This is a genomic window from Methylobacterium ajmalii (assembly GCF_036448855.1).
GTDB lineage: Bacteria > Pseudomonadota > Alphaproteobacteria > Rhizobiales > Beijerinckiaceae > Methylobacterium > Methylobacterium ajmalii.
Genome location: NZ_JAZFXT010000004.1, coordinates 1 through 111,720, shown reverse-complemented (window position 1 = coordinate 111,720; position 111,720 = coordinate 1). Strand labels below are relative to the sequence as shown.

The 111,720-nt window shown below is 72.5% G+C and carries 105 protein-coding genes and 2 riboswitches (1 of these 107 only partly in view); of the genes, 73 read left to right on the top strand and 32 right to left on the bottom strand.

Features of this window, described 5'->3' with window-relative positions:
• The 8 genes from V3T34_RS01230 to repB all read left to right on the top strand — a co-directional run.
• Positions 1–1,286 carry the 3' portion of an ABC transporter ATP-binding protein gene (locus V3T34_RS01230; RefSeq protein WP_060848270.1) on the top strand. It extends 232 nt beyond the left edge of the window, so only the last 1,286 of its 1,518 coding nucleotides appear in the window; its start codon lies off the left edge, out of view; the stop codon is at positions 1,284–1,286.
• 416 nt (positions 1,287–1,702) lie between these two features.
• On the top strand, positions 1,703–2,626 hold the full coding sequence (locus V3T34_RS01225) for an ABC transporter ATP-binding protein (RefSeq protein WP_305077056.1): 924 nt from the start codon (positions 1,703–1,705) through the stop codon (positions 2,624–2,626).
• The gene (locus V3T34_RS01220; protein ID WP_091889853.1) at positions 2,623–3,516 is read left to right on the top strand and encodes a branched-chain amino acid ABC transporter permease; all 894 of its coding nucleotides are present in this window, start codon (positions 2,623–2,625) and stop codon (positions 3,514–3,516) included. Before V3T34_RS01225 ends, V3T34_RS01220 begins: the two co-directional genes overlap by 4 nt.
• A gap of 28 nt (positions 3,517–3,544) precedes the next feature.
• Positions 3,545–4,588 carry a branched-chain amino acid ABC transporter permease gene (locus V3T34_RS01215; protein ID WP_091889850.1) on the top strand — a complete coding sequence of 348 codons (1,044 nt, stop codon included), beginning with the start codon at positions 3,545–3,547 and terminating at the stop codon, positions 4,586–4,588.
• Positions 4,589–4,629: 41 nt separating this feature from the next.
• Positions 4,630–5,991, top strand: coding sequence for an ABC transporter substrate-binding protein (locus V3T34_RS01210; protein WP_305077057.1), 1,362 nt, complete (start codon positions 4,630–4,632; stop codon positions 5,989–5,991).
• Complete coding sequence (locus tag V3T34_RS01205; RefSeq protein WP_305077058.1) at positions 5,988–6,782, top strand: ABC transporter ATP-binding protein; 795 nt, start codon at positions 5,988–5,990, stop codon at positions 6,780–6,782. Before V3T34_RS01210 ends, V3T34_RS01205 begins: the two co-directional genes overlap by 4 nt.
• A gap of 279 nt (positions 6,783–7,061) precedes the next feature.
• Positions 7,062–8,291 (top strand): plasmid partitioning protein RepA, encoded by a 1,230-nt coding sequence (gene repA, locus V3T34_RS01200; RefSeq protein WP_060848275.1) that lies wholly within the window; start codon positions 7,062–7,064, stop codon positions 8,289–8,291.
• The gene (gene repB, locus V3T34_RS01195) at positions 8,288–9,298 is read left to right on the top strand and encodes a plasmid partitioning protein RepB (protein ID WP_305077061.1); all 1,011 of its coding nucleotides are present in this window, start codon (positions 8,288–8,290) and stop codon (positions 9,296–9,298) included. The genes repA and repB overlap by 4 nt, the downstream gene beginning before the upstream one ends.
• Positions 9,299–9,892: 594 nt before the next feature.
• Here the strand turns inward: repB and V3T34_RS01190 are convergent.
• From V3T34_RS01190 to V3T34_RS01180, 3 genes are all read right to left on the bottom strand, one after another.
• Positions 9,893–10,711: a cobalamin-binding protein gene (locus V3T34_RS01190; protein WP_305077062.1), complete on the bottom strand. Its 819-nt coding sequence runs from the start codon at positions 10,709–10,711 to the stop codon at positions 9,893–9,895.
• A 342-nt stretch (positions 10,712–11,053) separates the two neighbouring features.
• Positions 11,054–11,245: a hypothetical protein gene (locus V3T34_RS01185; protein ID WP_091753992.1), complete on the bottom strand. Its 192-nt coding sequence runs from the start codon at positions 11,243–11,245 to the stop codon at positions 11,054–11,056.
• Between the two features lie 204 nt (positions 11,246–11,449).
• Positions 11,450–11,872, bottom strand: a complete 423-nt coding sequence (locus V3T34_RS01180; RefSeq protein ID WP_305077063.1) for an EamA family transporter — start codon at positions 11,870–11,872, stop codon at positions 11,450–11,452.
• A gap of 179 nt (positions 11,873–12,051) precedes the next feature.
• Between V3T34_RS01180 and V3T34_RS01175 the strand changes: the two genes are divergently transcribed.
• Positions 12,052–13,236 (top strand): cupin domain-containing protein, encoded by a 1,185-nt coding sequence (locus V3T34_RS01175; protein WP_091753990.1) that lies wholly within the window; start codon positions 12,052–12,054, stop codon positions 13,234–13,236.
• Between the two features lie 225 nt (positions 13,237–13,461).
• A complete protein-coding gene (locus tag V3T34_RS01170) occupies positions 13,462–14,433 on the top strand; it encodes a LysR family transcriptional regulator (protein ID WP_305077064.1) in 972 nt (323 codons plus the stop codon).
• A gap of 127 nt (positions 14,434–14,560) precedes the next feature.
• Here the strand turns inward: V3T34_RS01170 and V3T34_RS01165 are convergent, their stop codons facing one another.
• Entirely contained in the window at positions 14,561–16,042 is a 1,482-nt protein-coding gene (locus tag V3T34_RS01165) for an aminotransferase-like domain-containing protein (protein WP_305077066.1), read from the bottom strand.
• A gap of 234 nt (positions 16,043–16,276) precedes the next feature.
• Between V3T34_RS01165 and tauA the strand changes: the two genes are divergently transcribed.
• From tauA to V3T34_RS01130, 7 genes are all read left to right on the top strand, one after another.
• A complete protein-coding gene (gene tauA, locus V3T34_RS01160; protein ID WP_305077067.1) occupies positions 16,277–17,335 on the top strand; it encodes a taurine ABC transporter substrate-binding protein in 1,059 nt (352 codons plus the stop codon).
• 58 nt (positions 17,336–17,393) lie between these two features.
• Entirely contained in the window at positions 17,394–18,233 is an 840-nt protein-coding gene (locus V3T34_RS01155) for a taurine ABC transporter ATP-binding protein (protein ID WP_060848284.1), read from the top strand.
• Positions 18,230–19,123: an ABC transporter permease subunit gene (locus V3T34_RS01150; RefSeq protein WP_407942631.1), complete on the top strand. Its 894-nt coding sequence runs from the start codon at positions 18,230–18,232 to the stop codon at positions 19,121–19,123. The genes V3T34_RS01155 and V3T34_RS01150 overlap by 4 nt, the downstream gene beginning before the upstream one ends.
• Positions 19,124–19,158: 35 nt before the next feature.
• Complete coding sequence (locus V3T34_RS01145; protein WP_091889814.1) at positions 19,159–19,926, top strand: TSUP family transporter; 768 nt, start codon at positions 19,159–19,161, stop codon at positions 19,924–19,926.
• Positions 19,927–20,003: 77 nt separating this feature from the next.
• Positions 20,004–20,765: an SDR family NAD(P)-dependent oxidoreductase gene (locus V3T34_RS01140; protein WP_305077068.1), complete on the top strand. Its 762-nt coding sequence runs from the start codon at positions 20,004–20,006 to the stop codon at positions 20,763–20,765.
• 53 nt (positions 20,766–20,818) lie between these two features.
• Positions 20,819–22,201 (top strand): aminotransferase family protein, encoded by a 1,383-nt coding sequence (locus V3T34_RS01135; protein WP_305077069.1) that lies wholly within the window; start codon positions 20,819–20,821, stop codon positions 22,199–22,201.
• A gap of 353 nt (positions 22,202–22,554) precedes the next feature.
• Positions 22,555–23,028, top strand: coding sequence for a VOC family protein (locus V3T34_RS01130; RefSeq protein ID WP_305077070.1), 474 nt, complete (start codon positions 22,555–22,557; stop codon positions 23,026–23,028).
• A gap of 361 nt (positions 23,029–23,389) precedes the next feature.
• On the opposite strand, the gene V3T34_RS01125 is transcribed toward V3T34_RS01130, so the two are convergent.
• Entirely contained in the window at positions 23,390–23,815 is a 426-nt protein-coding gene (locus V3T34_RS01125) for a VOC family protein (protein WP_305077071.1), read from the bottom strand.
• Positions 23,816–24,036: 221 nt separating this feature from the next.
• Between V3T34_RS01125 and V3T34_RS01120 the strand changes: the two genes are divergently transcribed.
• A complete protein-coding gene (locus V3T34_RS01120; RefSeq protein WP_236013011.1) occupies positions 24,037–24,486 on the top strand; it encodes a MarR family winged helix-turn-helix transcriptional regulator in 450 nt (149 codons plus the stop codon).
• A gap of 163 nt (positions 24,487–24,649) precedes the next feature.
• On the opposite strand, the gene V3T34_RS01115 is transcribed toward V3T34_RS01120, so the two are convergent.
• The gene (locus tag V3T34_RS01115) at positions 24,650–25,690 is read right to left on the bottom strand and encodes a helix-turn-helix transcriptional regulator (RefSeq protein ID WP_305077072.1); all 1,041 of its coding nucleotides are present in this window, start codon (positions 25,688–25,690) and stop codon (positions 24,650–24,652) included.
• 275 nt (positions 25,691–25,965) lie between these two features.
• Here V3T34_RS01115 and V3T34_RS01110 point away from each other — a divergent pair, with 275 nt between their 5' ends.
• The 13 genes from V3T34_RS01110 to V3T34_RS01050 all read left to right on the top strand — a co-directional run bounded on the left by V3T34_RS01110 (position 25,966) and on the right by V3T34_RS01050 (position 42,116).
• Positions 25,966–26,700 (top strand): hypothetical protein, encoded by a 735-nt coding sequence (locus tag V3T34_RS01110; protein ID WP_305077073.1) that lies wholly within the window; start codon positions 25,966–25,968, stop codon positions 26,698–26,700.
• Positions 26,701–26,928: 228 nt separating this feature from the next.
• Positions 26,929–28,062: an S-(hydroxymethyl)glutathione dehydrogenase/class III alcohol dehydrogenase gene (locus V3T34_RS01105; RefSeq protein ID WP_060848291.1), complete on the top strand. Its 1,134-nt coding sequence runs from the start codon at positions 26,929–26,931 to the stop codon at positions 28,060–28,062.
• A gap of 73 nt (positions 28,063–28,135) precedes the next feature.
• On the top strand, positions 28,136–28,969 hold the full coding sequence (fghA, locus tag V3T34_RS01100) for an S-formylglutathione hydrolase (RefSeq protein WP_305077074.1): 834 nt from the start codon (positions 28,136–28,138) through the stop codon (positions 28,967–28,969).
• 178 nt (positions 28,970–29,147) lie between these two features.
• Positions 29,148–29,555: a group III truncated hemoglobin gene (locus tag V3T34_RS01095; protein ID WP_305077075.1), complete on the top strand. Its 408-nt coding sequence runs from the start codon at positions 29,148–29,150 to the stop codon at positions 29,553–29,555.
• Positions 29,556–30,068: 513 nt separating this feature from the next.
• A complete protein-coding gene (locus V3T34_RS01090) occupies positions 30,069–30,605 on the top strand; it encodes a hypothetical protein (RefSeq protein WP_305077077.1) in 537 nt (178 codons plus the stop codon).
• Between the two features lie 350 nt (positions 30,606–30,955).
• Positions 30,956–31,053: riboswitch (glycine riboswitch) on the top strand.
• A gap of 3 nt (positions 31,054–31,056) precedes the next feature.
• Positions 31,057–31,149: riboswitch (glycine riboswitch) on the top strand.
• A gap of 60 nt (positions 31,150–31,209) precedes the next feature.
• Positions 31,210–32,481, top strand: a complete 1,272-nt coding sequence (locus V3T34_RS01085) for a D-amino acid dehydrogenase (protein WP_091753974.1) — start codon at positions 31,210–31,212, stop codon at positions 32,479–32,481.
• A gap of 514 nt (positions 32,482–32,995) precedes the next feature.
• A complete protein-coding gene (locus tag V3T34_RS01080; RefSeq protein ID WP_305077078.1) occupies positions 32,996–33,949 on the top strand; it encodes an AraC family transcriptional regulator in 954 nt (317 codons plus the stop codon).
• Positions 33,946–35,037: an ABC transporter substrate-binding protein gene (locus tag V3T34_RS01075; RefSeq protein ID WP_305077079.1), complete on the top strand. Its 1,092-nt coding sequence runs from the start codon at positions 33,946–33,948 to the stop codon at positions 35,035–35,037. The genes V3T34_RS01080 and V3T34_RS01075 overlap by 4 nt, the downstream gene beginning before the upstream one ends.
• Positions 35,038–35,102: 65 nt before the next feature.
• A complete protein-coding gene (locus tag V3T34_RS01070; RefSeq protein ID WP_305077080.1) occupies positions 35,103–35,996 on the top strand; it encodes an ATP-binding cassette domain-containing protein in 894 nt (297 codons plus the stop codon).
• The gene (locus V3T34_RS01065; RefSeq protein ID WP_305077081.1) at positions 35,993–37,249 is read left to right on the top strand and encodes a sugar ABC transporter permease; all 1,257 of its coding nucleotides are present in this window, start codon (positions 35,993–35,995) and stop codon (positions 37,247–37,249) included. The genes V3T34_RS01070 and V3T34_RS01065 overlap by 4 nt, the downstream gene beginning before the upstream one ends.
• 82 nt (positions 37,250–37,331) lie before the next feature.
• A complete protein-coding gene (locus V3T34_RS01060) occupies positions 37,332–38,072 on the top strand; it encodes an SDR family oxidoreductase (protein ID WP_060848299.1) in 741 nt (246 codons plus the stop codon).
• An 8-nt stretch (positions 38,073–38,080) separates the two neighbouring features.
• Positions 38,081–39,571, top strand: coding sequence for an FGGY-family carbohydrate kinase (locus V3T34_RS01055; RefSeq protein WP_305077082.1), 1,491 nt, complete (start codon positions 38,081–38,083; stop codon positions 39,569–39,571).
• 400 nt (positions 39,572–39,971) lie between these two features.
• A complete protein-coding gene (locus tag V3T34_RS01050; RefSeq protein ID WP_091889114.1) occupies positions 39,972–42,116 on the top strand; it encodes a helicase-related protein in 2,145 nt (714 codons plus the stop codon).
• Positions 42,117–42,233: 117 nt separating this feature from the next.
• Here V3T34_RS01050 and V3T34_RS01045 read toward each other — a convergent pair whose 3' ends face one another.
• From V3T34_RS01045 to V3T34_RS01035, 3 genes are read right to left on the bottom strand one after another with little or no spacing between them, the layout of a single operon-like run.
• On the bottom strand, positions 42,234–42,500 hold the full coding sequence (locus V3T34_RS01045; protein ID WP_305077083.1) for a hypothetical protein: 267 nt from the start codon (positions 42,498–42,500) through the stop codon (positions 42,234–42,236).
• Positions 42,501–42,538: 38 nt separating this feature from the next.
• A complete protein-coding gene (locus V3T34_RS01040) occupies positions 42,539–42,817 on the bottom strand; it encodes a hypothetical protein (RefSeq protein WP_305077084.1) in 279 nt (92 codons plus the stop codon).
• The gene (locus V3T34_RS01035) at positions 42,814–44,253 is read right to left on the bottom strand and encodes a hypothetical protein (RefSeq protein WP_305077085.1); all 1,440 of its coding nucleotides are present in this window, start codon (positions 44,251–44,253) and stop codon (positions 42,814–42,816) included. The genes V3T34_RS01040 and V3T34_RS01035 overlap by 4 nt, the downstream gene beginning before the upstream one ends.
• A gap of 532 nt (positions 44,254–44,785) precedes the next feature.
• Between V3T34_RS01035 and V3T34_RS01030 the strand changes: the two genes are divergently transcribed.
• Entirely contained in the window at positions 44,786–46,156 is a 1,371-nt protein-coding gene (locus tag V3T34_RS01030; RefSeq protein ID WP_305077086.1) for a globin-coupled sensor protein, read from the top strand.
• Between the two features lie 106 nt (positions 46,157–46,262).
• Positions 46,263–47,753: a mannitol dehydrogenase family protein gene (locus V3T34_RS01025; RefSeq protein WP_305077087.1), complete on the top strand. Its 1,491-nt coding sequence runs from the start codon at positions 46,263–46,265 to the stop codon at positions 47,751–47,753.
• A 21-nt stretch (positions 47,754–47,774) separates the two neighbouring features.
• On the opposite strand, the gene V3T34_RS01020 is transcribed toward V3T34_RS01025, so the two are convergent.
• Together V3T34_RS01020 and V3T34_RS01015 are read right to left on the bottom strand one after the other, a co-directional pair.
• Complete coding sequence (locus tag V3T34_RS01020) at positions 47,775–48,071, bottom strand: addiction module antidote protein (RefSeq protein WP_060848305.1); 297 nt, start codon at positions 48,069–48,071, stop codon at positions 47,775–47,777.
• A 4-nt stretch (positions 48,072–48,075) separates the two neighbouring features.
• Positions 48,076–48,366, bottom strand: coding sequence for a type II toxin-antitoxin system RelE/ParE family toxin (locus tag V3T34_RS01015; protein WP_082742612.1), 291 nt, complete (start codon positions 48,364–48,366; stop codon positions 48,076–48,078).
• Between the two features lie 180 nt (positions 48,367–48,546).
• Here V3T34_RS01015 and V3T34_RS01010 point away from each other — a divergent pair, with 180 nt between their 5' ends.
• The 6 genes from V3T34_RS01010 to xylB all read left to right on the top strand — a co-directional run bounded on the left by V3T34_RS01010 (position 48,547) and on the right by xylB (position 55,521).
• Positions 48,547–49,848 (top strand): ABC transporter substrate-binding protein, encoded by a 1,302-nt coding sequence (locus V3T34_RS01010; protein ID WP_082742613.1) that lies wholly within the window; start codon positions 48,547–48,549, stop codon positions 49,846–49,848.
• Positions 49,849–50,251: 403 nt separating this feature from the next.
• Positions 50,252–51,151, top strand: a complete 900-nt coding sequence (locus V3T34_RS01005) for a carbohydrate ABC transporter permease (RefSeq protein WP_175540032.1) — start codon at positions 50,252–50,254, stop codon at positions 51,149–51,151.
• A gap of 1 nt (position 51,152) precedes the next feature.
• Entirely contained in the window at positions 51,153–51,971 is an 819-nt protein-coding gene (locus V3T34_RS01000) for a carbohydrate ABC transporter permease (protein ID WP_305077088.1), read from the top strand.
• An 11-nt stretch (positions 51,972–51,982) separates the two neighbouring features.
• Positions 51,983–53,086, top strand: a complete 1,104-nt coding sequence (locus V3T34_RS00995; protein ID WP_305077089.1) for an ABC transporter ATP-binding protein — start codon at positions 51,983–51,985, stop codon at positions 53,084–53,086.
• Between the two features lie 10 nt (positions 53,087–53,096).
• The gene (locus tag V3T34_RS00990; RefSeq protein WP_305077090.1) at positions 53,097–54,053 is read left to right on the top strand and encodes a carbohydrate kinase family protein; all 957 of its coding nucleotides are present in this window, start codon (positions 53,097–53,099) and stop codon (positions 54,051–54,053) included.
• 13 nt (positions 54,054–54,066) lie between these two features.
• Complete coding sequence (gene xylB, locus V3T34_RS00985) at positions 54,067–55,521, top strand: xylulokinase (protein ID WP_305077091.1); 1,455 nt, start codon at positions 54,067–54,069, stop codon at positions 55,519–55,521.
• Positions 55,522–55,545: 24 nt separating this feature from the next.
• Here the strand turns inward: xylB and V3T34_RS00980 are convergent, their stop codons facing one another.
• On the bottom strand, positions 55,546–56,934 hold the full coding sequence (locus V3T34_RS00980; RefSeq protein WP_305077092.1) for an aminotransferase-like domain-containing protein: 1,389 nt from the start codon (positions 56,932–56,934) through the stop codon (positions 55,546–55,548).
• Between the two features lie 198 nt (positions 56,935–57,132).
• Here V3T34_RS00980 and V3T34_RS00975 point away from each other — a divergent pair, with 198 nt between their 5' ends.
• From V3T34_RS00975 to V3T34_RS00955, 5 genes are all read left to right on the top strand, one after another.
• The gene (locus V3T34_RS00975) at positions 57,133–58,413 is read left to right on the top strand and encodes a hydroxymethylglutaryl-CoA reductase, degradative (RefSeq protein WP_305077093.1); all 1,281 of its coding nucleotides are present in this window, start codon (positions 57,133–57,135) and stop codon (positions 58,411–58,413) included.
• Positions 58,414–58,673: 260 nt separating this feature from the next.
• Positions 58,674–59,903, top strand: coding sequence for an ABC transporter substrate-binding protein (locus V3T34_RS00970; protein WP_091889136.1), 1,230 nt, complete (start codon positions 58,674–58,676; stop codon positions 59,901–59,903).
• Positions 59,900–60,796: a hydroxymethylglutaryl-CoA lyase gene (locus V3T34_RS00965; protein ID WP_305077094.1), complete on the top strand. Its 897-nt coding sequence runs from the start codon at positions 59,900–59,902 to the stop codon at positions 60,794–60,796. The genes V3T34_RS00970 and V3T34_RS00965 overlap by 4 nt, the downstream gene beginning before the upstream one ends.
• Before the next feature lie 184 nt (positions 60,797–60,980).
• Positions 60,981–61,331, top strand: coding sequence for a hypothetical protein (locus V3T34_RS00960; protein WP_058619383.1), 351 nt, complete (start codon positions 60,981–60,983; stop codon positions 61,329–61,331).
• A complete protein-coding gene (locus V3T34_RS00955; RefSeq protein ID WP_305077095.1) occupies positions 61,328–62,002 on the top strand; it encodes a PIN domain-containing protein in 675 nt (224 codons plus the stop codon). The genes V3T34_RS00960 and V3T34_RS00955 overlap by 4 nt, the downstream gene beginning before the upstream one ends.
• Positions 62,003–62,032: 30 nt before the next feature.
• On the opposite strand, the gene garD is transcribed toward V3T34_RS00955, so the two are convergent.
• The 5 genes from garD to V3T34_RS00930 form a co-directional block, all read right to left on the bottom strand.
• A complete protein-coding gene (gene garD / locus V3T34_RS00950; protein WP_407942630.1) occupies positions 62,033–63,622 on the bottom strand; it encodes a galactarate dehydratase in 1,590 nt (529 codons plus the stop codon).
• Positions 63,623–63,732: 110 nt separating this feature from the next.
• The gene (locus V3T34_RS00945; protein ID WP_305077096.1) at positions 63,733–64,728 is read right to left on the bottom strand and encodes an OmpA family protein; all 996 of its coding nucleotides are present in this window, start codon (positions 64,726–64,728) and stop codon (positions 63,733–63,735) included.
• A 60-nt stretch (positions 64,729–64,788) separates the two neighbouring features.
• Positions 64,789–66,510: a hybrid sensor histidine kinase/response regulator gene (locus V3T34_RS00940; protein ID WP_331369086.1), complete on the bottom strand. Its 1,722-nt coding sequence runs from the start codon at positions 66,508–66,510 to the stop codon at positions 64,789–64,791.
• Between the two features lie 64 nt (positions 66,511–66,574).
• Positions 66,575–67,426, bottom strand: a complete 852-nt coding sequence (locus tag V3T34_RS00935) for a hypothetical protein (protein WP_305077097.1) — start codon at positions 67,424–67,426, stop codon at positions 66,575–66,577.
• Positions 67,427–67,539: 113 nt separating this feature from the next.
• A complete protein-coding gene (locus tag V3T34_RS00930; protein ID WP_305077098.1) occupies positions 67,540–68,181 on the bottom strand; it encodes a LuxR C-terminal-related transcriptional regulator in 642 nt (213 codons plus the stop codon).
• Positions 68,182–68,591: 410 nt separating this feature from the next.
• On the opposite strand from V3T34_RS00930, the gene V3T34_RS00925 reads away from it, so the two are divergent.
• The 13 genes from V3T34_RS00925 to V3T34_RS00865 all read left to right on the top strand — a co-directional run bounded on the left by V3T34_RS00925 (position 68,592) and on the right by V3T34_RS00865 (position 82,164).
• The gene (locus tag V3T34_RS00925) at positions 68,592–69,074 is read left to right on the top strand and encodes a hypothetical protein (RefSeq protein ID WP_289052679.1); all 483 of its coding nucleotides are present in this window, start codon (positions 68,592–68,594) and stop codon (positions 69,072–69,074) included.
• A 3-nt stretch (positions 69,075–69,077) separates the two neighbouring features.
• Positions 69,078–70,175 carry an AAA family ATPase gene (locus tag V3T34_RS00920; RefSeq protein ID WP_305077099.1) on the top strand — a complete coding sequence of 366 codons (1,098 nt, stop codon included), beginning with the start codon at positions 69,078–69,080 and terminating at the stop codon, positions 70,173–70,175.
• Positions 70,176–70,275: 100 nt separating this feature from the next.
• Complete coding sequence (locus tag V3T34_RS00915) at positions 70,276–72,201, top strand: AAA family ATPase (protein WP_200647074.1); 1,926 nt, start codon at positions 70,276–70,278, stop codon at positions 72,199–72,201.
• Between the two features lie 38 nt (positions 72,202–72,239).
• A complete protein-coding gene (locus V3T34_RS00910; RefSeq protein WP_305077100.1) occupies positions 72,240–73,649 on the top strand; it encodes an SEL1-like repeat protein in 1,410 nt (469 codons plus the stop codon).
• Positions 73,642–75,015 (top strand): tetratricopeptide repeat protein, encoded by a 1,374-nt coding sequence (locus V3T34_RS00905; protein WP_305077101.1) that lies wholly within the window; start codon positions 73,642–73,644, stop codon positions 75,013–75,015. Before V3T34_RS00910 ends, V3T34_RS00905 begins: the two co-directional genes overlap by 8 nt.
• Positions 75,012–76,439, top strand: a complete 1,428-nt coding sequence (locus V3T34_RS00900; RefSeq protein ID WP_305077102.1) for a peptidoglycan-binding protein — start codon at positions 75,012–75,014, stop codon at positions 76,437–76,439. The genes V3T34_RS00905 and V3T34_RS00900 overlap by 4 nt, the downstream gene beginning before the upstream one ends.
• 9 nt (positions 76,440–76,448) lie before the next feature.
• Positions 76,449–77,747, top strand: a complete 1,299-nt coding sequence (locus V3T34_RS00895; RefSeq protein ID WP_331369085.1) for a hypothetical protein — start codon at positions 76,449–76,451, stop codon at positions 77,745–77,747.
• 46 nt (positions 77,748–77,793) lie between these two features.
• The gene (locus V3T34_RS00890) at positions 77,794–78,561 is read left to right on the top strand and encodes a hypothetical protein (RefSeq protein WP_305077104.1); all 768 of its coding nucleotides are present in this window, start codon (positions 77,794–77,796) and stop codon (positions 78,559–78,561) included.
• Between the two features lie 24 nt (positions 78,562–78,585).
• Positions 78,586–78,789, top strand: a complete 204-nt coding sequence (locus V3T34_RS00885) for a hypothetical protein (protein WP_060848326.1) — start codon at positions 78,586–78,588, stop codon at positions 78,787–78,789.
• 71 nt (positions 78,790–78,860) lie between these two features.
• Positions 78,861–79,562 carry a lysozyme inhibitor LprI family protein gene (locus tag V3T34_RS00880; RefSeq protein WP_305077105.1) on the top strand — a complete coding sequence of 234 codons (702 nt, stop codon included), beginning with the start codon at positions 78,861–78,863 and terminating at the stop codon, positions 79,560–79,562.
• A 93-nt stretch (positions 79,563–79,655) separates the two neighbouring features.
• Entirely contained in the window at positions 79,656–81,620 is a 1,965-nt protein-coding gene (locus V3T34_RS00875; protein ID WP_305077106.1) for a DUF4139 domain-containing protein, read from the top strand.
• Positions 81,617–81,874 carry a hypothetical protein gene (locus V3T34_RS00870; RefSeq protein WP_060848328.1) on the top strand — a complete coding sequence of 86 codons (258 nt, stop codon included), beginning with the start codon at positions 81,617–81,619 and terminating at the stop codon, positions 81,872–81,874. Before V3T34_RS00875 ends, V3T34_RS00870 begins: the two co-directional genes overlap by 4 nt.
• Positions 81,871–82,164, top strand: a complete 294-nt coding sequence (locus tag V3T34_RS00865) for a hypothetical protein (RefSeq protein ID WP_060848329.1) — start codon at positions 81,871–81,873, stop codon at positions 82,162–82,164. Before V3T34_RS00870 ends, V3T34_RS00865 begins: the two co-directional genes overlap by 4 nt.
• Before the next feature lie 21 nt (positions 82,165–82,185).
• On the opposite strand, the gene V3T34_RS00860 is transcribed toward V3T34_RS00865, so the two are convergent.
• The 6 genes from V3T34_RS00860 to V3T34_RS00835 form a co-directional block, all read right to left on the bottom strand.
• Positions 82,186–83,088 carry a MurR/RpiR family transcriptional regulator gene (locus tag V3T34_RS00860; protein ID WP_060848330.1) on the bottom strand — a complete coding sequence of 301 codons (903 nt, stop codon included), beginning with the start codon at positions 83,086–83,088 and terminating at the stop codon, positions 82,186–82,188.
• On the bottom strand, positions 83,088–84,071 hold the full coding sequence (locus V3T34_RS00855; RefSeq protein ID WP_060848331.1) for an ABC transporter ATP-binding protein: 984 nt from the start codon (positions 84,069–84,071) through the stop codon (positions 83,088–83,090). Before V3T34_RS00855 ends, V3T34_RS00860 begins: the two co-directional genes overlap by 1 nt.
• Positions 84,068–85,069, bottom strand: coding sequence for an ABC transporter ATP-binding protein (locus tag V3T34_RS00850; RefSeq protein WP_060848332.1), 1,002 nt, complete (start codon positions 85,067–85,069; stop codon positions 84,068–84,070). The genes V3T34_RS00855 and V3T34_RS00850 overlap by 4 nt, the downstream gene beginning before the upstream one ends.
• Before the next feature lies 1 nt (position 85,070).
• Positions 85,071–85,901 carry an ABC transporter permease gene (locus tag V3T34_RS00845; protein ID WP_305077126.1) on the bottom strand — a complete coding sequence of 277 codons (831 nt, stop codon included), beginning with the start codon at positions 85,899–85,901 and terminating at the stop codon, positions 85,071–85,073.
• Between the two features lie 59 nt (positions 85,902–85,960).
• Positions 85,961–86,902 (bottom strand): ABC transporter permease, encoded by a 942-nt coding sequence (locus V3T34_RS00840; RefSeq protein WP_305077107.1) that lies wholly within the window; start codon positions 86,900–86,902, stop codon positions 85,961–85,963.
• Positions 86,903–87,264: 362 nt separating this feature from the next.
• Positions 87,265–88,830, bottom strand: a complete 1,566-nt coding sequence (locus V3T34_RS00835; protein ID WP_305077108.1) for an ABC transporter substrate-binding protein — start codon at positions 88,828–88,830, stop codon at positions 87,265–87,267.
• Between the two features lie 157 nt (positions 88,831–88,987).
• Here V3T34_RS00835 and V3T34_RS00830 point away from each other — a divergent pair, with 157 nt between their 5' ends.
• Both V3T34_RS00830 and V3T34_RS00825 read left to right on the top strand, forming a co-directional pair.
• A complete protein-coding gene (locus tag V3T34_RS00830) occupies positions 88,988–90,124 on the top strand; it encodes an amidohydrolase/deacetylase family metallohydrolase (protein ID WP_060848336.1) in 1,137 nt (378 codons plus the stop codon).
• Positions 90,125–90,136: 12 nt separating this feature from the next.
• Positions 90,137–90,598: a RidA family protein gene (locus V3T34_RS00825; RefSeq protein WP_060848337.1), complete on the top strand. Its 462-nt coding sequence runs from the start codon at positions 90,137–90,139 to the stop codon at positions 90,596–90,598.
• Between the two features lie 20 nt (positions 90,599–90,618).
• Here the strand turns inward: V3T34_RS00825 and V3T34_RS00820 are convergent, their stop codons facing one another.
• Positions 90,619–92,043: a sensor domain-containing diguanylate cyclase gene (locus V3T34_RS00820; protein WP_305077109.1), complete on the bottom strand. Its 1,425-nt coding sequence runs from the start codon at positions 92,041–92,043 to the stop codon at positions 90,619–90,621.
• 324 nt (positions 92,044–92,367) lie between these two features.
• On the opposite strand from V3T34_RS00820, the gene V3T34_RS00815 reads away from it, so the two are divergent.
• The gene (locus V3T34_RS00815; protein ID WP_060848339.1) at positions 92,368–92,631 is read left to right on the top strand and encodes a YARHG domain-containing protein; all 264 of its coding nucleotides are present in this window, start codon (positions 92,368–92,370) and stop codon (positions 92,629–92,631) included.
• A 26-nt stretch (positions 92,632–92,657) separates the two neighbouring features.
• On the opposite strand, the gene solA is transcribed toward V3T34_RS00815, so the two are convergent.
• On the bottom strand, positions 92,658–93,848 hold the full coding sequence (gene solA, locus V3T34_RS00810) for an N-methyl-L-tryptophan oxidase (protein WP_305077110.1): 1,191 nt from the start codon (positions 93,846–93,848) through the stop codon (positions 92,658–92,660).
• A gap of 92 nt (positions 93,849–93,940) precedes the next feature.
• Complete coding sequence (locus V3T34_RS00805) at positions 93,941–94,942, bottom strand: TRAP transporter substrate-binding protein (protein ID WP_063920053.1); 1,002 nt, start codon at positions 94,940–94,942, stop codon at positions 93,941–93,943.
• Between the two features lie 408 nt (positions 94,943–95,350).
• Here V3T34_RS00805 and V3T34_RS00800 point away from each other — a divergent pair, with 408 nt between their 5' ends.
• From V3T34_RS00800 to V3T34_RS00780, 5 genes are all read left to right on the top strand, one after another.
• Entirely contained in the window at positions 95,351–95,548 is a 198-nt protein-coding gene (locus tag V3T34_RS00800) for a hypothetical protein (RefSeq protein WP_060848341.1), read from the top strand.
• Positions 95,549–95,741: 193 nt separating this feature from the next.
• The gene (repC, locus tag V3T34_RS00795; protein WP_305077111.1) at positions 95,742–96,884 is read left to right on the top strand and encodes a plasmid replication protein RepC; all 1,143 of its coding nucleotides are present in this window, start codon (positions 95,742–95,744) and stop codon (positions 96,882–96,884) included.
• A gap of 107 nt (positions 96,885–96,991) precedes the next feature.
• Complete coding sequence (locus V3T34_RS00790; protein ID WP_305077112.1) at positions 96,992–97,285, top strand: hypothetical protein; 294 nt, start codon at positions 96,992–96,994, stop codon at positions 97,283–97,285.
• Positions 97,286–97,315: 30 nt separating this feature from the next.
• Entirely contained in the window at positions 97,316–97,798 is a 483-nt protein-coding gene (locus tag V3T34_RS00785; RefSeq protein ID WP_305077113.1) for a hypothetical protein, read from the top strand.
• Between the two features lie 2 nt (positions 97,799–97,800).
• Complete coding sequence (locus tag V3T34_RS00780) at positions 97,801–98,202, top strand: hypothetical protein (protein WP_305077114.1); 402 nt, start codon at positions 97,801–97,803, stop codon at positions 98,200–98,202.
• Positions 98,203–98,320: 118 nt separating this feature from the next.
• Here V3T34_RS00780 and V3T34_RS00775 read toward each other — a convergent pair whose 3' ends face one another.
• Complete coding sequence (locus V3T34_RS00775) at positions 98,321–98,746, bottom strand: hypothetical protein (RefSeq protein ID WP_305077115.1); 426 nt, start codon at positions 98,744–98,746, stop codon at positions 98,321–98,323.
• A gap of 171 nt (positions 98,747–98,917) precedes the next feature.
• Here V3T34_RS00775 and V3T34_RS00770 point away from each other — a divergent pair, with 171 nt between their 5' ends.
• Together V3T34_RS00770 and V3T34_RS00765 are read left to right on the top strand one after the other, a co-directional pair.
• Positions 98,918–100,633, top strand: a complete 1,716-nt coding sequence (locus tag V3T34_RS00770; protein ID WP_305077116.1) for an IlvD/Edd family dehydratase — start codon at positions 98,918–98,920, stop codon at positions 100,631–100,633.
• Positions 100,634–100,709: 76 nt separating this feature from the next.
• Positions 100,710–101,753, top strand: coding sequence for a zinc-dependent alcohol dehydrogenase family protein (locus V3T34_RS00765; protein WP_305077117.1), 1,044 nt, complete (start codon positions 100,710–100,712; stop codon positions 101,751–101,753).
• Positions 101,754–101,838: 85 nt separating this feature from the next.
• Here V3T34_RS00765 and V3T34_RS00760 read toward each other — a convergent pair whose 3' ends face one another.
• Entirely contained in the window at positions 101,839–103,974 is a 2,136-nt protein-coding gene (locus V3T34_RS00760; protein ID WP_091889188.1) for a TonB-dependent receptor, read from the bottom strand.
• A gap of 211 nt (positions 103,975–104,185) precedes the next feature.
• Here V3T34_RS00760 and V3T34_RS00755 point away from each other — a divergent pair, with 211 nt between their 5' ends.
• The 4 genes from V3T34_RS00755 to V3T34_RS00740 all read left to right on the top strand — a co-directional run bounded on the left by V3T34_RS00755 (position 104,186) and on the right by V3T34_RS00740 (position 105,741).
• Entirely contained in the window at positions 104,186–104,587 is a 402-nt protein-coding gene (locus V3T34_RS00755; protein WP_091753915.1) for a SpoIIAA family protein, read from the top strand.
• Between the two features lie 70 nt (positions 104,588–104,657).
• Positions 104,658–104,996 carry a hypothetical protein gene (locus V3T34_RS00750; protein WP_091889192.1) on the top strand — a complete coding sequence of 113 codons (339 nt, stop codon included), beginning with the start codon at positions 104,658–104,660 and terminating at the stop codon, positions 104,994–104,996.
• Between the two features lie 74 nt (positions 104,997–105,070).
• Positions 105,071–105,241 carry a hypothetical protein gene (locus V3T34_RS00745; RefSeq protein WP_305077118.1) on the top strand — a complete coding sequence of 57 codons (171 nt, stop codon included), beginning with the start codon at positions 105,071–105,073 and terminating at the stop codon, positions 105,239–105,241.
• A 125-nt stretch (positions 105,242–105,366) separates the two neighbouring features.
• Positions 105,367–105,741 (top strand): cell wall-binding protein, encoded by a 375-nt coding sequence (locus V3T34_RS00740; RefSeq protein ID WP_305077119.1) that lies wholly within the window; start codon positions 105,367–105,369, stop codon positions 105,739–105,741.
• 401 nt (positions 105,742–106,142) lie between these two features.
• On the opposite strand, the gene V3T34_RS00735 is transcribed toward V3T34_RS00740, so the two are convergent.
• The 4 genes from V3T34_RS00735 to V3T34_RS00720 form a co-directional block, all read right to left on the bottom strand.
• Positions 106,143–106,643, bottom strand: coding sequence for a Ros/MucR family transcriptional regulator (locus V3T34_RS00735; RefSeq protein ID WP_060848350.1), 501 nt, complete (start codon positions 106,641–106,643; stop codon positions 106,143–106,145).
• A gap of 131 nt (positions 106,644–106,774) precedes the next feature.
• Positions 106,775–107,038, bottom strand: a complete 264-nt coding sequence (locus V3T34_RS00730) for a DUF2783 domain-containing protein (RefSeq protein WP_331369084.1) — start codon at positions 107,036–107,038, stop codon at positions 106,775–106,777.
• Entirely contained in the window at positions 107,035–108,684 is a 1,650-nt protein-coding gene (locus tag V3T34_RS00725) for an FAD-dependent oxidoreductase (RefSeq protein WP_305077123.1), read from the bottom strand. The genes V3T34_RS00730 and V3T34_RS00725 overlap by 4 nt, the downstream gene beginning before the upstream one ends.
• 79 nt (positions 108,685–108,763) lie before the next feature.
• Entirely contained in the window at positions 108,764–109,717 is a 954-nt protein-coding gene (locus tag V3T34_RS00720; RefSeq protein ID WP_060848352.1) for an MBL fold metallo-hydrolase, read from the bottom strand.
• Between the two features lie 152 nt (positions 109,718–109,869).
• On the opposite strand from V3T34_RS00720, the gene V3T34_RS28520 reads away from it, so the two are divergent.
• Positions 109,870–110,484, top strand: coding sequence for a hypothetical protein (locus V3T34_RS28520; protein WP_407942629.1), 615 nt, complete (start codon positions 109,870–109,872; stop codon positions 110,482–110,484).
• Positions 110,485–110,725: 241 nt separating this feature from the next.
• Positions 110,726–111,541 (top strand): right-handed parallel beta-helix repeat-containing protein, encoded by an 816-nt coding sequence (locus V3T34_RS00710; RefSeq protein WP_305077124.1) that lies wholly within the window; start codon positions 110,726–110,728, stop codon positions 111,539–111,541.
• The last annotated feature ends 179 nt before the right edge of the window (positions 111,542–111,720 follow it).

Sequence of the window (111,720 nt, the reverse complement as noted above, 5' to 3'; positions counted from 1 at the left end):
CCCAGGCCCAGGGGCTCGGCATGGTCTACCAGCACTTCACCCTGGTGCCCTCGCTCACCGGAGCCGAGAACCTGGTGATCGCCCGGGCCGACGTGCCGCGCCTCATCGACTGGGGCCGGGAGCGGGCGGCGCTCGCGGCCTTCATGGCCGGGATGCCGTTCCGCCTCGACCTCGACCGGCCGGTCGCGACGCTCTCGGCCGGCGAGAAGCAGAAGCTCGAGATCGTCAAGCAGCTCTCGCTGAAGGCCCGGTTCCTGATCCTCGACGAGCCCACCTCGGTGCTCACCCCGGCGGAAGCCGAGGAGGTGCTGGGCTTGCTGCGCGGCATGACCGATGCCGGGGCGCTGACCGTGCTGATGATCAGCCACAAGTTCCGCGAGGTCGAGACCTTCGCCCGCTCCTTCAGCGTGCTGCGCCGGGGACGGCTCGCCGGCGGCGGGGCGGTCGGGGCGGTCTCGCGCGACGACATGGCGGCGATGATGATGGGCGAGCGCCGGATCCGCACGGTCGCGGCCCGCTCCGGGTCGCCCGATCCGGAGCGGACCGTGCTGCAGCTCGACGGCGTCACCGCCACCGACCCGTCGGGCCTTCGCCGCATCGCGATCGACTCCTTGAGCGTGCGGGCCCGGGAGATCGTCGGGATCGCGGGTGTCTCCGGCAACGGCCAGAAGGAGCTGGCCGACGTGCTCGGCGGCCAGGCCCGCGCCACCGGCGGCCGCGTCGCGGTGGCGGGCGCTCCTTATGCCGGAACCCGGGCCGAGAGCCGGAGCCGCCGGGTCCGCTTCATCCCCGAGGAGCCCCTCCGCAACGCCTGCGCCCCGCAAATGTCGGTGGCCGAGAATATCGGGTTTCGTGCCTTCGACCGGCGGACCGACGGACGCACCGGCTTCTGGCTCGACACGGGCGGCCTGCGCCGACGCGCACGCGACCTCATCGCCCGGTTCGGGGTCAAGACCGCCTCGGCCGAGGCGCCGATCGCCACCTTGTCGGGCGGCAACGTCCAGCGCGCCGTGCTCGCCCGCGAACTGACCGACCCGGTCGATCTCCTGATCGTGGTCAATCCCTGCTTCGGCCTCGATTTCGCGGCGGTATCGGACATCCGTTCGCGCATCGTGGCCGCGCGCAACGGCGGCACTGCGGTGCTGCTGATCAGCGAGGACCTCGACGAGATCCTTGAGCTCTCCGACCGCATCCTGGTGATGTCGGAGGGCCGCCTCGTCTACGAGACCACGGCGGCCGAGGCCGAGATCGGGGCGATCGGCCGCCACATGGCCGGGCACCATTGAGGCCGCCTCCGGACGGTGTCCGCGCGCCGTGCCGCCGCCCGGAGGCGTGACGGCGCGCCCGGATCCGACGCCGACCGCGGGGCCGAACCGCGCCGTCCGGTGCCGCGATCGACGGGCCGGGCCCCGGCTCGCACACCATTCCCGGTCGAGGGTCCCGTCGCTCCGGAGCGGATCCGGGCCCACCGGCCGGCCGCCGCGGCGCCGCCAGGCGACAGACGAAATCTCCCTTTCGGTACGGCAGCCGCGAAAAAATCGACGCAGGAACGCGCTGAAAAAGAGCGTTCAATGCTTTTGACAGCGCGTCGAAACCACCGTTAAATCATACATATCAGCTAATATCGATTGCATTGACGCCTCGCGCGGCAATCGATCCCGGCTTTCGCACATCTCTGCTTGAACAGGAAGCTGCCGGAGCGATGGTCTCGTCCGCCCCACCGCACTCGTCCTGGCTGCCGTCCGCCTTGAGGCGGGTGGCGCCCCTGCCCGGCCGCGCCGCGCCGCGGCGCAGCGCGCGGGCCCTGGCCGCGGCGCCGGCGCGATCCGCGCCGCCTGCCGGCTCCGCCATCCTGGCCGTCGAGGGCCTCACGCTGGCCTTCGGCGGCACGACAGCGTTCGAGGCGATCGACCTCGCGGTCGAACCCGGCGAGATCCACGCGGTGATCGGCCCGAACGGTGCCGGCAAGTCCTCGCTGATCAACGCGATCAGCGGCCTCTACGTCCCGCAATCCGGCCGCGTGCGGATCAGCGAGGCGACCTTCTCGACCGTCCCGGCGGGGCGCCTCGCCGCCCTCGGGGTCGCGCGGACGTTCCAGAACCTCGCCCTGTTCAAGGGCTTGAGCGTTCTCGATAACGTGCTCTCCGGCCTTGCCGGCGCGCAGCGGGCGGGATTTGCCGCGCAAGCGCTCGGCTTGCCGCATGCAAGGCGCGAGGCGCAAGCCCACCGGGCGCGGGCCGCGGAGGTGATGGCCGACCTCGACCTCGCCGCGATGGCCGGCAGGCCGGCCGGGACCCTGCCGTTCGGCGTGCAGAAGCGGGTCGAGCTCGCCCGGGCGCTGGTCGCGCGGCCGCGCCTCCTGCTCCTCGACGAGCCGATGGCCGGCATGACCGCCACCGAGAAGGCGCAGATGAGCCGCTTCATCCGGGAGGCGCGGGAGCGCCTCGGCAGCGCAATCGTGCTGATCGAGCACGATATCGGCGTCGTCATGCGCCTCTCGGACCGCGTCACCGTGCTGGATCACGGGCGCCGGATCGCCCACGGCACCCCGGCGCAGGTCCAGGCCGACCCGGCGGTGATCGCCGCCTATCTCGGCGGCGACGAGCACGCGGGAGAGGCGGCATGAGCCCCGACGTCTCGTTCTTCGTCGAGGTCGTCGTCGGCGGCCTTCTGTCGGGCGTGATGTACGCCCTCGTGGCGATCGGCTTCGTGCTGATCTACAAGACCTCGGGCGTGCTCAACTTCGCCCAGGGGGCGATGGTGCTGTTCGCGGCGCTGACCTTCGTCAGCCTGGTCGAGCGGGGATTGCCCGTCCCGGCGGCCTTCGCGGCGACGCTCGCCGTGATGGCGCTGGTCGGCCTCGCCGTCGAGCGGGCGGTGCTGCGCCCGCTGGTGAACCAGCCGCCCATCACCCTGTTCATGGCGACGCTGGGCGTCGCCTACGTCATCGAGGGCGCGGCACAGCTCGCCTGGGGCACGCAGGTCCACGCGCTCGATCTCGGCATCGACGACACGCCGCTCGAATTCGGCGGCGTCCTGGTGAGCCGGTTCGACCTCGTCGCCGCGGCGATCGCCGGGGTTCTGGTGGCGGTGCTCACCCTGTTCTTCCACACCACCCGCACCGGCCTCGCCTTCCGGGCGGTGGCCGACGACCCGCTGGCGGCGCTCGGCATCGGGCTTCGCCTGCCGCGGATCTGGTCGGCGGTGTGGATCGCCTCCGGCGTCGTCGCCCTGGTCGCCGGGCTGCTCTGGGGGGCGCGTCTCGGGGTGCAGTTCTCCCTCTCCCTCGTGGTGCTCAAGGCGCTTCCGGTGCTCGTGCTGGGCGGGTTCGATTCCATCGCCGGGGCCATCGTGGCCGGGCTGATCGTCGGCGCCGCCGAGAAGCTGGCGGAGGTCTATCTCGGCCCCGTGATCGGCGGCGGCATCGAGGGCTGGTTCGCCTACGTGGCGGCGCTCGCCCTGCTGCTCGTCCGCCCGGCCGGTCTGTTCGGCCGGCGCAGCGTCGAGAGGGCGTGATCCCGTGAGCACTCCCATGAACACACCCATGACCGCTCTTCCCCATCCCGCACGGTTCCGGCGCCTGTCCGGACCGGCCGGGATCGGGCTGCTCCTCGCCCTCGCCTACGGGCTCGTGCCGCTCGTCGCCGGGGACTACCTGCTCGAGGCGATCCTCACGCCCTTCCTGGCGCTCGCCCTCGCGGGGCTCGGGCTCAACCTGCTCGTCGGCTATGCCGGCCTCCTGTCCCTGGGCTCGGCCGCCTTCATGGCGGTCGGGGCCTACGCGGCCTTCAACCTGTCCCTGCGCGTCCCCGGCCTGCCCCTGCCGGCCGCGTTCCTCGGCGGGGGGCTCGCCGCCGCGGCGGCCGGGCTCGTCGCGGGGCTGCCCGCCCTGCGGCTGCGGGGGTTCTACCTCGCGGTCTCGACGCTCGCCGCGCAGTTCTTCGTCGCCTGGGCGCTCAACCGCATCGGGTGGCTGTCGAACGACAGCCCGTCGGGCGTGATCGGCGCCCCGCGCCTCGTCCTGGCCGGATGGTCGTTCGAGGACGCTCGCGGGCGCTACGCGGTCTCGCTCGTCGTCGTCTCGCTCCTCACGTTCGCCGCCTGGCGCCTGGTGCGCTCGCCGACCGGGCGCGACCTCGTGGCGATCCGCGACCAGGAGACGGCGGCGCGCATCGTCGGCGTGAGGGTGGCGCGCACCAAGCTCCTCGCCTTCGCGCTGTCCTCCTTCGTCGTCGGGGTCGCCGGGGTGCTGTGGGCCTTCGCCTACCTGCGCACCGTGGAGCCGGCGGGGTTCAACCTCGACCGCTCGTTCCAGATCCTGTTCATCGTCATCATCGGCGGGCTCGGCACCCTGCGGGGCGCCTTCCTGGGCGCGGGCTTCATCGTCGTGCTGCCGCTGGTCCTGTCGCGGCTCGGGGCCGCCCTCCTCGGCGACGGCTTCGATTCCGGCACGCTGGAGATGGTCCAGCGCATCGTGCTCGGCGCGCTCATCGTCGCCGTCCTGATCCGCGAGCCGGCCGGCCTCAGCGCCCTTCTCGACCGCCTCTTCACCCGGCTGTTCGACCGCCCCCGGCGCGTCCCGGCCTGACCCGCCCTCCCCGCTCCCATTCCCGACGGAGATTCTTCGCGATGCCCCGCACGACCCCGATCCGCGCCCTGCTGGCGGGCGCCGCCCTCCTCGCCCTCGGCGCGAGCGCCTCCGCCGCCGAGCAGTACTTCCCGCTCCAGAGCTACCGCGTCGGGCCCTACGCCGCCGGGGGAACGGGCTTCTTCGGCGGATTCATCGACTACCTGAACCTCGTCAACAGCCGCGACGGCGGCGTGAACGGGGTCAAGCTCACCTGGAGCGAGGGCGAGACCCAGTACGAGGTGGAGCGGGGCGTCGAGGTCTACGAGCGGCTGAAGTCGCGCCCCGGCATCGCGGCCTGGAACCCGCTCTCGGTCGGCATCGCCTACGCGATGATCGACCGCATCACCGCCGACAAGGTGCCGCTGATCACGATCAACCACGGCCGCACCGATTCCACCGACGGGCGGGTGTTTCCCTACGTCTTCCCGCTGCTGCTCAACCCCTACAGCGAGACCTCCGGCATCGTCGAATACCTCGCCGGCCGCGAGGGCGGCCTCGACAGGCTGAAGGGCAAGACGATCGCGGTGCTCTACCACGGCTCGCCCTACGGCAAGGAGACGATCCCGATCTACGACCTGCTGGCGAAGCGCTACGGCTTCAAGGTCGAGCAGATCGAGGTGCCGCATCCCGGCAACGAGCAGCAATCGCAGTGGCTCGCCATCCGTCGCCTGAAGCCGGATTACGTGGTGCTGCGCGGCTGGGGGGTGATGAACCCCGTCGCCCTCAAGACGGCCCAGAAGACCGGATTCCCCGCCGGCCGCATCGTCGGCAACGTCTGGTCCAACTCCGAGGAGGACGTGATCCCGGCCGGCGAGGCCGCCAAGGGCTACGTCGCCATCACCACCCAGGCCTCCGGCGCGCAGTACCCGGTCATCCAGGAGATCGTCCGCGCGGTCTACGACAAGGGCGCGGGCAACCTCGCCGACCGGAAGCGGATCGGCAGCGTCTACCACAATCTCGGCGTGCTGAACGGCATCCTGAACGTCGAGGCCGTGCGGATCGCCCAGGAGAGGTTCGGCCACCGCACGCTGACCGGCGACGAGGTCCGCTGGGGCTTCGAGCACCTGCGCCTCGACGAGGCGCGGGTCGCCGCGCTCGGTGCCAAGGGGCTGTTCCACTCGATCAACGTCACCTGCGCCAACCACGAGGGCGAGGGCCGCGTCACGTTCCAGCAGTGGGACGGCGCGAAATGGACCGTCGTCTCCGACTGGATCAAGCCCGACTGGGCGACCCTGCGCCCGATCATCGAGGCCTCCTCGACCGCCTACGCCAAGGAGCACGGCCTGACGCCCCGGGACTGCGCCGCCGAGGAGCGGGCGGACGCCCAATCCGGCAAGCGCGCCGCGGCGGACGTCAAGTGACCGCCGGGCGGGATCTCCTGCGCGTCGAGGCGCTGGAGGCGGTCTACGGCGACGGGGTCAGGGCGCTGTCCCGGGTCGACCTGACGGTGCGCGAGTGGGAGATCGTCGCGCTTGCCGGCTCGAACGGCGCCGGCAAGACCACGCTGCTCCGGGCGGTTTCGCATCTCCTGCCCGCTTCCGGCGGGCGGATCGTCGCCGGCCGCGTGTCCTATGCGGGACGGGACGTGACGCGCACCCGTACGGACGCGCTGGTGCGCGGCGGCCTCGTCGGCGTGCTGGAAGGGCGCCACTGCTTCCGCAGCCTCAGCGTCGAGGAGAACCTGGTCGCGGGCGGCCTCGGCCGCGGCTCGGGCCGGAGCGACTTGCGCGCGGACCTCCAGCGGATCTACGCCCTGTTCCCGCGCCTCGCGCAGAAGCGCGGGCTGCCCGCGGGCCTCGTCTCGGGCGGGGAGCAGCAGATGACGGCGATCGGCCGCGCCCTGATGGGGCGCCCGCGCCTCCTCGTCCTCGACGAGCCGTCGATGGGCCTCGCCCCGAAGGTGACCGACGAGATCTACGCCATCCTAGTCGGCCTCAACCGCGCCGAGGGCCTGACGCTGCTGGTGGCCGAGCAGAACGTCGCCCTGGCGTTGCGCCACGCCCATCGGTGCGTGGTGCTGGAGACCGGCCGTTCGGTCCTGGAGGGCCCCGCCCGGGCGCTGCGCGCCCGCGACGACATCCGGCGGCTCTATCTCGGGCAGGGCCCGGAACCGCGCGCCGCGGACGGCGCCCTCGCCGCGGCCGGGTACTGAAGCGGCGCGCCCGAACGCGACGAACGGCCGGACGCCGCGGCCGCCCGCGGGGGACGGTGCCCGGGGAGGCGGCGAGGGCGCCGCCCGCCGGCAGGACATCCGGCGGTGACGGAGCCGGACGGCTCCCCTCCCCTCCTCTCCCCTCGCCGCCGTGCCGGCACCGGAGACAAGCTTGTGCGGGGCTTGCGGGGGGACGCCGCGTGCGGCCCGAAACGATCCCATCACGTCGCTAGCGGTGGTATGGCGTATTCCGTCGTTTGACCGCTAGCGAGAAGGGTCATGAACCAGCACGTCCCCATGGATGGCGCCGAGACGCCCTCCAATCAGATCGCGGCGAGCCATGCGCGGCTTCTGGGCGGGAAACTGCAGGACCTGGCCGTCGGCTTCTATCCCCCGACGGCGCAGAAGACCCTGCGGCGGTTCTCGGCCGGCGAGACGGCGCGGCTGCTCGGCATCACCGAGGTGCGCCTGCGCCAGCTTCCCTTCGACCGGCTCACGCCGGACCTCGAGATCGGGCCGGCGGGACGGCGCTACTTCACGCTGGCCGAGATCCACGCGGTGCGCCGATACCTCCACGAGATCGACCGCGTCGGGCGGGGCTACCTTCCGCACCGCGACGCGGCGAAGGGCGAGCACCTCCAGGTCATCGCGCTGACGAACTTCAAGGGCGGCTCGGCCAAGACCACGCACACGGCCGGGCTCGCCCATTACCTCGCCCTCCACGGCTATCGCGTGCTGGCGATCGACGCCGACCCGCAGGCCAGCCTGTCCACCCTGCTCGGCATCCGCCCGGACGACAGCTTTCCGACGATCTACGACGCCGTCCGCTACGGCGAGGGCCAGCGCCCGTTGCGGGAGGTGATCCGCAAGACCTACTTCACCGGGCTCGACCTCGCCTCGGCGAACCTCGAGCTCGAGGAGTTCGAGTTCTACGCCCCGCTGATGTCGAGCCCCGAGCGGCGCAGGTCGGGCGGCCCTCCGTTCTTCGCCCGCCTGCCCGTCGCGATCGAGAGCGTGGCCGACGACTACGACGTGGTGGTGATCGACTGCCCTCCCCGGCTCGGCTATTTCGCGATCTCGGCCCTCTGCGCGGCCACCGCGACTCTGATCACCGTTCATCCGCAGATGATCGACCTCGCGTCGATGCGCCAGTTCCTCACGATGATGAGCGATCTCATGGAGACGGTGCAGGCCGAGGGCGCCCCGCCGCCGGCCCAGGACTGGTTCCGCTACCTCATCACCCGGTACGACCCGCAGAGCGTGCCGCAGACCTCGGTCGTCGGGATGCTGCAGGACCTGTTCGGGAGCTACGTGCTGCCCAAGGCGATGCTCCAGACCCCGGCTGTCTCGACCTCGGGCCTCATCGGCCAGACCATCTACGAGACGCCGCTCGGCCGGGACCGCAGCGACGAGGTGAGCCGTGCCACCTACCGGCGGGCGCTGGACGCCTTCGACGACGTCAACCGGGAGATCGAGGCGCTGATCCGCACCGCGTGGGGGCGGGCATGAGCAAGAGCATCCGCCACCTGATGGCCCGGCCCGCGCCGGAGCTGGCGCCGGACACCCCATCCTCAACGCCATCAACAACTTCACCCCCCTTACCAGCTGGTAATCCCCCCTCCCCGCGCCGGACCGCCGCGGCCCGCTCCTTCGGCGCGGCCTGGCAGGCGCAGGAACAGGCGCGCGCGGCCGCCGACGCCGAGCGCGACGGCAGCGTGGTCGAGCTCGATCCGGAGATCTGCGACCCGTCCGCGATCGCCGACCGCGTACCCGACACGACCGACGCGGCGTTCGACGCCTTCGTCGAGCAGATCCGCCAGGAGGGGCAGCGCAGTCCCGCCCTGGTCCGCCCGAAGCCCGGCGAGCCCGGCCGCTACGAGATCGCCTACGGCCGGCGTCGGCACCGCGCGGCGCGCCTCCTGGGCCGTCCGCTGCGGGCCATCGTGCGCCCGTTGAGCGACACCGAGCTCATCATCGCGCAGGGGTCCGAGAACCTCGCGCGGGCCGACCTGAGCTACATCGAGCGGGCCCACTTCGCCCGGAACATGGTGCAGGCCGGGGTCGCCCGGGACGTCATCGCCAAGGCGATGGGCCTGCAGGCCAGCCACCTCTCGAGCCTGCTGACGGTCGCGGACGCGATTCCCGCCCCCGTGCTCGCCACGATCGGGCCCGCCCCGAGGATCGGCCGGCCGAACTGGCTCACCCTGGCCGACCGGATCAAGGCCGCCGCGCCCGAGCGGATCGACGAGGCCCTCGCCGCCCCGAACCTCGCCGGCAAGACGTCGGACGAGCGGTTCTCCGCCGTGCTGGCGGCGCTCACGACGACCCCGAAGGCGGCCGGGAGGCCGAGGGCTGAGACGCTGAAGGACGCCAAGGGCCTGAAATTCGCCCGCATCGAGCGCAGCACGGCCGGCGTGCGGGTGACGACCGACGAGGCGAGCGAACCCGGCTTCGGCGACTACCTCGCCGGACGGCTCCCCGAGCTCCTGGCCGCCTATCGGGCGGGCAAAGCCTGAACCGACTCGCGCCGATCGGGGACGAGGGCGGCGCAAGACGCGCTCCGCGGAGCCGTGGCCCGGACGAGCGTCGCGACATCCCGCGGCGGCCGAGCGGCTCGGTTCGCGGGACGATGCGCGGGCGACCGGGAGCCGACCGGGCCGGTGCGACGGGGATCGGGAGTCCTCGTCCGATCCACGCCCTCCTTCGAGGCCAGCCCATCTTCGGTGGGCCGACCCCCGAAGGATGAGGTCCGGAGTGGGACAAGGCTCCGACTCGAGGTCGAACTGTCTTGCGAGATCCGCCGACCGCCCCGCGGCCGGACGCGGGTCGGACTGCCGGCGCCCGGATCGGCCATGCCGACGGAGCGCGAGACCTTCATCGCGGGGAAGCGCCGGGCACTCGCCCGACACCCGCGGGGTCGGCCGCCCATACTGCCGCCGCGCGGCGCGTGACGACGCCGCATCGCGCCCGGTCTCGGCGCACCCGGGCGATCACCATCAACGAAATCAAGCACTTCACCCCCCTTACCAGGTGGTAAGGACCGGCCCATCCTGGCGACACCGCCCCGCCGCACGCGACAACCCATGACCGGCCGACGCGCCGGCGATCGGTCAAGCCGGGGGAAGGGGTCGATGGTGGTCGTCCGCCCGGACGGCGGCGAGCGCGCGACACACCGCGTCGAGGCCGTCCGACAGGGCCGCCGGGCCCGGCTGCAGGATCAGGGGCGACTTGATCTCGACGATCCGCCCGGCCCGGACCGCCGGGATCCCGGCCCATCCGGGCCGGGACGCGATGCGCGACGCGACGACCTTCTTGCCGCACCAGGACGCCAGGATGAGGTCGGGCGCCGCCGCGATCACCTGCCCGGGCGACACGATCCGGTCGCGGGCGGCCTGGCCAGCGCGCAGGGCCGGAAAGACGTCGTCGCCGCCGGCGAGCGCGACGAGTTCCGAGACCCAGCCGATCCCGGAGATCAGCGGTTCGTCCCATTCCTCGAAATAGACCCGCGGCCGGGGCAGGCCGGCCGTCGCGGCCCGGACCGCCGCGAGCCTGTCCTCGTAGCCGCGCGCCAGCGCCTCCGCCTTTTCGGGAACCCCGACGAGCGCGCCGAGCAGGCGGATCATCGCCAGGATGCCCGCCACGTCGCGCTGGTTGAACGCGTGCACCGCCACGCCGGCCCGGATCAGCGCGGCGACGATGTCCGCCTGCAGGTCGGAGAAGGTGAGGACGAGGTCGGGCGACAGCGCCAGGATCTTCGGGATGTCGGCCGAGGTGAAGGCCGACACGCGCGGCTTCTCCCGCCGGACCCGCGGCGGCCGGACGGCGTAGCCCGAGACGCCGACGATGCGGTGGTCCTCGCCGAGCAGGTACAGGGTCTCGACCGTCTCCTCGGTCAGGCAGACGATCCTCTCGGGTGGGAAGCGACGCACGGGACCTCACGCGTGGGCGGCGGGGGATCGCGACGCCGCCATGCCGCCGGCACACGGGGGAGGCCGCCGGCCGGCGCCGCCCAGGCCGGTCGGGGCGGATGACGGGGGAGGGGGCGGCACTGCATCCCCGTCCCCCCGCCGGGCGACGCCCGATCGCACGGCAATCGGACGCTGCGCCAGGCCGTCGATCGTGCAAAACTTCCTGCGACGGGGCGGCCCGCGCCTCGCCGCGAGATGCCCTCGATCAGAGTGCGGAAACTCGGCCGCCGTTCCCACGGCAAGAGCCCGCGACGAGACGAGGGCCTCAGCGGACGACGCGTTGGCCTGCCGACGCGAGCCCGCTCAGGCGGCGCGGCGGCCGTGCGCCTTGTTCCGGCGGGAGACGCCGAGCCCCTTGCGCGGCTCGCACTTCATGCCGTGGCTGTGCCAGCCCTCCGCGGGGGCCTGCTGCCAGCCCTGATGGCACCCATGCGCGGCCGCGGGGGCGACCCACAGGGCCGTCAGCAATCCGATCGAAACAGCAAGCGCACGCATCAGACGATTCCTTCCAAGCTCGACGAGGGAGAATCTAGAGCCGGCCGGCGAGCGTCAACCGCGGAGGCGGGCTCGGGGCGAGGGGGCGGCGCGTCCTGGAGATCGCCGGCGACCACCGCATCCTCGCGGCGGCGGGCCGGAGGGCGGGCTCTCCCCCGATCCCGGACCCGGATCGCCGTCGCCGACCGGTGCGCGCCGCCGCCCTCAGCCCCGGTAGGCGAGCAGGTAGGCGCCGGCGGCGACGAGGCCGATCCCGAGCCAGTTGATCCCCGACAGGCGCTCGCCCAGCAGCGTCGCGCCGAGCACGGCGACCAGCACGATCGACAGCTTGTTGAGGGTCGCGACCTGCGCCGCGCCGCCGGTCTTGAGCGCCCGGAAGTAGCATGCCCAGGACCCCGCGGTGGCAAGGCCCGACAGGCTGAGGAGGCCGAGGTTGCGCCCGGTGAGGCCGCGCAGCGCCTGCCACTGGCCGGTGGCGAGGCAGATCGCCCCGAGCGCCAGGAGGATGACCACCGAGCGCATGAAGGCGGCGGCATCCGACTCCGCGCCGGCGCTGCCGGCCCGGGCGAGCAGCGCCGTCAACGCGGTGAACACCGCCGAGACCAGTGCCCAGAGCTGCCAGGACATCCGGCGATCCCTCCTCGTCGAACCGATCCATCATGAATGGCGGCCATGGGCCGATGCCGACAATGCGTTTCACTGGCGCACCGGCTTCGCCCAGCTTCCCGCCCCGACGGCCCGGCACGGGCGGCGGACGACGCGACCGGCGCGGCCGGCCCCGTCGATCTTCTGGGGGAGAGGACACCATGGACCAGTCGCGACGGCTGTTTCTCGGCACGGCGGCGCTCGGCGCCGGCACCCTGATGGCCTCGGGAGCGCAGGCCCTCGAGCACGACCACGGCAACCCGGGCGACGGCGGGTTCGGCCGCCGGTCGGTCTCGCTGCCGCCGGGCGCCAAGGTCGCCTATCACGATCCGCAGGATGTCGGCGCGATGCCCGACTTTCGCTTCTCCCTCGACGGCAACCGCCCGAAGGTGACCTCCGGCGGCTGGGCCAAGGAGGCGACGGTGCACCAGTTCCCCATCAGCAAGGGGATCGCGGGCGTGCACATGTTCCTCGAGCCCGGCGCCTCGCGCGAGCTGCACTGGCACGCCATCGCGGCGGAATGGGCCTACGTCATCGACGGGCGCTGCCAGACCGTGGTGCTCGACCCCTCGGGCGCGAGCGAGATCAACAACTACGAGCCCGGCGACCTCTGGTACTTTCCGAAGGGCCACGGCCACTCGATCCAGACCATCGGCGACAAGCCCTGCCACTTCATCCTGTCGTTCGACAACGGCGCCTTCTCGGAACACGGCACCTTCTCGATCACCGACTGGATCGACGTGACGCCGAAGGACATGCTGGCCCTCGATTTCGGCCTGCCGGCGAGCGCCTTCGACGCCTTCCCGAAGGGCGAGGCCTACATCCAGGCCGGTCCCGTCGTGCCGGTCGCGGATGCCCTTGACGCGCCCTGGCCGAAGGAATCGACCCACAAGTTCCGCCTGCTCAAGGATCCGCGCGCCGTGCGCGAGTTCGACGGCGGCACCTTCCGGCTCGCCACGGTGGACGAGTGGCCGATCCAGAAGACGATGTCGGGCGGCGTGATGACGATCCGGCCGGGGCAGATGCGCAAGCTGCACTGGAACGTCAACGCCAACGAGTGGCACTACTACCTGAAGGGCAGGGGCCAGGTCGCCCTGTTCGGCTCGGGCGGGCGCGGCAAGGTGGCCGAGTTCAAGCCCGGCGACGTCGCCTACATCCCGATGGGCTTCGGCCACGCGATCAAGAACGTCGGCGACGAGGACCTCGAGATCGTCCAGACCTGGGACAACGGCAAGTTCGAGGAGATCGACCTCGACACCTGGATCAAGGCGAGCCCGCGCTACCTGCTGTCGAACAACTTTTCCGGCGTACCCGGCGAGACGGTGACGAAGCTGAAGCAGGGATAAGAAGTAAGGTTAAGAGAAGTCTCGGCCGAGGCGCGACCCGGCGGGCGAGAAAACCCTCCCCCGTCCGCGGGGGAGGGCGGCCTGCAAAGCAGGCGCGGCGGACGCGAGGCGCGCCGGGAGGAGACGGCGCCTAGGGCCGAAGCGGAGCCGTTCCGACGGCCGCGCACCGGATCGGCACCATGCGCGCCTATCCCCCGCGGCGCCCCTCCGCTACAACCCGCGCCCGTGAACTGGGACGCGTTCGACTTCAAGCTGCTCATCGTGTTCGACGCGATCATGCGCGAGCGCCACGTCACGCGTGCCGGCGAGCGGCTGGCGCTGAGCCAGTCCGCGGTGAGCCACGCGCTCCAGCGGCTGCGCCGGGCCTTCGACGACGAATTGTTCGTGCGCGGCCCCGACGGCATGGCCCCGACGCCCCGGGCCCTCGACCTCGCCGAGCCGGTGCGCCGGGCGCTCGCCGAGATCGAGGGGGCGCTGCACCAGGACCACTTCGATCCGGCCTCCTCGACCGCGAGCTTCCGCCTGGTGCTCAACAACACCGCCGCGGTCGTGCTGGCCGCGCCGATCGCCGAGTGGATCGGGAGCCGGGCCCCGTCCCTGCGCCTGCACATGAGCCCGAGCGGCACCGTGCGCCTCGACGACCTCCTCGATCGCGGCGACGTCGACCTCGCGGTCGTGGGCAGCGGCCGGGTCGAGGGCGAGCGCTTCGGCACCACGACGCTGTTTCGCGACGGGTTCTCGGTCGTCGCCCGGCGCGGTCACCCGGCACTCGCCGAGCCGCCCAGCTACGAGCGCCTCGCTGGCCTGCCCCACCTCGTGGTGTCCTCGACCGGCGACGACGTCGGCTTCCTCGACGCGATCCTGCGCCGCCGGGGCCTGCCGGCGCGCCGGATCGCGATGGCGGCGCCGTTCCTGTCGGCGGCGGCGATCCTCGCGCGCTCCGACATGGTGGCGGTGCTGGGCGCCCGGATCGCCCGGACCCTCGCGACGACGCACCCGGTCGCCTGCGCGGACCTGCCGGCCGATCCCGACCTGCCGGTCACCCGCTCGGTCCTGGTCTGGGCAAGGCGGGTCGAGCGCCATCCGGGCCACGCCTGGCTGCGGCGGCAGATCGCGGCCTGCGCCCGCGGCCTCGCGTCCGGCCCGCACGAGGCGGACCGCGACACGGCGACCCCGGCGGGACCGGTCGCCGATTAGCCGCCGGGACGGGGAGGGGAGGGGGCCTCAGGCGGAGCAGGACGCTAGAACAGCGCCCGATCGCTCTGCAACCGGGCGCTGCTCCAGGTCATTGGTCTTGCCGCATTTCCTATCGGCGAAACGGAGCCTACTTCGTCGGAAAATGCTCTAGCGCCGCCGCGAGGCGCCGCAGGCCCGGCTCGATCTGCGGCAGCGGGATCGCCGTGAAGCCGAGCCGGAAAAACCGGCGCCCGCGCGCCGGATCCAGGAAGAAGATGTCGCCGGGCTCGATCAGCACGCCCTCGCCCCGGAGCCGCTCGCCGAGCGCCCGGGCGTCGAGCCCCGCCGGTCCCTCGACCCAGAAGCTCTTCGCGCCGAAGCCGCGGCGGATCGTGCAGGCCGGCATCAGCTCCGGCGCGAGCGCGGCGATGAGGTCGGCCCGCGGGCGCAGGAGGGCGGCCGTCCGCGCGAGGTGGGCGCGGTAATGCCCGAGCGCGATGAAGGCGGCGAGGCTGCGCTGGTTGTTGGTCGGCGGGTGGCGCAGCATCAGGCGGCGCAGCGCCCGCAGTTCGTCGATCACCGCGGGCGGGGCGACGACGTAGCCGACGCGCAGGCCGGGCGCGAGAACCTTCGAGAACGAGCCGACGTGGATCACCCGCCCGTCGGCGTCGAGGCTCTTGAGGCTCGGCAGCCCGGCCTCCTCCTCGGTCGAGAGGTCGGCCTCGTAATCGTCCTCGACGAGGACGACGTCGTCCTGCGCCGCGGCGGCGAGAAGCTCGCGGCGCCGCGACAGGGGCGTGACGGCGGTCGTCGGGCATTGATGGCCGATCGTCACGAAGGCGACGTCGCAGGCGCGGAAATCCCCGTCCGGCACGATGCCGCGGGCGTCGCGGGCGAGCGGCCGGATCCGGTCGCTCGCGAGCCCGACCATGTTGCGCGCGTCGGTGTAGCCCGGATCCTCGAGCCCGACCGTGGTGCGGCGGGCGACGAGGAGCTGGACCAGCAGCGACAGGGCGTGCTGCGAGCCGATCGTCACCATGATCTCGCCGGGGGCGGCGAGGATGCCGCGGCGCGGCAGCACCCGCAGGCGGAGCTGCTCGATCAGGGCGCGGTCGTCGTCGTCGACCTGGTCGAAGCTCCAGCCGCTGATCTCCTTGACGCTGGAGGCCGCCTTGACGCTCTCGCGCCAGGCCGCGACCGGAAACAGGCTCGGGTCGAACTGCCCGAACAGGAACGGGTAGGGGTAGCGCGTCCAGTCGCGCGGCTTGGTGATCTGGGGCAGGCGCGAGGGGCGGATCGCGAAGCGGCCGGACCAAGCCTGCATCGCCCCGGGCGCCCCCGGATCCGGGCCGGGCGGGGTGCAGGCCGCCGGCGGGGCGACGAAGCAGCCGCTGCGGCCGCGCGAGACGAGGACGCCCGCGTCGACCAGACCGTCATAGGCCGCCACGACGGTGTTGCGTGCGATGCCGAGCTCGGCCGCGAGGCCGCGGCTCGAGGGCAGCCGCGCGCCCGGCGCCAGCAGCCCGGCCGCGATCGCCTCGCCGACCATCCGGCCGATCTGGGCGTGCAACGCCGGCTCGTCGCCGGACCGGCCCCCGAACAGCATCCGCCAGGCAATGTCGCTCGACATGGCCGCCAGTATCGCCCGCCCGCCCGATGCGGGAAAGCGCCGGGACCGGCGCCGCTGCCGAAACGGCGGGCGCCGGCGCCGGAAAACGGCAGCAGATGCCCGCGCAAGCGGCGCGGACCGCGCCACTGGTCCAGACCGGGCCCAAACCGGCCCGAACTGGATCTTTCGGCACGGGGGCCGGCTGCCCTTCAATGCGGGGGTTCCCACGGTCGAGGCCGCCACGAGGACCGCACCATGACCACCCAGACACCCCGTCGGACGCCCCCCGGCACGAACCGCGCGACGACCCGCAGGACGGTGTGGCTGTCGGCGCTCGCCGGGGCGATCGGCGCGGCGCTCGGTTCCCCCGTCCCGGCCATCGCCGCCGAGAAGACGGTCACCTTCGCCTATCAGGACATGATGACGCCGATCCGGGTCCTGATGGAGAGCGGCGAGCTGGAGAAGCAGACCGGCTACAAGGTGAAATGGGTCAAGTTCGGCGGAGGCGGCGACGTCATCCGGGCGATGGCCTCGGGCAACGTCGATGTCGGCGAGGCGGGCTCCTCGCCGGTCGCGGCCGCCGCCTCGCAGGGCCTGCTGATCACGCTGTTCTGGATTCTCGACGACATCGGCGACGCCGAGCAGCTCGTCGCCCGCAAGGGCACCGGGATCGCATCGATCCGGGACCTGAAAGGCAAGACGGTCGCGGTGCCGTTCGTCTCCACGGCGCATTACCAGCTGACCTTCGCCCTGCAGGAGGCGGGTCTCGCGGCCAAGGACGTCCGGGTCCTCAACATGCGCCCGCCCGAGATCGCCGCCGCCTGGGAGCGCGGCGACATCGACGCCGCCTTCATCTGGGCGCCGGTGCTGACGAACCTCAAGAAGTCCGGCACGGTGCTGGCCTCGGCCGGCGACTTCGCCGCCAAGGGCAAGGCGACCTTCGACGGGATCGTGGCGACGAACGCCTTCAAGGCCGCCCATCCCGGCTTCCTCACCACCTTCGTCCGGCTGCTCGCCGCGGCGGACGCGGATTACGCGCGATCCGGCGAATCCTGGAAAGCGGGGACGCCGCAGGTCGCCGCGATCGCCAAGTGGACCGGCGCCGCCCCGGAGGACGTGCCGGCGGGCCTCGCCGCCTACAGGTTCCCGACGATCGACGAGCAGATCTCGCCGCGCTGGCTCGGCGGAGGGGCCGCGGGCGCGCTCAAGTCCACGGCGGAGTTCCTGAAGGCGCAAGGGCGCGTGCCCGACCTCGCGCCCGATTACGGCACGTTCGTCACCGCCGACGTGGCCAAGGCCGCGGCCAAGCCCTGACCGGCCAAGCCCTGACCGGCCGGCCCCGGCCGGACGCCCCGACAGCCAGGAGACCGTCATGCTGGAGATCCGCAAGCTCAGCGTCCAGTACGGGGAGGGCGAGAGCGCCACCGTCGCCCTGTCCTGGGTCGATCTCACGATCGAGCCGGGGGAGTTCGTGGTCGCGCTCGGTGCGTCCGGCTGCGGGAAGACGACCCTGCTCAACTGCATCGCCGGCTTCCTGCCGGCGACGGAGGGGCAGATCCTGCTCGACGGGCGCCCGGTCGCCGGACCGGGGGCGGATCGCGGCGTCGTCTTCCAGCGCCACGCCCTGATGCCCTGGCTCACCGTGCTGGAGAACGTCGGCTTCGGTCTGCGGATGCAGGGCGTCCGGCGGCCCGAGCGCGAGGCGCGGGCCCGGGCGATGCTCGACCTCGTCGGCCTCGCCGATTGCGCGGGCAAGCGGATCTACGAGCTCTCCGGCGGCATGCAGCAGCGGGTCGGCATCGCCCGGGCGCTCACCGCCGATCCCCGCATGCTGCTGATGGACGAGCCGCTCGGCGCGCTCGACGCCTTCACCCGCGAGCAGGTGCAGGAGCTGATCCTGTCGATCTGGGCCCGCACGCGGAAGATGGCGTTCTTCATCACCCACGAGGTCGAGGAGGCGATCTTCCTCGCCACCAAGCTGGTGATCATGACCCCGCGGCCGGGCCGCATCGCCGAGATCGTCCCGCTCGATTTCTGCCGCCGCTTCCTCGCCGGCGAGGAAGCCCGGGCGGTGAAGTCCAGCCCCGACTTCATCGCGATGCGCGAGCGGGTGCTGCGCTTCATCCACGACCACGGCGGGACCGGAGGCGAGCCCGCGCGGACCGATCCGGGATCCGGGCGGGCCGACACCGCACGAGGCGCCGCCGCATGAGATCCGCAGCGACCCACGCCCTTCCCGTCCCTGCCGCCCCGGGCCAGACCGTGACCGACACTCCCGATTCGGCGATGCGCGCCCTGTCCCCGCTCGGCCGCCGCCGGGCCACGATGCACGGGCGCGCGCCCAAGACCCTGCTGATCAGCCTCGCGACGGTCGCCGTCGCGCTCGCCGCCTGGGGCGTCGCCACGCAGACCGGCCTCGTCAAGCCGCTGTTCCTGCCCCGGCCCGAGAGCGTGCTCAAGGCCTTCGCGGACGCGGTCGAGGGCCGCATCGACGGCGCGCCGCTCCTCGAGCACGTCGCCATGAGCCTCGTGCGGGTCGCCGGCGCCTTCCTGCTCGCCGCCCTGATCGGGATCCCGGTCGGGCTCGCCACCGGCCTGAGCCCGACCCTGCGCGCGGTGCTCGATCCCTTCATCGAGTTCTACCGGCCGTTGCCGCCGCTCGCCTACCTGCCACTCGTCATCATCTGGTTCGGCATCGGCGAAACCTCCAAGATCCTGCTGATCTTCCTCGCCTGCTTCGCCCCCGTGGCGCTCGCGGCGCGCGCCGGCGTCGCGGCGGCGAGCGCCGACCAGATCAACGCCGCCCGGGCGCTGGGCGCGAGCCGCGCCCAGGTGGTGCGCCACGTCGTCCTGCCGGCGGCCCTGCCCGACATCCTGGTGGGCCTGCGCATCGGCATGGGCGTCGGCTGGACCACGCTGGTGGCGGCCGAGATGGTGGCGGCCTCGACCGGCATCGGCCAGATGGTGCTCAACGCCTCGAACTTCCTGCGCACCGACATCGTGATCATGGGCATCCTGGTGATCGGCGCGCTCGCCGGCGCCTTCGAGCTCGGCATGCGCCGGCTTGAGCGCCGCCTCACCCCCTGGAAGGGCAAGGCGTGAGCCTCTCCCCGATCGAGGCGTGAGCCCGTCCCACCATGGTCCTTCCCGCGCCGTCCGTCCTCGCCTTCACCGGCGTGACCTTCCTGGCTGCCGCGTTCCGGGGCGTCACCGGCTTCGGCTACAGCCTCGTCGCGGCCCTCGGCCTGGGGCTCCTGCCCTCCGCGCAGGCCGGCATCCCGTTCCTCCTCGGGGCCGATCTCGTCCTCACGGCGCTCCTCCTCCTCGACCGGCGGGGCGTCTCGGTCGATTGGCGGGTCCTGCGCCCGCTCCTCGCCGCCGGCCTGCTCGGCGCGGCCTGCGGCGGCCCCCTGGCGGTCGGCCTCGACGAGACCACGGCGCGGCTCGTCGTGACCGTGGCGGTGCTGGGAGCGGCCGGGGTCGCCCTGGTGCGCCGTCCGCCGGCCTGGCTCGCCGACCGGCGCATCGGCATCGCCGTCGCGGCCCTGGTCGGGGGGCTGATCAGCGCCTTCGCGGTCGGCGGCCCGCTGATCTCGGCCTGGCTCCTGGCGAGCGGCGCCGAGCGCCACCGCCTCAAGGGGACCCTCGCGGTCTTCTTCGGCGCGGCGGACATCCTCGGCCTTGCCGGCCGCGGCCTCCTCGGGGCGATCGAGCCCGGGGTCTGGGACCTCGTCCTCCTCTACGGGGTGCCGACGCTGCTGGGCTTTGCCGCCGGCACGCTCCTCTCGGCCCGCCTCTCGCCGGTGGCGTGGCGCCGCCTCGCCTCCGGGGGCCTCGCCGGCATCGCGGCGACGGGCCTCGTCCAGGCGCTCGGCGAAGCCTTCGTCACCCTCGGGCACGGATAGGCCGCCCGGCGACCGCGCCCTTCCTCTAGCATCGGGGGACGCCGCTCCCCGCACGATGCCCTTCTCCGGAGACCCACATGTCCAAGATCGCCCTCGTCACCGGAGCCACCGCGGGCTTCGGCGACGCCATCGCCCGCCGGCTCGCCCGCGACGGCTGGCGCGTCGTGGTGACCGGGCGCCGCCGCGACCGGCTCGACGCCCTGGTGGCGGCGCTCGGCGGCAGCGAGCGCGCCCATCCGCTCGCCTTCGACATCCGCGACAAGGCGGCGACCCGGAACGCGCTCGCGTCGCTGCCGCCGGCCTTCGCGGAGGTCTCGCTCCTCGTCAACAATGCAGGGCTGGCGCTCGGCACCGGGCCGGCGCAGGAGAGCGACCTCGCCCAGTGGCGGACGATGATCGACACCAACGTCGTCGGCCTCGTCACGATCACCCGGCTCCTGCTCGACCGGCTGATCGCCCATCGCGGCCTCGTCGTGAACCTCGCCTCGATCGCCTCCCACTGGCCCTATCCGGGCGGCAACGTCTACGGCGGGACCAAGGCCTTCGTCCGGCAGTTCTCGCTGGGGCTGCGCTGCGACCTCTCGGCCAAGGGCGTGAGGGTCACCTCGATCGAGCCCGGCCTGTCCGAGAGCGAGTTCACGCTGGTGCGCACCGGCGGCGACCAGGCGGCCTCCGACGCCCTCTACAAGGGCGCGCACCCGCTCCGGCCCGAGGACATCGCCGAGACCGTCGGCTGGGTCGCCTCGCTGCCGCCCCACGTCAACGTCAACAGTCTGGAGATCATGCCGGTGACCCAGTCCTGGGCCCCCTTCGCGATCGAGCGCGACCCGGCGGCCTGACGGATCGTCCGCTCATCTCCCGCCATCAGGAAACCCTGCCAGGAAACTCGGCCATGAACGACCTCTCCCGCACCAACGACCTGCGCCACGTCATCGAGGCCGACCGGGCCCATGTCTGGCACCACCTGTCGCAGCACAAGCCCTACGAGACCGTCGACCCGCGGGTGATGGTCGAGGGGAGGGGGATGCGGGTCTGGGACGCCACCGGGCGCGAGTACCTCGACGCGGTCTCGGGCGGGGTCTGGACCGTCAATGTCGGCTACGGGCGCACCAGCATCGCCGAGGCGGTGCGCGACCAGCTGGTCAAGCTCAACTACTTCGCCGGCTCGGCCGGATCGATCCCCGCGGCGCTGTTCTCCGAGCGGCTGATCGCCAAGATGCCGGGCATGACGCGGGTCTACTACGCGAATTCGGGATCGGAGGCGAACGAGAAGGTCTTCAAAATGGTGCGCCAGATCGCGCACCGGCACCATGGCGGGCGCAAATCCAAGATCCTCTACCGCGAGCGCGACTATCACGGCACCACGATCGGGGCGCTCGCCGCCGCCGGCCAGGATCAGCGCCGCGACCAGTACGGCCCGTTCCCGGACGGCTTCGTGGCCGTCCCCCACTGCCTCGAATACCGCAGCCAGTGGGGGAGGGTGGAGAATTACGGCGAGATGGCCGCCGACGCCATCGAGGCGGTGATCCTGCGCGAGGGCCCCGACACCGTCGGGGCGATCTGCCTCGAACCCGTCACCGCCGGCGGCGGCGTGATCACGCCGCCGAAGGGCTACTGGGAGAAGGTGCAGGACATCTGCCGCCGGCACGAGATCCTGATCCACATCGACGAGGTGGTCTGCGGCATGGGCCGCACGGGTGCGTGGTTCGGCTACCAGAACTACGGCGTGCAGCCCGATTTCGTCACCATGGCCAAGGGGGTGGCGTCGGGCTACGCGGCGATCGCCTGCACGGTGACGACCGAGGCGGTGTTCGCGCTGTTCAAGGACGACGCCGCCGACCCGATGTCGTATTTTCGCGATATCTCGACCTTCGGCGGCTGCACCGCCGGCCCGGCGGCCGCGCTCGAGAACATGCGGATCATCGAGGACGAGGGCCTGATCGACAACACGGTCGCGATGGGCGAGCGGCTGATGGCGGGCCTGCACGGCCTCGCCGAGCGCCACGCGGCGATCGGCGACGTGCGCGGCAAGGGCCTGTTTTGCGGCGCCGAGCTCGTCGCCGACCGCGCCACCCGCGAGCCGATGGACGAGAAGCGGGTCCAGGCGGTGGTGGCCGACTGCATGGCGCACGGCGTCATCATCGGCGCCACCAACCGCTCGCTCGCCGGGCTCAACAACACGCTGTGCCTGAGCCCGGCCCTGATCGCGACCCCGGACGACATCGACCGGATCGTCGAGGCGATCGACGGGGCCCTGACCCGGGTGTTCGCCTGAGGCTCCGGCGGCCCGCCCGGCCCCGGGACGCGCGCGATGTCCGGGCACGGCACGATCCTCCGGACATCGCGCCGGGGCCCCCCGGCCCGGTCGCGAGAGCGCGCCGCGATCCGGGATGCAGGGCGGAGGATCCCCGGCTGGGGGGACCGGTGGCCCCGCGGCTGGAGCGGCGCCCGACCGCGTTGCAACCGGCCGGCGCTCCAGGTCTGTGGTTTTACCGCATTGTCTCTCGCTGAACCGACATCCACCTCATCGGAAAATGTCTTTGGATCAAAACCCAATCAGCTTGACCGCGCGCGTCCGCTTTCGACCCATTGCAGACAAGCGGCCCCCTTGCCGGTAGAATATCCTGCATGACGGGAAACACGAGCATCCATGTGCAGCGAGCCGATCATGTCGGCTTCGCGGTCGGCTCCCTCGACGATGCACTTCGGTTCTGGATCGATGGGCTCGGCGCGCGCCTCGTGCGGACGGGCGAGATGGGCGGCGAGTTCCTCGGTCAGGTCACCGGAGCGCATGGGGCGAAGGTGCGCCTGGCGATCGTTTCGCTGGCGGATCAGACGATCGAACTCCTGGAGTATCAGGGTCCGGACCGACCAAGCATGCCAGCCAAGCCGTTCGACCCAGGCTTCGCGCATCTGGCCCTCGTGGTCGATGACATCGACGCGCTCCTGATGCGGATCGCCGCCTACGGCTGGAAGGCGCAAGGCACGCCGCAACCGATCGCGAGCGGTGCGCGGGCTGGAACGCGGGTGATCTACGCCGTTGGCCCTGACGGTGCGACGATCGAGTTCATGCAGCCGCCAGCGACCGCCGAGGATCACTGATCCCGCCGGGCGGGTGTCCGCCTCCCAGCCCTTGCCGACCCTCGGGAGGTCCGCTTCCAGGATGTTGAAACAAAGGCCAAAAACCGGATCGGGTGAAAAGCCTCCGGTCCGCTTTCGAGCTACTCCGCTGAGAAGCAGACCTTTGATGTTCGATGTCGTCATCGTCGCGCAAATGCGGCATGATGTTCCATAGACTGTCGGCTACCCGTCCCCGACCGCGGGCATCATCGCCCGTCGACCGCGCTGAATGCCTCCACCGGGGTCGGATCAATCGGAGTCGCGGGACCGAACCGGAAATGCACCAGGGCCGACCCGGTCCGATAGACGGACGGTTGAGCGCAGAGGCGACGAGACGTTCTGCTCAGACTTTGGACTGGAGGAGTTCGATCACGTTGCTCCAAGGGTCTACCAGGAAGGCGACCCGAACCTTCCAGTCATCGTTGTCAACGGGTTCCAGCGTGACCGTCACGCCGCGATCTTGCAGCGTCTCGACAGCCGCATCTACGTCGTCGACCCACAGGCCGAGATGATGCCAGCCGTGCGAGCCGAAGCTCGCATAGAGGTCGTCACTTGCAGGGCCCCCATCTGCGCCGGGACCGGACACGAGCTCGATCCGGAAGGTCGGATCGCCAGCCAGCGCCATCTCGGTGAAGGTCATGCCGTTGAGGTCGAACGCCCTCGTCTCGTGCATGTCCAGCTTCTCCCGGTACCACTCCACCGCGGCGTCGCGCTCGGCGACGCGCAGTCCGACATGGGCTCCCCGGAGCGTTTTCAGGACGTTGGTCATGATCTTTCCCTCAAGGTGTCGTGCTCGAATGAGCACGGCGGCAGATGCCACCATCGGGTACGTCCGGCTGTTCCGTTCCAGCGCTCAGAGCCCTGGTTCCGCGCCCGGCATGTTTGGCAACATGCTGTCAATCTTTCACTCATTGACATCATGCTGTCAAGATCGGACCTTGGTTCGCCGTCCGCCGAATTGGAACCGCTCTGCCGATGTCGTCCGACCCGATGACCCAGCTCATCCTCGCGATCTTTCGCACCAACAGCCGTCTGGTCCTGAGGGGTGACCAATTAACGGCTCCGCTCGGGCTGACAAGTGCGCGCTGGCAGGTGCTGGGAAGCGTGGCGGAGGCGGACTCGGCGCGGTCGGTCTCGGAACTGGCACGGGATCTCGGCGTCTCGCGACAGGGCGTGCAGCGGATCGCTGGCGAGTTAGTCACGGAGGGAATCCTCGCCTATCAACCCAACCCCCGCCACAAGCGTGCGCACCTCGTCGTCTTCACCGCGGAAGGTCGCCGTCTCTACGACCGCGCGATGGCAGTGCAAGCTCCCTGGGCGCAATCGCTGGCCGAAACCCTGACGCCAGAGCTGATCACGTCCGCCACGGTTGCCCTGGGCGTCCTGACAAGTCGTTTGCAGGAAGAGCTGGAGGCTGCTGGGACAACGGCCGCCGAATGACCTCGTCTTAGATTTGAAATGACGTCCGCTTCCGACATTGTTCAGTGAACTGCTCGGCGTCATACAAGGGCCGGAGGCGGAACGTCCGCTTCAGGGAGAAGGGTAAGGGTCCGCTTCCCACCCTCAGCGGACCTCCACACGGCCAAGCTGATCGAGTTTGACCCTAGCGGTGCGGGCGCGGCCCGGCCCCGACGGCGGCTCGGGCATCGGGCGGGCGGTATCCCGGGACGTCGCCGACCCGCTCCGCCAGCATCGCCAGCAGGCGATCGAGGCCGTCGGCGGGCAGCGCCGCGCTCGTCGCGAGACAGTAGACCTCCCAGCCGACCGAGACGAAGTCGAGGCCGAAGCGCTCCGCCGCCGCGCGGGCGCCCAGGCCCGCATCGGCGGCGGCCGACGCGATCACCGCCGCCACCGCCTGGTGGGTGAATTCCTCGAAGCCGTAGCCGACGATCTCGTCCGGCGGGGTCCCGGTCTCGGCGAGCAGCCGGTCGAACCAGGCCCGGGTGCCGGACCCCTTCTGCCGGTTGACGAAGCGGGCCTTCCTCGCCCTCAGGTCGGCCGGCGTCGCGAGCCCGAGCGGGTTGCCGGGGGCGACCAGCAGGCCCTGCTCGCGCTCGAACAGCGGGTGGACCCGGAATGCCGGGTCGGCGACGATGTCGGCGAAGGGCGGGCCGGCGGCGGCCGGGCCGGCGGCCCCGCAATGGAAGCCCGCCGCATCGGCGCGCCCGTCGACGAGCCGGACCACCGCGTCGCGGCTGCCGATCACGGCGACCTCGGCCCCGCCCCATTCCGACAGGACCTGCATCAGCAGGGGATCGTGGCTCGCCGCCACGGCGAGGCGGAGCGGAACGGCGAACCGGGCGGCGAGGTGGGCCTGCATCGCCCGCGCCTCGCGGGCGAACGACGGGGCGAGCGCCGCGGCCGCGACCGAGAGGGCCTCGTGCAGGGCCGCGCCGGCCTCGGTCAGCGTCGTGCCGTGGCCGCGGGTCTTGCGCACGAGCTGATGGCCGAGATCCGCCTCGAGCGTCCGCACGCGCTCCCAGGCCGCGCGATAGGACAGACCGATCTCGGTCGCGGCGCCCTGCACCGAGCGGGTGCGGGCGATGGCGCGCAGCAGCGTGAAGGTGTCGGCGACGGCGATGCGCGCCCGGCCGATCCGCAGCCAACCGCCGAGCCCGAGCTCGACCACGGGAGCCTCGTCCATGAAAACCGCCCTCGCGCTGTCATCCAAGGGGTGCAGTCCACAGCGACGCCCCTCGTCCGGCGCAATCCAGGGACCCGACGGCACCGCGCCGGCATGTCCGTCCAGCGCGTTCGAAGAGGCCTGCCGGATGTCCTCATCGGCAGGAGGCAACATATTGAGGGCCAAAAAACGGCAGTGTACCGCCGTTTCATCACCCGCGCCGCACACCGGGTCGCCGGCGCGCCCGCCCGGCAGGCGGGCCGCGACACCGGGACGGGACGTGCGAGGACCGCACCATGCATCCGGAACTCCTCCATCCGACGGACGTCCGCCCCCGGCTCGACCGGCCGAGGATCGCGCCGCCCGAGGCGATGGCCCGGATGCGCGACGGCCGGACGGCGCGCCTGCCGACGGGCTGGATCCAGGACGGGGGCTTGCGGGCCTTCCGGGGCGATGCCGGGTATCTCGGTCGCTCGATCGCGGCGCTCAAGCTCTACCTGACCCTCGTCGTCAGCCAGGACGCGGGTCCGAACGCCGACGGCCAAGCCCCGATCCCGGCCCCGATCCCGATGTCCTACGAGCGGATCGCCGCCCTCTCGGGCCTCTCGGATCCGCTGATCTGCGCCGGCAAGCGGGCGCTGATCGACCAGGGCCTCGTCACCACCGCCGACGAGCGGCCGGGCGGGACGATCGCCTACCGGCTGGTCGGCCTGCGCCCGTCGGTCGCCGTGGTCGACCTCCTGCACGCGCCGCAGGAGTGCGGACGGATCGACGCCCTGCACCGCCTGACCTGCCGGAAGGCGCCGAACCTCGCCGCGCTCAAGACCTACCTGCTGCTCTGCGCGGACGGGGGCGATCCGGACGGCGTCGTCTCCCTCGACATCGACGCCGCGTCGCGGCTCACCCAGACCAGCCACGTCAAGATTTCCGCCGCGCTGCTCGCCCTGCAGGGCCTCGGCCTCGCCGAGCCGCTCGCGAGCCCGTCGCGCTCGGGCGACCATCGCCGGCTGCGGCTCCTCCCGCTGCGCTGATCCCGCGCCCGGGACGGGAGCGCCGAGGAGACGCGAAGGGGGGCGGACATCCGGCGCACGGTGGACTAAAGTCTGCCGTGCCGCGCCGTTGCGACCTTTACCAAATCGCAGCAGAGATCGGACCATTGACGGGGCGACCCGAGCGCGCTTGCCCCCGAGCCCGTTCGCAACCGAGCGCCGATGCCCGGTGCCCCGCCCCCCACGCGAAACGATCGAGCCGGAGACGACATGAAGACGCGCGCCGCGGTTGCCTGGGAAGCCAAGAAGCCGCTCACCATCGAGACCATCGACCTCGAGGGCCCGAAGGCCGGCGAGGTGCTGGTCGAAGTGATGGCCACCGGCATCTGCCACACCGACGCCTACACCCTGTCGGGCCTCGATTCGGAGGGCAAGTTCCCGGCGATCCTCGGCCACGAGGGCGCGGGCATCGTCCGCGAGGTCGGCGCCGGCGTGACGACGTTGAAGCCCGGCGACCACGTCATCCCGCTCTACACGCCGGAGTGCCGCAACTGTAAGTCGTGCCTCTCGCAGCGCACGAACCTCTGCACGGCGATCCGGAGCACGCAGGGCCAGGGCGTGATGCCGGACGGCACCAGCCGCTTCCGCTGCGACGCGACCGGCGGCAGCCCGGGCGCCAACACCGTGTACCACTACATGGGCTGCTCGACCTTCTCGAACTTCACCGTTCTGCCGGAGATCGCGCTGGCGAAGGTGCGCGAGGACGCCCCCTTCGACAAGATCTGCTACATCGGCTGCGGCGTGACCACGGGTCTCGGCGCCGTCATCTACACCGCGAAGGTGTGGCCGGGCGCCAACGTGGTGGTGTTCGGGCTGGGCGGCATCGGCCTCAACGTGATCCAGGGCGCCCGCATGGTCGGCGCCGACAAGATCATCGGCGTCGACATCAACCCCGACAAGCGCGCCATGGCCGAGAAGTTCGGCATGACCCACTTCATCAACCCCAACGAGGTCGGCACCGACAAGGTCGTGCAGGCGATCCTCGACGTGACCGGCGGCGGCGCCGACTTCTCGTTCGACTGCACCGGCAACGTCAACGTGATGCGCCAGGCGCTCGAGTGCTGCCACCGCGGCTGGGGCGAGTCGATCGTCATCGGCGTGGCCGAGGCCGGCCGCGAGATCTCGACCCGTCCGTTCCAGCTCGTGACCGGCCGCGTCTGGAAGGGCTCGGCCTTCGGCGGCGCCCGCGGCCGCACCGACGTGCCGAAGATCGTCGACTGGTACATGGAGGGGAAGATCAACATCGACGATCTGATCACCCACACCATGCCGCTCGAGGAGATCAACCACGGCTTCGACCTGATGCACGAGGGCAAGTCGATCCGCTCGGTCGTGGTGTTCTGACAACCGGATGAGCCCGGCGGCGCCGTCCGGCGCCGCCGATACAGGGTCGAGAGCCGCAGGGGATCACGGCGACATGGACACCATCTCGAAGGCCCGCTCGCATGGCGGCATCCAGGGCGTGTACCGGCACGAGGCCGAGACGACGCGCTGCCCGATGACCTTCGCGGTCTACCTGCCGCCGCAGGCCGAATCCGGCAAGGTGCCGGTCCTGTGGTACCTGTCGGGCCTCACCTGCACCCACGCCAACGTGATGGACAAGGGCGAGTACCGGCGGGCCGCGGCGCGCCACGGCGTCGCCATCGTCGCCCCCGACACCAGCCCGCGCGGGCCGGACGTGCCGGACGAGCCCGACAACTGGCAGTTCGGCTGCGGCGCCGGCTTCTACGTCGACGCCACGCAGGCGCCCTACGACCGCAACTACCGGATGTGGTCCTACGTCACCGAGGAGCTGCCGGCCCTCGTCGCCCGCGAGTTCCCGGTCGACATGGAGCGCCAGGGCATCTTCGGCCACTCGATGGGCGGCCACGGCGCGCTCACCATCGCGCTCAACCACCCCGAGCGGTTCCGCTCGTGCAGCGCCTTCGCGCCGATCGTCCAGCCCTCGACCGCCGGCTGGTCGAAGCCGGCGCTGACCAAGTATCTCGGCGCGGACGAGGCCGTCTGGCGGCGCCACGACGCCACCGCGCTGATCGAGGACGGCCACCGCTTCCCCGAGTTCCTGGTCGACCAGGGCACGGCCGATTCCTTCCTCGACGAGGGCCTGCGCCCCTGGCTCCTGGAGGAGGCGTGCAAGAAGGCGGGCATCGGGCTGACCCTCAACATGCGCGAGGGCTACGACCACTCCTACTTCTTCATCTCGACCTTCATGGACGACCACATCGCCTGGGCCGCCGAGCGCCTGCGCTGACCGCCCGGGGCGGGACGGCCTTCGAGGCCGGCTCGTGATCCGGCGTCGCGGGGCGGGACGGCGCGCTCGTCGCCGGTGCGGGGCGGCCTCGCGCAGGGCCGCCTTGGACGGGCCTCCCTTGCACAGGCCTCCCTTGCCGCGGCCCGCACAGGCCGGCATCCGACGGGCATGGGCCCGGATGACCCTGGACGATACGACCCTCGCGCCCTTCCTGGCGGCCTTCTACGAGCGGGTGCGCGAGGACCGGCTCATCGGCCCGGTCTTCGCCGCGACGATCCCGGAGGCCGGCTGGCCGCAGCACCTGGCGACGATCGAGGCGTTCTGGTCCTCGGTCCTGTTCCGCACGGGGCGCTACAAGGGCAACCCCTTCGGCCGGCATCAGGCGCTCGGCGTGCTGCGCCCCGAGCACTTCGCCCGCTGGCTCGACCTCTTCCGCGAGACGGCGGCGGCGCGCTTCTCCCCGGACGACGCCGCCCTCCTGCAGGAGCGGGCCGAGCGGATCGGGGCCAGCCTCAGGGCCGGCCTGTTCTTCCGGCCCGAGGGACCGGGTTCCGACACGGCGAGAGCCACGATACCTGCCAGATGAGCGTCAGGCCCGCTCCCATGCGGGCGGCGTGCAGGAGGTGGAGCGGGGGCATCGGGACATGCGGGCTCCGGCCGACGATCCGGCCGCCGATCGAACAGGCGGGCCCGATGCCGGCCAGGGCGCCCAGGCAGGCGATCGGGCGCTCGCGCAGCGGCGCGACCGGAAGAAGGGCAGGGGAGCCGGGCTTGAGCAGTCGGCCCGCCCACCGCCGATCCTCCGGGGGGCGACCCACGAGCGCGACGATCCGCGACATCGCCCTCATGCCGTTCGGTTTCCTCCCGCCGTGGCACAGGCATGGCCACGATCGTTCGCCGCGGATGCCGGGGGGGTCCCCAGCCTTCGGCTGCGCCGATCGATGTCGGGTCGTGCACCGGTCTCGCGACCGGCCCATTGCGCGTCTCATGAACTGGCCGACGGGGCGGTCGGCGCCGGGGGACCTATCGCGGCTTGCCCTAACAAACGATGCTGCGGCCGGGTTCGTTGGGCGTGCGCCACCGACCGGGAAGGAGCGTGATGGAACCACTTCAGCATGTCGACGGCCCCGAGCCGGCCGACCCCGACCACCGGGGAGACGCTGCGGCGAATGCCGAGGCCGGCCTGGCCGCGGCCTTCCTCGTCGAGGTGATGGGCGAGGACGTCGCGGCCGCCTTCTTCGCCCGGTTCGGCCCCGTCATGGCCCAGGCCTGCCGCCAGGCGGAGAATCTCGCCCACGGGCTTCGTGCCGAGGACGAGCCGGAGACCGAGCTGCCCGCGAGGCGGGTCCGACGCACCGGGACGCCGTGGGGAGGCCTGCCGTGGGAAGCCCTGCCGCCCGAGGACCGGACGCGCATCGACCGGCTGGCGGGGCGGATCGGGCGCGGGGAGGCTTGCGCGCCGGTGGTCGTCATGATGCGCCGCAGCGCGGCCGACCCCCAGCCCTACGACCTGGTCTCAGGGGCGGACGAGTTCGTGGCGCTCGTCGACGTCATGGGTCGCGCCACGGTGCCGGTCCGCGTCGTCCCGCCGGTGCCCCCGGAGACCCTCGCCCTGTTCGACGACCCGCAGGGCTGATACGATTTCCCGCAGCGAGCGCCGAGCGATCGGTCGCAAAATCGTATGACGCCTCGCTCGCGGCGGTCCGGCCCCGGGCGGAAACCGGCGGTCGGATCCGGAGCCATTCCTCGCAGGAATGACAGCGTTCCCGATCGGTCTTGGACATCGGCCGGAGCGGCGTGCAGATTGCGCGCGAGCGACATTCCCGATGCCCTGCCCGGCGTCCCGGCCCGCGCCGCCGCGCGGGCCAGCGTCGATTGCTGCCGCAATACATGCAGCGTCCGATTTCTATTCTGGATACTGCCTGATTTTTCGAAATCCGCAGCTTGACGGGTAGGGTCGCGGCGGATATCGATGCCGCCGTCCACTACGACGATGCGGGAGAGACCGAGGGACGACACGTCACCTCGGCGCCGACGGAGCAACCGCCCCGGAAACTCTCAGGCAAAAGGACCGTGTCGTCAGGACGATCTGGAGAGAGGCGGCTGCGACAGGCCGTCCACCGAAGGGGATGTCCGGCCGCGCCAGCGGGCGGACGACGCTCTCAGGTACCGTGACAGATGGGGCGTAGGGGCGGAATCCAATCCGCCCTCGGCTTCTCGTGCGCTCGGAAACCAGATCCATGCCCCACATCGCCGTCATCGGCGCCGGTATCACCGGCGTGACCACCGCCTATGCGCTGAGCGAGCGCGGATACGACGTCACGGTCCTCGACCGTCACCGCTACGCCGGCATGGAGACCTCGTTCGCCAATGGCGGCCAGCTCTCGGTCAGCAACGCCGAGGTCTGGAACAAGACCGCGACCATCCTCCAGGGCCTCAAGTGGATGATGCGGCGCGACGCGCCGCTGCTCGTCAACCCGAAGCCGAGCTGGCACAAGTATTCCTGGATGGCCGAGTTCATCGGCCAGATCCGGCACTACGAGGCCAACACGATCGAGACCGTGCGCCTGGCGCTCGCCGCCCGCCGGCAGATGTTCGCGATGGCCGAGCGGGAGAACATCGCCTTCGACCTGGAGAAGCGCGGCATCCTGCACTTCTACCGCGACAAGGCCGGGTTCGATAAGGCGCTCGCGGTCAACGCGCTGCTGCGCAAGGGCGGCCTCGAGCGCGACCCGGTCACCCCCGAGGAGATCCGGGCCATCGAGCCGACCCTGCAGGGCGCGTATCACGGCGGCTTCTTCACCCCGTCCGATTCGACCGGCGACATCCACAAGTTCACCCGGGGCCTCGCCGAGGCCTGCGCCCGCCGCGGCGTCGCCTTCCGGTACGACGCCGCGATCGAGACGATCGCGCCGGCCGGCGAGGGCTGGCGCATCCACTGGCTGCCGGTGGGGCGCGACGACGGCGATGCGCGGGCCGCGCGGTGGGAGCCGCTCGAGGTGGACGGCGTGGTGATCTGCGCCGGCTGCGCCAGCCGCGACCTCGCCGCCGCGCTCGGCGACCGCCTGAACATCTACCCGGTGAAGGGCTACTCGATCACCGTGCAGCTGCACTCGCCGGAGAGCCAGGACGCCGCGCCGCAGGTCAGCATCCTCGATGACGCGACGAAGATCGTGACGAGCCGCCTCGGGCGGGACCGGTTCCGGGTCGCCGGCACGGCGGAGTTCAACGGCTTCAACCGCGACATCCGGCATGACCGGATCGAGCCGCTGGTGCGCTGGACGCGCGAGCAGTTCCCGCGCGTGGCGACCGACCGGGTGGTGGCCTGGAGCGGCCTGCGGCCGATGATGCCCGGCATGCTGCCGCGGGTCGGGCCGGGCCGGCAGCGGGGCATCTTCTACAATACCGGGCACGGCCACCTGGGCTGGACCCTGTCGGCCGCGACGGCGCAGATCGCCGCCGACGCGATCGAGCGCGGCCTGCCGGTCGAGCGCCGCCGCCTCGCGGCCTGATCCGGCGCGCGTCCCGCCGTCGGCCGCCGGACGCCTCCGTCGTCGCGGTGTCCGGAGACAGCGGCCGGCACGTCGTCGCGACGCGCGGGACGCTCGCCGCCTAGCCCGCGGCCGCCGGCCGTGGCACGCCTCCGGTGTCGGGTGGCCGCCGTGGTCGCCTCGCGGAACGCCCGATCGCCCTCGTCGCCCGGTGCCTCGGCGCCGGTCCGACGGGGGCTTCGTGCAGTCCGCCGCAACCGGAAATCCGGGGAGGCGGGCGCCGGTCATCGGGATCGCCCGGCCCGCCGCATCCCGCCGCGGCACGGCGGCTTCCCGCAAAAAAGTATCGGTCGCGCCCGCGAATCGTAGTTGCTGCCCCCGCCCGCCTCCTTACCTTACGGTCCACACGCCAGGCCTCGCGGCCGGCAGCGCCGCTCCGGAAATACCGGAGGGCGCATCAGGGAGAAGCGCCGCACGAAGATCCGCCGGGTCGCACCGGACGGGATCCGTGCCTCTGCAGAGGGAAGGGCGATCGATGCAGCCCGATCTCGAACTGGTCCAGGTCGGCCCCGAGACCTCGTTCAAGGCGTGGGCGCACGGCTACCCGTACCGGACGGTGCGCTGGCACCTCCACCCCGAATGCGAGCTGCACCTCGTCACCCATACGAGCGGCACGTTCATGGTCGGCGACCATGTCGGGTCGTTCGAGCCCGGCCACCTCGTCCTGGTCGGCCCGAACCTGCCGCATAACTGGATCAGCGCCACGGAGCCGGGCGAGGTCGTGCCCGAGCGGGGCCTGGTGCTGCAATTCACCCGCGAGCGCATCGCCGCCGCCGCCCGGGGCTTCCCGGAGCTCGCCGGCCTCGAGACCCTGCTCGGCGACGCCTCGCGGGGGATCGAGTTCGGCCCCGGTCTCGCCGGACCGGCGGCCGCCCTGATGACCGAGCTGATCGCCGCGACGGGCGTGCGGCGCCTCGCGGTGTTCCTGGAGCTGCTCGACCGCCTGGCCCACCATCCGCGCCGGCCGCTGCTGGGACCGGAATACCGGTTCGATCCGGGCGCTGCGACGGCGGGCACGATCAATCACGTGCTCGCCCACATCGACACCCACCTCGACCACGACCTGCGCGAGGCCGACCTCGCCGCGCTGTGCGGGCGCAGCGCGAGCGCGTTCTCGCGGCTCTTCCGCCAACACACCGGGATGGGGTTTTCCCGCTACGTCAACCGCCTGCGGATCGACCGGGCCTGCCACCTCCTGATGGCGGGCGACCGCCCGGTCACCGAGATCTGCTTCGAGGTCGGCTTCAACAACGTCTCGAACTTCAACCGGCAGTTCCTCGCCCACAAGGGCGTGGCGCCGTCGCGCTTCCGGGCCTCGCACCGCCTCGTCGCCGCGCCGGCCGGCGGGCCGGCGCCCGGGGGCCGGGCCCCGCGCCGCGCGGCGCCTCCGACCCTCTCGCCGATCCCCACCGCGGAGACGTTCCCATGACCCGAGGAAGCCTGTTTCGCCCGAGCCTGGGCCGGTTAGCGCTGCCCTTCGCCGCCCTCGCCTGTCTCGTCGGCGGCGCGGCCGGGGCCGCCCCGGTGGAGAACGCCACGGTCGCCTTCCTGATGCCCGACCAGGCCTCGACCCGCTACGAGGAGCACGACCATCCGGGCTTCGCGGCCGAGATGAAGAAGCTCTGCCCGACCTGCCGGGTGCTGTACCAGAACGCCGACGGCAACGCCTCGCGCCAGCAGCAGCAGTTCAACTCCGCGGTCTCGCAGGGCGCCAAGGCGATCGTGATCGACCCGGTCGACTCGACCGCCGCCGCCTCGCTGGTGAAGCAGGCGCAAGGCCGCGGCATCAAGGTGATCGCCTACGACCGGCCGATTCCGGCGGCGGCCGCCGACTACTACGTCTCGTTCGACAACGAGGCGATCGGCAAGTCGATCGCGCAGTCGCTGGTGCGCCATCTCAAGGCCAAGGGCGTGCCGACGGAGGGCGGGCTCCTGCAGATCAACGGCTCGCCGACGGACGCGGCGGCCGGCCTGATCAAGAAGGGCATCCACGACGGCCTGGCCGAGGGCGGGTACAAGACGCTCGCCGAGTACGACACGCCGGACTGGGCGCCGCCGAAGGCCCAGCAATGGGCGAGCGGCCAGATCTCGCGCTTCGGCAAGCAGATCGTCGGCGTCGCCGCCGCCAACGACGGCACCGCGGGTGCGGCGATCGCGGCGTTCCGGGCCGCCGGCGTCGCCCCCGTCCCGCCGACCACCGGCAACGACGCGACCATCGCGGGCCTGCAGCTCGTCATCGCGGGCGACCAGTACAACACCATCTCGAAGCCGAGCGAGGTCGTGGCCGCGGCCGCCGCGCAGGTGGCGATCCAGCTCCTCTCGGGCAAGACGCCGAAGGCCGACGTCAAGCTGTTCGACACGCCGACCCGGCTGTTCGCCCCGACGCTGGTGACCGCCGACAACCTGAAGGCCGAGATCATCGACAAGGAGGCCGGCGGCAAGCCGATCGGCACCGCCGCGAGCCTCTGCGCCGGGCGCTACGCCGAGGGCTGCCGCAAGCTCGGCATCACGCCCTGACACGCCGCCGGGGGCCGCGACGCCGGCCCCCTCCCGCGAACCCCGTCACAGAGGTGCGCCGCGCCATGATGCAGTCCGCCAAGACGCAGACCGCCGAGCCGCAGACCGCCGAGCCGCAGACCGCCGAGCCGCAGACCGCGAGCGACCCCGTCCGGCCCCGCGAGCTGCTGCTCAGCCTGCGCGGCGTCTCCAAGCAGTTCGGCGCCGTCTCGGCGCTGACCGGCATCGACCTCGACATCCATGCCGGCGAGGTCGTGGCGCTGGTCGGCGACAACGGCGCCGGCAAGTCGACGCTGGTGAAGATCCTTTCGGGCGTGCACCGGCCGACCGGGGGCACGCTGTCGTTCCGCGGCCGCGAGGTCTCGCTCGGGGGGCCGGGCGACGCGCTGGAGCTCGGCATCGCCACGGTGTTCCAGGACCTCGCCCTGTGCGAGAACCTCGACGTCGTCGCCAACATCTATCTCGGCCAGGAGCGCAACCCCTGGCGCCTCGACGAGGTGGCGATGGAGCTGCGCGCCTGGACGCTCCTCAACGAGTTGTCGGCGCGCATCCCGAGCGTGCGCGAGGCCGTGGCCTCGCTCTCCGGCGGCCAGCGCCAGACCGTCGCCATCGCCCGTGCCCTGCTCCTCGACCCGAAGATCATCCTGCTCGACGAGCCGACGGCGGCGCTCGGCGTCGCCCAGACGGCGGAGGTGCTCAACCTCATCGAGCGGGTGCGCGAGCGCGGGCTCGGCGTCGTGATGATCAGCCACAACATGGAGGACGTGCGGGCGGTCGCCGACCGCATCGCCGTGCTGCGGCTGGGGCGCAACAACGGGATCTTCTACCCCGACGCCTCGAACCAGGAACTCGTGGGCGCCATCACGGGCGCCAGCGACAACGTCGTCACCCGCCGGGCCGCGCGCAGGGCCCAGCAAGACCCGGCCCAGCAAGACACCACCCAGGGAGCAACGCCATGAGCGCCGAGGCCGGCGGGACATCCCCCCGCGTGCCGCTCGACCGGGCGGACGTGCGCGTGCGCCACGAGGCCGGGCTCGCCGGCAGCCTGCGCGGGTTCGTGGCCCGCGTCCGCGCCGGCGACCTCGGCGCGCTGCCGGTCGTCGTCGGGCTCGTGCTGATCAGCGCGGTGTTCCAGAGCCTCAACCCGGTCTTCCTGTCGAGCAACAACCTCGTCAACCTCCTGTTCGACAGCGCCACCACGGGGATCATCGCGCTCGGCATCGTCCTGGTGCTGATGGTGGGCGAGATCGACCTCTCTGTCGGCTCGGTGAGCGGCTTCGCCTCGGCGCTCGTCGGCGTGCTGTGGGTCAACCAGGGCTGGCCGGCCGCCGCCGCGATCCTCGTCGCGCTCGCCGCCGGCGGCGCCTGCGGGGCGGTCTACGCGCTGCTGTTCAACCGGCTCGGCATGCCGAGCTTCGTCTCGACGCTGGCGGGGCTGCTCTCGGTGCTGGGCCTGCAGCTCTTCCTCCTGGGCGCCACGGGCTCGATCAACCTGCCCTACGAATCGGCGCTGGTGGATTTCGGCCAGACGCTGGTGATGCCGCACGCCCTCGCCTACGCGCTCGCGCTGCTCGCCGGGGCGGGCCTGGCGCTCTCGGGCCAGCGCGAGGCTCTGCGCCGGCGCGAGGCCGGGCTCTCCGCCGCGCCGCTCGCCGGCATCTGCCTGCGCGCCGGCCTGCTCGCGGCCGTGCTGGTGCTCGTCGTCTGGTACCTCAACCTCGACCGGGGCGTGCCCTGGATGTTCGCCCTGTTCGTCGCGCTGGTGATGGCGGTCGACTACGCGCTGCGGCGCACCCGCTGGGGCCGCGCCATGGCGGCGGTCGGCGGCAACCGCGAGGCGGCGCGCCGGGCCGGCATCGACGTCCGCCGCATCACCGCGAGCGCCTTCGTGCTGTGCTCGACCTTCGCGTCGCTCGGCGGCGTGCTCTCGGCGGCCCGCCTCGCCTCGGCGAGCCAGCAGGCCGGCACCGGCGACGTCAACCTCAACGCGATCGCCGCGGCGGTGATCGGCGGCACCAGCCTGTTCGGCGGCCGCGGCAGCGCCTACGCGGCGCTCCTCGGCATCCTGGTGATCCAGGCGATCGCCAGCGGGCTGACGCTCCTCGATCTGTCCTCGGCGCTCCGCTACATGATCACCGGCGGGGTGCTCGCCGTCGCGGTGATCGTCGATTCGCTCGCCCGCCGCTCGCGGGTCTCGCACGGCCGCGCCTGAGCCCGCCGCGACCCCGCCTCCCACGGCGCTCACCCACAACCCCTTCGCCCCGCACGCCCTTCGCCCACGAGGGAAGTTCTCGATGTCACACGATTCGACCGGCCCGCTCGCCGGGCAAGTCGCCGCCGTCACCGGCGCGGCCTCCGGTATCGGGCTCGCCTGCGCCCGCACCTTCCTGGAGGCCGGCGCCCGCGTCGTCCTGATCGACCGGGACGAAGGCCGGCTCGCGGCGGCCTGCGCCGAGCTCGGCGAGGGGGCGTTCGCGCTCGTCGTCGACCTCGCCGATCCGGCGAGCGTGGCGGGGATGCTGGACGGGATCCTGGCCAAGGCCGGCGGGCTCGACGTCTTCCACGCCAATGCCGGATCCTATGTCGGCGGCGCCGTGCTCGGCGGCGATCCCGACGCCTGGGACCGGATGCTGAACCTCAACGTCAACGCGCTCTTCCGCTCGATCCACGCCGTGCTGCCGCACATGGTGGACAAGGGCCGGGGCGACATCGTGGTGACGAGCTCGGTCGCCGGTCTCGTGCCGGTGGTGTGGGAGCCGATCTACACCGCCTCCAAGCACGCGGTGCAGGCCTTCGTCCACACGCTCCGGCGCCAGGTCGCCCCGCACGGCATCCGGGTCGGCGCGGTGGCGCCCGGCCCGGTCGTGACCGCCTTGCTGAGCGACTGGCCGAAGGCGAAGATGGACGAGGCCCTGGCCTCCGGCAGCCTGATGCAGCCGGAGGAGGTCGCCGCCGCCGTGCTGTTCATGCTGTCGCGCCCGCGCACCGTCACCGTGCGCGACCTCGTCATCCTGCCCCAGAGCCTCGACCTGTAGGAGCCGCCATGAGCGTCGTCATCGGTCTCGACGGAGGCACCGAGGGGATCCGGGCCGGGGTGTTCGACCTCGCCGGCCGGCCGCTCGCCTTCGCGGCGCAGTCCTACCCCACCGCCTTCCCGCGCCCGTCCTGGGCCGAGCAGAACCCGCAGGACTGGTGGGAGGCCGCCGGCCGCGCCGTGCGCGAGGCGGTGCGCAAGGCCGGCATCGCCCCCCGGGACGTCTCGGCGCTCTGCGCCGACACCACCAACTGCTCCGTCGTCGCCCTCGACCGCGACGGCGTGCCGGTGCGCCCAGCCCTGATCTGGATGGACGTGCGCGCCGCGGAGGAGGCCGCCCTGGTGCTCGCCACCGGCGACCCGGCGCTGATCGTCAACTCCGCCGGCGCCGGCCCGGTCTCGGCCGAGTGGATGATCCCCAAGGCGCTCTGGATCGCCCGGCACGAGCGCGCGCTGTTCGACCGCGCGGCGACGATCTGCGAGTACCAGGACTACATGAACCTGCGGATGACGGGGCGGCGCGCCGCCTCGATCACCAACGCGGCGATCCGCTGGCACTACCGGGCACGGGAAGGCGGCTACGCCCGCAGCCTGGTCGGGAGCCTGGGCATCCCGGAGCTCGCCGACAAGTGGCCCACGGAGGTGCTGCCCCTCGGCGAGGTGGTGGGCGGGCTGACGCCCGAGGCCGCCGCGCATTTCGGCTTGCCGGTGGGGCTCACCGTGGCCCAGGGCGGCTCGGACGCCGAGGTCGCGATGATCGGGCTCGGCGTGACGACCCCGGGCAAGCTCGCCTTCATCACCGGCTCGTCGCACCTGCATCTCGGGCTCTCGGCCGAGCCGTTCCACGGCCGCGGCATCTGGGGCACCTACGCCGACGCGGTGATCCCGGGCCTGCACCTCGTCGAGGGCGGCCAGACCTCGACCGGCTCGGTCGTCAACTGGCTGCGCGGCCTCGTCGGCACCGACTGGTCCTACGACGCGCTCAACGCGGAGGCCGCCGCGCTGCCGCCGGGCTCGGACGGCGTGCTGGTGCAGGACCACTTCCAGGGCAACCGCACGCCGCACACGGATGCGGGCTCGCGGGGTGCGATCACCGGGCTGACCCTGGCGCACGGGCGCGCCCACCTGTTCCGCGCCGCGATGGAGGGGGTCGCCTGCGGCACCGAGCTCATCTTCGAGACGATGCGGGCGGGCGGCTACCGGCCGGACGAGATCGTGATCTGCGGGGGCGCGACGCGCTCGGACCTGTGGATGCAGATCCACGCCGACGTCTGCGGCCAGCCCCTGACGGTGACCGAGGTGGGGGAGGCGCCGGCGCTCGGCAGCGCCGTCCTGGCGGCGAAGGCGGCGGGCCATTACGGCTCGATCGCGGAGGCGGCCGCCGCGATGGTCAAGGTCGCCCGCCGCATCGAGCCGAGCATGGCGGCCCACGCCCAGTACCGTCCGGTCTACGAGCGCTACAAGCAGGCCTACCACGCCCTCGCGCCGCTGCGCGCGTGAGGGACCGGCCAGCGCGTCCCCGATCCGATCCCGGGATCGTCGGACGGGGCCGTGGCCGGATCGCGCGGCGGCGGGACCGGTCGTCGGCGAGGGCCCCCGCGGTCCCGGCGGCGCTCGCTGCGGCCGGGCCGGCGTCACCCGCGGGCGCGGCTCCGTCGCGGAAAAATACGGCGGGATCAAAGATCTAGATCGGCGTTCGACCCAACCTCCCGTGACTTTGCCCCGGTCGCAGCGTTCGATTGCACCGCGATCGCGCGATGCCCTAAAGCATTTTCCGACGAAGTGGAAACCGGTTCGTCGGAGAAAAAGCGACAAAACAAAGACTTAGAGAGCTTCGCGATTGCAACGCGATCGTGAAGCGCCCTAAGTGGCAGGGCGAGGCTGGAAGGAGAACCGATCCGTGGCACGCAGGCGCGCCCAACCCACGACCGAGATCCTGAGCGAGATCGTCGCGCGTCTCGGGCAGCCGCCCCGGTCGGTCGACCTCGAGGCCCTGCGGATCCAGCTCGGCCTGCCCGAATTCGACGGCGACGCCGACGAGGCCCGGGTCGCGCGCGCCCTGCGGGCGATGAAGGCCAACCGCGCCTTCGCGGAGACCGGCGTCGAGGCGCTGCGGCGGACCGTGCCGGGTCTCAGGGCCGCGATCTCGGGCGGCCACGCCGTCACGTGGAGCGTGCGGATCGCGATCCCGCTCCTCGACGACGGCCGCCTGGAATTGCGGGTCGATGCCCCGCCGGACGCCGCCGTGACGGGCATCCTGAGGGGCATGGCGCACCGCAACGACCCGAAATGGCGCCTCGACGAGTTGCGCGCGGCCGTCGCGCAGCTCTCCGCCCGCACGACCGGCGACCTGCGCCGGATCGTGGAGCGCCTGCGCGACCAGATCCGCCTCGATCTGCGCGAGGTCGGCGCCGACGCCTCCGCCTACATCGCGCAGCTCGACCGTTCGCTGCGCTCCCGCCCCTTCGCCGTGACGGAGGATCTCGGCGGAACGCTGTTCCAGACCCTCACCCCGGTGCGCAAGCGCGCCCGGACGGTGGCGCGCCAGGATTCCCGCCTGCGCCGTCTGCAGGACCGGGTCGGCTTCGGCGCCTACATCGAGAAGTTCGCCCCGGCGCGCCGGCTCGGCCGGCGCATCGTGTTCCACATGGGACCGACCAACTCGGGCAAGACCTACGCCGCCCTCAAGCACCTGACCGAGGCGGCGACCGGCACCTACCTCGCACCCCTGCGCCTCCTCGCGCTCGAGAACTACGAAGCGCTGCTCGAACGCGGCCTGCGCGCCGGCATGGTCACGGGCGAGGAGATCCTGGGCGAGGCCGGCCCCACCCACACCGCCCGCACGATCGAGACGGCGGACCTGACGCGCCCGGTCGACGTGGCGGTGATCGACGAGATCCAGATGCTCGCCGACCCGGATCGCGGCTGGGCCTGGACCAACGCGCTGTTCGGCGTGCCGGCCAGGACCGTGATCGTCTGCGGCTCGGACGACGCCCTGGCCTATGTCCGCCGGGCGGCCGAGGCGGCGGGCGAATCGCTCGAGGTCGTGCCCTTCGAGCGCAAGACGCCGCTCGTGCTGCTGGACCAGCCGGTGCCGCTCGAGAAGGTCGAGCCGGGCGACGCCGTCGTCGCCTTCTCGCGCCGCGCCGTGCACGAGAACCGCGAGATCCTGGTGGCGGCCGGCCACCGGGTCGCCACCATCTACGGCGCCCTGTCGCCGGAGGTGCGCCGGGCCGAGGCCGCGCGCTTCCGCACCGGCGAGGCGACCGTGCTGGTGACCACCGACGCGATCGGCATGGGCCTGAATCTCGGGCCCTTGAAGCGCGTCGTGTTCTCGGCGGTGCGCAAGTTCGACGGCGTCGGCGAGCGGGGCCTGACCAATTCCGAGATCCGGCAGATCGCCGGCCGGGCCGGCCGCTTCGGCCACCAGGAGGTCGGCTACGTCGCGGCCTGCGAGGAGACCGGCATCGCGCCGCTCAAGGTCGCGCTCGGCGGCGCCCCGACGGCCCCGGCGGCCGACACCCGCTTCTTCGTCCGGCCCGACCTGATCGCGATCACCTCGGTCGCCGAGGAGATGCAGACCCAGAGCCTGCGCGAGGTCCTGGCGCATTTCGCCCGCGCGACCTTCTACGCGGGCTCGCCGTTCCAGCCCTCCGCGCTGGAGGAGATCCTGGAGGTCGCCCGCCTGGTCGACCGCGCCCGCCTGCCGATCCAGGAGAAGTTCGTCTTCTCCGTCTGCCCGGTGGACCGGCGCGACGAGGTCGCCATGGCGGTGCTGGAGCGGTGGACGCAGGCCCGGGCCGCGGGCGTGGGGGTGCCGGCCCTGCGGGCGAACCTGCGCGGGGAGCTCGACTACCAGGAACGGGCGGTCAAGCTGGCGAGCGCCTATCTGTGGCTGTCGCGGCGCTTCCCCGAAACCTTCGACGACGTCGAGGCGATCCGGGCCATGCGCGGCCGGGCCAACGACGCGATCGAGGAGCATCTCCGCGAGACCGCCACCCGCCGGGTCGAGCGCCGCTCGCGCCGGACCGCACGGGACCGGTGAGGTCCCGGCGGCCGGAGGGCCGCACCGGGGCGTGGCCGCGGAAGTCCGCGGCCGACCTCACCCCGGGTTCGAGAACACGCTGGCGCCGACGAAGGCCATCCCGTGTTCCGGCCGCGGTCACCGCCGCCACAGCCTCACCAGGGCCGCCACCCCGGCGATTGCCCCGCCGAGCAGGGTGAGCACCATGAAGGGCATGAGCGGGATGAGGAGCCAGCCCATCATCATCATCGCGTAGAGCGTGCCGCCGAGATCGATGCCTACGACCCGGCAGGGATGCGCCCGGGCCTCGTTGACCTCGCACCCCGTCAGGCGGGCAAGCAGCATGGCGAGGACGAGGAGCAGGAACGGCGTCCAGACGATCACCACGCCGAGGAGGACGATCACGCGCCGGTTCCCGCCGCGCCGGGGGCGCAGCCGGAATCTCATCGCCCGGGTCCGGTGCAGGGGCGCCAGGCCCGCCGATAGCCTGCCTCGCCCGGGCGGCCGTAGCACCAGCCCGCCGCGGCGAGCCGCCGGCCGAGCGCCTCGCGACGCTCGCAGGCCGCCGGGGTGGCGGGATCGTCGCCGCGCCCGCCCCGGCAGGTGCCGTTGAGGGCGGTCCAGTCCCGCAGGAGCCGCGGGACGTCCTCGGCCCGCGCCGATCCCGCGAGGCCGAGGAGCGCGGCGGCGAGGAGCGGTCCCCGGATCGCGGCCCGCCTCATCGCATCGTCACCGAGGCGGCGACCCGCTCGGCGCGGGCGAGCGCCTCGGTCCGGTCGGCGGGCGCCAGGCCGAGGATGCGCAGGTAGCCGGCCGGGTCGAACCGGATCGTCTGCGTCAGGACGACGGCGCGGCCGCTCGTCGGATCGACGCCGGCGGCGCGCAGGCGATGGACCACCGCGCCGTCGCGGGACGTGCGCTCCTCGCCGGTGACCGTCACGTCCTTGATCTCGCGAAAGCTCGCCAGCGCCTTGCGGGCGAAGGCGCCTTCCTGGCCGGTGGGCACGGCGGCGCGGCCGAGCGAGGGCGCGACGACGATCATCGGCTGCACGCCGTCGGGATCGATGTCCTTCGGTCCGTCGGTCAGCATCAGGGCGTTGCCCATCAGGGTCCGCACCGGGCGGAAGCCCGCGAGGTCGCCGACGCCGTAGGGCAGGGCCGCCATCTGGTCGGCGAGGCTGCCGGGCGAGCGAAACGCGATCGTCGAGAGCGCCGCCTCGACCGCCTCGTCCGGGACCTGCCCCCGGGCCGCCTCCGGCACCTGCACGGTGACGAGGCCGGTGGCGGCCCCGCCCCGCACCACCGCGACCCACTTGGCGTAGGCGAGGCCGTTGGCCGCCTGGCGGCCGCGCAGCACCCGGCCCTCGCCGCCGGCCACGCCCAGCGGCATGCCGGCCTCGCGCGCCTCGAAGCCGGTGGCGCGCAGCGCCTCGGGGGTGAACTTCTCCACCAGCGGGCCGTAGGCTTCGGCCGGCATCTCGGCGATCAGGATCGAGGCGCCGGAGCGGTGCTCGAACCCCGCGAAGGCCTTGGCGGGCGTCATGCCGGGCGGCGGCACGAGGCCGACGGAGCCCGCGGGCGGAAACGCCGCCTCGGCAGCGAGCGCCAGGGACGCGGAGGCGATCAGGCCGAGGGCGGCCAGCAGCCGGCCGGCGCGGGGAAAGAAACGCGTCGTCATGGGATTCTCCGAGGTTCGGCGGGTCGCGACGCGGCTGGGCACGACGGTGTTGCCGGAGAACCGGACCTGTGCGGGCGCGCTCATGTGCTCGCGCATCGGGCGCAGGTTGCGGCCGAGCCGGCCGGAATCGGAGCGGGTCTCGTACCGGGGATCGGCCGCCCGGACCTCCTGGGGCGAGAATCCGGTCATCCGCACCACGCGGGCCGTGGGCAGCCCGCCGCAGGCCTCCCCGGCGGGCGCGGCCGCGAGGCCGTCACGCGGGTCGAGCTGCGCGATCGGCTCGGACGCGCCCGTGTTGCGGTCGACGCAAGCGGCGGCGGTGCCGGTCGTCCGTCGCCGCTGCGCCCGATCGTAATCGGCAGGATCGAATCCGATGACCCATGCCCTCGCAGGCTCAATCGCGCCGTGCGACAGGATCAGGTCGACGATGACCCTAGTTTCTCCCTTGGTCGAGCGGGGTGCCCGGTGGCTTGTGGCCATCGCTGTTCTCCTCTCGGCGGCGACGTTATGCCGTATGCCGACGACCAAGTCAAAGAAAGTGGTTCCCGCCCCGGACGAAGTCGTCAGGGGACGAAGGCGTTGCTGAGCCGCAAGGCCGGATCCGGGGTAACCCCATCCTGGGACACGATCCCAGCGGGTCGACCACGATTCCCGCGGGGCACGGGCGCGCAAGTGAAGTGCGAGCATCCCCGCCTCTCGTGAAGAATTCGCCCGTACCGGCAACGCCGAATATTTGCCAGGCGGCCGGCCGGTGCCCCGCGCGAGGCCGGAGCGCGACCGTGATCAGGGTGTCCCGGCGGTCGCCCGGCGATGCCGTGTTCCGCCGGAAGATCCGACATCCGTGCAGATCTGCGCCCGCCCTCGTTCTGTGCGGATTTGCTGTGGCCGGTCGCCCTCTTCACTGTCGAATGCGCCCGCCGGAGCGGCCCCGATCCGTCGCTCGGGATCTTAAAAATCATATGTTAACTGGAAGATCTCATAAGTTGCATGTCGTGAGGAGTGCAACTTTTCCATGGATCACGCGACCGCCACCGCCGCGCAAGACCGGCGCTTCGCCACGTTCGGCCTCACGGAGGACGATCGCGCCCGCTTGCGGGAGCTGGCCAGCTTCGCGCGCGAGCGCCTGCCGGCCCTGCTGGCGGAATGGAACGGCCGCTTCGCCGCCTGGCCGGAGATCCAGGCGACCCTGCGCGATCCCGAGGTGCACGAGGCCCGGGTCGCCCATTGGGTGCGGGTGGTGGGCGGGGATTTCGGCCCGGACTTCGCGGCTTCCGCCGAGCGGCTGGCCTCGGTGTTCTACGACCGGGGCGTGCCGGCCTACGCGGTGGCGATCTGCCACGCGACGGTGACGGCGGGACTGACCGAGGCGCTCGGCCTCGATGCCCCGCGTCGCCGGCTCGGAGCGGGCTTCCTCGGGGCCGCCACCCCCTCCGGCGGGGCGAGGACCGCCCTGCGCGGGGCCCTCACCCGGGCGGCCTGGCTCGACCTCGAGGTGCTGCTCGAGACCTACGCGGCGGCCGAGCAGGCGAGCCGCCGGCGCAGGACAGCGACCCTCGCGCGGGTCTTCGAGGACCGGGTGCTGGCGGCGATCGGCGCGGTGACCGACCAGGCCCGCGGCCTCGACGACGACACCGCGGCCCTGTCGCGCAACGCCGCCCGCTCGATGGAGGCGGCGACCGCGGTAGCGGCGGCGGTGGTCGAGGCCGCGGCGGGAACCGAGCAGGTCGCCTGTTCGGCCGACCAGCTCCGGGCCGCCATCGCGGAGATCGCCCGCGAGGTCGGCGGCGCGCACGCGGTCGCCGCGGAGGCGGTCGTTCAGGCGGAGGGAGCCGCCACGCGGGTGGCGTCGCTCGCGCAGGCCGTCGACCAGGTCGGCCAGGTCGTGACGCTCATCACCACGATCGCCGACCAGACCAACCTTTTGGCGCTCAACGCCACCATCGAGGCGGCCCGCGCCGGCGCGGCCGGGCGCGGTTTCGCGGTGGTGGCCGCCGAGGTGAAGGCCCTGGCCCAGCAGACCGCCCGCGCCACCGGCCAGATCACCGGGCAGATCGAGGGCATGCGCGCGGCCGCCGGCGGCTCGGTCGAGGCCATCACCGGCATCCGCGACACGATCGGGCGGCTCAGTGCCGGCAGTGCGACGATCAGCGCGGCGGTCGAGGAGCAGAGCGCGGCCACCGCCGAGATCGCCCGCAGCACCCGCAACGTCAGCGCCGGCACCGACGAGGTCGCCCGCCTGATCGACCGGGTGCGCGAGGATGCGGGCGACACCGCCGCGGTCGCGACCCGCGTCACCGCCTCGACCCGCGAGCTCGGAGGCCAGGCGGAGGCGATGAGCGCGGCGGTCGGCGCGTTCCTCGGCGAGATCCGGGCCGCCTCCTGATCCTCCCGGCCCAGTCGGCTCCCGACCATCGACGCTGCCGCGGCAACGGATTAATCAGGGGCCTCGCCGGGCGCGCCCGCCCGGCGCCAGTCCGAGCCCGAGACCCATGAGCGCAGACCGCGATCCCGTGCCCCTCCGCCGCGCCGCGCTGGCCTCGCTCCGCCCGAGCGTGCGGGTGCCCGCCTACGACGTGGCGCGGGTGCGCGCCGGCATCGTCCATCTCGGCCTCGGCGGGTTCCACCGGGCGCACATGGCCCGCTACACCCACGACCTGATGGAGCGTGAGCCCGACGCCCTCGCCTGGGGCATCCTCGGCGTCGGGCTGATGCCGGGCGACCGGCGGATGATCGACGCGCTGGCGCCGCAGGACGCGCTCTACACCCTCGTCGAGCGCGAGGGCGCGGACGAGACCGTGACGGTGATCGGTGCGCTCGCCGGCGTCGCCTTCGCGGGCGAGACCACCGCGGCGGTCCTCGACGCCATCGACGACCCGGCGATCCGCATCGTCAGCCTGACGGTGACCGAGAACGGCTACTGCCTCGACCCGGCGACGAAGCGGCTCAATCCCGACCATCCGCTGATCCGCGCCGACCTCGCCGCGCCGGCGCAGCCGAGGAGCGCGATCGGCGTGATCGTCGAGGCCCTGCGGCGGCGTCGCGACGCCGGCGTGGCGCCCTTCACCCCGCTCACCTGCGACAACATCCAGCACAACGGCGACGTGCTGCGCGACGCCGTAGTGGCGCTCGCCCGCCTGCGCGATCCGAATCTTGCCGACTGGATCGCCGCCGAGGTCGTCTTCCCGTCGACCATGGTCGACAGGATCACCCCGGTGACGGCGCCCGCGGACGTGGACGCGCTCGCCACCGGCCACGACCTCGCCGACGCCTGGCCGGTCTTCAGCGAGACCTTCACCCAGTGGGTGATCGAGGACCGCTTCCCCGCCGGCCGCCCGGCCTGGGAGACGGTCGGCGCGCAGTTCGTGGAGGACGTCGCGCCCTACGAGTTCATGAAGCTCAGGCTCCTCAACGGCAGCCACCTCGCGGTCTCGGGGCTGGGGCGGCTCGCCGGCTACGTCACCATCGACGAAGCGATGGCGGACCCGCGCATCGCCGCAATCATGACCGCGCTCATGGACCGCGAGACCGGCCCGACCGTGCCGCCGGTCCCGGGGATCGACCTCGCCGACTACAAGCGCACCCTCGTCGCCCGCTTCGCCAACCCGGCGATCCGCGACACGGTGGAGCGGGTCAACACCGACGCGCCGCTCAACGTGCTGGTCGACCCGATCCGCGGCCGGCTGGAGCAGGGCGGCAGCGTCGCGTTCCTGGCGCTCGCGCTCGCCGCCTGGCTGCGCCGGGTGCGGGGCGTGGACGAGCGCGGCGAGGCGATCGAGATCCGCCACCCGATGGCGGCGCTCCTGCGCGAGACGGCGATCGCGGGCGGCTCCGACCCGCGCCCGCTGCTGGCCATCCGCCCGCTCTTCGGCGAGCTCGGCGACGACCCGCGCCTCGTCACGCCCGTCGCGGAATGGCTCGGGATGCTCGACCGGCAGGGCATCCAGGCGACGCTCGACGAGGCGGCGCGGCGGGCGGGGTGATGCGCCGGCGGGGCCGCTCGTTCAGGCCGCCCCGGTCACCGGCGCGACGGTCAGCTTCAGTCCGAGGGACTTGAGCACGGCCATCAGGGTCGCGAGTTGCGGGTTCCCCTTGTCGGACAGGGTCCGGTACAGGGTTTCCCGCGACAGGCCGGTCTCCTTGGCGATCTGGGTCATGCCTTGCGCCCGGGCGACGTCGCCGAGGGCGGCGGCGAGAAGTGCGGGATCCCCTTCCTCCAGGACGGCTTCCAGGTAGAGGGCCACGCGCTCCGGCGTGTCGAGGCTGTCGACAATGTCCCATGGGACGGTCTCGAGAGGCATGTCGTCACTCCTGATTCGCGAGTCGCTTCGCAGCGAGGATGTCCTTGTCTTGCGTACGCTTGTCACCTCCACAAAGCAGGATCACGATCTCCGATCCGCGTTGCGTGAAGTAGACTCGATAGCCCGGGCCGTAGTCGATCCGCAGCTCGCTGACACCGTCTCCAACGGTTTTCACGTCACCCGGATTTCCGAGCGACAGGCGCCTGATACGAGTATTGATCCGCAACCGAGCACGCTCGTCGCGGAGGCCGGCGATCCACGCACGGAAGACGAGAGTTTGTCGGATCGACGGCATGAGGATTTGTAGCTTGAAAGCTACAATTCGTCCATCGCAAACCCCGTGGACGACGATGCCGCAGCGGTACCGACACGGTTCGTCCCGGCTTGACGCCAACCCGGCGGACCCTCACCAATCGCGCACAAGGCCGTCCCTCTCGGGAAGAACGGCGCGAAGGGAGGAAACGACGTGAGACGGATGCAACCCCTGGTTCTCGCCGCGACCCTCCTCGCCGGCACCCCGGCGCTGGCGGAATCCACCCTCACCATCGCCACCGTCAACAACGGCGACATGGTGGTGATGCAGAAGCTGGCCCCGGCCTTCGAGAAGGCGCATCCGGACATCAAGCTGCGCTGGGTGGTGCTGGAAGAGAACGTTCTGCGCCAGCGCGTGACCACCGACATCGCCACCAAGGCCGGCCAGTTCGACGTGCTGACCATCGGCAATTACGAGGTGCCGATCTGGGCGCGTCAAAACTGGCTCGAGCCGATGGACGGCCTGCCGGCCGATTACGACGCGGGCGACCTCCTCAAGACGGTCCGCGACGGCGTGAGCCGGGACGGCAAGCTCTACGCGCTCCCCTTCTACGGCGAGAGCGCGATGACCTATTATCGCAAGGACCTGTTCGACAAGGCCGGCCTGACCATGCCGGAGGCGCCGACCTACGACGAGATCAAGGGCTTCGCCGCCAAGCTCACCGACAAGGCGAACCAGACCTACGGCATCTGCCTTCGCGGCAAGCCGGGCTGGGGCGAGAACATGGCCTACGTGACCTCGCTGGTGAACACCTTCGGCGGCCAGTGGTTCGGCGAGGGCTGGAAGACCACGATCGACACGCCGGAGTGGAAGAACGCGCTCACCTACTACACCGACGTGCTGAAGAATTACGGCCCGCCCGGCGCGACCTCGAACGGCTTCAACGAGAACCTGGCGCTGTTCGCCAGCGGCCGCTGCGCGATGTGGATCGACTCGACCGTCGCGGCCGGCCTGCTCTATGATCCGAAGCAGTCGCAGGTCGCCGACAAGGTCGCCTTCGCGCCGATGCCGACCGGCAGCGTCAAGGGCGGTCCCACCTGGCTGTGGAGCTGGAACCTCGGCATCCCGGCCTCCTCCAAGCAGAAGGACGCCGCCAAGACCTTCGTCGCCTGGGCGACCAGCAAGGCCTATGTCGAGATGGTGGCCAGGGAGAACGGCTGGGTCGCGGTGCCGCCGGGCACCCGCGAATCGACCTACAAGTCGCCCGACTACCAGAAGGCCGCGCCCTTCGCGGGCTTCGTCCTGAAGGCGATCGACAGCGCCAACCCGAGCGGCCAGACCCGGAACCCGCGGCCCTACACGGGCGCGCAGTTCGTGGCGATCCCCGAATTCCAGGGCATCGGCACCCAGGTCGGCCAGACGGTCGCGGCGACGCTGACCGGCCAGCAGACGATCGACGCGGCGCTGAAGGCCGCGCAGTCGGCGACCGAGCGGACGATGCGCCAGGCGGGCTACCCGAAGTAGGATCGAGCCGCCGCCTGATCCTACACGGGGACGGGAATGGCGCGGGATCCCCTCTCCCGTGTGGGCTATCGGATTCACGCTTCTCCTTTGAGAGCTAACCCTCTTTGAATGTATGCGCTTTCCCCTCCCCCTTGTGGGGAGGGGACAGGGGTGGGGGTGGCGCAGAAGGCACCACCGAGGTCTATCCGGCACCACCCCCACCCCTAGTCCCTCCCCACAACTTGCAGCGATACCGGGCAGGCCCGGGATCGCCGGGGGGAGGGGAAGCGCGCTACTTTCGAGCGGGAAAACACTCGGGCCGAGATGTGTGAATGCGGTAGCCCGTGTGGGAGAGGGGGGATCCCGCGCCTCTCCTTCCCGGGACTGCCCCGACCTCAAGACCCCGCGCGAGGCGACGACGGCCATGGCCACCCTCACCACCCCGGTACCCGCCCCGATGAAGGGCCGCCGATTCAACGGCCTGCCGTTCATCGGCCCCTCGGTCACCGTGCTGCTGATCTGGATGATCGTGCCGCTGGTGATGACCGTGTGGTTCTCGCTCCAGCGCTACAACCTGCTCGACCCGACGGTCACGGGCTTCGCGGGAATCGACAATTACGAGTTCCTGGTCACCGATCCGGATTTCTGGGCCTCGCTGACCAACACCCTCGTCCTCGTCGGCTCGGTGCTGGCGATCACGGTGGTGGGCGGCACGCTGCTGGCGGTCCTGTTCGACCAGCCGTTCCCGGGCCGCGACCTCGCCCGGCTGTTCGCGATCGCGCCGTTCTTCGTCATGCCGACGGTGGCGGCCTTGATCTGGAAGAACCTGATGATGCACCCGATCTACGGCGTCTTCGGCGCCGTGGCTCGCGCGCTCGGCCTGCCCGCCGTCGACTGGTTCGCCGACTACCCGCTCGTCTCGGTCATCCTGATCGTGTCGTGGGAGTGGCTGCCCTTCGCGCTCCTGATCCTCCTCACCGCCGTCCAGTCCCTCGACCGCGAGCAGCTCGAGGCCGCCCGCATGGACGGGGCCGGGGCGCTGGCGCAGTTCTTCTACATCGTGCTGCCGCACCTCTCGCGGGCGATCAGCGTGGTGGTGATGATCGAGACGATCTTCCTGCTCACCGTCTTCGCCGAGATCTACGTGACGACCGCGGGCGGGCCCGGCAACGCCACCACCAACCTCGCCTTCCTGATCTACGCCCGCGCGCTGCTGCAATACGATGTCGGCGGCGCCTCGGCCGGCGGCGTGGTGGCGATCATCCTCGCCAACATCGTGGCGTTCTTCCTCGTGCGCACCATCGCGCGCCGGCTGGAGGTGTAGGATGGTCAAGCAGAGCTTGCCTAAGCGCGTCGGCATCGCGGTGCTCGGCTGGGCGGCGGCCTTCGTGCTGTTCTTCCCCCTGCTGTGGATGCTGCTCACCAGCCTGAAGAGCGAGCCGGAGGCGGTGAACCCGTCGCTCACCTTCACGCCGACGCTGCAGAGCTACGGCGAGGTGCTGGCCCGGGCCGATTACCTGTCCTTCGCGCTCAACTCGGTGGTGATCTCGGTCGGCGGCACGGTGCTGGCGCTGGCGCTGGCGATTCCCGCCGCCTACGTCATGGCCTTCTACCCGACGAAGCGCACTCGCTCGACGCTTCTCTGGATGCTCTCGACCAAGATGCTGCCCTCGGTCGGCGTGCTGGTGCCGATCTACCTGGTGTTCCGCACCCTCGGGCTCCTCGATACCTGGATCGGCCTCATCGTCGTCTACACGCTGATGAACCTGCCGATCGTGGTCTGGATGCTGTTCACCTTCTTCACGGAGGTGCCGCACGACATCCTGGAGGCCGGGCGGATGGACGGGGCGCGCACCGGCGCCGAGGTCTGGCACCTCTTGCTGCCGCTCACCCTGCCGGGCGTCGCCTCGACCGGTCTCCTGTCGCTGATCCTGTGCTGGAACGAGGCGTTCTGGAGCCTCAACCTGACCTCGTCGGCGGCGGCCCCGCTCACCGCCTTCATCGCCTCGTTCTCGAGCCCGCAGGGCCTGTTCTTCGCCAAGCTGTCCGCCGCCTCGACGATGGCGGTGGCGCCGATCCTGGTCTTCGGCTGGCTGTCGCAGCGCCAGCTGGTGCGCGGCCTCACCTTCGGCGCCGTCAAGTAGGAGCCCTCGCCATGGCAACCCTTCGCCTGCGCGGTCTGCGCAAGAGCTACGGCACCACCGAGATCATCAAGGGCGTCGACCTCGACATCGCCGACCGCGAATTCGCGGTCTTCGTCGGCCCGTCCGGCTGCGGGAAGTCGACGCTCCTGCGGATGATCGCCGGGCTGGAGGAGATCACAGACGGGGATCTCTTCATCGACGGTGCCAGGGTCAACGAGGTCGGCCCGGCCGATCGCGGGCTCGCCATGGTGTTCCAGTCCTACGCGCTCTATCCGCACATGAGCGTGCGCGACAACATGGCCTTCGCCCTCAAGCTCGCCGGTGCCTCGAAGGCCGAGCGCGCCGCCAAGGTGGCGGAGGCCTCGCGCATCCTCCAACTCGACGCCTATCTCGACCGCAAGCCGAAGGACCTGTCGGGCGGCCAGCGCCAGCGCGTCGCGATCGGGCGCGCCATCGTGCGCCACCCCAAGATCTTCCTGTTCGACGAGCCGCTCTCGAACCTCGACGCGGCGCTGCGCGGCCAGATGCGGATCGAGCTGGCGCGGCTCCATCGCGACCTCAACGCCACAATGATCTACGTCACCCACGACCAGGTCGAGGCGATGACGATGGCCGACAAGATCGTGGTGCTCAATGCCGGGCGCATCGAGCAGGTCGGCTCGCCGCTCGAGCTCTATCATCACCCGGCGAACCTGTTCGTCGCCGGCTTCATCGGCAGCCCGCGGATGAACCTCCTGCCGGTGCGCGCGACGGGGCCCGACCCGGCCGGCGTGCGGGTGGCGCTGCCCGGCGGCGGCGAGGTGGTGGTGCCGGTCGACGGCGCCCGCGCGGCACCCGGCGCCGCCGTGACGCTGGGCATCCGCCCGGAGGCGCTGAAGCCCGGAACGGACGGGGCGCTCGCCGGCGAGGTTACCCACGTCGAGCGCCTCGGCGGCCTGACGCTGGCGCATGTGACGGTCGCGGGCGGCGCGACGGTCGTCGCCCAGATCGAGGGCAGCGCCCCCGTGCGCACCGGCGAGACGATCCGGCTGACGATCGACCCGGGCGCGACCCACCTCTTCGACGGCGACGGCCGCGCCCTGCCGCACCGGTCGCGCCACCCGCTGGCGGCGTGAGGACACCCCCATGATCCTGGTCTGCGGCGAAGCGCTGATCGACCTGTTCGTCGAGACCGGCCGCCCGGCGCCCGACCGCGGCGGCCTGCCGGCGCTCGCGGTGGCGGGCGGCTCGCCGTTCAACCTGGCGATCGGCCTGCGCCGGCTCGGGGCGCAGAGCGCCTTTCTCGCGGGCCTGTCGTCGGACGCCTTCGGGCGGATGCTGGCCGACCGGCTGGCGGCGGAGGGCGTCGACCTCGCCTTCGTCAAGGAGAGCCGGCGGCCGACCCCGCTCGCCGTCGTGTCGACCGGAGCGGACGGCCACCCGGCCTACAGCTTCCACGCTCAATCCTGCGCGCACGCCGATCTCGCCGTCGGCGACCTGCCGGCTTCCCTGCCCGAGGCGGTCAGGGCGATCGCCATGGGGTCGTTCTCGCTGGTGGCCGAGCCCGTCGGCACGGCCTACGCGGCGCTCGCCGCCCGCGAGGCGCGGCGGCGGGTGATCAGCCTCGACCCGAACCTGCGCCTCGGCCTGATCCCGGATCTCGATCGCTGGCACGCGCGGTTCGCCGACCTCGCGGCGCAGGCAGACATCATCAAGCTCTCGGACGAGGACCTGCGGGCGGCCTACGGGGCGGGGGCCGACGAGGGGAGCATCGCGCAGGGCTGGCTCCAGGCTGGCGTCGCCCTCGTCGTCGTCACCGCCGGTCCCGACGGGGCGCGGGCCTACCGCGCGGGCGGGACGGTCGCGGTGCCGGGGCGCAGGGTCGCGGTGATCGACACGGTGGGGGCCGGCGACACCTTCCACGCCGCGCTGCTGGCCCGCCTCGACCGGGACGGCCGGCTCGCGCGCGACGCGCTGCTTCACCTCGACGCCGACGCCCTGCGGGACATCCTGTCCGAGGCGGTGGCGGCGGCGGGCATCACCTGCACCAGGCTCGGCGCCGACCTGCCGACCCGCGCCGATCTCGTGTCGGCCCTCTCCTGAACCCGGTGGCGCGATGTATCTCGGTCTCGATCTCGGCACCTCCGGCCTGAAGGCCGTGCTCGTCGACGAAGTGCAACGCGTCGTCGGCAGCGCCACCGCGCCGCTCACCGTCAGCCGCCCGCATCCGGGCTGGAGCGAGCAGGACCCGGCGCAGTGGTGGGCGGCCCTGGAGCAGGCGCTCGGCACCCTGAAGGACCGCCACCCGGCCGAACTCGCGGCGGTCCGCGGCATCGGTCTGTCGGGCCAGCAGCACGGGGCGGTGCTCCTCGACGCCGACGACCGCGTGCTGCGCCCCTGCATCCTGTGGAACGACACCCGCGCCACCGCCGAATGCGCGGCGCTCGAGGCGGCGTTCCCGGACCTGCGCCGGGTCGCCGGCAACATCGCCATGCCGGGCTTCACCGCCCCGAAGCTGCTCTGGGTCCGCGCCCACGAGCCCGAGATCTTCTCGAAGGTGGCCCGCGTCCTCCTGCCGAAGGCCTGGCTGCGCCTGGCGCTCTCCGGCGATGCGGTCGAGGAGATGTCGGACGCCTCCGGCACGCTCTGGCTCGACGTCGCCGCCCGGGCCTGGTCGCCCGAGGCGCTCGCCGCCACCGGGCTCGCGCCGTCGGCGATGCCGCGCCTCGTCGAGGGCTCCGCCCCGGCGGGACGCCTGCGCGCGGACCTCGCGCGGGCCTGGGGCATGGCGACCCCGCCGCTGCTGGCCGGCGGGGCCGGGGACAACGCCGCCGGCGCGGTCGGGCTCGGGGCGATCCGCCCGGGCGACGCCTTCGTGTCGCTCGGCACCTCCGGGGTGCTGTTTGCCGTCACCGACGGCGCGCGGCCCTACCCGGAGGGCGCGGTCCACGCCTTCTGCCACGCGCTCCCGGGCCTGTGGCACCAGATGGGCGTGACCCTCTCGGCCGCCGCCTCGCTGGCCTGGTGGGCCGGCGTCGTAGGCCGGGACGAGGCGAGCCTGGTGGCGGAGGTGGGGGCCGTCGCGCAGCCGAGCGAGGCCCTGTTCCTGCCCTACCTCGCGGGCGAGCGCACGCCGCACAACGACGGCGCGGTGCGGGGCGCCTTCGCGGGCCTCTCGGCCGGCACCGAACGGCCGGCCCTGACCCAGGCCGTGATGGAGGGGGTGGCTTTCTCGCTGCGCGACGGCCTCGACGCCCTGCGGGCCTCGGGCACGCGGATCGAGGCCGCAGACGTCATCGGCGGCGGATCGCGGTCGCCGGCCTGGATCCGCATCCTGGCGAGCGTCCTCGACCTGCCCCTGAGCCCGCTCGCCGAGGGCGAGCACGGCGGCGCCTTCGGGGCGGCGCGCCTCGCCCGCCTGGCTGTGACCGGGGAGGCGCCCGAGGCACTCTGCACCCCGCCCGCCCGCGGGGCGACCGTGATGCCCGATCCCGCGCTCGTGCCGGCCTATGCCGAGCGGCTCGCGCGCTACCGCGGCCTCTACCCGGCCCTGCGGGCGCTCGCGGGCTGAGGCTCGCGGCCGCGAGACGACCGCTCACCCGCCCGCGGCCTCCTCGCGCAGGAAGCGCGCGAAGCGCGGGTCGCCGAGATAGGCCACGTTGACCCGCATCATCGGCGGTCCGCTCGGGCCCTCGGGCAGGAAGAGGCCGCCCGGCGCGATCAGGATGCCGCGGGCGGCGGCGCGGCGGGACAGGGCGTCGAGGTCGCAGGCCGCCGGCAGCCCGCACCAGAGGTAGTAGCCGCCCCGCGGCTCGCCGAAGACCGGCAGGCCCAGCTCCTGCAGCACCGTTCGTCCGTGGAGCGCCGCCGCCTCGATCCGGCTCGCGAGGCGGCGCAGGTGGCGGCGGTAGCGCCCGCTCTCGATCAGGTCGTGGACGATGCGCTCGACGAACCCCGAGCTGTTGACGCTCGTCACCATCTTGAGGTCGCGCAGGGCCGCGACGATGTCCGGGCGCGCCGCGACGTAGCCGCAGCGCAGGCTCGCCGAGAGGGTCTTGGCGAAGGTGCCGACGTAGATCACCCGCTCGAGCTGGTCGAGGGCCGCCAGCCGCGGCTGGCCGGGGGGCAGGACGTCCGCGAAGGGGTCGCTCTCGACGATCCGCAGGTCGAGGGCGGCGGCGCGCTGGAGCAGCCGGTGGGCGACCGGAAGGGTGAGCGAGCAGCCGGTCGGGTTGTGGGCGAGCGAGTGGGTGAAGAACAGCCGCGCGCCGCTTCCCCGCGCCACCTCGTCGAGATGGGCGGCGTCCGGCCCGGTCGGGCCGCGCCGCACCCCGACGATCCGGGCCTTGGCGAGCCGCAGCTTGCCGAACAGCGGGTAGTAGCCGGGAGAATCGACCAGCACCGGCTCGCCCGGGGCCACGAACTGGCGGATGATCAGGTCGAGGGCGTGGTTGGCGCCCGAGGTGAGCAGCACCGCCTCCGGCCCGGCCTGGATCGAGCGCTCGGCGAGCATCAGGGCGAGGCTGCGGCGCAGCGGCGGGTGACCGTCCGGGCTGCCGTAGCTCTCGTGCGCCCCCGCCGCCGAGGGCCGCAGGCGCCGGCCGATCTCCAGGCTCTCCATCCAGGAGGGCGGCGGGCGCCCGTCGCCGACCCGCACGTCGTAGTGCCGGTCCAGCTGCTCGCGCAGGAGCCAGACGCTGTCCACCGCCGCGACCGGGACGGGGCCCGGGGATGCCGCCGGCGCAGGCCGGCGGCCCGAGACGTAGAAGCCCGAGCCCGGCCGGCTCTCGACCCGCCCCGAGGCGACGAGGCGCTCGTAGGCGTTGACCGCGGTGTTCTTCGACACCGCGAAGCGCGCGGCCGCCGCCCGGATCGAAGGCAGGCGCTCGCCCGCCCGCAGGAGCCCGCGGTCGATGTCCTCCGCCAGGCTGGCCACCACCTGCTCGACGCGGGTGCGGGGTTCGGGATTCGCGACCGTATCCATGCCGCGGAGGGTACGGTCACTCCGGATAAGGCGCAAAGCGTTCCTTGCCGGCTGGGCACGGCTGGGTACGGTGCGGGCAACGGGCAGGATCTAACGGCCCGGACGGGGGAGAGTTGCCGACAGGAGGCCGCGGGCCGCGGCCGCCCCCGCTCCGGCCCGCGCGGACCGCCCTCGGCGAGCAACCGGCAGCAGGCTTCCATGCAGACCACGTCCCGGGCGAACCGCACCTCGCGCATCGCCGGCTTCCACACCAGGAGCCCCCGCGAGCGCCTCGACCTCGTGGCCGCCTTCGCCGACCTGTCCGGGCCGGAGGTCGCCCATCTCGCCGAGTTCGGCAACCTCGCCCCCGACCTCGCCGACCGGCTGATCGAGAACGTCGTCGGCACGATGAACGTCCCCGTCGGCATCGCCACCAACATGAAGATCGACGGCGAGGACGTGCTGATCCCGATGGCGACCGAGGAATCCTCGGTGGTGGCCGCGGTCTGCAACGCCGCGCGCCAGGTCTACGAGGACGGCTTCACCACCTCGGTCTCCGGCAACCTGATGATCGCGCAGGTGCAGGTCGTCGGGGTGAGCGACCCCTACGCGGCCCGCCTGCGCATCCTGGAGCAGCGCGAGGCCCTGCGCGCCCTGTGCGATGCCTGCGATCCCGTGCTGGTGCGCCTCGGCGGCGGCCTGCGCGACGTCGAGGTGCGGGTGCTCGACACGTTGGGCGGCCCGATGGTGGTGACCCACCTCATCGTCGACACCCGCGACGCCATGGGGGCGAACGCCGTCAACACCATGGCGGAGGCGGTGGCCCCCCATATCGCCGGCTGGAGCGGCGGCCGGGTCTACCTGCGCATCCTGTCGAACCTCGCCGACCGGCGCCTCGCCCGGGCGCACGCGGTCTGGCGCACCGACGCGATCGGCGGGCCGGAGGTGCGCGACGGCATCGTCAGCGCCTACCACCTCGCCGAGGCCGATCCCTACCGGGCGGCGACCCACAACAAGGGCATCATGAACGGCATCGACGCCGTGGTGCTCGCCACCGGCAACGACACCCGGGCGATCGAGGCCGGGGCGCATGCCTACGCCGCCCGCTCGGGCCGCTACACCAGCCTGACCCGCTACGAGGTCACGGCGTCCGGCGACCTCAGCGCCTCGATCGAGCTGCCGCTGGCGGTGGGCCTCGTCGGCGGGGCGACGAAGCTCCACCCGACCGCCCAGGCCTGCCTGAAGATCCTCGGGGCGACGACCGCCGAGCGCCTGGCCCGGATCATCGCCGCGGTGGGCCTGGCCCAGAACTTCTCCGCCCTCAAGGCGCTCGCCACCACGGGCATCCAGAAGGGCCACATGGCGCTCCACGCCCAGAACATCGCCATGATGGCGGGCGCGCTCGGCGAGGAGATCGAGGCGGTCGCCCGCGTGCTGGTCGAGCGGCGCCTGGTGCGCCTCGACGTGGCGCAGGAGGTCCTGGGGGAGATGCGGCGGTGATCGGAGGCCGGCGGGCCGCCTCCTGCAACGTCGTCCCGCCCTGTCACCTCATCCCGAGGCGTCGGTCGATCAACGATCGACCGGCCCCGACGGAGGCCTCCAGGTAGCGCCGAGATTCCTGGAGCCCTCCTTCGAGGCGCGCTCCGCTCGCATCTCGGGATGAGGTCGCGGACGGGGTCGAACCATCTTCGACAACACCAAGAACAGACTGGCCGGCCGCAGAGCCGACGACCGATCGACGACAGTCCGGGAGGACACCCATGCCGACACTCACCCGCACGACCCGCCTCGCCGCCCGCCTGCTCGCGGGCGCCGCCCTGCTCCTTGCCGCCGGCGCCGCGCGGGCCGAGGTGACGGCCGTGAAGCTCGGGGTCCTCACCGACCTCAGCGGATTCGCCGCCGATTCGACCGGCGAGGGCTCGGTCGTCGCGGCCCGCCTCGCGGTCGAGGACTTTCGCAAGGAGCAGCCGGCGATCAAGGTCGAGGTGATCCAGTCCGACCACCAGAACAAGCCCGATATCGGCTCGGCCACCGCCCGGCGCTGGATCGCCGAGGGGCAGGTCGACGCGATCCTCGACGTGCCGTTCTCCTCGGTCGCGCTCGCCGTGCAGGAGGTGGTGCGGGATTCCAAGGCCGCCTTCATCGCGTCCGGCCCCGGCACCTCGGACCTCACCGGCCCGAAATGCTCGGCCAACACCGTGCACTGGACCTACGACACCTGGGCGCTCGCCCACGGCACCGCGCTGGCGCTGGTGCGCGCCGGCAAGACGAAGTGGTTCTTCCTCACCGCCGACTACGCCTTCGGCCACGCGCTCGAGGCCGATGCCGCCAGCGTGGTGAAGCAGGAGGGCGGCACGGTGGTCGGCACCGTGCGCCACCCGACGGCGGCGGCGGACTTCTCCTCGTTCCTGCTCCAGGCGCAGGGGAGCCGCGCCCAGGTGATCGCCCTCGCCAACGCGGTCGGCGACACGGTCAACTCGGTGAAGCAGGCGGCGGAGTTCGGCATCACCGGGGGCGGTCAGGACCTGGCGGCGCTGCTGATGCAGCTCTCCGACGTCCACGCGATCGGGCTCAAGGACGCCCAGGGCCTCTACCTGACGGAAGGCTTCTACTGGGACGCCAATCCCGGCACCCGCGCCTTCGCCGACCGCTTCGCCGCCCAGATGAAGGGCCGCCGGCCCACCGCCAACCAGGCCGGCGTCTATGCCGGGACGCTCGCCTACCTGCGCGCGGCCGCCAAGGCCGGCAGCACCGACGGGCGCAGCGTCGTCGCCCGGATGAAGGCGGAGCCGACCAACGACCCGCTCTTCGGCGAGGGGACGGTGCGCCCGGACGGCCGCCACGTCCACCCGATGTACCTCTTCCAGGTGAAGACCCCGGCCGAGTCGAAGGGGCCGTTCGACTATTACAAGCTCGTCCAGACCATCCCCGCCGCCGAGGCGTTCCGGCCGCTCGCCGACGGCCGCTGCCCGCTGGTGAAGGCCCCGTGACGGCCCGGCGCGTCCGGATCGTCGAGGTCGGCCCCCGGGACGGGCTCCAGAACGAGCCCGTCGCCGTCCCGACCGACGTGAAGGTCGGGCTGATCGAGCGGCTGCTCGCCGCCGGGCTGACCTCGATCGAGGTCGGCAGCTTCGTCTCGCCGGCCTGGGTGCCGCAGATGGCCGACACGCCCGCCGTCATGGCCCGGCTGCCGCCGAACCCGGGCGGGCGCTACAGCGTGCTGGTGCCCAACCTCCGCGGCTTCGAGGCCGCCAGGGCAGCCGGGGCCGGCGAGGTCGCGATCTTCGCGTCCGCCTCCGAGGCGTTCTCGCGGGCCAACATCAACTGCTCGATCGCCGAGAGCCTCGATCGGTTCGCGCCCGTGGCCGAGGCCGCCCGCGCCGCCGCGATCCCGCTGCGGGGCTACGTCTCCTGCGTGCTCGGCTGCCCCTACGAGGGTATGGTGATGCCGCAGGCCGTGGCAGAGGTGGCCCGCCGCCTCGTCGCGCTCGGCTGCCACGAGGTCTCGCTCGGCGACACGATCGGCGTCGGCACGCCCGATCAGGCCCGGGCCTGCATCGCCGCGGTGGCGGCGGTGGTCCCGGTGGAGCGGATCGCCCTGCATTGCCACGACACGCAAGGGCGGGCGCTCGACAACATCCGGGCCTGCCTCGATCTCGGGGTCGGGGTCGTCGACGCCGCGGTGGCGGGGCTCGGCGGCTGCCCCTACGCCCCCGGCGCCCCCGGCAACGTCGCCACCGAGGCGGTGGCGGCGATGCTCCACGCGGCGGGCCTCGCGACCGGCGTCGATCCGGCGCGCCTCGCGGAGGCCGGCGCGTTCATCACCGGGGCGCTCGCCCGGGTGCGGGCCGGGGCCAGGGCCGGCGGATCGCCGACGTCGTGATCGGGGCGGACCGCGACACCTCGCGGCAGTCGCAGCCGTGAATCGGCTGACCGGCGAGGGGACCGCGCGCCAGGCAGGCGACGATTGGCGCCCCTGCCTTGATGACGCCGGATCTCGCTCCGCTTTGGACCGATCTCTTCGCCCATGATAAGACTTGCGGTGATCCGTCGGGAAGGAGAGTGCCATGGGCGGCAGATCGGTGTCGGGTGACGTCGATGAATCCGTCGCGGTCAAGCTCGGCGCCGTCGCTTCGGCGGACGCCCAGACACCGGCAAGCATCGTGGGACGCGCGACGAGCTTCTACGTCAACCTGCCCGAGGCAGCCCGATCGGCGCTGCGTCGCCTGGAGCAATCCGGCACGCCCGATGAGCGGCGATGGTTCGAAGGCGAGCTGATGCGCCTGCTCTTGAAGACCAATTTCTCCCTGACCCAGCGGATGATGGCGGCGCAGGCCGCCCACGCCCTTCCCGCGGACGCGTCCGACGCGGCCATCGACGCTGCCGCAGACGAATGGATGAGCGCGGCCGAGGCGTGACGGCGTTTCGCCTCTGCGTCGACCTGAACGTCTGGGTCAGGCAGTTTCTGGCAGAGGCGGCCGGTCGCCGCGGGACCGCGTCTCAGGTAATTGTCCAGGCAGTCCTCGATGGACGGGCGGGTGTCGGTCCCCTGCAGCTCGTGATCTCGCACACCATGTTGTCCCGGCTGCAAACGGTGATGACGCGGCGGGGCGTGGACGCCGAGACGGCCCGGCACTTCACCGACACCATCGCCAGCTTCGCGCTCCTCGGCCCGGCTCCCGAATTCCCGCACCTGGTGCTCGGTGGCGGTGCGCAGCCGACCCGGGAAGCGATCCGGCAGATCTGCGACCCCTACGACCCATCCTTCGTGCACGAGCCCTACGATCCCGAGGACGGTCGCGTCCTGGACACCGCGCTCGCGGGGCGGGCCGACGCGCTCGTCACCGGCAATTTCAGGGATTTCATGCACTATGCCGACGACGTCGTCGCGCGCGGGCGGGTCCATATCCGCACGACCGCCGGGGCCTCCCTGTGGATCGTCCACCACGAAGACATGGCCCGATGGCTGCAGACCGGCCTTCGGCCCGGCCGGTCGGCCGACCTCGCGGTGGACCGGGCCGCGGCTAGGCCTGCGCCGGCATCGCAGGTCGACCCGGAGGCGCCTCCGCGCGATGATCCCCGATCCTGACGGATCTCCTGTGCCGTCCACCCTGGCCGCTCAGGTGATCGGCGCCGGATTGAACAGGGTCAGGTCGTTGTAGAGGCCCCAGCGGTCCGACCACGGCTGCGTGCGCCCGCTCGCCACGTCGAGGATGAGGTGGAAGAGTTCCCAGCCCATCTCGGGAATGGTCGCCTCGCCGGTGGCGATGCGGCCGGCATCGAGGTCGATCAGGTCCGACCAGCGCCGGCTCAGCTCGGTGCGGGTCGCAACCTTGATCACCGGGGCCTGGGCGAGGCCGTAGGGCGTGCCGCGGCCGGTCGAGAAGACCTGCAGGGTGATGCCGGAGGCGAGCTGCAGGGTGCCGCAGACGAAGTCGCTCGCCGGCGTCGCGGCGAAGATCAGGCCCTTCTCGCGCACCCGCTCGCCGGGGGCGAGCACCCCCGCGATGGCGCTGGTGCCGGACTTCGCCACCGAGCCGAGCGCCTTCTCGACGATGTTGTTGAGCCCGCCCTTCTTGTTGCCGGGCGAGGGGTTGGCGCGGCGGTCGGCGCCGCCCTTCTCGAGGTAGGCGTCGTACCAGGCCATCTCGCGGATCAGCGCGTCGGCGACCTCCGGGGTCGCCGCCCGCGGGGTGAGGAGGTGGATCGCGTCGCGGACCTCCGTCACCTCGGAGAACAGCACGGTGGCGCCGCAGCGGACCAGGAGGTCGGCGGCAAATCCGAGCGCCGGATTGGCGGTGACTCCCGAGAAGGCGTCGCTGCCCCCGCATTGCAGGCCGACCACCAGCTCCGAGGCCGGGCAGGTCTCGCGGCGGCGCGCGTCCAGCACCGCGAGGCGGTCCTCCGCCATCGCCAGGATGCTGTCGATCATGCTGCCGAAGCCCTCGTGCCGCTCGTCCTGGAGCCGCACGACGCTGTCCTCGGCCGCAGCCCCCGCCGGCACCAGGCGCTCGGAGACGAGCTTCTCGCAGCCGAGGCCGACCACCATCACCTCGCCGCCGAAATTCGGGTTCTGGGCGAGGCTCTGCAGGGTGCGGATCGGGATCACCGCCTCGGGGGCGTTGATCGCCACGCCGCAGCCATAGGCGTGGGTGAGGCCGATCACGTCGTCGACGTTGGGAAACCGCGGCAGCAATTCGCGGCGGATGCGCCGGATCGCGACCTCGAGGGTGCCGGCGACGCATTGCACGCTGGTCGAGATCGCCAGGATGTTCTTGGTGCCGACGCTGCCGTCCGGATTGCGGAAGCCCTCGAACGTGTAGCCGTCGAGCGGCGGCAGCGGCGCGGGAACCCGCGTCGCCTTCTCGAGCGCGTCCAGCGCCGGGGCGGTCGGGGTCTCGACGCAGGATTCCTCGACCCAGGAGCCCCGGGCGATGGGGCGCAAGGCGATGCCGACGACCTCGCCGTAGCGCCGCACGACCCCGCCGGCCGGGACGTCGGCAAGCGCCACCTTGTGGCCCTGGGGCACGAACTCGGTCAGCACCAGCCCGTCCGGAAACACCGTCCCGGCCGGGAGCCCGAAGTCGTTGACGACGATCGCGACGTTATCGGTCTCGTGCAGGCGGATGGTGCGGGGTTCGTCGCCCGCCGGTCCCGCGGCGGGACCGGGCCGGACCGGGGCCGGTGACGACGCTGCGTGCATGGGCATTCCCTCGGATTTTCTTCTTGGGCCTTCCGGCCCCGATGGGACGACAGGCTGGACCCTCCCGACCCAGGCCGCAAGAGCGCTCCGCCTCCCGTCCCTCGCGCGCCCCGCACCTACCGCTCGACCAGCTCGACCCGGCGGTTCCTGGCCCGGCCGGCCTCGGTGGCGTTGCCGGCGACCGGCGCGTAGGGGCCGAGGCCCCTGGCCTGGAGCCGGGCGGGGGCGATGCCGAACCGCGCCGTCAGGGCCTTGGCCACGGCGGCGGCGCGGGCCTGCGACAGCGCGAGGTTGTGCTCGAGCACGCCGACGGTGTCGGTATGGCCGACGATGGCGACCTGGCGCTTGGCGTCCTGCGTCAGGAAGGCGGCCATCTGGGCCAGCGTCGCGTCGGATTCCGGCTTCAGGACGGCGCTGTCGGTCTCGAACTGGATGCCGTCGAGCGCGACGTGGCCGGCGCTCGCCAGCCCCTCGCCCATCGCCCTGGCGTCGACCACGACCTGGCCGGCCTGCATCGGCCGCCCCTCGACGACCTGCAGCAGCACCCCGGGCTGCCGGCCGTCGTCCTGGCTCACCAGCAGGGAGACGTCGACGCCTCCTTCCGGCCGGTCGAGGCGGGCGGTCAGGGACTGCACGTTGCCGTTGGTCGCGTCGAGGAGGTCGATCCGCAGGTTGAACAGGTCGTCTCCCATCGCGCGGTTGACCGGATCGGCGAGGCTGGCGGCGAAGTCGTAGCCGCCGCAGGTGTCGACGCCGCAGGCATAAGCGACCCGGAAGCCCGCGGCGGCCAGGGCGCGCTCGTAGCTGCGGAAGACCTCGAGCGCCGATTTCCCCTGCGGAATCGCGTAGGCGATGCTCGTCACGCGGCCCTCCACCGTCCGGCTGAGGGCGAACCGACTCTTCTGGTCGTGCGCGGAGGGCCCGAGCGGCAGGGTCAGCGCCGCGTAGTCCTGCTGCCGGTAGCCGACGATCACCGCGCCGGAAAAACGCGAGACGATCGGGCTGTCCCTGGCGCCCTTGACGTCCTTCGTCGGCGCCTCGGCGGCGCGGGCCGGTCCCGCGAGGGCGGCGGCGAGGAGGAGAATCGCGAATCCGGTTCGACGGCAGGGCATGGCCGCGCTCCTTGTGGCGAGGGGGGAGGGGAGGGGCGAAGGCGCCGCGCCTGGCCGGGATCAGGCCGGCCGGGAGCCGGCCCGCGGCGCGGGGTCCCGGGCATGGCCGCCCGCGGCGACGGTGCCTCTGGCCACCAAGCTCTTGGCCACCAAGCTCTTGGCCACCAAGCTCTTGGCCACGACGACCGAGCGCAGCTCCGCCGGCCGGACCGGCTTGGCCAGGATCGGCATGTCGGCGGTGCCGAGCTCCTCGCGCACCCGCGCCTCGTCGTGGCCGCTGATCACCACGGTCGGCACGTCGCGCCCGGCGAGCCGCCGCACCGCCGCGATGCACTCGGCCCCGGTCACGCCGTTGCCGAGGTCGAAATCGGTCACGAGGAGGTCCGGGGCGTCGATCGCCTCCGGGATCCCGGCCTCGGCCTGGACCTCGCAGCCCCATTTCCGCAGCAGGCTCGCGGTCGCGGTCAGCACCGCCTCGTCGTCCTCGATCAGCAGCACCTTGAGGCCCCGGATCGCGGTGGGCGGGTCGAGCCCGCGCCACTCGCCGTCGAGGGCGGGCGCGCGCACGATCGGGAGGTTGCCGAGGACGACGCCGGTGCCGCGCCCCGGAACCGAGCGGAGCGCGACCTCGACGTCGAGGATCTCGCCGAGGCGGCGCACGATCGGCAGGCCGAGGCCGACGCCTTCGAGGTCGCGGTCGCCGCGCTGGCGGACCTGGTAGAACTCGTCGAAGATCCGGGCCTGGTGCTCGGGCGGGATGCCGGGGCCGCGATCGAGCACCTGGACGTCGAGGCGGCCGCCGCGGCGGCGCCGGCAGGCGATCAGGATCGGCCGGCCCGGCGCGTACTTGATGGCGTTGTTGACGATGTTCTGCAGCATCGTGGTGAACAGGGCCCGGTCGGTGTGCACGACGACCCGGCAGGGCCGGCTGCGCAACGCGGTGCCGGCGAGCTGGGCGGCCTCCGAGTTCTGCCGCCGCACGTCCTCGATGATCTCGCCGATCGCCACCGGCTCGAACCGGGGCCGGACCTTGCCGCTGTCGAGGGTCGAGATGTCGAGGAGCGACTTGAACAGCCGCGACACGCTCTGGAGCGAGCGGTCGATGTTGTCGACCATCCGCACCTCGTCGGGCCCGAGCCGTCCGTCGCGCAGGCAGGCGGTGAACAGGCTGATGGCGTGGATCGGCTGGCGCAGGTCGTGGCTCGCCTGGGCGAGGAAGCGCGACTTCGACAGGCTCGCCTCCTGCTCGCGGGCATAGGCCTCGCGCAGGCGCTCGAGCAGGCCGTAGATGTAGGTCGGTACGATGAGCGTGGTCAGGACGAGCGTCACGACCAGGAACGGGTTGTCGCGCCAGTAGGGGCTGAAGCAGGTCGTGACGGCGATCGACGCCAGGGCGGCGAGCGTCGAAACCTTGAGCGAGGTCGCGCCGTAGCGCAGCCCGTTGCCGACGATCATCCTGAGCACGATGGCGTAGAGCGGCAGGAACGGCGCCCCGCCGATCGCCATCGTGTAGGTGATCCCGGCGATGTCGAGGGCGAAGGCGAGGCCGCGCCGCGCGACGCTGTCGCTCGGATGCCGCGAGATCCAGACGTAGAGCGCGAGCGTCACGAGCCAGTGCGCCGAGACCAGGGCGGCGACCACCCGCAGGTCCGGCGGGCCGATTCCGCCGAGCGCCTGGGGCAGCACGTAGAGGCACATGCAGCCGATGATGACGAGGCGCGTGAGGGTCTGCGCCTTCTCGTTGCCGGCATTCTCGCTCGGCGCGCGGGCAAGCCGGCTCATCGCCCGCTCGCGCGGGGCCGGAAGCGCACGCGGGCCGATCCGGCGGCGACGGCGGGACGCGCCCTCATCGATAGACCCCCGCCGCTTCGTCGAAGCGGTAGGTGCGCGCGTCCCGGGCGGTGGCGGGCCGCACCTTGCCGTCCGGGCCCGGCACCGTCCCGGTCAGGGTCACCCTCAGCGGCGGCCAGGCGGGGGGCGCGCCGGAATCCCGGGCCGCCGCCCCGGCCAGGATCTCGAGGCGGCCCGTGCTGGCGCCGAGGTTGCACGGGCCGTCCTCCGGCGCCCCGCAGCCGGCGGTGTCGTCGGAGCCCGCCGGCAGGCCGCCCGACAGGCGCCATTGCAGGGGCGCCGGGGTGAAGCGCAGGACGAGGAACGCGAAGCTCTGCGAGCCCTGATTGCCGAAGGCGGTGGTGCGCAGGCCCATCACCAGCCGCCCGCCGGGCAGCGGCCTGAAGACCGGGCCGAGGGAATCGTCGACCTCCGGGGCGTCGCCGTTGCGGTTGCCGGTCCCGATCCGCCCGGGCAGCGTCTGGACGTCCTTGAAGACCCAGCCGATCCGGCCCTCCGCCTGCGTCTGGGCGAAGGTCGCGGCGACGAGCGTCCGGGCATCGGGCGCCTGCGGATCCTGGTCCGGTGCCGGCAGGGTCGCGAACCCGACGGCCCAGCCCTGGTCGGCCGCGAACATCGCCCCGTACCAGTACTCGGCGATGCGGCCGTCCTTCATCCGGCAGGTGCGGGCCTCCTCCGCGACCGCGTGCCCGCAGACCGCCCGCATCACCCTGGCGACCGAGGGCAGCACCACGTCGGGGTCGGCTCTGGCCGGGCCTCCCTGCATCGCGAGCAGGCCCGACACGGCCAGCAAGGTCGTGATCTGGGCAAGAAGGGAAGTCCGGTAGATCTCGCCCGATTCCGTCATGGTTCCACCGGATCGTCCCGTCGTCTGTCGGCGTCTCGTCCCGGGCGTGATCTCTGCCACAGGCCCTGCCGGTCCGACATTAGGACACCTGTACGATCCGCCCCGTCCCCGGATCACGCCCCGATCAATCCCCCGAGCCCGGCATGGGCCGCCTTGGCGGCGGCGGCGGCCCGGGAGGTGACGTCGAGGGCGCGCAGGAGCGCCGAGACGTGGATGCGGACGGTGAAGGGCGAGATGTCGAGCTCGCGGGCGATCTCCTTGTTGGTCCGCCCCTGCGCGACGAGGCGCAGGACGTCGCGCTGGCGCTGCGTCAGCGGCGGCAGGCCGGGCTGGCTCACCACGAGGTCGGTGCGCGGGTTGCGCCGAATGACGAACTCGCCGTCGCGCACCGCCGTGATCGCCAGGGCGATCTCCGCGGCGGGCAGCGACTTGGCGATGAAGCCGTCGGCCCCCTCCTCCATGACGGTGCGGATCAGGACTTCGTCCTCGATCATCGACACGACGATGATCGAGGTCTTCGGGAATTCCTCGCGCAGCGCGCGGATCGACCGCTGCGGGTCGAGGCCGGGAAAGAGCAGGTCGAGGAAGACCGCCTGCGGCGGGGCGGCCCGGGCGAGGTCCAGGACCTCGTCCATCGTGTCGGCCTCCCGCACGCGCGCCTGCGGGTAGAGCCGCTCGGCGATGTGGCGCATCCCCTGGCGGAACAGCGGGTGGTCGTCGGCGACGATGACGGTCTCGATCCTGCGGACGGTCATTCCGGCCCCGAAACCTTCATGCGAGCCGCCCTCCACGGTGCCGGGCCGGGCCTGCGAGCCTGCAGGCCGAGCGCCCGTCGCAAAGGCACGTACCCCAAGGGTCGTCCGATGCCTCATAGGACATATGCACTAGTAGACCGGTTTTCGGGGCCTGTCTAGAAACCTCTCACAGGGTCGCGATAGGACATCGGACCCGCCTTTCGAACAATTTCAATCTGATCGTCGTGGCTCGATCGGCCGGAAGCGCCGGGGCTACGTCGCAATTACGATGACGGTTTTCGGGGGTGCGGCGAATGTCGGATAACGAGCGCGCAATTCTTGAGCGCCAAACAGAGGCGCGCGCCGGAAATCCCGGCGCGGCGGTGCCGCCGCCGGCCGCCGCTCCGCCCAAATCGGCCGTCTCGCCCGGCGTGATCGCGGCCATCGGCGGCGTGGTGGCGGCGGGCGTCGTCGCCGGGACGCTGCTCCTCGGCGGGGCCGAGAAGACCGGCACCGTCGAGCGGCCGGCCCTGTCCCTCGTGAAGGCGAGCGAGATCGACAAGGCCAGCGGCACCGTCGCGCCGGAGGAGAAGGACAAGGTCGTCGAGGAGGCGAAGGCCTGCCGGGCGCCGCTCGCGAGCATGCGCCTGTCGAGGACGACGGCGAAGGGCGGCGGCGTGGTGCGGATCCGGGCCGGCAACTACCTGTCGCCGGCATTCACCGTCGCGGACGGGCCGATCGTCGTCGCGGTGCCGTTCCCCGGCCCCTACGAGGCCGGCAAGGGCGAGATCGTGATCGAGGGCGCGGCCAAGGACGTGTTCGTCCAGCTCAGCCCGGGCCTCACCGTCGACACCACCGAGGCGGTCAAGCGCATCCCGGTGATCTGGGATACCAGCAAGCCCTGCGGAGCCTGAGCGGTGTCGAAATCGGCCATCGTTCCGTTCGTCGTCTCGGGCCTCGTCGTCGCGGTCCTGACGCCGCTCCTGCTCAGCACCGAGTACGGCCCCGCCGCCTGGTGGAACGCGGCCTCGACCGAGATGCGTTGGCGCGCCGCCATCGGGGTCGCGGTCGCCGTCATGGCGGCCCTCGGGCTCTTCGTCACCGCGCTTGCAGGCCGCCGCGCCGAAGCGGCGCTCGGCCAGCCGCCGGCCGGCCTCCTCGGCCTGCCGCGCCTGATCCTCGCCCCGCGCCGGGTCGTCGAGGCCCGCTCGCCCGAGGCCGTGATCGCGACGCTCGAGGACATGGTCGGGCTCGCGCCGGTCAAGCGCGAGGTGAACGCGCTCATCGCCCGGCTCGAACTGGAGCAGCGGCGGCGCGCCGAAGGGCTGCCGGTCTCCGCGATCAGCCAGCACATGATCTTCACCGGCCCCCCGGGCGTCGGCAAGACCGAGGTCGCGAGGGCGATCGGCGAGATCTTTCGCTCCCTCGAGGTCCTGCGCCGCGGCCACCTCGTCGAGGTCGACCGGGCCGGGCTGGTGGCGGGCTATGTCGGCCAGACCGCCGCCAAGACCCTGGAGAAGTGCCGCGAGGCGCTCGACGGCATCCTGTTCATCGACGAGGCCTACACGCTCGCCGGCGGCAGCGGGGGCAACGACTTCGGCAAGGAGGCGATCGACACGCTGCTGAAGTTCATGGAGGACAACCGCGACCGGATCATCGTGATCGTCGCCGGCTACACCAACGACATGCGCCGGTTCGTCGACACCAATCCGGGCCTCGCGGGCCGCTTCACCAAGACGATCGAGTTCCCGCGCTACAGCCCGAAGGACCTCTGCGAGATCCTGCGCCGGATGGCGGCGCGCCAGCAATTCACCCTGCCGGACGGGTTCGAGGCGCGCCTCACGCCCTGGCTCGCCCAGCGCGCCCGGGCCGACGACTGGTCGAACGCCCGCGAGATGCGCACCCTGCTGGAGAAGGCCCGCGAGGCCCAGGCCGCCCGGGTCGCCCGCGAGGGCGGCGACCACCGCCGCATCGAGATCGTCGACCTGCTCCGGGCGACCGGCGAGGACGCCTGATCACGCCACACAGCCCCGGCCGCCCGAGATCCGCGCGCCGCCCGCGAGGGCATGGCCGCGCGGGCGATCGGCCCGCCCCCTCGAAGGTCCGTGACACCCCATGGAACGCCTCGACAAGCATCCCGCGGCCGTCTTCCTCGTCATCGTGCTGGGCGCGACGGGCGCGCTCCTCGCCCTGCGGCCGGACCTCCTCGGGGGGCTTGCCGCCTCGCCCGGGGCGACGCTTCGCAACGGCCTGATCCTCGGCGGCCTCGTCCTGGGCCTGCTGGCGGCGAGCTACATCCCGGCGCGGATCGAGGGGATGCGGCGCACGATGGCCGCGTCCCGCGCCGCCCGCCGGATCCGGCCGATCCGGTTCGAGGACGACGGCGCGGCCGCCGAGAAGCGCGATACGCTGGCCACCGCGCTGGCGACCCTGGAGGGCATGGTCGGCCTCGAACCGGTCAAGCTCGAGGTGAAGGGCGTCATCGCCCGGATGCAGGTCGAGCAGCAGCGCCGTGCCCAGAACCTGCCGGTCGCCGCGATGAGCCAGCACATGGTGTTCACCGGGCCTCCCGGCGTCGGCAAGACCGAGGTCGCCCGCATCCTCGGCCACGTGTTCAAGGCGCTGCGGGTGCTGCGCAAGGGCCACGTCGTCGAGGTCGACCGCGCCGGGCTGGTGGCGGGCTATGCCGGCCAGACCGCGATCAAGACCCTGGAGCGCTGCCGGGAAGCCCTCGACGGCATCCTGTTCATCGACGAGGCCTACACGCTCGCCGGCGGCAGCGGAGGCAACGACTTCGGCAAGGAGGCGATCGACACGCTGCTGAAGTTCATGGAAGACAACCGCGACCGGATCATCGTGATCGTCGCCGGCTACACCAACGACATGCGCCGGTTCGTCGACGCCAATCCGGGGCTCGCGAGCCGCTTCACCAAGACGATCGAGTTCCCGCCCTACGGCGCGCCCGACCTCGCCGAGATCCTCCGGCGCATGGCGAAGGCCCAGGGCTTCGTCCTGCCGGACGGGTTCGAGCGCGATCTGGCGTCTTACGTCGCCGCCCGCTCCCGCGCCGAGGACTGGGCCAATGCCCGCGAGATGCGCACCGTCCTGGAGAAGGCCCGCCAGGCGCAAGCCCTGCGGCTCGCCGCGCAGCCGGGCGGCGACATCGGCCGCATCGAGCCCTCCGACATCGCCGCGGCGCTCGGCCGGCCGACCGGCGGCGCCATCGACCTCGACGAGGCCCGCAAGGTCATCGCCCGCCTCGACGCGATGATCGGCCTCGCCCCGGTCAAGCAGCAGGTGAAGACCGTGGTGGCGCGGGTGATGGTCGACGCCAAGCGGCGCGCCGAGGGCGTCGAGGTCGGCGCGGTGAGCCAGCACATGGTGTTCACCGGCCCCCCCGGCGTCGGCAAGACCGAGGTCGCCCGGATCATGGGCGACATCTTCCGGACGCTCGGGGTGCTGCGCAAGGGCCACGTCGTCGAGGTCGATCGGGCCGGGCTGGTGGCGGGCTATGTCGGCCAGACCGCGGCGCGGACGCTCGAGCGCTGCAAGGAGGCGCTCGACGGCATCCTGTTCATCGACGAGGCCTACACGCTCGCCGGCGGCGGGGCCAACGACTTCGGCAAGGAGGCGATCGACACGCTCCTGAAGTTCATGGAGGACAACCGCGACCGGATCGTCGTGATCGTCGCCGGCTATACCGACGACATGGCCCGGTTCATCGACACCAATCCGGGCCTCGCGGGCCGCTTCACCCGCACCGTCGAATTCCCGCCTTACGACCCCTACGACCTCGTCGAGATCCTGCGCCTGATGGCGTCGCGCCAGTCCTTCCGGCTGCCGCCGCGCTTCGAGACGCTGCTGATCCCGTGGATCGAGGCCCGCGCCCGCCGCCACGACTGGGCCAATGCCCGCGAGATGCGGACCCTGCTCGAACGGTTGCGCGAGGCCCAGGCGCTGCGGCTCGCCGCCGACCCGCTCGGCGATCACGGCCAGTTCGAGCTCGCCGACGTCGAGCGCGCCCTCGGTGCCGCGGCCTGACACCCATGGATGGAATCTCGGATCGAAGCCCGGATCGAATGTCGGACCGGACGGGATCGGGACGCAGGCGGTCGCTCGCCGCCGCGCATGGCCGGCTCTGGTACGGCGAGGCCGGCTACCGGCTGGCCTGGCTCGCCCTGCCGCAGGCCGGCGCCGTGGTGGCGGCGGGCCTGCTCCTGGCCGTCGCCGGCCAGGGCGAGTGGGGCCGGCCGGCCACCGGCTCGCCCCAGCGCGTCGCCGCCCTCGAGGCGCTGCGCCAGCGCGCCGGGCGGGAGGGCGACCTCGCCGCCCTGAAGGAACTCACGGCCGCGGCCGAGGCGGGGGAGATCGACGCCGCGACCCGGCTGGCGAGCCTGGTCGACCCCCTCGTCGCCAAGGCCGCGCCGCGCAGCCCCGCGCCGCGGGACAGCGGGCGGGCGGCCGCGCTCTACCGCCCCGGCGCCGCCGCCGGCGACATCGTGGCGATCGCGCGCCTCGCCGACCTCCTGATGGAGGACGGGGCGAGCGAGCGCGAGCGCCGGCAGGGCTGCCGCCTCGGCCTGACCTGGCTCGACCACCCGCGGGTGAACCGCGACATGCTACGCGGCGAGGAGCGGCTGGCCGAAAAAATCGCCCGCTGCCTCGTCGATCCGCAGAGCGGCGTCGCGCAGGATCCCGACCGGGCAGGCGCCCTCGTGGTGGACACGCTGCGGCTCAAGTACGACCGGTCGATCCGCCAGTACGTCTACGGCCTCGGCCTGCAGAAGCCCGAGCTGATCCGCGGGATGCAGCGGGAACTCGCGGCGCGCACGCCCAACGGCTACACGGGCCCGATCGACGGGCGCGCCTCCGGCGAGACGGTGCTGGCCCTGGAGCGGGAAGCGGAGCTGCGCCCGTTCCCGCCGCAGCCGCGATCGATTCCGGCGACGCAGACGGACGCGGAGCAGGCGTTCCGGAGCCTCGTCGAGGCGGCGCGGCGCGATGCCGGCGCCCGGGCGCGGCTCCAGGCGATGGCGGACCGGGGCGACGCCAAGGCGTTGGCCAATCTCGGCGGCCTCTACAGCCCGGTCTACAACAAGGGCGAATTCTTCGCTCCCGATGCCCGCCGGGCGGCGCAGCTCATGGAGCGGGCCGCCGCGTCCGGATCGCCCGGGACCGGGATCGGGGCCGCCAGCCTCTACGACAAGGGCGTCGGCAACCTCGCCAGGGACCCGGCCAAGGCCGCCGCCCTGACGATCCGCGCGATCGCGGCCGATCCCTCGCTCGGGAACCTGCTCACCGATCCCGACATGAGCGCCGACTGGAGCCTGGCCTTCTGGGGCGGCGTCCAGCGCGAGCTCAAGGAGCGCGGCTTCTACGCCAACCCGATCGAGGACCGGCGCAACGACGCCCTCATCCTGGCGATCCGCCGGTTCCTTCGCGACGAAGCGGCGGCCGGCGCCCGCCCGGGAGGGCAGCGCCATGATTGAGCGGGGAATGACCGAGCGGAGCAACGCGCTCCTGCGGGCGCATGGCCGGCTCTGGTACAGCGAGGCCGGTTACCGGGCGGCCTGGCTCGCCCTGCCGCAGGCGGCGACCGTGGCGGCGGCGGGCCTGTGCCTGGCCATCGCCGCGGGCGGGGAATGGGGCCGGCCGGCCACCGCCTCGAAGGCGCGGATCGCCGAGTTCTCGTCCCTGCGCGACCGGGCCGGCAAGCAGGGCGACCGCAAGGCCCTCGACGAGCTGACCGCGCTCGCGACACGCGGCCAGATCGACGCCTCGACCCGGCTCGGGACGCTCTACGACCCGCTGGTCGCCGGGCTTCTCCCGAAGAAGACCACGCCCAACGACTTCTCCCGCGCCGCCGCGCTCTACGGACCCGGGGCCGCCGCGGGCGACCTGCTGGCGATGACGCGGCTCGCCGACGTGCTCCTCGACCCGGGCAACCCGAACGGCGACCTGCGGCGCGGCTGCCGCCTCGCCCAGGCCTGGATCGACGCGCCCGAGACCCTGGATAAGACGATCACCGGCGAGGAGGCGCTCGCGGTCAAGCTCGCCCATTGCTACGTCCGGCCCGGGAGCGGCCTGAAGCAGGATCCGGTCCGGGCCGGCGAACTCGTCACCGGCGTGCTGTGGCGGAGGCACGCGCCGACGATGACCGCCTTCATCAGCAATCTCGGCCTGCAGGACCCGGCCCTGATCGCGGGCCTGCAGCGGCACTACGCCAAGACCGGGCGCTACGTCGGCCCGGTGGACGGCAAGGCCAATCCCGCCCTCGTCACCGCCCTCCAGGTCTCGGCGGGAATCGCCGACACGGTCGCGACCCCGCGGCCCGAGCCGCGCAAGGCCGAGGCGAAGGAGCCGGCCCCGGAGATGACCGCGCTGATCCGGGCGGCCTGGACCGACGCCCGGGCGCGGGAGCGCCTCACGATGCGGGCCGAGGCCGGCGACGTCGACGCGCTCGCGGCCTGCGGACAGCTGTTCAACCCGGTCCTGAACAAGGGGCAGTCCTTCGCGCCGGACGCGCAGCGCGCCGTCTCCTACTACGAGCGGGCCGCCGCCGCCGGCCATGGCCGGTCCGCGGGCGAGGCCGCGGCGATCTACGATTCGGGCTGGGGCAACGTCGCCAAGGATCCCAAGAAGGCCGCCGCGCTCATCATGCGGGCGATCGACCTCAAGGACGACCAGGCCACGTTCTGGCTGCTCTATCCCGAAGCGGGCAATTTCAGCGGCCCGTTCTGGGGGGCGATCCAGGCCGAGCTGACGGCCCGCGGCTTCTACACCCTGCCGGTCGAGGACAAGCGCAATGCCAGCGTCGTCACGGCCCTGCTCGCCTACATGAAAGCCAAGTCATGACCCAGGCCTCAGCCAGAGCCGTCGCCGCGAGCGGCGTCGACCGGCTCGGCGCCCACGCGGCGCTGTGGTACGGGCAGGCGCGCTATCGCCTCGCCTGGCTCGTCCTGCCGCAGGCCGCGGTGGCGCTCGCCGCCGGCCTCGCGCTCGCCCTGGTGGGGACCGGCGCCGAATGGGGCAAGCCGGCCGACAGCAAGGAGAGCGAGAAGCTCTACGCCGATCTCCTCGAGAAGGCCGGGAAGGACGGCGACAAGACGGCGTTCGACAAGCTGAAGACGGCGGCCGAGGCGGGCGAGATCTCCGCCCGCTCCTTCATGGGCGTGCTCCACGATCCCGACATGACGTCGGTCTACCCGAAGAGCCCGGTCAAGCCCGACGTCGACAAGGCGCTGGGCTACTACCAGCGGACGGCGGATCTCGGCTATCCGGGCGCCCAGCGCGGCATGACCGAGTTGCTGCTCAACCCGGCCCACGGGCATTACGACGCGAAGCGCGGCTGCCGCTACGGGCTCGCGCTCCATGCCAACCCGGCCGTGGCCCGCGCCGGCTACGCCGGGTTCTGGCCGGCGCTCTACTGGCTCGCCGGCTGCTACGTCACGCCCGAGAGCGGCGTCCCGCGCGATCCCCAGAAGGCCGCCGACACCTACATGGAGACGGTGGCGGCCGGGGTGCGGGCGGCCGCGACCGACCTCACGGACGGGCTCGGCCGCCGGCCGCCCGATCTCGTCTCGGCGATCCAGCGCAACCTGACGCGCCGCGGCTTCTATTCCGGGCCGATCGACGGTACGGCCTCGCCGCAGACGATCGCGGCGGTCCGGGCCCTCTCCGGCAAGGCCGCGCCGACAGGCGGCAGTGCGCCGGCGGGCGGCGCGGCTCCCCCGGGCGGAGCCGCCGGGGGCGAGGGCAAGAACCCGGCGCCGCCCGCCTCGGAGCCCGTCCCGAGCGTCGACGCGCTGACGGCCCTGTACAAGAGCGCGCCCACGAACGCCGCCGACGCCGCGAAGCTGCGCGACTTCGCCGAGAAGGGGTTCGCGGTCGCCCAGTTCCTCTACGCGAGCCTGGTCTCGCCGACGAACAAGAATGCCGGGCAGGTCGCCCCGGACGGGCGCCTGGCCAGCCGGTACCTCGAACGCCTCGCCCAGGAGAAGGAGTTCGGCCCGGCCGCGGTCTCGGCGGCCTTCCTGTACGACATCGGCGGCGCCGACCTCCCGCGCGACCCGGCCAAGGCGGCGGACATGACCGTCCGCGCCCTCGAGCTCAAGGCCAAGGACATCCTGCCGAACCTCGAGAACGACAAGTGGGGCGCCGGCTACTGGGCCGCCCTGCAGCAGCGTCTGGCGGCCCGCAAGCTCTATCGCGGCCGCATCGTCGACCAGCGCAACGACCGCACCCTCCAGGCGGCCGGCGACCTCCTCGGCAACCCATAGGAGACCGGAGTGGTTCTCGACCCTCGATCCGGCCGGGTGCGGTCCCAGCGCCTCCCCGGCTTCCGCGTCGGCGCCGCGCTCGCCGTCTTCCTTACAGGGCTCCTGGCGCCGCCGGCCGCGCAGGCGCAGACGCCGACGAAGAGCCGCAAGGTCGACTGCTACGTCGAGGCCGACGGCAAGGTCCTGGCCGACGGTCTCTGCGAGTTCGTCACCGACCCGGTGCGCTACGGGGTCGGGGGCTTTCGCCTCGGCAGCCCGGACGTCGCGTCCGCGCGCTACGGGGCCGTCGTCACGGTGTCGGGGCCCGGCGGCGGCATGGCGACCTGGAACCAGTCGCCGGGCGGCGACCCGGAGGACGGACCCTCCGAGGTCGTCACCTCCCAGGGCGCCTGCTGGCGCGGCGAGCGCATCCGGGCCTGCGCCTGGAAGATCGGCGAGGGCCGCCCCGGCTTCGCCGGCCCGGCTGCGGCGCAACCCGCCGCGCCGCAGCCGGCCGGCCCCCAAGCCGCCCGCCTGCGCCCGGCCGACTGCTACCTCGAGGTCGAGGGCAAGGTCCGCCTCGACGGGTTCTGCATGCTCGTCCCGGAGGGCGGCCAGGGCGGGTTCGTGGTGCGGGCGCGGGCGAGCGGCAAGCCGGACATCCTCGCGCGGCTCGACCGCAAGGGCCAGGAGCCCGGCCGGGCCTGGGTGTTCTGGAACGAGCAATACCAGGACATGGATCCGGCCTTCGCCCTCGGCCAGGCTACGCAGAACGGCCCGTGCTGGGAGAATGCCCAGACGCGCTTCTGCGTCTGGCAGGCGGGGCAATCCCGCGGCGACTGGAAGCGGAGCGCCGGGGGCGCCGCGCCGCCTGCCTCGCCCCCTGCCGCCCGCGACGCCGCCGGGACGGAGGCGCCCGCGCCCGGCACGGTGCTGACGCTGACCTTCCGGGGCCGCTGCGAGGCGCTGGTGATCGACGGCGAGGACATGGGCGCGGCCTGCGCGCCGACGGCCTCGAACGAATCCACCGCCGGCTCGGCCCAGGCGGTGTTCAGCTTCGGCACGGGGGATGCCCGCACCGTCATGTTCCTGGCCTCGGCCAAGGGCTGGGTCGAGAACGGCACCCTGCGCCAGCCGATCGACCAGCTGCGCTACGAGGAGGCCGGCCGGAGCCACCTCGTGAAGGCCAAGGGCGTCTGCGAGATGCCGAACCCGATGGGCGGTCCCGTCGTCATCACCTGCAGCGCGCAGAGCGCCAACACGCCCTACTCGGCGCGCTTTCGCACCGACGGCAGCCGGCCGGTCCTGACGCGCTCGAGCCCCGGCTGAGCGGCCCGCGCGCAATCCCGTCCCGTTCCGATCGGCGGAGGTCACCATGCAACATCGCTCCCAGACGCATCGCACCCGCACGCTCGCGGCGCTCGCCGCCCTCGGCCTCTGGGGGGCCGGGCTCCCGGCGCTCGCCGAGACACAGAACAAGACCGCGCGCCCGGGCGAGCGGACCTTCCTCGATGCCTTCAGCCACTACTTCGCGACGCAGGGCTGCCGCTCGCAGGCCGCCCTGGTCGAGCTCGTCACTCCCCCGCGCGGCGGCCGCCTGGAGCAGCGGCGGGAAAACCGGATCCTCGGCTCGATCGTCGGCGACGACGGCCGCTCGGCACGCAGCGCCGACGGCTGCGAGGCGGTGAGGAAGGACGCGATGAGCCTCTACTACACGCCGCGCCCGGACTTCTCCGGCCTCGACACGCTGTCGGTCGACGTGACCTTCGGCGACGGGACGACGGTTTCCTACCTGTTCCGAATCACGGTGCCGGCGCCCGCGCGCCGCGAGGCCCCGCGAGAGGCCCCAGCAATGTCGCAAGCCCCGGCACGCCGCGACACCGGGCGGGACGCCGCGACGGCGCGGGCGGCCCCCGCGCAGGACACGGCCCGCGCCCCGGAGGGACGGGCGGCGACCGCCGAGGATTTCCTGCGCGAGGCGGCCCGCGATGCGACGCCCGGAAGCCGGCCGGCGCCCGCCGCCCCGCTCCCGAAGGCCACCGCATCCTCCACGCCCGATTCCGCTCCGCCGGCCCGCCCGGAGGTCCCGCAGGAGGTCGCCCCCGCCCGCCCCCCGCGCCCGCCGGCCCAGCGCCAGCTCTGACGCGTCCCGGAGCCTCGTCGCGAGATGCCTGGGGACACCAAGTCGATCGTGCTCGCCGCGATCTGCGTCGTCCTGGTCACCACCTGGATCGGCTTCATGGCGCATCTCGTCGCGACGAACAGGTCGCACATGCCCGCCGGGCCGCTCCTGATCGCGATCGCGCTGGAGACGGCGAAGTACGGCCTGATCCTGGCCGTGTGCGTCTGGGTCGCCGACCGCTGGCTCTGACGCGAGCCGGGCCCCGGGCGACGCGGCAGGGGCGCCCGATCCCACTTCACCCTCACGGAGACCGGACGACCATGCAGGCGCTGGACAGGACGATCGCCCCGCGGATCCTTCTCGCCGGGGCGATCCTCGCGGCATCCCCGGCCCCGGCCGCGCCGCCGTCCTTCGAGTGCGCGAAGGCCGCCTCGCGGGTCGAGCGGACGATCTGCGCCAGCGCGCCACTGGCCAGGGCCGACGCCGCCCTGTCGGCCGCCTACCAGGAGGCCCGCCGGGCCCTGGCGCCCGAGGCGGCGGCGCTGCTCCTCGTGGACGAGAAGCGCTTCCTCGCCGCGCGCGAGCGCGTCTTTTCCACCGGCGACAAGGACCCGGCCGCCCTGCTGCTCGGCGAGATCGAGGACCGCATCGCCTTCCTGCGCAGCCTGCGCGTCCCGCCGCCGGGACGCCTCGCGGGGACCTGGAGCAACCTCTTCGGCACCGCGACGGTCACGCCGGGTCCCGGGGGCGAGTTCGCCGTCAAGGTCGATGCCAACGAGCCGATCACCGCCCGCTGGACCTGCGGGGCGCAGGGCAAGGGCAAGGCCACGGGCGCTCTCCTCACCGTCTCACTCGGGGAGGACGGGTCCGCCCTCACCCTCGCCCGCGACGGCGAGACGCTCAAACTCGGGAGCGTTCCGGGGAAGGGCGAGGCGGAGGGAGCCGCGGATTACTGCGGGCTCAACGGCTCGGTCGACGGCATCTACTTCTTCGTCGAGCCCGCGGCGGCGCCGGCCCGCTGAGGATCGCCCCTCCGCCCGACGGATGCCCCGATGCGCCGCCATCCTCGCGGGGGAGCGGCGGCCCGCCCCGACCGACCAGAAGGAGGATTCCTCGTGACACATCAGCTGCTGCTGGCCGGCACGCTCCTGCTCATGATCGCCGCGGCGCCGCCCCTGATGGCGGCCTCGGGCATCGTCCGCGAGATCACGCTCTCGAGCGGCGGGCTCGCCGAGGTCACCCTCGCCGGCACCGTGGACGGCGACGCCACGATCGCCCTCGACGTCAGGGCCGACCAGATCGACGACATCCTCAAGAGCCTCGTGGTGCGCGATCCGGGCGGCACGGTGGGCGCCATGCGGCTCGACGGCGAGGACCAGGTCGAGGAAGTCCTGCGCGGCGTACCCTTCACGGCGGACGACCTCTCGTCCTCCGCCCAGCTCGCCGGCAAGCTCCAGGGCGTCGAGGTCCGGGTCGAGAGCGGCGGGCGGGTGCTCGAGGGCCGGGTGCTCGGCCTGTCCGAGCGCGAGGCCGGCGCCGAGACCGGGACGGTGAGGGTGCTGTCGCTCCTGACCGGGTCCGGCGCCCTCGAATCGGTGCGGGTCGACGACGGCCTGACGGTGACGATCCGCGACCCCGCGATGGTCGCGCGGATCGCCGAGGTCGTCGACGTGGCCGGCCGGGCCAAGGCGAGCGGGGCGCGGCGGGTGGAGATCGCCCTGTCGGGCACCGGCGCGCGCGAGGTGCGCCTGACCTACGTGGTCGCCGCCCCGGTCTGGAAGACGAGCTACCGCATCGTCGATAACGGCGACGGCCGGGCGAACCTGCAGGCCTGGGCGATCATCGAGAACGCGCTCGGCGAGGACTGGAAGGGGGTGGACGTCACCCTGTCGTCCGGTGCGCCGGTGACGCTGCAGCCGCGCCTGCACCGGCGCACCTGGCGCCGGCGCGCGGAAGCGCCGGTGCCGGTCGAGGATCTCGGCATGCCCGACCTCGATGCCGGCACGCTCGCCGCACGGCCGGCAGCCCCGCCGATGCCGGCGCCGATGGAGCGCATGAGGCGGTCTGCCGACGCCCGCTACGAGGCCGCCCCGGCCGCGGTGGCGGCGCAGCCCACGGAGGGCGACGTGGTGGCGACGTTCCGGCTGCCCCACCCGGTCGATCTCGGGGTCGGCCGCACGCTGTCGGTGCCGATCCTCGACACCGAGATCGAGGCGGCGCGGATCGCGCTGTGGAAGCCCGGGCAGGGCCCCCACCCGATCGCCGCCCTGATGCTGCGCAACGGGACCGGCACGACGCTGCCGCCGGGCATCCTCACCGTCTACGATCGCGCGCTCGGCTATGTCGGCGATGCGCGGCTGCCCGCGACGCCCGCCGGCGAGCAGCGCTTCGCCGCCTTCGCGGCCGACCGCAAGGTCGGCGTCCGGGCCGAGGCGAAGCCCGCCGAGGTGGTGACCCGGATCACGGTCGTCGACGGCGCGCTGCGGGCGACCGCGCGCACCCGCGAGGAGACGGTCTACACCGTGAAGGGCGCGCCCGACGCGGCGCGCACCGTCGTCATCGAGCATCCGCGCCGCGACGGCTGGGCCTTCTCGTCCCCGGCGCGCGACGGCGAGACCGCGGCCGCCTACCGGCTGAAGCTCGATGTGGCCGCCGCGGGCACGGCCGAGGCCCGGGCGGTGCTGGAGCGCGTCCAGACCGACACCTACGCCCTCGCCGAGGCCGAGGCCGGGATGCTGGTGAGCTGGAGCGCGCTCGCCGACGACCCGGCCCTGGCGGACGGCCTCAAGGCCCTGTCCCGGGCCCGCGCCGACAGCCAGGCGGCGACGCGCGAGATCGCCGAGATCGGCGAGCGCATCGCGACGATCACGACCGAGCAGGAGCGCATCCGCGGCAACCTCGGCGTCGTCCCGAAGGACAGCGAGCTCGCCCGGCGCTACCTCGCCCAGATGGGGACCCAGGAGGACGCGCTCGCGAGGCTCGGCACGACGCAAGACGAGGCGCGGGCGCGTCTCGGGACCCAGGAGGCGCGGGTCCGCGCGCTGATCGCGGAGCTGTCGGGACGCGAGCCCCGGCCATGACGGCGCTTCTCGCGATGGGCTCGATCGGCCTCAAGCTCGGGATCCTGGTCGCCGTCGCCCTCGGCAGCGGCGCCGTCGGTTATCGCCTGGGCCGGGACCTCGACGTCTTCCTGCCGGCGGACCGGTCCCCGGCCCGGCGGGCCCTGCGCCTCGTCGACCGGATCGCGGTCGAGCGCGGCCTCGCCCGCGGGGACCTGCTGCGGGCGGTGCTGGAGGAAGACGCGCGTTCGACCGCCGGAGCGCCCCGTCGATGACGCCGATCACCGAACGGGACAGGGCCTTCCTGCGCCGCGAGTGGAGGGACCTCGGCGGGTGCGTCGTCCAGGACGATCCCGATCCCGCCGACCATGACGCGATCTACGCCTGGGTGCTCGATTTCATCGACAGCGGCGTCGACGACCCGGACTACCCGCACGTCCACGGCCTGATCGATCACAGCCTCAACTTCGACATTCCCTTCGCCGCGACGGAGCGGGTGCGCGGCGAGCTGATGACGATCGCGCGCAGGAAGCGCGCGGATCCGGGCTGGCGCCGCCATCCGTGAGGGCGCCGGGGCGCCGGCGCCTCACTCCCGGCCGGGGTCCGGCGCGTCGTCGCCGTCGAGCTGCTCGCTCTGGAGGAGGTCGTGGATGGCCGCGAGGCGGGGCGCCGCGCCGTCGCCGAGGGCGAGGCCGAGCCGCACGCTCAGGATCTCGATCACGATGATCTGCGCGATGGTGGCGTCGGTCCCGACCCGCATCGTCGCGTCCCCCGGCACGTCGACGGCCAGAAGAATGTCGGCGGCGCGGGCGAGCGGCGTGCCGGTGCGGGTGATGGCCACCACCGTGGCCCCGGCCCGGCGGGCGACCGCGACGGTGCGCAGGAGCGCCGGCATCCGCCCGACGAAGGAGATCGCCACCAGCACGTCGCCTTCGCCCAGGCAGGACGCCGCGGTAAGCTGGAGATGCGCGTCGGAGAACGAGTTCGACGGGATGCCGAGCCGGAACAGGCGGGCGTGGAGGTCGTGGGCGAGGAAGTGCGAGGTCGCGCCGGTGCCGGCGGTGTCGACCCGCCTGGCCGCGCGGATCGCCGCCACCGCCGCCTCGATCCGGTCGGGATCGATGCTCGACTGCCACTCGGCCAGCATCGAGGTCACGCTGCCGACGACGTTGCGCACCACCTCGCCGGGGGCGTCGGTCGGCCGGACGCTGCGGTGGACGTAGGGGGTGCCGAGCGCCAGCGAGCCGGCGAGCTTCAGCTTCATGTCGCGCACGCCCTCGCAGCCGACCGCGCGGGCGAAGCGCACGATGGTCGGCGCGCTCACCCCGGCCCGCTCGGCCAGGAGCTCGACCCCGGTCTGGACCACCCAGGCGGGGTCGGCGACGATCATCCGGGCGATCCGGGCCTGCGTCTCGGGCAGGCTCGCGAGCGTGTCGCGCAGGTTGCGCAGCAGGTCGGAGGAGGACCCGGCTTCCGCACCCTCCGCCATCAGGCCGCCTCCCGCATCTCGGAGGCGTCGCGCAGGCAGGCGAACCGGTGCCCGTCCCCGGCCTCGCGCATCGGCGGCACGGCGCTCGCGCAGGCCTCGCCGGCGAGCGGGCAGCGGGTGCGGAAGACGCAGCCCGACGGCGGCGCGAGCGGGCTCGGGATGTCGCCGGTGAGGAGGCGCGCGATGCGCGGCGCATCGGGATCGGCCTTCGGCGAGGCGGCGAGCAGCGCCCGCGTGTAGGGGTGGCGCGGACGCGCCGCCACCTCGGCGGTCGGCCCGATCTCCATGACCCGGCCGAGATAGAGCACCACCACCCGGTCGCAGAGGAGTTCGACCACGTCGAGGTCGTGCGAGATGAACAGCATCGCCAGCCCGAGCCGGGCCCTGAGGTCCTGGAGCAGGTTGAGCACCTGCGCCTGCACCGAGACGTCGAGGGCCGAGACCGGCTCGTCGGCGACGATCAGCCTCGGCTCGACGGCGAGCGCCCGGGCGATGCCGATGCGCTGGCGCTGGCCGCCGGAGAACTCGTGCGGGAAGCGGTCGAGATGCTCGGGGGGCAGGCCGACGAGGTCGAGGAGCTCGGCCATGCGCTCCCGGCGCCGGCCCCGGGCGAGGCCGTGGGCATCGAGCGCCTCGCCCAGGATGCCGGAGACCCGCAGGCGCGGATTGAGGCTGGCATAGGGGTCCTGGAAGATCATCTGCGCCCGGCGCCGCAGGGGCTTCAGGCGCCGCTCGGGCAGGGCCGAGACGTCCTCGCCCTCGAAGCGGATCGTGCCGCCGGTCGGATCGACCAGGCGGAGCGCCAGCCGCCCGATCGTCGACTTGCCCGAGCCCGATTCGCCCACGAGCCCGACGACCTCGCCGGGGGCGACCGTGAAGCTCACGTCCTCCACCGCCCGCACCTGGGCCGGCGGGCGGCCGAAGCGCTTGGTGAGACCCTGCACCGCGAGAATCGGGTCGATCGAAGCGGTCGAACGGCTCACATCTCCCTCCAGAACAAGCAGCGGGCGGCGCGCCCGGGGGCAATCGCCTCGAGCGGCGGCGGCGTGGTGCGGCATTCCTCCCGCACCCGCTCGCAGCGGGGCGAGAAGGCGCAAGCCGCGCGGATCGCGGCGGCCCGCCCGAGGGAGCCGGGAATCGAGCGGACGTGCCGGCGCCCGTCCGGGCCGCGGGTCGCCCGCGCCGGCAGCGAATTGAGCAGCCCCGCCGTGTAGGGATGGCGCGGACGGCGAAACAGGTCGCCGACCGGCCCGGTCTCGACGATGCGGCCGGCATACATCACCGCCACCCGGTCGGCGACCTCCGCCACCACGCCGAGATTGTGGGTGATGAACAGGACGCCCATCCCGGTCTCGCGCCGCAGCCGGTCGATCAGCGACAGGATCTGGGCCTGGATCGTCACGTCGAGGGCGGTCGTCGGCTCGTCGGCGATGAGGAGCCGCGGGTTGCACGCCATGGCGAGCGCGATCATCACCCGCTGGCGCATGCCGCCCGACATCTGATGCGGGTAGTCGTGCAGGCGCTTGGCCGCGGCCGGGATCTCGACGAGTTCCAGCATCTCCTGCGCCCGGCGCAACGCCGCGCGCCGGTCGAGCCCGAGGTGGAGCCGCGCCGATTCGGCGATCTGCTCGCCGGCGGTCAGCACCGGGTTGAGGCTCGTCATCGGCTCCTGGAAGATCATGGCGATCTCGGCGCCGCGCAGGCGCCGCACCCGGTCGGGCGCGGCCGCGGCGAGGTCGACGGTCTCGCCGGCCTTGGTCCGGTACAGGATGCGGCCCTTCGCGACGCGGCCGGCCGGGCGCGGCAGCAGCCCCATCACGGCGAGGCTCGACACCGACTTGCCGGAGCCGGATTCGCCGACGAGCGCGACGGTCTCGCCGGGAGCGACGCAAAGGTCGACGCCGATGACGGGAGCGACCTCGCCGTCCTCCGTCCGGAAGCGGACCTCCAGGTCCTCGATCGAGAGGAGAGCCTGCGTCATCTCACAGCGCCTTGCGCAGCTTCGGGTCGAGCATGTCGCGCAGGCCGTCGCCGAGGATCTGGAGCGAGAGGGCCGAGAGCACGATGGCAAGCCCCGGATAGAGCACGGTCCAGAAGGCCCGGTCGGCGTATTGCTGGCCCGACGCGATCATCGTGCCCCAGGTCGGGATCTCCGGCGGCACGCCCGCGCCGAGGAACGACAGGCCGGCCTCCGCCAGGACCGCGTAGGCGAAGATGAAGGTCGCCTGGATCAGGATCGGCGAGGCGACGTTCAGGAGGATGTGCACGGTCAGGATGCGGGGCGTACCGACCCCGAGCGCGCGGGCCGCCTCGACGAAGGGCAGTTCGCGCACCACCAGCGTCGAGGCCCGCACCACCCGCACCACCCGCGGCGTGTAGACGATGGCGAGCGCCAGCACGACGTTGCCGGCGGAGGCGCCGAGCACGGCGACGAGGAAGATGGCGAGCAGGATGTCGGGCAGCGCCATCAGGGCATCGACCACCCGCATGATCGGCCCGTCGAGCCGACGGTCGTAGCCGGCGAGGATCCCGAACAGGGTGCCGGTGAGGCAGGAGGCGAGCACCACCGAAAAGCCGATCCCCAGAGAGGCCCGGGCGCCGTAGACGACCCGCGAGAACACGTCGCGGCCGAGCTCGTCGGTGCCGAGCCAGTGCTCGGACGAGGGCGGGCGCAGGCGGCGCACCACCCGCATCGCGCCGGGATCGAAGGGGGAGACCCACGGGGCGGCGAGCGCCACCACGACGATCGCGAGCAGCACCAGGGCGGCGGCGAGGACGAGCTTGCGCCGAAAGAGGCGGCGCAGGAACAGCATCGCGGGGGCGGATCGGAACGCCGCCCCCTGCACGGTCGGGGCACCGGTCGCGGGACTGGTCATGCGGTCACCCGGGGATCGACGAGGCGGTAGATCAGGTCGACCGCGAGGTTGATGAGGACGTAGAGGCCGGCCACCATCACGAGCGCGCCCTGGATGACGGGATAGTCGCGCCGCAGCACCGCCGAGACCACGAGGTTGCCGATCCCGGGCAGGCCGAACACCGTCTCGGTGACGATGGCCCCGCCGATGAGCAGCGCCACCGTGAGGCCGAGCACGGTGACGATCGGAACCAGCGCGGTCCCGAAGGCGTGGCGCAGCACCACCCGGCTCTCCGGCAGGCCCTTGGAGCGGGCGGTGCGGACGTAGTCGTTCGACAGCACGTCGAGCATCGAGGCGCGGGTGAAGCGGGTGATCAGCGCCGAGTTGACGATGCCGAGGACGATCGAGGGCAGCACCAGGTGCTCCAGCCGCTCGCCCAGGCTCGCGCCGGGCGCGCCGTAGCCGGCCACCGGGAACCAGCCGAGGCGCACGGCGAAGAGCTGGATCAGGATCAGGCCGAGCCAGAAGCTCGGCACGTTGGCGGCGAGCAGGGCCAGCCCGCTCACCATCTGGTCGACGATCCGCCCCCGCCACACCGCCGAGACGATGCCGGCCGGCACGCCGACGAGGGCGGCGATGGAGACCGAGAACAGGGCGAGGAAGAAGGTCGGCTCGGCCCGGTCCCACAGGACCGTGGTCACCGGCTGCTGCAGGAAGATCGAGCGGCCGAAATTGCCGGTGGCGATCTCCTTCAGCCATAAGCCGAACTGGACGAGGAGCGGCCGGTCGAGCCCGAACGTGGCGCGCAGCCGCGCGACGTCCTCCGGCGAGGCCTGGTCGCCCAGCATGATCGCCGCCGGGTCGCCGGGGGCGAGGCGGGTGAGGAAGAACACCATGGTGGCGACCAGGAACAGCACCACCAGGAGGCCGCCGAGCCGGCGTGCGAGAGAGATCCACATCGGGCTGGCGCCTTTTTTGATCCGACCGATACGGGACACGACACCGACGGGAGACCCGCCGTGATCCGGCTCTTCCACCCGCGACCTCATCCTGAGGTGCCGGCGATCGAAGATCGCTGGGCCTCGAAGGAGGGATCCAGCGATCTCGGGGGCATCTGGAGCCCTCCTTCGAGGTCAGTCCATCTGCGATGGACCGACACCTCGGGATGAGGTCGCGGGTGGGAGGGGATGACGACGAAGCCGGACAGCTCCGTCGCAGAATCGTCGTCCTTCCGTGCCCGATCGACGGAGTTGATCATCTCCATCGCGATTTCGGGCGCCGCTTCCGCGATCTCGGCTTGACGGAGCGGGCTCTTGCCGCCTCACGCCGCCTCGACGTTCCAGAAGGCCGGCCACGGCATCGGCGCGAAACCCTTCAGCTTGCCCGAGAGGCCGGACAGGGCCGCGAAGTTGCCGACGCGGATGTAGGGCACTTCCCGATAGATCGCCTCCTGCACCGGGCCCCACAGCACGCCGCGCTTCCCCGGATCGGTCTCGGCGTTGAAGGCCGACAACGCCGCCTTCTTCGCCGGCGTGTCCCACCAGCCCGGGGCGCCGTCGCCGAGCTGGGGCGGCGTCAGCATGGGTTCGGGCAGGAAGGCCGAGTGGGTGACGTAGACGTCCCACAAGGCCGGGTCGCCGCGGCGGGAGACGAGCGTCGCCCAGTCGACCACGTCGAGGGTCACCTTGAAGCCGGCGGCGCGCAGCGCCTCGGCCATGACGAGCGCGATGCGGTTGTGGAAGTCGTACTGCTTCGAGTTGAGGATGCGGATCGGCGTGCCGTCGTAGTTCGCTTTCGCCAGCAGGGCCTTGGCGCCCTTGTCGTCGCCCTTGTCGTAGGCCTGCGTGCCGGCGGTGGAGTGGAAGGGCGATCCCTTCGGGAAGTGGCTGCCCGTCGCCTCGAAGAACTTGTCTTCGCCGAAGGCCGCCATCAGGAGCTCGGTGTCGCTGAGCGCCATCTGGAGCGCCTGGCGCACCGTCTGGTCGGCGCAAGGACCCTGCCGGGTGTTGAGCACGAGGTAGGGGAAGCCGAACGGCATCGTCAGCACCGGCTTCACGCCGGACGCCTTGGCGATGCGCCCGTTGCTCTCGACGGGAAGCTGGTCGACGAAGTGGTACTGGCCGGCGACGACGCCCTCGACCCGGGTGTTGGCGTTCGGCACCGGGATGAAGCGCAATTCCGGGATCGCCGCGGTGCGCCGCCCGGCATAGCCGCTCGGGGCCTCGCTGCGGGCGGCGTAAGACTCGTGGCGGGTCAGCACCACGAACTGGTCGGGCCGGCGCTCCTTGAACCGGTAGGGGCCGGTGCCGACGAACTCGGCGAGCGGGTTGGCGATCGCCTCCCGGGCCATGATGGCGGCGAAGCCCGACGGCAGGGCGAGGTGGGCGAGCAGCGCCGGGTTGACCGCCTTGAGGACGATCTCGACCGCGTGCGGGCCTTTCGCCGTCAGGCTCGTCAGCCCGGCCGCGATGCCCTTGCCGCGGGGCGTCATCTCCATCCAGCGCTTGAGTGAGGCGACGACGTCCTCGGAATCGAGCGCCCGGCCGTTATGGAGCGGCACGCCCTCGCGGAGCGGGATCGTGTAGGTCTTCCCGTCCGGGCCGATCGTCGGCAGCGCCGCGGCCAGCATCGGCTGGACGGTCCAGCTCGCATCGAACGTGTAGAGCGGCTCGAACACGTGCTGCATGATCGTGCCGACGAGGTCGGCGGTCGAAGCCATCGGGTCGAGCGATTGCGGCTCGCCCACCATCGCCAGGTTGACGCTGGCCATGCCGCCCGCGCCGCCGCCCTGCGCCAAGGCGGAGGCCGGCACCAGCGGGGCGAGCGCGAGGCCGGTCGCGAGGGTGCGGCGGGTCAGGCCGGCGCGCGGGCTGTCGGTGGGGGCCATGGACGTCTCCTGGACGGCGCTTTTGTAAAATTATTTCACGTTTTTATCGTGCGTCAAGCGACCTTCCGCGATCCAAACCGGCCATCTCGGTTTCCGGTTGCGGCTTCCACGGTCGTTGTGTAAATTTTTTTCGCAACCTCGTCAGCCAGCGGACTCCATGACCTTCGATCTCGTGCTCGCGGGCGGCCGCGTCGTCGACCCGTCCCAGTCCATCGACCGCGTCGCCGACGTCGCCTTTACGGACGGCAAGGTGGCGGCCGTCGGCGAGGGGCTTTCCGCCTCGGCCCGGGCGGTCCACGATTGCGCCGGTCGTCTCGTCACCCCGGGCCTCATCGACCTGCACACCCACGTCTACTGGGGCGGCACCTCGCTCGGGGTCGACGCGCCGGCGCTCGCGCGCTCGGGCGCGGTCACGACCTTCGTCGATACCGGCAGCGCCGGTCCCGGCAACTTCGCGGGCTTTCGCCGCCACGTGGTCGAGCCCTCGCCGGTGCGCATCATCCCGCTGATGAGCGTGTCGTTCGCCGGCATCTACGCCTTCTCGAAGCGGGTGAATGTCGGCGAGAGCGGCGACCAGCGGCTGTTGTCGGCGCCCGCCGCCCTCGAGGTGGCGCTCGCCAACCGCGACGTGCTCGGCGGCCTCAAAGTCCGGGTCGGCCGCAATGCCGGCGGCACGTCGGGCATCGTGCCCCTCGACATCGCCCGGCAGGTCGCGGACGCGGCCGGCATGATGCTGATGGTCCATATCGACGAGCCGCCGCCGACGCTCGCCGAGGTGTTGGAGCGGCTGCGCCCGGGCGACATCCTGACTCACGCGTTCCGGCCGTTCCCCAACACCCCGGTCACCGCCGACGGGCGCGTGCGCCCCGAGGTGCGGGAGGCCCGCGCCCGCGGCGTCGTGTTCGACATCGGCCACGGCATGGGCTCCTTCGCCTTCTCGGTCGGGCGCACGATGCTGGAGAACGGCTTCCCGCCCGACTGCATCTCGTCGGACGTGCACACGCTGTGCATCGAGGGGCCGGCCTTCGACCTCCTCACCACGATGTCGAAGTTCCTCTGCATCGGCATGCCGCTCACCGAGGTGATCCGCGCCGCCACCGACAACCCGGCTCGCGCCTTGACCCGCCCCGACCTCGGCACGTTCCGGACGGGTGCGGCCGGCGACGCCTCGGTCCTGTCCCTCGACGAGGGCCGCTTCGACTACGTCGATTCGACGGGTGCGCACCTTGCCGGCGAGCAGCGCCTGTCGGCCAAGGCCACCATCATCGGCGGCGCCGTCTTCCACGCCAACTGAGAGGATTCCCGCATGACCCCCGAACAGAAGCTCGCCGAGCTCGGCCTGACCCTGCCCCAGGTCCCGGTGCCGGTCGCCAACTACGTGCCCTACCGCATCGTCGGCGACCTCCTCTACCTCTCGGGCCAGGGCCCCAAGCGCCCGGATGGCACCTACCGCCCCGGGCGGCTCGGCCGCGACGCCACGATCGAGGAAGCCTACGCCGACGCGCAGCTCGCCGGCCTCCAGCTCCTCGCCGTCGCCAAGGCGGCGCTCGGCGACTTGTCGCGGATCACCGCGGTGGTGAAGCTCCTGGGCATGGTCAACGCCGAGCCCGACTTCGCCGACCATCCGAAGGTGATCAACGGCTGCTCGGACCTCCTGGTCGACGTGCTCGGCGAGGCCGGCCGCCACGCCCGCTCGGCGGTCGGCATGGGCTCGCTGCCCAACGCCATGACGGTCGAGGTCGAGGCGATCCTCCAGATCGCGCCCTGAACGCCCGTTCCGCCGCCGCCTCAATGCGGGCGCGGCGGCTCGGGCGGGCAGGCCGCGGCGGCGTAGCGCCGGCGCTTGGCCGCGTACATCTGCGCGTCCGCCCGGGCGACGGCCGCGCGGAGCGGGCCGTCGCCGGTCCAGGTCGCGAAACCCAGGGACGCGCTGGGGGCGAGGGGGCTCGCCGCCGCCGCGGCGTCGAGCGCGGCCAGGATCCGGCCCATCAGGTCCTGCGCCGCCTCGGGGCCGGTCGCCGGCAGCAGCAGCACGAACTCGTCGCCGCCGATCCGCGCGGCACCGGCGGGGGCGTGGCCGGCCAGAAGGTCGCCGAACCGCCGGATCTGGGCATCGCCGGCCTCGTGGCCCCAGCGGTCGTTGACGTTCTTGAGCCCGTCGAGGTCGGCCAGGATCACCGAGACCGGCGCGGCGCGATCGTCCTCGAGGCGCACGAGCGCGGCCTCGTAGCCGGCGCGGTTGAGGAGGCCGGTGAGCGGGTCGGTGAAGCCCAGGGTCTCGAGGCGGACCTCCTCCCGCTTGTTGTCGCCGATATCGGTGAGCGCGACCTGAACGAGGCGGCGCGTCCCGTCGGGATCGGGCAGGCGGGAGGCTTGCACCTTGAGGTGAAGGTCGCGGCCGTCGCGGTGGCGCAGGGTGACGTCGCGGCTCGGGTGCTCGTGCCCGGCCCAGAGGTCGAGGATCTCCTCGACGAAGGCCTCGCGCGCTCCCTCGCCCGGATCGGCGGCGAGATGCGCCGCCAGGGCGTCGCGGTCGGCGACCCCGAACAGCGCCAGCGCCGGGCCGTTCGCGGCCACGATCGTCCGCGCCGCCCGCGCGGCCGCGATCCAGGCCGGATGCGCCGCCAGGTGGCCGGGAAGATCGGCGACGCCGCCCGCGCGCAGGGAGGCCAGCATGGCGGCGAGCGCGGCGTCGTCCCGCACCAGGGTCGGCACCGGCGAATGCGCGAACAGGTCCGCGGCCAGGCGGCGGCTTGCCGCCTCCTCGCGCCGCCGCTCCTCGCGTGCGGTGATGTCCTCGATCGAGATCAGGTAGCGGCCCCAATCGGCCTCGTGCCCGGGAAGCATCTGGCCGGCATAGCTCACGTCGATCACCCGTCCGGTGACCGTGAGGTTGCGGGTGACGAGGCGGACATGCGTCTCGCCGTCCCAGAGCCGGCACAGCACCTCGACCAGCGCGGCGGCGTGCGGATCGTGGAAGATCGCCGGGATGTGGGCGAACAGCTCGGCCTCGTCCCGCGCCTCGTAGGTCGCGAGCGTCCGGCGGTTGACCCGCAGGATGCGGATCCGGCTCTGGCACGCCAGCAGGTGGTCGGGGTCCGAGAGCCAGGCCCGCAGGTCGGTCATGCCGTCGGCCTTCCAGCCGTCGAGGCAGGCCTTCAGCGCGGCGAGATCCTGCAGCCACAGCGAGGTGGGTGCGAGGTCGAAGAGCATCGTTTCGGGTTCGCCACCCCGTGGCGCGGTCGGCATCATCGAATGAACGGGCGAAGGGTATCGGTCGTCTGTCAGGGGGTCCCCTGTACCGCGGCGGGCAGGAGGAGGACCACGCCTTTGTGACGACAGAGCACGGTTATGCGCGCAATCACCCGGCCGCTTCCCTTTCGTCGGCACCGGGAGGGTGACCGGCGCCCCCGGCAGGCGGGGCCGGGCCGGCCCGTCGGTTTGCCATCGCGCGGGCGGGATGCGAGACCTGCGCCGCGTGCCCGATGCGCCATGCCGGCTCGGGTCGCATCGTCTCCCGCAACGATGGGTGTCGTGATGAAGAGAATGGCTGCCGCCGCGTCGATCGTCCTGGCCGGGACGCTGCCCGGCATGGCACAGTCCTGCGACGAGCTGTGGTATCAGCGCAACTTGATCTACAAGGAAGCCGGCTACTGCTTCAAGACGGCGAACGCCGTTCGCAGCTTCGGCAATGCCGGCTGCCGGTTCGACAACCAGGCCGACGTGCCGCTCTCCGCCCGCGACCGGGCCGAGATCGACAGCATCCGGTCGATGGAGCGCACCATGCGGTGCGCGCCGTAAGCGGCGCGAGACCGGCCGCCCCGGCCTCAGCCGCGCGCGGCCGAGGCCGGGGCGAACCGGCCGAGGCCGAAGGGCGCGACGTCGATCCGGCTGCGCCCCTCGGTCATGATCTCGGCCGCGACGAGGCCGATCCCGGCCGAGTGCTTGAAGCCGTGCCCCGAGCAGGCCGAGACCACGAGGACGCGGTCCCGCTCCGGGTGGCGGTCGATGATGAAGCCGCGGTCGGGCGTGACGGTGTAGAGGCAGGCCGCGGCCGCGACGACCCGCGGGGTCGCCCCCGCGAGACGCCCGGCGATGTGGCGGCGGTACATCGCGCCCGATTCCCCCGGGTCGACCGTGCGGTCGGCGGTCTCGGCGGTGGTGGCGTCGGCGTATTGCTCGGTCGCGACCTTGACGCTGCCCTCGCCCGGCTGCGGCGGGAAGCCGTAGAAGTATTCGGTGTCCGCCGTGCCGTACATCCAGATGTAGACCGGCGTGTCGGCCCGGTAGGCGCGGGCGTCGTCGAGGGCGTACCAGTGCAGGAGCTGGCGCTTGACGCTCAGGAGGTCGGTGAAGGGCGGGCCGAGGAGCGGCGCCGTCCAGGCCCCGGCGGACACCACCACCTGGCCCGCCGCGAAGGTCCCGGCCGAGGTCTCGACGCGCACGCCGTCGCCCTCCTGCACGATCGCCAGGACCTCGACGCCGGTGCGGATCGCGCCCCCGAGGGCCGCGGCGCGGGAGAGCTGCGCGGCGATGCAGGCCTCCGGGCGGACATAGCCGCCGCCGGGCTCGTAATAGGCGATCTCGTCGCCCGACAGCCCGAGGAATTGCGGGAAGCGGCGGGCGACCTCGCGCCCGTCGAGAACCTCGTGGGCGATTCCGAACTCTCGCGCGGCGCGGATCGAGGTGCGGACGAAATCCGGCATGCCGTGATGCGAGGCGGTGCCGGACCCCGGCGCCATCACCAGCGCGCCGCAGGCCTCGAGCAGGTGGGCGCCGGTCTCGGCCTCGATCTCGCGCCAGATCCGGTGCGAGGCGAGCACCAGCGGTACGTAATCGCGCCCCTCGCCGATGCCCTGGCGGGTGATCCGGGTCTCGCCGTGGCTCGATCCCATCGTGTGGGGCGGCGTGAACCGGTCGAGCCCGATGACCGAGGCGCCGCGCTTCGCGAGCTGGTAGAGCGCCGCGCTCCCCATCGCCCCGAGGCCGATCACCAGGAAGTCCGCCCGCTCCGCCATTCGCCGCCGCCCGCCTCTCTCTCCGCAACGGCCGCACGCTGCCCGAAAGGCGGCGTCCCCGGCAACCCGCACGGGCGAGGGGAGGGGGCGCGTCAGGCGCCGAGCGGGCCGGTATGGTGCTCGAGCGCGCTCCAGGCCTCCCGCCCGAACCGGGCCTTCCAGTCGGCGTAGTAGCCCGCCGCCTCGAGCGCCGCCCGGAACGGGGCGCGGTCCGGGGTCGAGACGACGAGGCCCTTGGCGCGCAGCCGCGCCTCGCTCTGCGTGTTCATCGCCACGAAGGCCTGGCGCTGGCGCGCGACCGCCGCGTCGAGGTGGCGGCCGATCAGCGCCTGCGCGTCGCGCGGCAGGTCGTTCCAGGTCCGGCCGTGGGCGAGGATCCACAACCCGTCCCAGGAATGGCCGGTGCGCGAGAGGTAGCGCTGCACCTCGTAGACCCGCGTCGCCTCAATCTGCGGCAGCGAGTTCTCCATCCCGTCGGCGAGGCCGGTCTGCAGAGCCGCGTAGGTCTCGGCGAGGCCGATCGTCGTCGGCGCGGCGCCGAGCGCCCGGAACAGCGAGGTCAGGAGCGGGCTCGGCGGCACACGGATCTTGAGACCGCGCAGGTCGGACACCGCCGCGACCGGCCGCGCCGCCGTGATCACGTCGCGAAAACCGTTGTCGACGACCCGGAACGCCGTCAGGCCTACCTTGGCGAGGCCGTCGCGGATACGCTCGCTCAACGGTCCCTCGTCGAGGGCGGACCACAGCGGCACGTAGCCGGTGAAGGCGTAGGCCACGCCCGGTATCCCGGCGATCGGCACCAGGGTCTGCAGCGAGCTCGCCGACGAGAGGGTGAACGCGATGGCGCCCGCGCGCAGCTGCGACTGCATGCTGAGCTCGCCGCCGAGCTGGCTGTCGGGATAGAGCGTGATGTCGATCCGGCCGTCGCTCTCGGCCCGGATGGCGTCGAGCGCCTCGACGAGGCAGGTCGTGGCCGGGTGGCCCTGCGGCATCGGCGAGCCCATGCTCATCCGCAGGGCGTCGGCCCGCCCGCGCGCGGGGGCGACGAGCAGCCCCGCCCCCAGGCCGCCCACGATGGCGCGTCGCGTCGGCATCCCTCGCTCCCCCGTCGACCGCGCGGGCGGCGCTCGATCGTCGGCTCCAAGCTAGCCCCCGGCGGCCGGTCCGGACAGGGGCGACGGGTAAAATCGGGACGGCCGGGGGGAACGCCGCGCGCGGCCGGGCCGGCTCCCCGCCCGGCCGCGGCACGGCCGAAAGAGCAACCCGCGATCGGCGAGCTATTTCTTGGGTATTCCCGAGTCGCTCCGGAACTCTTCGGCGAATCGTCCTGCGGAACGACTCGGGCTGGACAGATCAGGGCGATGCGACCTCCATCGGGGGGCCGGCGCCGATTCGGCTGTGAATCGAATTTAACATCCACCGCCGAATCTCGACTCCGCATTGCCCGGCGGCGGCGACTCGTGACACGACTCGTAACGTTACGAGTCGTGGAGCCGAGAGCGATGGCCGATACCCCGTCTCAGCGCGTCAAGAAGCTCCGCGAGGCCCGCAAGGCCTCCGGGGAGACGGAGACGAATGTCTGGGTGCCGGCGCAGGTGCAGCAGGCGATCGACGCGGCGGTGCGCGAGGGCAAGTTCCCGAACCGCCGCCTCGCGATCATCCACGCGCTCAAGCAAGTGTTCGTGGGACAGACGATGTAGACGCGGCAAAGCAAAAAAGCGCCGAGGTGGGGACCTCGGCGCTTTTTGGGATCTCATAACGGGGGCTGGGGAAGCCGCCGCTTGAAGACCGGATTGGCATCCTCCTTCTAGCGGTTCCCGACCTCCTCGTCAATGACGCCCTCTCGGGCGAACGGTCCCGCTTTGCCTCCGTTCAAGGAGGTGTGGAGTGGAGATGGTTCAGACCGGGGGCCGGCCGCTGACGCGCGCCGCCCTCGCCGGACAGAGACGCGCCCTCGAGGACGGGCGTACGATCACGCGCAAGGAATTGTCGGCGTCCGCCCGCGAGGCCGCGAAGGCGCTCGGCCTGCGCCCAGCCCTGCGCCTGGTGCTGTCCGAGCTCGTCGCCGCATGGGGCGAGCAGGAGTGGTCGCGCCTGATCGTATGGCCGTCGAACGCCTACCTGGTCTCGCGCACCGGGCTGTCGGAGCGCGCCGTCCGCTACGCCTTGCGCGACCTCGTCGCGCTGGAAGTCGTCACGCCGAAGGATTCGGCGAACGGCAAGCGCTACGCCGTGCGGGGACGCAACGGCGCGATCGTCGACGCCTTCGGATTCGACCTGACGCCGCTCCAGGCCCGCCGGGGCGACTGGGCGCAGGCGATCCAGGCCCGTGCCGAGGCCCGCGAGCGCCGCCGCCGCGCCTTCGACCTCCTCACGATCCACCGCCGCGCCGTCGGCGAGGCGCTGACCGCCCTCGCGTCCCGCTACCCCGGCACGCCGCTCGCCGACCTCGCCGAGGTCCAGGCGAGCCTCGAGGCGAGCACCCCGGAGCGTCGCGGCTCGGGTGATCCGGACCTCGTCCTCGATGCCTGGAGCGAGCTGCGCCAGATGGTGGAAACGCGCTTCTACGCAGCCGGCTGTGACGGCACGACTTGCCCGCACATAGAAGCAGAAAAAGAATCTCCTACCGAGACTTGGAGCAAGGGTTCAGCGGGGAACGCGGATCCCGTCGGCGAGATCGACCGGGCGGAGGAGACGCCGTCACCGACGCTGGTCGTGGAGGCCTGCCCGGTGGTGCGCGACCTCGTCGGCGAGATCCGAAGCGAGCACGAGATCCTGGATGCGGGCCTGCGCCTGCGGGCCACGATCGGCGCGCATCAGAGCGCCTGGGCCGAGGCGCGTGAAGGGCTCGGCGCCTACGAGGCGGCGATCCTGGTGCTGATCGTCGCCCAGCTCCACGACGACGACGTCGCGTCGGGGCAGAACCGGATCCGCAATCCCGGCGGCTACTTCCGGCGCCTCGTGCGCCTCGCCGCGGAAGGGCGTTACCGGCCGGGAACGGAACTCCTCGCCATGCGCCGGCGGCGGATGACGTGACGGACGGGAAGGAACGGTCCCGTCGCGACGACGAACCGCCCCCACGGCTGAGCGCTCGACACTGAACCGGGCCTTCGCTAGCTCTGTGAGGCGGGAGGATAAACACGATGCTGCGTTTTATGATTGTATTATTATCGTGTTCGATCACGATGGTCGGGCCCGCCTGCGCGCGGCTGGGCGTGGACGACCTTGCATCGACTTGGCCGAAGGCGTCGGCGACCGACAAGATCGATTTCGCGACACGGATGGGCAAGGCCATGAGTTCGCTCGCGCCCGGGCTCGATCGCGACTACTTCATGCGATGCCTGGAGGAGACCGCCAATATCGGCGATACCAAGACGTTGACGCTGAGCGACATGGTACGCACCTGCGTCGCGCTCCATGCCGCCCATGACGAGTAGGTCTCTGCCGGCCGCGGTCGGGAAACGCCGATGAGGCGCAGCTTGCTCGCCTCGGCCCTCCTCGTCGCGGGCCTTGCCGGTGCGCTGTTCGCGCAGTTGCGGTCTTCGGGCGACGCACCGGTCTCCGGGCCCGATCCTGCCCCCGGCGGTTCCGGCACGGTGCGGGAGCGGACGGCGAGCTTGTTCTGCGAGTTCACCAACATGGCCGACCAGGCGCCGCGGGTCGGATTCTACTTCCATGTCGTGTCCGAACGGGCGTCACCCGCCTTCGCGCTGATGTTCCGACGGGAGCAGGACGGCTCCCAGGTCGATTTCGGAAGCCCGGAGGCACCCTCGCCGATCTGGACGCTCGACGGGTCCGACAGCCCGGCCGTCCTCCGCTCGCCGGAGGACGACACGCGGATCAACCTCTACGGTTACGAGCCCGGTCGCACCGGCACCATCTGGTTCGAGGCCGGGCTGCGCAGCATTCCCTACAAGAATCTCGGCGGCCACTGCCGCCAGAGCGCTTGACCGTGGCGAGGGCCGCGGCGCTCCGGCGCGCACTCGCCGGCTTTCTCCTGGGCGCGATGGTCGCCGGACCGGCTGCGGCCCAGAGCGTGGTCGACGGATCGGATGCCGGGATCGGGATCGAGCGGACGGAGCGTCTTCTGGCGCTCGTGCGCCAGACCCTGCCCGGCCCCGACGCCAAGGTGACGGACTTGCGCGAGGGGCGCGCCGGTGCGGTGTGCGGGATGATCGAGATGCGGAACCGCATGGGCAGCTACACGGGCCCGCGTCCGTTCGTGTCCGATCCCGCATCGAGCGTCTTCGGGCGCCTCCCCGAAGGCCCGGAACTGCGCAACCCGGCGAGTGCCGCGGATTTCGCCGCGATGGAGCGGACGAAGCGGCTCTTCGCGCAGAACTGCGCCGAGTGAGAGCGCGACGCCTTCGAACGGATCCGTTCGGAGGGGCCAGGCCGAGACCGAGCGGATGTCGGCGCTGGTGCGTCAGCATCCAGGGCCATCGCTCCGATGCCCGGGCCGGGGCGGGCGCTCAGTCGTCGAGGCAGAGCCGGAAGTAGCTCTGGCGAATCGCCTCCTTCCCGGCGAAGCCCGCAGCGCGCGGGCTGAGGAGCTCTGGACCGTCCGGGACGCGGCCGAACGTGCCGGAGGGAAGATCGACGACGAAGCCGCGCTCGCCGGTGTACAGGCCGTCGCGATTCTTGACGTTCACCGACCCGCAGACATGCGAGGCGCCACTCCGCCGCAATTGCGTCACCTTGGCGTCCGGGCTGTTCAGATCCTGCCGGATCAGTGCGAGCACGCGCGCCGTGTCGGCGGGACCGATCGTCCCGTCCGATCCGTCTTCGACCGTCTGGGCCCAGGCGGGCCGCATCAGCACGAGCGCCAGAAATGCCAGGCAGGCGCTGGCGCGCCGACACTGCGCGCCCGGTCGGGATTGCATCTCGTGATCGTGCACCGGGGCCGCCCTCCCGTCGAGGCTCGCCGGCAGGTTAGGCCGGGCGCGGTCCGGGAACCACTCGCCGAAGGTCCAGGCGGGACCGTCCGGGGCCGGTCGGCGGAGGCTTCGTTGACAGGCCTCCTCGCGCCCTTGAGAACCGGTCGCAACGAACCGACGGGAGGACGACCCATGGCCAAGGAGCCGCGCGACAAGGGCCTGCGCAAGGGCCTGACGAGCTACGGGGATGCGGGCTTCTCGCTGTTCCTGCGCAAGGCCTTCATCAAGGCGGCCGGCTATTCCGACGACGCCCTCGACCGGCCGATCGTCGGCATCACCAACACGGCCTCCGACTACAATCCCTGCCACGGCAACGCCGCGCAGCTGATCGAGGCGGCCAAGCGCGGGGTGATGCTGGCCGGCGCGATGCCGATGGTGTTTCCGACGATCTCGATCCACGAGAGCTTCGCCCATCCGACCTCGATGTACCTGCGCAACCTGATGGCGATGGACACCGAGGAGATGATCCGGGCCCAGCCGATGGACGCGGTGATCGTCATCGGCGGCTGCGACAAGACCCTGCCGGCGCAGGTGATGGCGGCGGCCTCCGTCGACCTGCCGACCGTGGTGATCCCGGTCGGCCCGATGGTGGTCGGCCATCACCGCGGCGAGGTCCTGGGCGCCTGCACCGATTGCCGGCGGCTCTGGGGCGCGCACCGGGCCGGCGAGATCGACGAGCGGGAGATCGAGACCGTCAACGGACGCCTCGCGCCGTCCGTCGGCACCTGCATGGTGATGGGGACCGCCTCCACCATGGCCTGCATGATCGAGGCGATGGGCCTCGCCCTGCCGATGTCGGCCACGATTCCCGCCCCCCACGCCGAGCGCATCCGCCTCGCCGAGGCGAGCGGCGCCGTCGCGGCCGCGATGGCGAAGACCGGCGGCCCGCGCCCGAGCGAGATCATGACGGAAGCCTCGATCCGCAACGCCCAGGTGGTGATGCAGGCGATCGGCGGCTCGACCAACGGGGTGATCCACCTCACCGCCATGGCGAACCGTGCCGGGATCGACCTCGACCTCGCGAGCCTCGACGCGATCGGCCGCGAGGTGCCGGTGCTCGTCGACCTCAAGCCGTCCGGCGACCACTACATGGAGCATTTCCACCATGCCGGCGGCGTGCCGGCCCTGCTGCGGGCGCTCGGCGACCGGATCGACCTCGATGCGCCGACCATTACCGGGGCGAGCCTGCGCGAGGTCGCGGCCGCGGCCGAGGAGGTGCCGGGCCAGACCGTGATTCGCTCGCCGGATGCGCCGATCAAGCCGATCGGCGCCATGGCGGTGCTCACCGGCAACCTCGCGCCCCGCGGCGCGCTGATCAAGCACTCGGCGGCGACGCCGAAACTCCTCCAGCACGAGGGCCGGGCCCTGGTGTTCGACTCGATTCCCGACATGGCGGCGCGGATCGACGACCCAGACCTCGACGTCTCGGCCGACGACGTGCTGGTCCTGCGCAACGCGGGCCCGAAGGGCGCGCCGGGCATGCCGGAGGCCGGCTACCTGCCGATCCCGAAGAAGCTCGCCCGCCAGGGCGTGAAGGACATGGTGCGGATCTCGGACGCGCGGATGAGTGGCACGGCCTTCGGCACCATCGTGCTGCACGTCACGCCGGAATCGGCGGTGGGCGGACCGCTCGCCCTGGTGCGCACCGGCGACCGGATCCGGCTCGACGTGGCGGGCCGGCGCATCGACCTCCTGGTGGAGGAGGCCGAGCTTGCCGCGCGGGCGGAGGCCCTGCTGCCCCCAGCGCGGCCGGACTGGGCGGCGCGGGGCTATGCCCGCCTGTTCCACGACACCGTCACCCAGGCCGACGAGGGCTGCGACTTCGACTTCATGCGCCGCGAGGGCTGAGCGGGGCGGCCGGCGGTCTGGTCAGGCGGGGAACTTTAGGTCAAACGCTCCCGCGACGGCAGGAGAACGATTCGACATGAAGGCGATGCTCTTCGAGCTCTTCGACCAGGCGCCGGAGATCCGCGACGTGCCGGACCCCTCGCCGGCGGCCGACGGCGTCGTGATCGACGTCAAGGCGACCGGGCTGTGCCGCAGCGACTGGCACGGCTGGAAGGGCCACGACACCGACATCCGCCTGCCCCACGTCCCGGGGCACGAATTCGCCGGCGTGGTCGCGGCCGTCGGCGCGCGGGTCGGGCGCTTCCGGGTCGGCGACCGGGTCACGGTGCCGTTCATCGCGGCTTGCGGCCAGTGCGGCGAATGCCATGCCGGCCACCAGCAGGTCTGCGAGGCGCAGTTCCAGCCCGGCTTCACCCATTGGGGCTCGTTCGCCGAATACGTCGCGATCGACCGGGCCGACCACAACCTGGTGCGGCTGCCCGACGACATGACCTTCGCCACGGCGGCGAGCCTCGGCTGCCGCTTCGCGACCTCGTTCCGGGCGGTGGTCGACCAGGGGCGGGTGCGCGGCGGCGAGTGGGTCGCGGTCCACGGGGCCGGCGGCGTCGGCCTCTCGGCGATCATGATCGCGGCGGCGCTCGGCGCCAACGTCGTGGCGGTGGACATCGCCGAGGGCAAGCTCGCGCTCGCCCGCGCCATGGGCGCCTGCGCGACGATCAACAGCCGCGAGGTCCACGACGTGGTCGAGGCGGTGCGGGAGGTGACGCGGGGCGGCGCCCACGTGTCGATCGACGCGCTCGGCCACCCCGAGACCTGCTTCAACTCGATCGCCAACCTGCGCCGGTGCGGGCGCCACGTCCAGGTCGGCCTGATGCTCGCCGACCACGCCCGGGCGGAGGTGCCGATGGCCCGGGTCATCGCCCACGAGCTCGAGATCTACGGCAGCCACGGCATGCAGGCCTGGCGCTACGACGCGATGCTGGAGATGATCCGGGCCGGCCGGCTGCAGCCGGAGCGGCTCCTCGGCGAGACCCTGTCGCTCGCCGAGGCGATTCCGGCCCTGATGGCGATGGACCGTGCGGCGCCCGACGGCATCGCGATCATCGACCCGCGGGCCTGAAGCCTCGACTGCCCGTCGCCGGAACGCGGCGGGCGTCTCGCGACCGGATCTCGCCGCCCAGACCGTGCCGCCCAGAACTTGGCGTTCAGAACTTCGCGGTCAGGAAAAGCCGCACGTTGCGGCCCGGCAGCAGCACCTCGTCCTTCTTGAACGAGGCGGCGTTGCGGATGTCGGCGTCGAGCAGGTTGCGGCCCTGTAGGCCGAGGGTCACCTCGCTGGCGCCGTAGACCGCCGGGTCGACCGCCTTGGTGTAGCTCAGCTCGGCGCGCAGGTCGTCGTAGCCGGCGGTGTCGGTCTCGAACGGGGCGGTCTTCGTCTGTGCGAAGGCGTGCAGCAGGTTCACTCGGGCGAACCAGCCGTCCGCCCGCAGGTAGACGCCGCCGCCGAGCCGGTAGGGCGGGATGCGCGGCACGTTGGTGCCGTCGTCGAACTTCGCGCGCACGAAGTCGAACTGTCCCTCGACGCCGATGAAGCCGTTGCCGACCGGCAGGGCGTCGTACTGGCCGATCAGCTCGGCGCCGTAAAAGGTGGCGTTCTGCTGCGAGTAGACGATCTGGCGCAGCTCGTCGCCGGTGCCGCAGCTGGCGAAGTCGTCGTCGCACAGATTGCCGGTCAGGCGCTTGTAGATGAAGCCGGTGTAGCGGGTGTAGTAGCCGGTCGCCTCGAAGCGCAGCGGCCCGTCGCCGTGGCGGATGCTGGCCTCGACCGTGCGGGCCCGCTCCAGCCGCAGCCGCGGATCGCCGATCTCGAAGGTCGCGGTGGCGTCGTGCGGCCCTTGCGAGAACAGCTCGTAGCCGGTCGGCGCGCGCTCGACGTAGGAGCCGGTGAGGCTCGCCACGAAGCCGTAGGGCAGGTCCTGCAGCACCCCGGCGCTGGCGCTCTTCGGCGCGAAGCGGCGGGTCAGGCGATAGGTGAACGGGTCCTCGCCCTCGACCGGCAGGTAGTCGCCGGGAAACAGGGAGGCGGTGCTGCGCACCCGGTCGCCCTCGATCCGGCCGGCGGCCTGGAGCCGGGTGCCGGGCAGGACCTCGAGCTGCTCGAACACGTAGACGGCGCCGGAGCGCGAATCGGTCCTCGGCAGGAAGGCTTCGAGCTGGGTGTTGATCGCGCGCCGGTCGGCCTGGACGCCGATGGCGCCGGTGAGCGTGCCGAGCGCGGTGAAGACCGGGACGTGCTGCGCCTCGATCCGGATCTCGCCCTCGCGATTCTTGAAGATCGCCTGCTGGCCCTCGATCCCGTCGCCGCCGATGCCGATCTCGTCGTGGCGGTAGACCGAGTAGCCGGCCCAGTAGCGGATCGCCTCGAAGGGCCCGCCGAGCGGCCGGATCTCGCCGCGCGAGATCACCCGGTCCTGGTTCGGGGTCAGGCGGGTGCGGGCCTGCTCGGCCTCGCCGCCGGGAATCGCGTAGATCGCGTCGTAGTGGCTGAACGCGACGCCGACGAAGCCCCGGTCGCCGATCGCCGAGACGCCGACCGAGCCCCCTTGCGACTCGTTGTAGGAGTTGCGCTGGATCCCGCCGGGGATCGCGTAGCTGTCCGACGCGGTCTTGAACCCGTCGGCATGGACGGCGAAGCCGTCCTTGCCCGCATCCACCGTCGCGGCGCCCAGCCGGCCGTTGTCGACGGTCGAGTATCCGGTGGTGACCTGCCCGGCATAGCCGTTCGCCGGGATGTAGGTCGGCACCCTGTTGTTCTCGGCCGAGATCACGCCGCCGATGGCGCCCGAGCCGTAGCGCAGGGTGGCGGGGCCGCGGATTACCTCGAGCCGGTCGGCCACCAGCGGATTGACCGGCACGGTGTGGTCCTCGCCGAGATCCGACACGCCGCCGTTGACGATGCCGTTCTCCTGGATGCGCACCCGGGCGTTGTCGAGGCCGCGGATGATCGGCCGGGAGGCCGCACCCGGGGCGTAGGTGGTCGAGGAGATGCCCGGCCGGTCGAACAGCGCGTCGCCCAGCGTGCGCGGCTGGTCGCGGGCGATCTGCTCCTGGGTCACCACCGTGACCGGCGAGAAGGTATTGGTGACGACCGGCAGCACGCCGATGGGAAAGCCGGTGCCGGAGGCCGGCGCCGCGGCCGGCCGCGAGACGATCGGGCTCGGCGACGAGACGGTGATCTCGTCGAGCTTGATGTCCTCGGCCCGCGCCGCGGTGCCGGCGGCGAGAACGAGGGGGAGCGCGGTGCTCAGCGCCAGCAGGTCCGGGCGGCGGCGATACGACATCGTGGTTCCAGGTAGATGTTATATCGTTTCATCTGCCCGTGAGCGCGCAGCGCTGGCAAGCGGTTCGCCGCCGGCGATCCGTCGAATCCCTGGAATGTTACACTGTTACAACACTGGGGCCTGCCGCCCCGCGGATCCAAACCGCCGATCCGCCGTTTGACCGGGACGACCGGCAGGGACGACAGGCCTGGAGACGGCGGGGGAAACACTCATGACCACGGCACCGGACGGTTCGATCATCCAGCGCGAGGCCCCGCGCCGGGACCTCGTCGCCTTCGAGATCAGGGACCGGATCACCAGGCCCGACATCGAGTGGATGTCGGGCATCGTGGACGCGGCGATGACGGCGCACGGCACGATCGACATGCTGCTCGTCATGTCGCACTACGAGGGCTCGGATCTCGGGGCGCGGTTCGACGGCTACGCCACCGGGGTGATGGCCCGCTCGGTCGCCCATATCCGCCACTACGTGGTGGTCGGCGCGCCGGCCTTCGCCCGGGCGATGATCAGCCTGTCGGGCGCCGTGCTGCCGGTCGAGACCAAGACCTTCGACCTCGCCGACGAGGCCGCGGCCTGGGCCTATCTCGCCGAGGCCGGACCGGCCAAGGCCTGATCGGGCCATCCTGGTCGGACAAGGGTCGATCCGCGAAGGCGTGGTCGGCCGAAGGAGGAGCGGGGGAATCATGGATTGGGGAGCCGCGGCCTACCGGGCCCGCCGTCTCATCGCGGCGCGCAAGCGCATCGTCCCGGAGCCGCATTCCCTGGCGCTGATCGACTTCCTGGCCGAGCGCGGCACCGTCACGGCGGCGGAGTTGCGGGAGCACGGCCCGCCGGACGCCGCCGCCATCCTCGGCCACGTCACGACCGCCATCCACGGCAGGGCGCACCTGCCGGCGGCGAACGCTTGGTACCGGCGCGACGAGGCGGGCACCGGCTACGTGGTCGATCCCGGCTTCGCCGTCGCCTGGAGGGGCGCGCGCGCCTGCGAGGGGCCGACGCCCGCGGGCCACGATCCCGGATGAGCGCGCGGCGATCTGCCCCCCGGCAGAGGCGCCGCCCGGGCCCTATCTGCCCTTCCCCGACGATGGAGGTGACGATGCCCGACCCGAAGCCCATGCCCGCGGGCGGTCCGATCGACCGACAGAACCGCGACCTGGACGCCACCGAAGGCGACAGCCTGGTCGACGGCCGCCTCGATCCCGACGCGCAATCGCCCGCCGACGAGGACTCGAAACCCTTCGACCCGAAGGAGAACGACCCGGCCTGACGGGCGGGGAGGGGAGCCGATACGCAACGCGGCTCCCGGACACTTTGCCGGCCGGTGGTGAACGAACCGTCAAGGCGTCGCCGGGAGCGTCGAGCCCGGCGCAGGATCCCGAGGCTCCACCGTCGATGACGCTGCGCGACCAGTACGAGACAGCCGTGCGCGACCTGGCGGAGCGCGCGGCCGCGATGCGGCGCGACGGCGTCCCGGCCGAGACGATCGCGCGCGCGATGCATGCCGAGCGCCGGCGCCTGGCCGTCCATTACAAGGCGCTGACCCCGGAGCCGTACCGGACCATCATCGCCGAGCGGACGATCCGGGTCTACGGCAACCCGGAGGGGCCGACGATCGCGTTCCTGCGGGAGCAGGGCCGGACCTGGGAGGCGATCGTCGAGAGCGCGACGCGGCCGGGCCCGTCCGTCGTCCCGACGGGTGACCGGGGGGCCGACCCGACGGCGCGACTGGGCGAGGCGTCACCGGAGGGAGATCCCGAGGGGGCGTGAGGCCGCCGCCCGTCCTGTCCGCACGTTCTGCCAACCGTGGCTCGTCGCCGTCGTCACGGCCGGTGGCGTCAGCGTCTCCCCTCCGCTCGGCCGGTATACCCGTACTCGACCAAGGCTTTTCCGGCATCCTGCGCGATGCCGCGCGGATCGTCGACAAGGATGCCTGGCAGCGGGAGATCGGTCGCGATCCGCAGATGTCGAGCGCCGCCGGTCCCGACGACCCGGCGGTCGCCGCCCAGCACGAGGCGTTGCGGACGGCCTCGAACCGGGCTCCCCAGAGCCTCAGGTGCCGACACGCCCCTCGACGAGGCGGTCTCGCCCGCAAGGGCGGCCGGATCGGCCGCCCGGACTTTTTCACGGCTGCCCCCCCGAGAGCGGGGGGGCGGCCGCGGCGCGGAGCCTCAGGCTTCGGTCTTCCTCGGCCGGCCGCGGCGCGCGGGGGCCGGGGCCGGCTCGGGCGCCGCCTCGGCTTCCGCCCGCTGCGCCGCCGCGCGCTCGCGCCGGATCTGGCCCAGGCCGAGGCTCTTTGCCAGTTCGGAGCGCTGGGCAGCGTAGTTCGCCGCCACCATCGGGTAGTCGAAGGGCAGGCCGAACTTCTGGCGGTACTCGTCCGGCGTGTAGCCGCGAGTGGTGAGGTGCCGCTTCAGGCTCTTGTACGGCTTGCCGTCGAGGAAGCTCGTGATGTGGTCCGGCGTCACGGACTTGCGGACCTGCGCCGCGGTCACCTTGTGGTCCTCCTCCGGGACGGCGGCGGCCTGGCCGAGTCCGGTCAGCGACGCGTGCACGGCGGCGATCAGGTCGGGCAGGTCGGCCGCCCGCACGTTGTTGTTCGACACGTAGGCGCCGACGATGTCGCTCGTCAGCGCCACGAACGGCGAGGAGGCGGGGGTCGCGTTGTCCATGATTTTATTCCGTTTTACGAGCCTCCCCCGTGATGGACATCAGTCGTTGCAAGGTCAATTGGGACAGTTGAAATGATTGCGCATAAACCCACCGGTTTCGTGGCCGGTGGGGTGCGCATTCGGACGCAGCGTCAGACCTCGTCGGGGGCGGAACCGGCCCGGTGCAGCGAGCCCCGCGCCAGGGCGATCGCCGCGGCCACCACCTCCGGGTCGCCGACCTCGTGGGCGAGGATCAGCACCAGCCGGGCGTTGAGCGCCGCGCTGTCGTCGTCGCCGAGGCCCCGATGGGCGCGGATCAGGCTCTCGTAGACGCCGTCCGCGCCGCCGGAGAAGCCGTCGTCCCGCCTCAGCCTCGCCGTCGCCCCGGGCTCCCGTGTCATCGTCTCCCCCGTCATGCGGCCCTCCCCACGGACCCGTCCGGCCGGCCGCCGGCGCGGGCCAGCGCGTCGGCGATGCGCGCGGGCTCGAGGCCCGCGAAGCGGGCCGCCACGTGGGCGTCGGGGCGGATCAGGAAGGCGGTGCCGGGCGCAGCCCCGTAGCGGCGTGCCGCCAGCCCTTCGGCGTCGTGCAGTACCGCGACCCCCGGTGGACCGTGCGCCCCGGCGCCCGCGGTGACGACGACGACCGCGAGCCCCGGCGCGAGCTCGGCCAGCCGGCCGGGATCGGGCAATCCGTCGGCGAAGACCAGCAGGGTGAACGGCCCCCCGAGCCGGTCGAGCAGCCAGCCCGCCCGGCCGGCCGCGTCGACGACGGGAGCGTCGGCGCAAGGGTCGCCGGGCCGCAGCCCGTCCGGGGGCGGGGAGGGGTCCGGCGTCTGCAGCGACAGGCCGGCGAGGCTGCAGGGCCGCGACAGGCGCCCGGCATTAAGCAGCAGGCGCGCGAAGGGCGCCTCGGCGGCGAGGTCCAGCACCCCATCGCGAAAATGCCGCTCGGCCCTCGTCTTCGGCGTCATGAAGGTGGTGGTGCGGCTCGAGTTCAGGATGTTCTCGTCGGCGGCGCGCCCGCGCTCCTCGTCGTAGGTCGCGATCAGGCTCTCGGGCGCGGCGCCCTGCAGGACCAGGGCCAGCTTCCAGCACAGGTTGTCGGCGTCCTGGATGCCGCCGTTGCCGCCCCGCGCCCCGAACGGGCTGACCACGTGGGCGCTGTCGCCGACGAACACCACGCGCCCGTGCACGAAGCGTGCGAGCCGGGCGCAGCGGAAGGCGTAGACCGAGCACCATTCGAGGCTGACGGGCGTCTCCTCGCCGACGATCGCGCGGATGCGCGGCATCACCCGCTCGGGGGTCCGCTCCAGCTCCGGGTCGGCGTCGGGGCCGAGCTGGAAGTCGATCCGGAAGACGTCGTCGGGCTGGCGGTGCAGGAGGGCGCTCTGTCCGGCATGGAAGGTCGGCGCGAACCAGAACAGGCGCTCGGCCGGAAAATCCGCGCTCATCCGCACGTCGGCGATGAGGAAGCGCTCCTCGAAGCGCTGGCCGGGAAACGGCAGGCCCATCCGGGTCCGGGTCGGGGAGCGCGCGCCGTCGGCGGCCAGCACCCACTCGGCCTCGACGACCCGCTCGCCCTCCGGCGTCGCCACGGTCAGGCTCACGCCCTGCCCGTCCTGATCGAGGCCGGTCACCGCGTGGTTCCAGCGCAGGTCGATCAGCTCCGGGAAGTCCCGGGCGCGGTCGATCAGGTACTCCTCGACATAGTACTGCTGCAGGTTGACGAAGGCCGGGCGGCGATGGCCGCTCTCGGGCAGCAGGTCGAAGCGGTAGAGCTCGCGGTCGCCCCGGAAGACGCGGCCTGCGCTCCAGGTCACGCCCTTGTCGACCATCCGCTGGCCGATTCCGAGCCGGTCCCAGATCTCGAGGGTGCGCTTGGCCCAGCAGATCGCCCGGCTGCCGGTCGCGACCGTGTCGTCCTCGTCGAGCACCGTCACCGGGATGCCCCGGCTCGCGAGGTCGATGGCGCAGGTGAGGCCGACCGGGCCGGCGCCGATCACCACGACCGGCCGGCGGCCGGCCGCACCGGGAGGCACGGGGCGGGGAGGGGGCGTCATCGGCATCGTCCCTGTCGGCGTTTCCTGGTGGGAAGGGCGCGCCCGGCCGGGTCGGGGCGGCGTCCCCGGTCGTCGCGGGTCAGCCCTCGAGGGCCCGCCACATCTCGATGTCGCGCTCGGCGGTCCAGATCCGCGGCGTGTCGAGGCCCTGCGCCTCGTCGTAGGCGCGGCTGACGCAGAACGGCATGCAATGCTCGAAGATGACCCAGTGCCCGTAGCGCGGCCGCATCTCGGTCATCGCCCGGGCATAGACCGTCTTGAGGTCGTGCCCGGCGGCGACGCCGTCCCTGGCGATGCCGAACAGGTCGCGCAGGAAGGCGCGGGTGCCCTCGATTCCCTCGCGGATCTGCTCGGGCGTCGTCAGCGCCTCGCCGCGGCCGGGCACCACCGCCTTGGGGTCGAGCGCCTCCAGCCGATCGAGGGTGGCGGGCCAGTCCTGGAAATGGGCGTCCCCGCAATACGGGGTGGCGCCGGACTCGACGAGGTCGCCGGAGAACAGCACCTCCTCCTTCGGCAGCCACGCGATGGTGTCGCCGGCGGTGTGGCCGCGCCCGGCATGGATGATCCGCACCTCGCGCGCGCCGAGCCACAGGGTCATCTCGCCCCGGAAGGTCACGGTCGGCCAGGTCAGGCCCGGAATCTCCTCGCGCCCCCGGAACAGCCGCGGGAAGCGCTGGATCTCCGACTCCATGTCCTGCCGCCCGCGCTCGACGATCATCGCCCGGGCGGCGTCGCTGGCGATGACGTTGACCCGGTCGGGGTAGCCGGCGACGCCGAGCACCCGCACGGCGTGATAATGGGTCAGCAGGATGTGGCGGATCGGCTTGTCGGTGACCTCGCGGACCTTCGCCACTAGGTCCCCGGCCATGCGGGGCGTGGCGCGGGCATCGATCACCAGCACCGAATCGTCGCCGACGACCACGCCCGAATTGGGGTCGCCCTCGGCGGTGAGGGCGTAGACGCCCGGGGCCAGCTCCGAGAAGGTCTCCCGCTTCTCGACGAGGTCGGCCTGGCTGGCGAAACCCTTGCTCATCTCTGGTCGTCCTCCCCGCGCGGTCCGGCGCGGGAGGACACGGCCGGGAGCCTTCGCGTCAGGCGCCGCCGGCCGAGCCCCGCCGCGGCGGCCGTGCTCGTCATGCTTGAGTCCAGGCTATTCAGTTGCGTGTGCAACCGTCAAGGCCGGCCGTGGAGGGCGACGCCTGTGGCAAGGGCCGCGGTCATCCGGCGCTTAACGTCGCCGATCGCCTGTCCTGCGCCTGCGCCGCGCACCTCCGCGCCCCGATCCTGCTCGGGGGCGCGATGTCGCTCGTACGGATTTGGCCGCGACGCCGTCACATCCCGACCGGCACTCGTCTCGACGACTTCGACGGCGCAGGACGAGCCGTAGGCGATCGCCCCGGATTCCGGACAGCCAAGCTCCTGGAATCCGATGAGGCAGCGGCCACGAGCCCCGCCACGGCGACGGCCGGATGCGCTGCCGTTCGCCTGGCGGCGATGTCTTTCACGGAGTTCGGTGCGAAGGCATCAGGCCACGTCATGGCCGCATCGTGCCCGGCACGGGTAGCGGTGGGCCGCGCCTGCCCCTATATGGGTGCCATGACTGATAACACGTCCACTCCCTACACCATCGAAATCTCCCCCATCTCCAAGCCGGCCGGCCAATTCCAATGGGCCATCCGCCGCAACGGCAAGCTGGTCGAGCGGTCCGACCGCCCGCACCCGACCGAGGCGAAGGCCGAGGCGAGCGCCCTCGCCGCCGTCGAGCGCAGCATGCATTCCTCCGCCAGCGGGCGGTGGTGAGCCGTCGGCTCCCTGATTCCAGTGGCGGGGCGGCATCGCCCCGCCATCCTGCGGCGATGACCGGCTCCTCGCACGAGCGCCCGACGCGATGCCGCCGCTCTCGCCTGATCCACCGGCCCTGATCCAGCCTGCCGCGGCACCCTGCGCCGCTGCCACACGGGCCCGCCTCCTGTCGCCGCCGACGGCCGACGAGGCAGAATTCCTTCTCACCTGCAGCCTGCGCCTCTTCCCCGGTGACCGGGTGCTCAAGCGCATTGTCATCGAGGGCTCGGCCGCCTCCGGCCTCACTCTCGATTGCGCGGGCGCGCGCCTCGGCCGGCCGGACGAGACGGCGCATCTCGGCTCGTACACGATCGCGATTCGCTCGAAGCCCCCGGCCCGTCCGGGCGAGGGGTGGGACCGCCCCTCCGGCATCCGGATCCGCGACTGCACGGTGTTCGGCCATGTCCGCATCTGGGGCATGGGCGAGAACGGGCAGGGGCCGCTCGTGCGCGAATCGTCCCACAGCCTCGGGCACACCGGGCGGGCGCAGGCCGCCGCCCCGACGGACGTGACGATCACTGGCACCTCGATCAAGGCCGCGGGACCGATCCCGCTCTATCTCGGGCCGGGCGTCACCCGCGTCACGTTGCGCGGCTCGAGGCTCGACGGCCGGTCGGTCTCGACGGCCCTCTACCTCGACGCCGAGAGCGCCGAGAACCGCATCGAGGACAACGACATCGAGACCGAGACGGCGCGCGAGGCGATCGCCGTCGACGGGTCGGCTCGCAACCGCATCACCGGCAACCGCTTCACCCTGCGCGGGCAAGGCGGCGTGCGCCTCTACCGCAATTGCGGCGAAGGCGGCACGGTGCGCCACCAGACGCCTTCCGACAACGTCATCACCGACAACGTGTTTCGCACCGGCGGTTGGTTCGCGGCGGCCGCGATCGTGGTGAACTCGCGCAACGGCTGGCGCCTGACCTGCGGCGAGGATGCCGGATACCCGTTCGGCAGCAGCATCGACAATCGCGACAACGGCACCGGCAACGTGGTGACGCCCAACACCGTCGAGTGACAGCCGAGAGGGGAGGGGCTCCGAAGCGCGGGTCGGCCCCGTGTTGACAGGGGAGCCGGCTACCCTTAGACAGCCGCTCACCGACGGGGCGCCGACGAACTGGCCGCCCCGCCGAACCTCCCCAGAGACGAGCGAGCGAGGGCCAGGGCAACCCGGCGCCGCCTTCCGTTTCCGAGAAG

Excerpts from the sequence above, each read along its gene's own strand:
- V3T34_RS01225 (WP_305077056.1), top strand. The coding sequence starts at position 1,703 with ATGGTCTCGTCCGCCCCACCGCACTCGTCCTGGCTGCCGTCCGCCTTG.
- V3T34_RS01220 (WP_091889853.1), top strand. The coding sequence starts at position 2,623 with ATGAGCCCCGACGTCTCGTTCTTCGTCGAGGTCGTCGTCGGCGGCCTT.
- V3T34_RS01215 (WP_091889850.1), top strand. The coding sequence starts at position 3,545 with ATGACCGCTCTTCCCCATCCCGCACGGTTCCGGCGCCTGTCCGGACCG.
- V3T34_RS01210 (WP_305077057.1), top strand. The coding sequence starts at position 4,630 with ATGCCCCGCACGACCCCGATCCGCGCCCTGCTGGCGGGCGCCGCCCTC.
- repA (WP_060848275.1), top strand. The coding sequence starts at position 7,062 with ATGAACCAGCACGTCCCCATGGATGGCGCCGAGACGCCCTCCAATCAG.
- repB (WP_305077061.1), top strand. The coding sequence starts at position 8,288 with ATGAGCAAGAGCATCCGCCACCTGATGGCCCGGCCCGCGCCGGAGCTG.
- V3T34_RS01185 (WP_091753992.1), bottom strand. The coding sequence starts at position 11,245 with ATGCGTGCGCTTGCTGTTTCGATCGGATTGCTGACGGCCCTGTGGGTC.
- V3T34_RS01180 (WP_305077063.1), bottom strand. The coding sequence starts at position 11,872 with ATGTCCTGGCAGCTCTGGGCACTGGTCTCGGCGGTGTTCACCGCGTTG.
- V3T34_RS01175 (WP_091753990.1), top strand. The coding sequence starts at position 12,052 with ATGGACCAGTCGCGACGGCTGTTTCTCGGCACGGCGGCGCTCGGCGCC.
- V3T34_RS01165 (WP_305077066.1), bottom strand. The coding sequence starts at position 16,042 with ATGTCGAGCGACATTGCCTGGCGGATGCTGTTCGGGGGCCGGTCCGGC.
- tauA (WP_305077067.1), top strand. The coding sequence starts at position 16,277 with ATGACCACCCAGACACCCCGTCGGACGCCCCCCGGCACGAACCGCGCG.
- V3T34_RS01155 (WP_060848284.1), top strand. The coding sequence starts at position 17,394 with ATGCTGGAGATCCGCAAGCTCAGCGTCCAGTACGGGGAGGGCGAGAGC.
- V3T34_RS01150 (WP_407942631.1), top strand. The coding sequence starts at position 18,230 with ATGAGATCCGCAGCGACCCACGCCCTTCCCGTCCCTGCCGCCCCGGGC.
- V3T34_RS01145 (WP_091889814.1), top strand. The coding sequence starts at position 19,159 with ATGGTCCTTCCCGCGCCGTCCGTCCTCGCCTTCACCGGCGTGACCTTC.
- V3T34_RS01140 (WP_305077068.1), top strand. The coding sequence starts at position 20,004 with ATGTCCAAGATCGCCCTCGTCACCGGAGCCACCGCGGGCTTCGGCGAC.
- V3T34_RS01135 (WP_305077069.1), top strand. The coding sequence starts at position 20,819 with ATGAACGACCTCTCCCGCACCAACGACCTGCGCCACGTCATCGAGGCC.
- V3T34_RS01130 (WP_305077070.1), top strand. The coding sequence starts at position 22,555 with ATGACGGGAAACACGAGCATCCATGTGCAGCGAGCCGATCATGTCGGC.
- V3T34_RS01125 (WP_305077071.1), bottom strand. The coding sequence starts at position 23,815 with ATGACCAACGTCCTGAAAACGCTCCGGGGAGCCCATGTCGGACTGCGC.
- V3T34_RS01120 (WP_236013011.1), top strand. The coding sequence starts at position 24,037 with ATGACCCAGCTCATCCTCGCGATCTTTCGCACCAACAGCCGTCTGGTC.
- V3T34_RS01115 (WP_305077072.1), bottom strand. The coding sequence starts at position 25,690 with ATGGACGAGGCTCCCGTGGTCGAGCTCGGGCTCGGCGGTTGGCTGCGG.
- V3T34_RS01110 (WP_305077073.1), top strand. The coding sequence starts at position 25,966 with ATGCATCCGGAACTCCTCCATCCGACGGACGTCCGCCCCCGGCTCGAC.
- V3T34_RS01105 (WP_060848291.1), top strand. The coding sequence starts at position 26,929 with ATGAAGACGCGCGCCGCGGTTGCCTGGGAAGCCAAGAAGCCGCTCACC.
- fghA (WP_305077074.1), top strand. The coding sequence starts at position 28,136 with ATGGACACCATCTCGAAGGCCCGCTCGCATGGCGGCATCCAGGGCGTG.
- V3T34_RS01095 (WP_305077075.1), top strand. The coding sequence starts at position 29,148 with ATGACCCTGGACGATACGACCCTCGCGCCCTTCCTGGCGGCCTTCTAC.
- V3T34_RS01090 (WP_305077077.1), top strand. The coding sequence starts at position 30,069 with ATGGAACCACTTCAGCATGTCGACGGCCCCGAGCCGGCCGACCCCGAC.
- V3T34_RS01085 (WP_091753974.1), top strand. The coding sequence starts at position 31,210 with ATGCCCCACATCGCCGTCATCGGCGCCGGTATCACCGGCGTGACCACC.
- V3T34_RS01080 (WP_305077078.1), top strand. The coding sequence starts at position 32,996 with ATGCAGCCCGATCTCGAACTGGTCCAGGTCGGCCCCGAGACCTCGTTC.
- V3T34_RS01075 (WP_305077079.1), top strand. The coding sequence starts at position 33,946 with ATGACCCGAGGAAGCCTGTTTCGCCCGAGCCTGGGCCGGTTAGCGCTG.
- V3T34_RS01070 (WP_305077080.1), top strand. The coding sequence starts at position 35,103 with ATGATGCAGTCCGCCAAGACGCAGACCGCCGAGCCGCAGACCGCCGAG.
- V3T34_RS01065 (WP_305077081.1), top strand. The coding sequence starts at position 35,993 with ATGAGCGCCGAGGCCGGCGGGACATCCCCCCGCGTGCCGCTCGACCGG.
- V3T34_RS01060 (WP_060848299.1), top strand. The coding sequence starts at position 37,332 with ATGTCACACGATTCGACCGGCCCGCTCGCCGGGCAAGTCGCCGCCGTC.
- V3T34_RS01055 (WP_305077082.1), top strand. The coding sequence starts at position 38,081 with ATGAGCGTCGTCATCGGTCTCGACGGAGGCACCGAGGGGATCCGGGCC.
- V3T34_RS01040 (WP_305077084.1), bottom strand. The coding sequence starts at position 42,817 with ATGAGGCGGGCCGCGATCCGGGGACCGCTCCTCGCCGCCGCGCTCCTC.
- V3T34_RS01035 (WP_305077085.1), bottom strand. The coding sequence starts at position 44,253 with ATGGCCACAAGCCACCGGGCACCCCGCTCGACCAAGGGAGAAACTAGG.
- V3T34_RS01030 (WP_305077086.1), top strand. The coding sequence starts at position 44,786 with ATGGATCACGCGACCGCCACCGCCGCGCAAGACCGGCGCTTCGCCACG.
- V3T34_RS01025 (WP_305077087.1), top strand. The coding sequence starts at position 46,263 with ATGAGCGCAGACCGCGATCCCGTGCCCCTCCGCCGCGCCGCGCTGGCC.
- V3T34_RS01020 (WP_060848305.1), bottom strand. The coding sequence starts at position 48,071 with ATGCCTCTCGAGACCGTCCCATGGGACATTGTCGACAGCCTCGACACG.
- V3T34_RS01015 (WP_082742612.1), bottom strand. The coding sequence starts at position 48,366 with ATGCCGTCGATCCGACAAACTCTCGTCTTCCGTGCGTGGATCGCCGGC.
- V3T34_RS01010 (WP_082742613.1), top strand. The coding sequence starts at position 48,547 with ATGCAACCCCTGGTTCTCGCCGCGACCCTCCTCGCCGGCACCCCGGCG.
- V3T34_RS01005 (WP_175540032.1), top strand. The coding sequence starts at position 50,252 with ATGGCCACCCTCACCACCCCGGTACCCGCCCCGATGAAGGGCCGCCGA.
- V3T34_RS01000 (WP_305077088.1), top strand. The coding sequence starts at position 51,153 with ATGGTCAAGCAGAGCTTGCCTAAGCGCGTCGGCATCGCGGTGCTCGGC.
- V3T34_RS00995 (WP_305077089.1), top strand. The coding sequence starts at position 51,983 with ATGGCAACCCTTCGCCTGCGCGGTCTGCGCAAGAGCTACGGCACCACC.
- V3T34_RS00990 (WP_305077090.1), top strand. The coding sequence starts at position 53,097 with ATGATCCTGGTCTGCGGCGAAGCGCTGATCGACCTGTTCGTCGAGACC.
- xylB (WP_305077091.1), top strand. The coding sequence starts at position 54,067 with ATGTATCTCGGTCTCGATCTCGGCACCTCCGGCCTGAAGGCCGTGCTC.
- V3T34_RS00980 (WP_305077092.1), bottom strand. The coding sequence starts at position 56,934 with ATGGATACGGTCGCGAATCCCGAACCCCGCACCCGCGTCGAGCAGGTG.
- V3T34_RS00975 (WP_305077093.1), top strand. The coding sequence starts at position 57,133 with ATGCAGACCACGTCCCGGGCGAACCGCACCTCGCGCATCGCCGGCTTC.
- V3T34_RS00970 (WP_091889136.1), top strand. The coding sequence starts at position 58,674 with ATGCCGACACTCACCCGCACGACCCGCCTCGCCGCCCGCCTGCTCGCG.
- V3T34_RS00960 (WP_058619383.1), top strand. The coding sequence starts at position 60,981 with ATGGGCGGCAGATCGGTGTCGGGTGACGTCGATGAATCCGTCGCGGTC.
- garD (WP_407942630.1), bottom strand. The coding sequence starts at position 63,622 with ATGCCCATGCACGCAGCGTCGTCACCGGCCCCGGTCCGGCCCGGTCCC.
- V3T34_RS00945 (WP_305077096.1), bottom strand. The coding sequence starts at position 64,728 with ATGCCCTGCCGTCGAACCGGATTCGCGATTCTCCTCCTCGCCGCCGCC.
- V3T34_RS00940 (WP_331369086.1), bottom strand. The coding sequence starts at position 66,510 with ATGAGCCGGCTTGCCCGCGCGCCGAGCGAGAATGCCGGCAACGAGAAG.
- V3T34_RS00935 (WP_305077097.1), bottom strand. The coding sequence starts at position 67,426 with ATGACGGAATCGGGCGAGATCTACCGGACTTCCCTTCTTGCCCAGATC.
- V3T34_RS00930 (WP_305077098.1), bottom strand. The coding sequence starts at position 68,181 with ATGACCGTCCGCAGGATCGAGACCGTCATCGTCGCCGACGACCACCCG.
- V3T34_RS00915 (WP_200647074.1), top strand. The coding sequence starts at position 70,276 with ATGGAACGCCTCGACAAGCATCCCGCGGCCGTCTTCCTCGTCATCGTG.
- V3T34_RS00910 (WP_305077100.1), top strand. The coding sequence starts at position 72,240 with ATGTCGGACCGGACGGGATCGGGACGCAGGCGGTCGCTCGCCGCCGCG.
- V3T34_RS00905 (WP_305077101.1), top strand. The coding sequence starts at position 73,642 with ATGATTGAGCGGGGAATGACCGAGCGGAGCAACGCGCTCCTGCGGGCG.
- V3T34_RS00900 (WP_305077102.1), top strand. The coding sequence starts at position 75,012 with ATGACCCAGGCCTCAGCCAGAGCCGTCGCCGCGAGCGGCGTCGACCGG.
- V3T34_RS00890 (WP_305077104.1), top strand. The coding sequence starts at position 77,794 with ATGCAACATCGCTCCCAGACGCATCGCACCCGCACGCTCGCGGCGCTC.
- V3T34_RS00885 (WP_060848326.1), top strand. The coding sequence starts at position 78,586 with ATGCCTGGGGACACCAAGTCGATCGTGCTCGCCGCGATCTGCGTCGTC.
- V3T34_RS00880 (WP_305077105.1), top strand. The coding sequence starts at position 78,861 with ATGCAGGCGCTGGACAGGACGATCGCCCCGCGGATCCTTCTCGCCGGG.
- V3T34_RS00870 (WP_060848328.1), top strand. The coding sequence starts at position 81,617 with ATGACGGCGCTTCTCGCGATGGGCTCGATCGGCCTCAAGCTCGGGATC.
- V3T34_RS00865 (WP_060848329.1), top strand. The coding sequence starts at position 81,871 with ATGACGCCGATCACCGAACGGGACAGGGCCTTCCTGCGCCGCGAGTGG.
- V3T34_RS00860 (WP_060848330.1), bottom strand. The coding sequence starts at position 83,088 with ATGGCGGAGGGTGCGGAAGCCGGGTCCTCCTCCGACCTGCTGCGCAAC.
- V3T34_RS00850 (WP_060848332.1), bottom strand. The coding sequence starts at position 85,069 with ATGACGCAGGCTCTCCTCTCGATCGAGGACCTGGAGGTCCGCTTCCGG.
- V3T34_RS00845 (WP_305077126.1), bottom strand. The coding sequence starts at position 85,901 with ATGCTGTTCCTGCGCCGCCTCTTTCGGCGCAAGCTCGTCCTCGCCGCC.
- V3T34_RS00840 (WP_305077107.1), bottom strand. The coding sequence starts at position 86,902 with ATGTGGATCTCTCTCGCACGCCGGCTCGGCGGCCTCCTGGTGGTGCTG.
- V3T34_RS00835 (WP_305077108.1), bottom strand. The coding sequence starts at position 88,830 with ATGGCCCCCACCGACAGCCCGCGCGCCGGCCTGACCCGCCGCACCCTC.
- V3T34_RS00830 (WP_060848336.1), top strand. The coding sequence starts at position 88,988 with ATGACCTTCGATCTCGTGCTCGCGGGCGGCCGCGTCGTCGACCCGTCC.
- V3T34_RS00825 (WP_060848337.1), top strand. The coding sequence starts at position 90,137 with ATGACCCCCGAACAGAAGCTCGCCGAGCTCGGCCTGACCCTGCCCCAG.
- V3T34_RS00820 (WP_305077109.1), bottom strand. The coding sequence starts at position 92,043 with ATGCTCTTCGACCTCGCACCCACCTCGCTGTGGCTGCAGGATCTCGCC.
- V3T34_RS00815 (WP_060848339.1), top strand. The coding sequence starts at position 92,368 with ATGAAGAGAATGGCTGCCGCCGCGTCGATCGTCCTGGCCGGGACGCTG.
- solA (WP_305077110.1), bottom strand. The coding sequence starts at position 93,848 with ATGGCGGAGCGGGCGGACTTCCTGGTGATCGGCCTCGGGGCGATGGGG.
- V3T34_RS00805 (WP_063920053.1), bottom strand. The coding sequence starts at position 94,942 with ATGCCGACGCGACGCGCCATCGTGGGCGGCCTGGGGGCGGGGCTGCTC.
- V3T34_RS00800 (WP_060848341.1), top strand. The coding sequence starts at position 95,351 with ATGGCCGATACCCCGTCTCAGCGCGTCAAGAAGCTCCGCGAGGCCCGC.
- repC (WP_305077111.1), top strand. The coding sequence starts at position 95,742 with ATGGTTCAGACCGGGGGCCGGCCGCTGACGCGCGCCGCCCTCGCCGGA.
- V3T34_RS00790 (WP_305077112.1), top strand. The coding sequence starts at position 96,992 with ATGCTGCGTTTTATGATTGTATTATTATCGTGTTCGATCACGATGGTC.
- V3T34_RS00785 (WP_305077113.1), top strand. The coding sequence starts at position 97,316 with ATGAGGCGCAGCTTGCTCGCCTCGGCCCTCCTCGTCGCGGGCCTTGCC.
- V3T34_RS00770 (WP_305077116.1), top strand. The coding sequence starts at position 98,918 with ATGGCCAAGGAGCCGCGCGACAAGGGCCTGCGCAAGGGCCTGACGAGC.
- V3T34_RS00765 (WP_305077117.1), top strand. The coding sequence starts at position 100,710 with ATGAAGGCGATGCTCTTCGAGCTCTTCGACCAGGCGCCGGAGATCCGC.
- V3T34_RS00760 (WP_091889188.1), bottom strand. The coding sequence starts at position 103,974 with ATGTCGTATCGCCGCCGCCCGGACCTGCTGGCGCTGAGCACCGCGCTC.
- V3T34_RS00755 (WP_091753915.1), top strand. The coding sequence starts at position 104,186 with ATGACCACGGCACCGGACGGTTCGATCATCCAGCGCGAGGCCCCGCGC.
- V3T34_RS00750 (WP_091889192.1), top strand. The coding sequence starts at position 104,658 with ATGGATTGGGGAGCCGCGGCCTACCGGGCCCGCCGTCTCATCGCGGCG.
- V3T34_RS00745 (WP_305077118.1), top strand. The coding sequence starts at position 105,071 with ATGCCCGACCCGAAGCCCATGCCCGCGGGCGGTCCGATCGACCGACAG.
- V3T34_RS00740 (WP_305077119.1), top strand. The coding sequence starts at position 105,367 with ATGACGCTGCGCGACCAGTACGAGACAGCCGTGCGCGACCTGGCGGAG.
- V3T34_RS00735 (WP_060848350.1), bottom strand. The coding sequence starts at position 106,643 with ATGGACAACGCGACCCCCGCCTCCTCGCCGTTCGTGGCGCTGACGAGC.
- V3T34_RS00730 (WP_331369084.1), bottom strand. The coding sequence starts at position 107,038 with ATGACGGGGGAGACGATGACACGGGAGCCCGGGGCGACGGCGAGGCTG.
- V3T34_RS00725 (WP_305077123.1), bottom strand. The coding sequence starts at position 108,684 with ATGACGCCCCCTCCCCGCCCCGTGCCTCCCGGTGCGGCCGGCCGCCGG.
- V3T34_RS00720 (WP_060848352.1), bottom strand. The coding sequence starts at position 109,717 with ATGAGCAAGGGTTTCGCCAGCCAGGCCGACCTCGTCGAGAAGCGGGAG.